Raw genomic sequence first — 105,536 nt, forward strand, 5'->3', positions numbered from 1 at the left:
ACCACAGCCAGATAGCTCCATCGCTGACCGCTCCAGATGTAAGTGATGTCGCCACACCAGATCCGATCGGGCTGCTCTACTGCAAACTCACGATCCAGGTGGTTGGGAATATCCGGCCGTTCAACGGTGGCCTGCTTGTAAGCGTGGTTGATGTCCGGAATCATTGAGCCACTACATTAGGCAGCGCCGAGCAGCCCAGAGGTAGTGATATTGATCAGGATTGTGCATGGTGTCTGGAGAGAATAATACCACCGCTATACCACGCTCAAGCGGTGCTTCCCGCTGCCATCAGTTGCCAAATACTGTCAGAAATAAAAACAAAAAAGCCCATGAAAACATGGGCTTAAATGTATTTTTTGCCAGTTATACTACCAGCCAGAGACTAACGGGTGATTATTCCCACTCGATCGTCGCTGGTGGCTTGCTCGACACGTCGTAGGTCACGCGGGAGACGTGTTCTATTTCGTTGATAATGCGGTTGGATACTTTTTCCAGCAGTTCGTAGGGCAAGTGCGCCCAACGGGCGGTCATAAAGTCGATGGTTTCGACGGCACGCAGGGCAATCACCCATTCGTAACGACGCTGGTCGCCCACGACGCCAACGGACTTTTGCGGAATAAATACCGCGAAGGCCTGGCTGGTTTTATGGTACCAGTCGAAGTTATGCAGTTCTTCAATAAAGATGGCATCGGCTTCGCGCAGGATATCGGCGTATTCTTTTTTCACTTCGCCCAGAATACGAACACCCAGGCCCGGCCCCGGGAATGGATGGCGGTAAACCATGTCGTATGGCAGACCGAGTTCCAGGCCGATTTTGCGCACTTCGTCTTTGAACAGTTCCCGTAATGGCTCAACCAGTGCCATTTTCATATCGTCTGGCAGGCCGCCAACGTTATGGTGGGATTTGATCACGTGGGCCTTGCCGGTTTTGGAGGCGGCGGATTCAATCACGTCCGGGTAGATGGTGCCTTGCGCCAAGAAGTGAACGTCCTTGAGCTTGGTGGCTTCGGCGTCAAAAACGTCGATAAAGTTGCCGCCAATAACCTTGCGTTTGGCTTCCGGGTCAGAGACCCCAGCCAGCGCTCCCAGGAACAGCGCTTCTGCATCGGCACGAATGACTTTAACGCCCATGTTGTTGGCGAACATTTCCATCACCATGTCGCCTTCGTTCTTGCGCAACAGGCCGTTGTCGACAAATACACAGGTGAGCTGGTCGCCGATTGCCTTGTGCAGCAAAGCCGCCACCACCGAGGAGTCAACACCACCAGACAGGCCGAGCAATACTTTTTGCTCACCTACCTGGGCGCGGACTTTTTCGATCTGGTCTTCGATGATTTTTGCCGGTGTCCAGAGTACTTCGCAGCCGCAGATATCCAGAATAAAACGTTCCAGAATGCGTTGGCCTTGCAGGCTGTGGGTCACTTCCGGGTGGAACTGGACGCCATAAAAATGCTTGTCGGCCAGGTACATACCGGCAATGGGGCATGATGGCGTCGAGGCCATCAGCTCAAAACCTTCCGGCATGGCGGATACCTTGTCGCCGTGACTCATCCAGACGTCGAGCAGCGATTGGCCGTCGTCGGTGATGTGATCCCGAATATCGTGGAACAGTTGACCATTCCCTTCCACCTGAATCTGGGCGTAGCCAAATTCACGAATGCTGGAACCTTGAACCTGACCACCCAACTGCTCGGCCATGGTTTGCATGCCGTAGCAGATACCCAGCACGGGTACGCCCAGGGTAAAGACACACTCCGGCGCTCGTGGTGATCCGGCCTCGGTAACGGACTCCGGGCCACCGGCCAGAATAATACCGCTTGGGTTGTATGCCAGAATTTCGGCTTCGTCCATGTCAAAGGCACGAATTTCCGAGAACACACCGATTTCGCGCACACGACGGGCGATCAGTTGGGTGTATTGGGAGCCAAAATCCAGAATCAGAATTTTCTGGGCGTGGATATCTTGAGACATAGGGTATCCATGAAAACCGGGCCTTGGCCCTGGGTGAATGTTCAGTTCAATGTAAAATGCAAAAAGGGGACGTTAATCCCCTCTCTTTTAATCCATATAATCCGTAGCGCTTGCCCCCTGTGGGGTGGCTCCTCCCGGGCTTGCGCGCATAGCAACCGCACACAAGCCAGAGAGATACACGAATCAGTCACCAAGGCGGTAGTTAGGCGCTTCTTTGGTAATCTGTACATCGTGCACGTGGGATTCTTTCATGCCCGCGCCGGTGATCTGTACAAACTGGGGTTTGGTGCGCATATCGTCGATGGTCGCGCATCCGGTATAACCCATGGCGGCACGTACACCACCCATCAGCTGGTGAACCACATTTGACAGCGGGCCTTTGACGGCAATACGCCCTTCAATACCTTCAGGCACCAGCTTGTCGACGCCTTCTTTCTTGTCCTGGAAGTAGCGGTCGGAAGAGCCCTGGGTCTGACCCATGGCACCCAGTGACCCCATGCCACGGTAAGACTTGTAGGCACGACCCTGGAACAGTTCCACTTCGCCGGGGGCTTCGTCGGTACCGGCCAGCATGGAACCCACCATAATCACGGATGCACCGGCAACCAGTGCCTTGGCGATATCACCCGAAAAGCGTACACCACCGTCAGCAATCACCGGAACGCCGTATTGTTCCATCGCTTCAGCCACGTTGGCTACGGCGCTGATTTGCGGTACACCCACACCGGCAACGATACGGGTGGTACAGATAGAACCGGGGCCAATACCGACTTTAACGCCATCGGCACCGGCTTCTGCCAGCGCAATCGCGGCGTCAGCTGTGGCGATGTTGCCGCCAATTACCTGCACATTCGGGTATTTTTCCTTGATCATACGAACGCGGTCGATAACGCCAGTACCGTTCACGTTGGAGGTATGACCGTGGGCGGTATCCACAACGATGACATCAACACCGGCTGCGGCCAGGGCATCAACGCGTTCGTCGGTACCGGCACCGGTACCAACTGCGGCACCGACCAGCAAGCGGCCCTGATCATCCTTGGCGGCGTTCGGAGAGGCTTTGGCCTTGTCGATGTCCTTGACGGTCATCAAACCCACCAGCTTGCCGGCTTCGTCCAGTACCAGGACTTTTTCAATACGGTGCTTGTGCAGCAGATCCTGAACGGTCGCTGGGCTGGTGCCTTCAAGTACGGTGATCAGTTTTTCTTTCGGGGTCATCACGGAAGCAACGGTGGCTTCCAGATTTTTTTCAAAGCGTACATCACGACGGGTCACAATACCCACCAGCTCGCCATTATCGACCACTGGCATACCGGAAATATTGAGTTGGTCGGCCAGCGCCAGTACACCACTGATGGTGGTTGAGCTGGTTACGGTAATCGGGTCTTTGACGACGCCACTTTCGTATTTTTTAACCTTGCGAACCTCGGCGGCCTGTTCTTCTGGCGTCAGGTTCTTGTGGATGATGCCCAGGCCACCTTCTTGGGCGATGGCGATGGCGAGACGGCCTTCGGTGACGGTATCCATTGCGGAAGAAATCAGTGGAATTTTCAGCTCAATACCACGGGTCAAACGAGTTTTCAGAGAAACCTGATTGGGTAGAACTTCAGAATAACCGGGAACCAATAGCACATCATCAAAAGTGAGTGCTTCCTGAGCGATTCGCAACATAGAGAGCCTTCCAGAATGGGGAAATTTGGGAGGTTACCCGAAGTCAAACGCGGTGACGGAAAGCCTAGATCGCTGGCCTGATCCGCCGGGAATATCACGTTTTTAAGCGACCCCGGAGAAACTTAGGCGCGGCATTGTACCCGGAAAGTCTTACTTCGACAACGCCGGACAGGAAAGTCCTGAGAGGAATTCCAGAGTCTGCTGGCGTACTTCCGGCTGGGCAAAAGCAGCGACATGGGGGCCGCTGGCTTCTATCCAGCAGGCAGGGCCAGTCAAATCGGAATACAGTATTTTACCCTGCCCGATACGGATGACCTGATCCTCCGGGCTATGGATCACCAGTACCGGCACCGAAATCGCGGCGGCATAGGCATCGGGGTCCCAGTCGGATGGCAACAACCAGGTGGCAGGCATCAGGGCCCAGCCGATCCAGCTGCGTGAGAACATATCTCTGGCTACCTCAGCGTAGCGGGCCGGTGGCGCTTCCAGCACCAGGGCATCAATGCCATAACGCGCGGCGGAGTCGGCAACAAAAGGTACCGCCAGGCCGGCACCGATACTTTGCCCCATTACCACCAAAGGCCGTTCAGGAAAACGTTGCTGCAACCACGCCGCGGCTGCGTGAAGGTCCTGCAGCACATCCGGCAATAACGGCTGCCCCTGCGAAGCACCAAAACCCCGATAATCCAGCGCCAACAAGCCAACCCCTTGTGCGGGTAACCAGGCAACACTGAGCAGGTGGGAGCTGATATTTTCTGCGTTACCGTGTAAATACAGCACCACGGGTAGCGGCTCCTCGGTGTCGGTGTGTGCGGTCTCTGCAGACAATCCGGGGATTACGGAGCCAGTGCCGTGAGCCTTTTGCCCCGGCAGCCACCAGGCATGCAGCAAGGTGCCATCGGCGGCAGTCAGCTCAACATCGTCATACGCCAGCCCCAGGGCGGCGGGTGTTCGAACCCAGACCTGCTGCGGGTGAAAATACAGGCGCGTCAGCGAAGCACAGCCCGTCATCAATACCAGCAAGCCGATCGTACCAGCCATCACAAAACCGCCACGCCACCAACGGCGTAATGCCATCACAACCAGATCCTCACTTTTACGCCATCCAAACCCAAGACATCACAACCAGGCTGTTCACAACCAAGACACACAACCAAGACATCCACACCATCAAAACCGCCATTGGTTGGCCACATGACCCGGACCGCCTCAGAAATACCGCCTCAGAAATACCAGTTCAGGCCAAGCGACCATTGCTCAACCCACTCATGTTCAACGCGGTGGGTACTGGCTGTTAACCGGAGTTGTCCGGAATCCAGAATCGTGCGCCCCAACTGCCCTTGCCACTGCTGCAGGTCCAGTTGTTCCCCGGCAATACCCGGTGTCCATTGTCCCGACAGCTGCCATTGCCATAACGCTCCTTGATACAGCCAGCCCGCCACTGGCCCCGCCGAGAGGTTCCAACCGGCATCACCCAGTTGTTGCCCGGCCATCAGTCGGGTTTCCAGCAGGGTATAAATACGCCCCATGCCATTGGGAGACAGTGGGCTTTGCCCCAGCCCCCAGGTGTAGCCAAACACAGTATTCAGATAGCCATGACCGGCCCCGGCACGGCCGTCAAGGTCGGGCAAACGATCGTAGCCCGCATCCACTCCCCAGGAGAGTGGCTTTAACAACTCCCCTCGACTGGCCAGAGACAAGACCTTGACCGCCGACAATTGCTGTACCCGGGCACTGGTATCCGGCTGGTGACGCAGCGTCAGGTGTAACATCTGGATTTCAGAACCAGGGACAAAACCTTTCGCCCGATCCATCACATCGTGGTACGCCGGACGCAAGGACAGGTCGGTAAACCGTTTATCGTCCACCACCCCCATCGCCACACCAACCCGGGTCGAGCCATGGCCAAGGTCATCACGGGTCGGTGCTCGCACTGGTAGTGGAAAGGCACTGCCGCTGGTCTGGTTCAATTGACTGCGCGCTTTCAGAATGGCCAGAGTCTGCCGCCGTAATACCGGGCTGGCCTGTTTCTTTTTCACCGAGAGATAACGGGCATAGGTAAACGCAAGTTCAAGCACTTGTGCTTGTTGCTGATCATCCAGGTTATTGGGTAACTGCGCCGGTGATAGTTGACCGGCGACCAGTTGCAACGCCAGTTGAACCTGCGCTGGTGAGCTTTGGTATTCCATATTTTCCAGCTCGGCAGCAGCCGATGGCCGAAACACATGTCCGGCGATCAGGTCGGCGGAGTCCAGCGCCCGAATGGTTTCGACCGGAATGGCAGTTAACACAAAGTCATCAGCCAAGTCTGAACGCTCCGTGGCGGCATCGATCATCGCCAGCACCCGGTAGGAGCAATTTTCATCAAAGAAGAAATAATCAAACCCGGTATCTTTCAGCTCCCAGACATGGCGAACAAACTGGTCCACTTCTGTGGGCGTCAGTGCCAGTGGATACTCCCAGACATTACGATATTCCATATGCTGGTATTCACGGGTTTTGACATGGTACGGCATGACCGAAACCACGCCGGGATAGCCTCCGGTCAGCCCCTTATAGCTGAACACCAGTTCGTTATCATCTGGGTTGGCGTTGGCGGCAAAATTCACGCTGTAGGCCAATAACTTGCTCGACGCCGGGTCCTTGCGATCCATACGTATCAAGGTATGGCCATACATGGAAGATGGCGAATTGATATGCGCCGCCGGAAAGACCAGGGTCAGGGAATAAGCATCCAGTGTGGCACGCCAATCCTCAAATGCCGGGCAAGGCTGATCTTGCCAGTCGTATTCTGGCAACTGTTGTTGCAACCAATGATAACGGGCCGGGAAACGGCATTGTGCAGAAATATCCGGGCCGAGACCCCGTTGTAAAAATGCCTGCACATCGGCCTTGAGCTCTTTGCGCAGCCCTTCTTCTCCTTCCAGATGACCATCCGGGTGAGCCAGATAAAAATCCGGCGAATCATTCTGGGCCATCCAGCGAAAACTGAACGGGTGATAGCGATAATGCAGCAAGTGCCGCCACTGAGGCGCGTCGGCCAGTGCATCCAGACGCTGTGATTCTGGTGCGGTCAATGGCTGTAGCATGGAGTCAGGCGGAGATGCCAACAGCATGTCAGGCTCAGGGGTGTCGGCTTGCGCCGGAACCAGGCCCAGACAACCGGCAACCGCACACACAATAAAGGCAAGCAAGCGCCGCGACGGTTCGGTCAGAGGGATACCGCTGCTGCAGCCGGGGTAACTATTCATTCACAATGTGCTCACTGATCAAGCCCATCAGATATCCCTCCTGTCGGGATACCCAACCAGCAACCTATCAATCTTTAGGGGACATCTCTATGTGCGTCCATATCTGCAGATCGAAATCGATAACGTAAATAAAGGACACAAAAAAGTGCGCCTTGGCGCACTTTTTCCAGATCACTGTTCAGCAATCTGTTACCTCTGAGCGATCAGATCAGCCCAGGTATTTTTGCAAGCTGGCATCCGCAGCCATCGCAGCGGTCATGGCTTCCAGCGCGGTAGCAGAAGTCGCATTTTCGTTGAACATGGCGTCAAAATCGGCTTGCAGTGCAGCAGCAAAAGTGGCGCGATCAGACAGATCAACACCCACCACTTCGGCCAGCGCATTCAAGGTTTCGCCTTCACCAACGGCAACATCAGCAGCCAGCTGATCCATATTGTCGTCGATAAATGCCTGGGTCAGTCCCTGGGACAGAGGACCATGAGCCGCCTCACAACCCAAGGTGCCAGAGGTCATGCCAAAAGTCTGGTTACCAGAAGTACCGTTAGTCGTGGCTGCCAGTACATGTTCATGCCATTCATTGGCATCGGGGAAAATAACTGCCGTACCCAAGCCACAACCAGCTGGGCCATTCGCAGCCAGTGCAAATGAAGATGATGCTGTCAGAATGGCAATTGCCGCAATTTTTTTCATAGTTTGTATCCTTGAACCGGGTCAATTCATTACGACAACCAGCGTTTTGTTATGTACTCGCTGCCGCACTCCATGGGGGACATTAATATGCCTTATCCACCTCATTTATGGTACCAACAACTGAAACCCGATGTACGCCCTCACTCTCATTTCCGCTGATGCAGCCAAAAAACAGTTGTACCACAGATGAACAATCACCACACAAAACCATCCCCTCTTCTGGTCAAAGCCCGGCGGCTATGGCAGCCTCTGCACAAACCCTGTTCGAGATCACCATGCCCTCACCCACCCCGCCCGCCGTGTTTACGGTCAGTCAACTGAATGAACGCGCCAAGCAACTGCTGGAAATATCCTTTGCCAATGTACGGGTAGAAGGAGAGTTGTCGAGCCTTGCCCGCCCGTCATCCGGCCATTGGTATTTCAGCCTGAAGGATCGCGGTGCCCAGGTGCGTTGTGCCATGTTTCGCTCTCGCACTGCGCAGTTAACTTTCTCGCCCAAGGAAGGTGATCAGGTTGAAATTCGCGCCAAGGTCAGTCTGTACACTGCCCGGGGGGATTACCAGCTGATTGTCGAGAGCATGAAACCGGCCGGAGAAGGGGCATTGCTACTGGCTTTCCAGCAGCAAAAACAACGACTGGCCGCCGCAGGGCTCTTTAATCAGGAGCACAAGCAGCCGATACCCAAAGCCCGCCGCCTGGCCATTATCACGTCATCCACCGGTGCCGCTCTGCACGATATTCTGACGGTGTTACAACGCCGTAATCCGTCCATTGAAGTGGATGTCTACCCGGCTCTGGTACAGGGACAGGACGCGCCAGCACAGCTGGTATCTGCCCTTGAACGCGCCAACCGGGATCAGCGTGTGGATGTGATTATTCTTGGCCGTGGTGGTGGCTCACTGGAAGATCTCTGGTGTTTTAACGATGAAGCGCTGGTGCGGGCGGTGTTTACCTCGCGCTTGCCCGTGATCAGTGCTGTTGGTCACGAGGTGGATTTTACCCTCTGTGATTTTGTTGCCGACCTGCGCGCACCAACGCCATCCGCAGCCGCAGAGCTGGTCAGCGACGATCAGTCCAGTCGTTATCAGCAACTGGCTCAGCTGTTACAGCGTCTGCTACGGAGCCAGCGCCAGTCCTTACTGACCGCCAGCCAGCAACTGCAGCATCTGCAACAGCGGTTACGTCACCCAGCCCGGCAACTGGAACAAAACGCCCAGCAGCTCGACCAACTGGAGCAGCGGTTAATGGCGTCCTGGAAGCAGCAACAACAGCACCGCCAATGGCACATCCAGCAATGGCATCAGCGGCTGCAGCACCAACATCCACAAACCACGCTGGCAGCGTTGGGCAGTCAGAACGACCAGTTGGGTATTCGCCTGCGCCACGCCATGCAACGTCTGTTGCAGCAGCGCCAGCAACAGTTGGGTAGTCAGGCGCAGCTGCTCAACAATCTTAGCCCGCTCAATGTATTGGGCCGGGGTTATGCCTTGTGCCAGACCCCCGGTGGTGATGTGATTCGTGATGCCCAACAGCATCAGGCCGGGGAGCGGGTTCATGCACGACTGGCCCAAGGCTGGCTGGAGTGTGAGATCATCACCCCGCACCCGGACACCGACGGAACGAGCACCTGAGCCAACCATAGACATCGCGTACACAACGACAACGCCCGCAGATCCAGCGGCAGATACAGACAAGCAAGAGAAGGAAACAGCAATGATGCAGGATTCCAACACAAGCCGCCCAGCCACAACGACTTCCGGCAGCCTCTCAAACAGCCAGCCAGCCACTCGACGGAACACCACGCTAGCCAAATCCGCCCGTCTGCTATTCGCCACCATGGCGGGACTGTGCCTGACGCTACCGGTCAGCGCCGATACACAGCAACAGCCACCCAAACAACCACTGCCCAAGCAACAACTGGTGCCTGGTGGTGTCGCCCTGTTCGACCTTGGCAACAGCGCCACTCCCCCCAAAGTAGAGGTCGGCGGTCGTCCAGTGATGACCATTAATAGCGGCGACGGCGACAACCATCACTGGACCGCCGTCGTCGGCATTGACCTGAAATCATCGCCAGGTCAACGCACCTTGACGATTAACGGCCAAAAACAAACCTTCGACGTTACCCCCCACAGCTACGCCGAACAGTGGTTAACGGTAAAAAACAAACACGTCAATCCCAGTCAGCCCGCGCTGGAACGTATCCGTGCCGAAAGCCGTAAGATGAAAAGTGTCTTTACGTCCTTCACTCCGGTTTCCGGCCAGCAAGCAACGGCTCCGTGGCAACCGATGATCTGGCCGGTAACAGGGCCAATTTCCAGCCCCTTTGGTTTACAACGCTTTTTTAATGGCCAACGCCGCAATCCGCACAGCGGGCTGGATATTGCCGCCGCCACCGGCACCGAGATCATTGCCCCGGCGCAAGCCACCGTGGTGCAAACCGGGGATTATTATTTCAACGGCAATACCGTGTTGCTGGATCACGGCCAAGGGCTGATTTCGATGTTTTGCCACTTGAGCCGTATTGATGTGCAGCCGGGAGACCAGCTGGAGGTAGGCGATCACGTTGGTCTGGTGGGCGCAACCGGGCGAGTTACCGGGCCACACCTGCACTGGACGCTCAGCCTGAACAACGCCCGGATAGATCCCATGCTGTTCCTGGAACCCAAACCGGAAGCTGCCAGCGAGACCGTTCAGCCCTGACGCCAGCCCGCCAGACTAATCCTCTGGCTGGCAATGGCGAATCAGACCTTCCTGGGCGATCGAGGCCACCAGCTTGCCATCGGCAGAAAACACCTGCCCGCGACAGAACCCCCGGCCACCGGAAGCCGTGGGGCTGTCGATGCTGTACAGCAGCCAGTCATCCATCCGGAACCGCCGATGAAACCAGATGCTGTGATCCAGGCTGGCAACCTGCATTTCTTTCTGGAATACCGTTACCCCATGGGGCAACAAAGCCGTTGTGATCAGATTGAAGTCACTGGCGTAGGCCAGCAAGGTCGTGTGATGACGAATGCTGTCGTCCATGGTGTCATCACTGCGCATCCACACCGTTTTGTGTGGTGGCCGTACTTCTGGCGAGAAAATATTAACCGGATCGACAACCCGCATCTCAACCGGCTTGTCGGCGGTATAAATCGGTCGTAAACGCTCCGGGAAACAATCCCGCCACTGCCGCGCCAGCTCCACCTGCGACGCAATGCCTTCCGGGCCTTCGGCGGCAGGTTTCGCGACCTGATGCTCCAACCCGGCCTCCGGGCGCTGAAACGAGCATGTCATGGTCATCACCGCTTTGCCCAGCTGGCTGACCAGCACTTGCCGGTTGGCAAAACTGCGGCCATCCCGCAGCACCGAGACTTCAAATTCCAGGCTGTCCTTGACATTGCCGGGACGTAAAAAATAGGAGTGCAGGGAATGGGGTAGCCAATCGCGATGAATATCACCTGGCAAGGTTTGGGTTGCCGCAGATAATGCCTGACCCAGAACCTGTCCACCGAACAGGTTTTTAAAGCCAAGATCCTGACAGCGACCTCGAAAACGGTTCACTCCAATTGGCTCCAGGTCGAGTAAACCAATCAACTCATCCAGAACATCACTCATGCCGGGTTCCTTTTATAATTATAATCAATCGCCTGATGATATCAGCGGCCAGCGTTCCAGGAAAAATAACCGGGCAATGACCGCCAGGTTATTTTTCTTTTCAAGCTTCAGTGCAGTACGCTTGTTGTACTTTGCCAGCGCCGTATAATGCCCGGCTTTTTTCATTTACCTTTTTTATTCCTCCGCGGAGCTTACCCGCTTTTATGTCAGATCTGTACCAACCCGGCGTTACGCCAGCGCACTACCCGCAACTACTGGAACAAAAGTGCCAAACCCTGACGCAACGACTGTCTGAATTTGATCCCCCGGCACTGGAAGTGTTTGCCAGCCGGGTAACGCACTTTCGCTTGCGGGCCGAATTTCGTCTTTGGCACAGTGGCGACCGCTGTTTTTACGCCATGTTTGACCCGGAAGACCGCAAAAAACCGCTGGAAGTGCTCGATTTCCCCATTGCCTCAGAACAGATCAACGATCTGATGCAGCGCTTGCTGGCCGAGTTGCAAGACAACCAGCCACTGCGACGCAAACTGTTTCAGGTTGAGTTTCTCACCACCCTCAGTGGCGATGCCTTGATCACGCTGATTTACCACAAAAAACTCGATGCCGACTGGGAAGTGGCAGCCCGCGCCCTGATGGCGCGTATGAATGTCGCCATTATTGGCCGTTCGCGCAAACAGAAAGTTGTACTGGAACGCGACTATGTTACCGAGCAGCTGAGCGTCGATGGCCAGACCTATCGTTATCGCCAGATTGAAGGCGGCTTTACCCAGCCCAATGGTGAGATGAACCAGAAAATGCTCAGCTGGGCGCGTCGCTGTTCCGCAGGAATTGGCGGGGATCTGCTTGAGCTTTATTGCGGTAACGGCAATTTCTCCATCGCTCTGGCCAACTGTTTTGATCGGGTTATGGCCACTGAAATTTCCAAAACCTCCGTGGCTGCAGCCCAGGTCAATATTGCCGATAACCAGATCGACAACCTGATTATCGCCCGCCTCGCCAGCGAGGATTTTGTCCAGGCTTTACGCGGTGAAAAGCAGTTTGAACGGCTGAAAGACGTCGATCTCAGCAGCTATGATTTCCGCACCGTGCTGGTCGATCCGCCCCGGGCCGGACTCGACGACGAATCCGTCAAGCAGGTGCAGGACTACGACAATATCATCTATATTTCCTGTAACCCGGAAACCCTGCAAGCCAACCTGCGACTGTTATCACAAACCCATACCATTCAGCGCTGCGCACTGTTTGACCAGTTCCCCTATACCCATCATATTGAGACCGGTGTGTTACTCACCCGGAGACCTGTCTGATGGTTGATCCCTGGAAAAACGCCCGCAGTGGCAAACTCGGTTCCCGCTCTTCTGCCCGCACCCGGCGCAGCGAGACACATCCGCAAAAAACCACGGCTAACAATACTGACACCTCTGCTGATTCCAGCCCTGCCGGCAACGCCGCCCGGTCGCATCAGTCCATCACGGATACACCACAGGCAGCCACCATGACCGACTCAACCCCAACCAGCAGTGAATTTGCAGCCCTGAATTTACCCGCAGAACAAATCGATAATCTGCGCACCATGGGTTACACCGCCATGACGGCTATCCAGCAACTGGCCTTGCCGCTGGCGCTGGACGGTAAGGATCTGATTGCCCAGGCCAAAACCGGCTCAGGTAAAACCGCCAGCTTCGCCATTCCACTGCTGACCAAGATCAATCCGCGCTTTTTTGGCGTACAGGGTTTGATTATGTGCCCGACCCGCGAACTGGCATCCCAGGTAGCCACCGAGATCCGCCAGCTGGCCCGTTATCTGGCCAATATCAAGGTCGTGGTATTAAGTGGCGGTGTATCCATTGGCCCACAAATCGGCTCACTGGAGCACGGCGCTCATATTGTTGTCGGCACACCGGGACGCCTGAAAGATCACCTGCGCAAAAACACACTGGACATCAGTCAGGTACACACTCTGGTACTGGACGAAGCCGATCGCATGTTAGATATGGGATTCAGCGACGATATCCAGCACATCATTGGCCACACTCCGGAAGACCGCCAGACGTTGTTGTTCTCCGCCACCTACCCGAACAACATCCAGAAACTGAGCGCTCAATACCAGCAGTCGCCAGAGATCATCAAGGTTGAATCCACTCACACCAGCAACAGCATTGATCAGCGCCTGGTCTTGTGTGATCGCCACCAGCGCCCGGCCGCTCTTGATCGGGTGTTAGCGCACTTTGATATTCAACAAGCAGTGGTGTTCTGCAACACCAAGCAAAGCACCGAAGAAATCGCCCAGCAGCTGAAATCACTGGGCTTTATTGCCCGGGCGATCAACGGCGACCTGGAACAACGCGACCGCGATGCCATTTTGACCCAGTTCAAGCAAGGCTCTGCCAACTTCCTTGTTGCTACCGACGTCGCAGCACGGGGTCTGGATGTTGACGACTTGCCAGCCGTGATTAACGTCGAGGTACCACGCGAGCTGGAAGTCTATACCCACCGTATTGGTCGCACCGGTCGGGCTGGCAAGGAAGGGATTGCCATCACCCTGATCGGCGACAGCGAAGATAACAAACGCAAGGCGCTTAACAACCAGCAAGGTATTGATATTCCTTGTATGGCTGTTGAGGAACTCAGCATCGATACCCCAATCCCGGTGCTGCCGGAATTTGCCACCCTGTGTATTGCCGCCGGGCGCAAACACAAAATGCGCCCCGGCGATGTGCTGGGAGCACTCACCGCACCCGGTGGCATCCAGGGCAAGCAGGTTGGCAAAATCCACGTGCTGGACATGGTGTCTTACGTTGCCGTTGAACGAACCGCCGCCCGACAAGCTGTTGAGGTCTTGAACCAGGGCCGGGTCAAGGGCAAAACCATCAAGGCCAGAAAGCTCTAAGGGATTGTAGTCGTCCAATGATTCCGGGCACTTGATAAGGGACTACACTAGTGCCAACAACGAGGTGTCCGGGGTATTCAACCAGAACACCGATATCAAGCAACAGATTCTTACCTCAACAGGTCAGAATCCAGCTTCATTCTTATTGGGATGGTAACGCAAGGCGGGATAACTGCTTTCGTCCAACTGGTACAGCGTCCGGATAGACGCCGGGTTAATCACTTCTGGTGGCGGCCCCTGCTGCAGGATTTTTCCTTGATGCAACAACACCGCCCTCCCCGGCAACCCCAGAGCATGATCCGGGTAGTGGGTGGTTTTTATAATGCTGTAGCCGTCGGCGGCGAGATCTTTTAGCAGGGAAAGCAAACGCCACTGGTTACCAAAGTCCAGGCCGTTCACCGGTTCGTCCATCAGGATCACCGTCGTTTGCTGCGCCAGCGCCCGGGCGAGAAAACAGAGCTGTTGCTGACCACCAGAGAGTTCGGTACAGGTTTTATTGGCCAGGTCGGAGATCCCCAAACGCTGCATAGCCTCATCAATTGCCGCGTCATCATCTTTGCCAGGTTGATGATAAAAGCCGTGGTGAGGAATACGCCCCATCGCGACCAGGTCCCGTACCCGGTATGGGAAAGGTAGCTGTCCCGCCTGAGGAACATAAGCAATCAGCCGGGAAATATCCCGCCGCGTCCACTCCTGCACTCGCTTGCCAAGCAAGTAAACATCGCCTTGAGTCGGCTGCAACAACCCTTGCAACAGTTTCAGCAAGGTGCTTTTACCGCAGCCATTGGCGCCCAACAAGGACACCACTTCTCCAGTGCCAATATGAAAACTGATGTCATTCAGAATTGTCTGCTGAGGTTGGTGCGGGTAACGGAACGTCAGGTGACTAACCGTCATCACAATATCGTTCATGTATTCCACCCTTTACGAACATTACGCAACACCAACAGAAACACAGGCAGTCCGATCAGTTCGGTCACAACACCAATAGGGAGTTCCGCCGCCATCAGGCTTCTGGCTAACACGTCGGCGAACAGCATGAAAATGGCGCCAACCAGGGCGCTGGCCGGTATCAGCTGGCGATTTAATGGCCCGACCAGCAAGCGGGCAATATGAGGGGCCAGTAAGCCAACCCAGCCGATCATACCCACCAGCGAGACCGTTAATGCCGATGCTAGCGTTGCCAGCAGAATCAGCATCAGCCGTACCCGACTGACCGACAACCCCAGCGCCGTTGCACTATCGTCTCCCAGGGTCAGTATATCCAGCACCCTCCCCTGTAACGTCAAACCAATAATCGCTGCCAGCATCAGTGGTGCATACAGGGCCAGATCATCCATATTGGCTAACCCCAGCGACCCCATCAGCCAATAGATAATGGCTGGCAACTGCTCATAAGGATCGGCAGCGTATTTTACCAATGCCAGCAGGCCGGCAAACAAGGCGCCGGTAAAAATACCGCCCAGCACCAGCATAATGGTCGAGGCATTACCAAACATGCGGCCAATTCCCAGCGCCACTACCACGGCTAACAGGCCGCCAGCGATGGCCCCCAGCTGTACCATCCACCAGGCTGGCGCCAAGACCATCATCAAGGCAGCACCGAATGAAGATCCTGCGAGTACTCCCAATAATCCGGGAGAAACCAGAGGGTTAATAAACACCGCCTGATAGGTTGAGCCAGAAACGGCCAGCGCAGCCCCCACCAAAGCCGCAGTTAGCAACCGGGGCAAGCGAATCTCCATCAGCAAGGTTTCCAGCAACTCGTAGCGATTGCTATCCATTGTCTGCCAGCCAATATGGGCCATAAAAAACTGTACAATATCCTGTATTTCCAGTGCATAACGGCCTGAAACCAAGGACAGTAGAATGGCGGCTGACAGTAGTCCGACCAATAGCATCCAGCGGCCAGACAGGTAATCTGGCCAGTGGTATGACAGTCGCCCGGAGGCTTTTAATAACCAGTCCGTCATTGCTCTAGGCGGCCAAACGCCGCCAGGTTGGCCAGCAGACTGGCCTGGGCATCTGCCAGCCGATAACGCGATAACGGTTCCATACGTGTGCGGCGGTTCACCATACGTAAAGAAAATGCCTCCATCCAACGCCAATAGGTGTCCCGCCAGTGCGATGGAAAGTCCACATCATCAAAGCTGCGCAATAATTCCAGCAACCAGACATCACGTGCGGCTTCATCAATACTGACAGGGAAATGTCGCTCACGCATACGCACCTCTCCATGCCGTTCGGTAAAATCAACCGGCCCCCCGGCCCCTTCCAGAATAAAGGCCACACTTTTGGCGACCGTAGCGGCAAAGGCATGTGGTTGCTGTGGAAACAAGGTACCGATCACGCTGAGCTGAAGCCGTTGGTGATGCCGCTCAACCAAGCCGGTCAGAGCCTCGGCCCCGACCTCGTTATACAATGCGCTGGAGGGCAATGGCACCGCTGGAAAAGCTTCTGTCTCTTTACGATTCATCCAGCGCTCCTGCGGTTCGGCTTGCAGCTGGGAGCCACTGCAAAAGCAGTCTATTTGTTTGGCATCCGCTGGTATCCGGTTCAATTCGTCGATATCACGCTTGCTCATTACTCATCTCCTTTGATTGCCTGGTCGCTATCCAGCAAGATTGCCAGCTGCTGATCGGTCAGATCCACACCCAGAAACAGCTGGTAAAAATGACGGGTTTCTTCTTTCAGGTTGAATGGAAACTGTTGTGGATAAAACGCATTCGCCAGCCACTGGATACCTAACGCCCGCATAAAAGACGGTGGCCGATCCAGCCAGTTCATGGGTAAATGCGGCACAGTCAGTACCCGTTGATTGAGGAAGGCTGAAAGCCGCTGCCAGCGTTTATCGGCAGCTGCCCTACGAGTAAACATAGAGTCCTGGGCGACGATATACTGCGGATTCCAAAGCATGACCTGCTCCATATCCACTCGCTCCTGCCCCATCATGGTTTTCGGCTGACAACGATAAAGGTTGTACCCGTGAGCCAGGTTGATTGCTTCAGTATGGAAGGAGGTATGACAATCGGTAGCCAGGCCGTCGGCTGTTTCGGCGTAATACACGGTCACCCGTTGTTTATTGCCAATACCAGCCAACCCGCTGCTAACCCGTTGCAAGGACTGGCGGATATAGGCAGCCAGTTGCTTGCCCCGTTCAGCCCGCCCAACCAAAGACCCGACATACTCAAATGCGGCTATCCAGTCTTCCAGCGTATCCAGCTTGACGTACACAATCGGAATGCCGGTGGTGCGAAACGGCTTTTCAATCACATCACTGCCTGGGGACATAAACCGGTTTAACCAAACCAGTGCCACATCCGGCTGCAATTGCAGCAAGGTTTCAGGGTTAACCTGGCGGCCATGCCCCATGGAACTGCCAATAATCGGCAGGGTCGACATCCGAGGATCAACAAAGCCATCGCTGGCCGGAGAAAAAGGAATATTCAACGCCAGTACCAACTCAGGATCGAGTGCGTAAAGCAGAGCAGTCAAGGGAGGAGCGGCCCCGAGTGGGCGATGTATATGATCAGGCAAGATGACTTCTCTGCCAGCCATATCGGTTGTCATCGACGTTGTCTTGGCCGCGACCACAGACTGATGAGCAGACAGTAACATCACCCCCAAGAGGATATGCAGCAGCCAGCTATTACATCTTCCGGTTTTTTCCCACAACACGTTCACTTTGGTTACCTTTATAGGAATACTTCAATAGTAATAACTTAAGAAGCAAAACAGGTACCATCTGTATAAATTTATAATACATTGATTTCTATAGATTTTTATAAATCAAACGTGACCGCTCATGTCGCAAAACAGACACCATGTCGTTATATATACAAACTACCTAACGAAGTAACAAACCTGATAAAAACAGCCTCCGTTGCAGATCCGGCAATCACAACAGTGGCCTGAGTAGAGATAATCCATCAACACTGATCAAAAACAGCAGCGCCCGCTTGAGACGAAGCTCAAGCGGGCGCTGTCATGCCAGACCAATGGCAGGGATTATTCAGAAAGGTGTTACCGGGTCGTGCCTAGTGGTCATGACCACATTCATGATCGGTATTATCGAAATCGATGGCCATAAAGATCGCGCTTTGTGGGAAGTCGGCCGGGTAGCACATAAAATACTGGGTCGCTTCATCGACCGGCCACCAGCAAGAAGCAGCACGCGGAATATCGGCCAGTTCAACGCGTTCGATGCAGTAATGAAGACCAAGACCAGCCACTTCAGGGAATTCTTGTTCGAAGCTGGCCGGGAACCCATCGATCGCTGTATCGGTTTTATCTTCCAGGCTCAGTGCCTTGAGTTTCTCTTCCCACTCTTTTGCCTGAGTGCATTCGACAAAAAAATCAGCCAGGTAACGTGTATGGTATTTTTTGGTGATACGGGCATTTGCCATGTAAATATCCTGTTGAAGCGGTTGTTGTAGCGGTGTGTATAACGAATGTCACCAGGGTAAAGGCTGGCCATTGGAGTGCCAGAAACCACCACTGTTGCTTATTGTCAGTTCATCGATGCGAGCAACCAGCCCTTCGGCTGCTTGCTGCGGAGAAATATCACCCGCAAAGTTCACCATGCGGGTTTGGACAAAGCCGGGATGTAATTGTGCCACGGCAATACCGCGAGGTCTGAGATCTTCTGCCAGGCTTTTGCCGAACGCGTTTAATGCAGCCTTGGATGCTCGATAGCCGTAGTAACCACCGGAACCATTATCTGCCATAGATCCCATGCGGCTGGTGATATTGGCAATTTTACTGCCCTCACACATCAGCGGCAGCAAGGTGTGTACGAGCCGCAGCGGTGCCAGGGTATTCACTTCAAACTGGCGACTGATCTGCTCGAAGTCCAGCTGATCCAGAGTGTCGTTGGCAAAGATACCGGCATTATTGACCAGTAGATCGAGCGGTCCATCCAACAGCTCCGCCACGATCGTTTGCAACCCCTGGACAGCCTCGGCATCGGTCATATCGATACCGGTAATAATCTGGTCTGCCAGTGTATCCAATGCTTCCGAAGACTCACGACAAACCGCCATAACGCAGTCTCCACGACTGGAAAAATGACGTACCAGTTCTAGCCCAATACCCCGGTTGGCCCCGGTAATCAGTACATTCGCCATTCCTCTCTCCTGTCTGGTCGGTTGATATGAACAATCCGCGCCATACTAACCAAGGGCCGTGACAGGATGCAATGACTATGGTGTTTTCCTGGCGATCACCTCTGATCAGGCAGGCGTCAGTTCAAGCATCAACGCCTGCATACGCTGGTGCTGCATTCTGAGCGCATATTCCAGCTCCTGGTAGCGCGTACGAATCGCCGCCTTTTCCCAGCGACAAGCCAGAGACTGACGCGTACTGGAGTAACGCTCCCCTTGCAGGTTGGTCCAGTCGTTCAGCATGGATTTAAACTGGGCATATTCATTTTCCAGCACCGCACTCCAGCGCTGGTAATCGGCTTCTTTAAGCTGCCGCAAAGCCAGCTCTTCCTTCGCTCGCTTGAACTGCATCTGAACCTTGGCGCGCTGGATTTTAAAATCAGATACGGTTTTCAGATTAGAGGCCAGGCCAACCCATGAGCAGGCCTTGATAAACCATTTGGTTGGGTCCCAGTGGTACCAGCGAATACCATTGCGGTAGTCATTCTGGAAAATATGATGGTAATTGTGATAGCCCTCACCATGGGTCAGAAAGGCAAAAAACGGATTATCGCGTGCAGTATTTTCATCGGTATAAGGCTGGCTACCCCATTTATGAGCAATGGAATTAATAAAAAAAGTAACGTGATGGGTCGTAAACAAACGCAGCAAACCCGCCAGCAACAACATGCCCCAGACATCCCCGAACATCCATCCCAGCGCAGCAGGCAGACCCACGTTCATGGCCAATACAATCCAGACGTAGTATTTGTCTTGCCACATCACAATGGGGTCTTTCAGCAGGTTTTTGACGTTGGCGTAGTCAGTTTTGCCTGACGGCCATTCTCGCAGCATCCAGCCGATATGGGAAAACCACAACCCCCGCTTGGCGGAGTATGGATCATGCTCGACATCATCAACATAACGGTGGTGCTTGCGGTGGCCAGAACACCATTCCAACACGGTATTCTGCAGGGCAGAAGCTCCCCACAAGACGTACCACAGCCGCAACACCCAGTGTGCTTCATAGGCATTGTGCGACCAGAGACGATGATAGCCACCGGTAATCGCCATCCCTGTCAGCCAGGTGATCACAATATAGGTAACCCAGGCCGAGGTCTCATAACCATAGGTGAAGCCATACCAGGGCACCAGGGTCAAGACGCCCAGCGTGCTGGCTGCAAACATGATGGTCGGAACCCAGTAGATAGGCGGCTTGTTATTGTTCTGATTATTTTCACTCTGCTCGCTGGCAGATGGTGCTTGATCGTTTGACAGCATAATACCCTTTCTAGTGACGGTCGGTGCAGTAACAAACACACCTCTAGTATTTATACTAAACCACGATTGTGTCATTCGACATGCGACATGAGTGAAATAGACTGAAATAGGGTTAAAAATGCCCCATTGTCACAATACCTTCCTGATGAGCCCGAGTTTCACTACCTTTCTATCGCCAGAAAACCGGGTAGCCCTCTTTGCGCTCAAATAACAGGCAAAAAAAGCCGCGCTGTCAGCGCGGCTTTCAGGAACAACTCAGTGATCAGCCACCGAAGTCATCCAGCATGATGTTCTCAGGCTCAACACCCAGAGAAAGCAACATGTTGATTACAGACTGGTTCATGATTGGAGGCCCACACATATAGTACTCACAATCTTCTGGCGCAGCGTGATCCTTGAGGTACTGTTCATACAGTACGTTATGGATAAAGCCGGTCAGACCGTCCCAGTTATCTTCTGGCTGTGGATCAGACATTGCCACGTGCCATTCGAAGTTTTCATTCTCTTCAGCCAGCTTGTCGTACTCTTCCTGATAGAACAGTTCGCGTAATGAACGCGCACCGTACCAGAAGCTGATCTTGCGCTTGGAGTGCAAACGCTTGAGCTGATCGAAGATATGCGAACGCATCGGTGCCATACCGGCACCACCACCGATAAAGACCATTTCCGCATCGGTATCACGAGCAAAGAACTCACCAAATGGACCGTATACCGTCACCTTGTCACCTGGTTTCAGGTTAAAGACGAAGGTCGACATAATACCTGGCTGAATACCCTGGGATCCTGGTGGTGGCGTTGCAATACGAATATTGAACTTCACCAAACCTTTTTCTTCAGGATAGTTAGCCATGGAATAGGCACGAATGGTGGTTTCCTTGTTAACAGCCTTGATGTCGAAGAAACCAAAACGCTCCCAGTCACCGCGATACTGCTCTTCAATATCGAAGTCAGAGAAGTTGATTTCATACGGAGGACATTCCAGCTGCACGTAACCACCAGCACGGAAGTCAACGTTTTCGCCCTCAGGCAAAGCCAGTGTCAGCTCCTTGATAAAGGTTGCCATGTTCGGGTTGGAAACAACGGTCGTTTCCCACTTTTTCACCCCAAACACTTCTTCCGGAACTTCAACCACCATATCTTGCTTGACTGGTGTCTGACAGGATAACCGCCATCCTTCACGGGCCTCACCCTTGGTGAAGTGAGAGGCTTCGGTAGGTAGCATTTCACCGCCACCTTCCGTTACCTTGCACTTGCACTGGGCACAGGTACCACCGCCGCCACAAGCAGACGACAGAAAGATATTATTAGCGGCCAGAGTTTGCAGCAGCTTGCCACCGGCTTCGGTTTTTACTTCCCGCTCGCCGTTGATCATGATGGTTACATCACCCGAGCTAACCAGCCGGGAGCGAGCGCCTAGAATGATGAACACCAGTGACAATACAATCACGGTGAACATCACTACGCCCAGAATAATTTCAATATCCAAAACTTCGTCTCCTTACAGTGATACGCCAGAGAAGGACATGAAGCCAAGAGACATCAGACCTACAGTCATAAAGGTAATACCCAGACCTTGCAGACCTGCTGGCACATCGCTGTACTTCAGTTTTTCACGAATGCCTGCCAAAGCAGCAATGGCCAACGCCCAACCCACACCGGCACCAATACCGAATACGGTACTTTCACCAAAGTTGTAGTCACGTTCCACCATGAACAAGGCAGCACCCATAATGGCGCAGTTCACCGTGATCAGCGGCAGGAATACACCCAGCGCGTTATATAAAGCCGGTACATACTTATCCAGCACCATTTCCAGGATCTGGACCATGGCGGCAATAACACCGATATAGGTCAGCAGGCCCAGGAAGCTCAGATCAACCGCAGCAAAATCGTTGGAGATCCAGGTCAACGCACCTTCTTTAAGCAAGTAGGTATAAATCAGGTTGTTGACCGGTGTGGTAATACCCAGCACCACGATAACCGCAACACCCAGACCAATCGCCGTTTGAATTTTCTTGGAGATTGCCAGGAAGGTACACATTCCGAGGAAGAACGACAGCGCCATGTTCTCCACAAAGACGGACTTAACGAACAGACTGATATAGTGTTCCATTAGTGACCTCCTGAGTGTTCAGTGTTAGGCAGGATTTTGAAATCTGGTGCTTCGACCTGTTCGGTCTTCACAGTACGCAGAATCCAGATGAAACCACCGATAATAAAGAAGGCAGACGGTGGCAGCAGCAGCAAACCGTTGGACTGATACCAGCCACCATCCTGAATCAATGGCAGGATCTCGAAACCAAACAATTTGCCAGAGCCAAACAACTCACGCACGGTCGCAACAGAAACCAGAACCACGGAGTAGCCAAGACCATTACCGATACCGTCAAAGAAGCTCAGCACCGGGCCATTTTTCATGGCAAAGGCTTCTGCGCGTCCCATCACGATACAGTTGGTAATGATCAGACCAACAAACACCGACAACTGCTTGCTGACTTCATAGGCATACGCCTTGAGGATCTGATCCACCACGATAACCAGTGACGCAATAATAATCATCTGTACGATGATTCGAATATTGTTTGGAATATGATTACGGATCAGCGCGATACCAAAGTTGGAACACGCCGTTACCGAAGTCAGCGCCAGACACATAACCAGTGTTACGTTCAGGCTGGTCGTTACTGCCAATGCAGAACAAATACCCAGAATCTGAACTGCAATCGGGTTTGCGCTGAAAAGCGGTTCGGTAAGAACTTTTTTCAGATCAGACATATTACGCCCCCTGTCCTTTCAGTTTGTTCAGCAATTCGCCAAAGCCTTTGCCACCAACCCAGAAACGTACCAGATTGCTGACACCACGGCTGGTCAAGGTAGCACCAGACAAGCCATCAACCTGATAAGGGTTACCGGCTTCTGCACCACCTTTTACGACACTGATTGCGACATTGCCTTGATCATTAAAGACTTTTTTGCCCACCCACAGTGCTTTCCACTTGGGATTATCGACTTCACCACCCAGTCCCGGGGTCTCAGCATGAGAATAGAAACCCAGGCCAACGATGGTATCCATGTCGCCTTCCAGCGCCAGGAAGCCATACAAGGTAGACCACAGACCATAGCCGTGAACCGGCAGGATAATCTTCTCGATATGATCGCTACCGCCGACAATAAAGACCGCCGCGTATTTTTCCAGACGCTTGATGCTGGCTTCATCTTCTTCAGAAGACAAGGCACGAGACAGCGCAGGCGTCTTGGACGATTTTTTCTGATCGAAGTTTTCGACCGTCAAACCGGCATCACGGATTTCCTGGAGTTCAGCATCCGTCGCAAAACGTCCTGCTTCCAGATTAACAATACGGGTAGAAATCTGTGTGAACTGATCAGCTACCGGCTGGCCTTCGACATACAAATCAGCAGCCTGTAATACAGCGATTTTTTTATCATTGGCCTTGTTTTCATTCTGTTTGCCACGCAAACCCACTGCGGCACCGGCAACAATCACCGAGCACACCAGGCACAGCAAAATAGCAACCGTCAGAGTTTTTTGAATGCTGTCGTTATTAGCTGACACGGGCGATCCTCCGCTTGATGTTTGCCTGCACTACGAAATGGTCGATCAGTGGCGCAAACAGGTTGGCAAACAGAATGGCCAGCATCATGCCTTCAGGGAAGGCCGGGTTAACCACCCGAATCATAACCACCATAAAACCGATCAAGGCACCAAAAGCATACTTGCCGGTATCGGTCATGGAAGCGGACACTGGATCGGTAGCCATAAAGATCATACCGAACGCAAAACCACCAACGACCAGATGCCAGTACCACGGCAGGGCAAACATATAGTTGGTGTCTGAGCCAATCATATTCAGCAACAGACTGAAAACCACCATGCCGCCAAACACACCCGCGACAATACGCCACGCAGCAATATTCATCACCAGCAGTACCACACCACCCAACAGGATCGCCAGCGTACTGGTTTCACCCATGGAGCCCTGGATAGTGCCGAAGAATGCATCACTCCAGCTAACACCCGCATCAATAATAGCTTGTACGCCGCCTTCAGCCGCATTACTCAATGCTGTCGCACCGGTAAAGCCATCGGCTGCCGTCCATACCGCATTACCTGACATATTGGCCGGGTAAGCAAAAAACAGGAAAGCACGACCCGTCAGTGCCGGGTTGAGGAAGTTTTTGCCCGTACCACCGAACACTTCCTTGCCGATCACAACACCAAACGAAATGCCCAGAGCCACCTGCCACAGCGGAATGCTGGGGGGCAAGGTCAGAGCAAACAGCACGGAAGTCACAAAGAACCCTTCGTTAACTTCGTGGCGACGAATGGTGGCAAACAACACTTCCCAGAAACCGCCCACAATAAAGACCGTGGCGTAAACAGGCAGGAAATAAGCCGCGCCAAAAACAAAGTTATCCCAGAAGCTGGCCGCATCGTGAGCACCACCACCCAGCAATACAATCAGAAACTCGCGCCATCCTTCAATGACGGTACCGGCACCGGCTGCCATGGCTTCGTTCGCCTGCAAGCCAATGTTGTACATACCAAACAGCATCGCCGGAAAGGTACAGACCCATACCGTGATCATGATACGTTTGAGGTCAATGCCATCCCGTACGTGCGCCGTGTTATTGGTCACATTCGGTGGTGAAAACAGACCGGTATCAACCGCCTCATACAGCGGGTACATCTTTTCGTACTTGCCGCCCTTCTCAAACAAAGGCGCCAGGTTATCAAGCATAGTTCGCAGACCCATAATCAGCCCTCCGCCTCAATTCGAGTAAGATTTTTACGCAGGATCGGGCCGTACTCATATTTGCCTGGGCAAACAAAAGAACACAGAGCCAGATCTTCTTCATCCAGCTCCAGTGCACCCAGCGCAACGGCCGATTCCATATCTTCAACAATCAACGCTCGCAACAACTGGGTTGGCAGCATATCCAGCGGCATCACACGTTCATAAGCGCCGACAGGCACCATGGCACGTTCACTGCCGTTGGTTGAAGTCGAAAACGGAAAGCTCTTCTTCATCAGATTGGACAGGTAAATCGGCATCACAGAGAAGCGATTGGCACCTGGAGTCAGGTAATGCAGCAATGGACGCTCACGCCCTTCCCGCAGTACGCTGATCTGGTTGTGGTAGCGACCCAGAAAAGACTCAGCTCCGGCGGCAGTACGACCACCAAACACAGAACCTGAAACAATACGGTTCTCGGCATTGACCAGTTCACCAGCAGTCAACTGCTGCAAGCTGGCACCGACCAGAGTACGGATCAAACGCGGTTTTTTGACTTGTGGGCCAGCCAGCGCGACGACGCGCTCGGAAGACAACTTGCCCGTCGTAAACAGGATACCAATGGCAATCACATCCTGATAACCGATTGTCCATACGGTGCGCTGTTCACTGACAGGGTACAGAAAATGAATATGCGTGCCCGCCAATCCAGCCGGGTGAGCTCCCGCAAACTCTTCCACTGTTTCTACACCAGCGGCCGGGATATTGGCGCCCGGTGCCTTGCAGACAAACAGCTTGCCAGTTGTCAGGTTTTTCAGCACCTGCAGCCCATGCTTGAAAGCATCGGCTTGCTCGGCAATGATCAATTCCGGATTGGCTGCCAGCGGGTTGGTATCCATGGCATTGACAAAGATAGCATCAGGCGTGCTGTCCAGTGCCGGTACCCGGGAATATGGACGGGTACGCAGAGTGGTCCACAAACCGGAGTTCACCAGATTGCTCTGGACATCGGCTGCCGCCAGGGATGACAGCGCATCTACTGGATAATGATTGAAGGTTTCTTCATCAGAACCTTCGAGCTGGATAACAATCGACAAGAATTTCCGGCGATCGCCGCGGTTTACCGCCTTGATCACACCCGCAACCGGAGCGGTAAACTGCACCCCCTCGGTCTTCTTGTCTGTAAATAGGACTTGTCCCTTCTTGACCGAATCACCTTCCTGAACAGCCATTGTTGGCTTCATACCAACATAGTCCGCGCCCAGTATCGCAACTTCCGTTACGTTCTGGCCCGATGTAATGGTTTGCTCAGGAATTCCGGTGATAGGTAAGTCGAGACCTTTTTTAATTTTGATCATATGCCTCGCCTAATCACATGAGTCCGCTGCGCCAGAATCCGCAACACAAACACACGAACAGGCCACCAAAATCATCACTGAAGCTGGAAGCAGGCTCGTATTACTTGCAATTGCATTGGGAAACAAGCACTTGGATACTCGTTTGCTAAGTTTACTAAGTGAAAAATCGGCGGTTAGTATAAAGAGGCGCACCCGAATAATCTAGCGATCAAGGGTGTAGGTAGATCATGCTTTAGAGGGAACAATCTATACCAAAAAGAGGCTATTCAGTGCCAAACAGCAAGAAACAGGAGTATCAGGAAGGTAGTCATGGCAGGGAAATCAGAACGTTATCGAGAAGAAAACCGCTGCTTTCTCCTCGATAACGGCATGCATTGTACCGGCTCAGCAGCCCATTCAGAGCAGTCTTGAGCCGGTCAGCACTCAGTTTTGTACCGGTGGGTAAGTCGGGTATTCAACACCACACAACTGATGCGCGATACGGATAACCTGGCGGCTGTAGCCGTATTCGTTATCGTACCAAACGTACAGGTTGGCGTGATTGCCATTCACAATCGTCGCCTTGGCATCCACGATACCGGCATGGCTGTTACCAACAAAGTCGAGAGATACCACTTCCGGTGAGTTTACCCAGTCGATCTGACGATGCAGGTCAGAGCGCAGGGAAGCTTCACGCAAGTACTCGTTTACCTCATCAACGCTGACGTCCTTGCTCAGGTTCAACGACAGGATCGCCATGGAAACGTTAGGCGTTGGAACCCGGATCGCGTTACCGGTCAGCTTGCCTTTCAGTGCTGGCAATGCCTTGGCAACGGCCTTGGCAGCGCCTGTTTCCGTAATTACCATGTTCAGCGGTGCAGAACGGCCACGACGATCACCACTGTGGTAGTTATCGATCAGGTTCTGGTCGTTGGTATAGGAGTGAACGGTTTCAACGTGGCCGCTGACAATACCGTACTCATCGTTCATCACTTTCAGAACCGGCGTAATCGCGTTGGTGGTACAGGAAGCCGCAGACAGGATCTTGTCGGCTTCTGTGATATCACCGTTGTTAATGCCATAAACGATGTTCTTGATATCGCCTTTGCCTGGTGCAGTCAGCAGCACACGGGCAACGCCGTTACATTTCAGGTGTTGGCTCAGGCCATCTTCGTCACGCCATACACCGGTGTTATCAATCACCAGAGCGTTCTTGATGCCGTATTCCGTGTAATCAACGTCAGATGGGCTACCAGCGTAGATGATTTTAATCACGTTGCCGTTAGCGATCAGGCATTCGTTCTCTTCGTCGACAGACAGGCTGCCACGGAAAGTACCGTGTACTGAATCGCGACGCAGCAAACTGGCGCGTTTGACCAGGTCATCACCCTTGCCGCGACGAACCACAATGGCACGCAAACGCAAACCGCGGCCACCGCCGGATTTTTCAATCAGGATACGAGCCAGCAAACGACCGATACGACCAAAGCCGTACAATACGATGTCACGGTTTTCGCCATCTTCTGTGGTTTGGCCAACGGCGTCACCCAGTTCGTCAGTCACAAAGGTGCGCAGGTCGCGACCATTTGCCTCAGTGCGGAATTTTACCGCCAGACGGCCGATATCAACATGGACACGGTTGATATCCAGCTCTGCCAGAACCTGAAGAATCGGGAACGTATCGCGGACAGTGACTTCCTGTTTTTCCATGTGACGGACAAAACGATGTGCTTTCAGAATATCAATCACAGAACGATTGATGATCGCACGACCATACAGGGATGTGATCACATTATGAGTGCGGTACAAACCACCAATCAGGGGAATCATGGATTCAGCAATCGCTTCGCGTTCCATCCAATCCTGCAAGCAGGTGTCGCGCATATCTTGAGTCACAGGCAAACCTTCCATTTAATTGTTCGAGGGATCATTACGGTGCAGATTATGCACGTGCCGGCCCAAGTTCACAATCCGACCAAAAAGCAACCGACTTTGTAGAAAACCTACCTATTTTTTCGAATTTGGTGAACCAGACGACCATTGCCCCTCCCATGCCACCATCAATCAGCCAGACCGGTTCAGGCCAGTACAACCAACAATGGCGACTCAGCAAAGGCATATTCCATAGCATAGCCCCTGTTTGTCGTTATCTTGTTGTCATCGTCCTCAATACCCGAACCTGCCTGTCCCTCGCGACCAGGTCGTGGCTTTTGAAATCACCATCACAACACTCTTACCTCGATTCACATAATGACAAGTTGCACAATTAACGTAGTTAATTTCCAACAAAAACCGACCCAAACTGACAAAATACTTCCATTGCCCATTGGTTGACACAGGGTAAACAGCGGATTATTGGGCTCAAAAGGTGTCAAAATTCCTCGAATTGACACAATTCCATGACAAAACAGTCACGTGGTTACGTTCTCTCCAGGAGATACACAAGGCCCAACCGCCGATGATTTCTCAATGATTTCCCAATACCAGCCTGTCTGATCCGCATTGGCAGGGCAAAACAGCAGCCCTCTGACGGGAAACCTGTGACACCCTTCCAGCCATTGATTACACTTGACCGCCTGCCGATTCCACCCTTCGATATACGCACGGAGAACGCATGACCAGTCCGATGACTCCCGACCTGCCAACCAAAGCTGCCGAACGTCGCTTCTGGGGCAATCTTGAGGGAGCAAGCCTGGCGTTGGCCATTGCCCAGGCCGCATCATCCAATCAGGGCCTGACCCTGGTGGTATGCAACGACACCACCAACGCCTTGCAGCTGGAAGAAGATATTCGTTTTTTCGCCGCCAAACTGCCCGTGCTGTTATTTCCCGACTGGGAAACCCTGCCCTACGATGTGTTTTCTCCCCATCAGGACATCATTTCCCAACGGATCGCCACCCTCAGCCAATTGCAGGATATTCGTCAGGCCGTTCTGATTATCCCGGTCGCAACCCTGTTGCATCGTCTGCCCCCTGCCAGTTTTTACCAGGGCCAGAGTTTTGCACTGGACGTCGGCCAGCACTTTGACGTCGACAACACCCGCAAGCAGTTACAGGCCGCCGGTTATCATTGTGTTGACACCGTGTATGAACACGGCGAATTTGCTGTTCGAGGGGCCATTGTCGATATTTTCCCAATGGGCCAGGCATTACCATTCCGCATCGATATGTTTGATGACGAAATCGAGACCCTGCGAACCTTCGACCCTGAAAACCAGCGCACGCTGGATAAAGTCGACAGCATCCGCATTCTGCCCGCCCGGGAATTCCCGCTCAATGCCGCCGCCATCAAGATGTTCAAACATCGCTGGTTCGACTTTTTTGAGCACAACCCCAACGACTGCTCGGTGTATGTCGACATCGGCCAGGGCATTGCCCCGGCGGGTATCGAATACTATTTACCGCTGTTTTTTGCCGATGACCTGGGTAACTTTTTTGACCACCTGCCCCGCAATACCCTGATCATTCACGATGCCGGTATCGAACCCGGCGCCAAACATTTTCGTAATGAACTGGAGCAGCGTTACGAAAGCCGCCGCTACGACCGCACCCGCCCGATCCTGGCGCCGGGTGAGCTGTTTATCGCAACCGACCAGTTGTTCAGTCATCTCAACGATTACCCACGCATTCAATGGCATGATGCCGACCTGCCCAGCCGCGGCGGTGCCGTCCGGTTTGACACCCACCCCCTGCCCGACATCAGTATCGACTCGCGACTGGATCAACCACTGCAACGCCTGCAATCCTGGCTGCAAGCCAACGCCAACACCCGAGTGCTGTTTTGTGCCGAGTCAGCCGGTCGTCGGGAAGCCCTGAAAGAATTACTCAGCCGCATCAAAATCCGGGCCAGTGAGCACCCGGATTGGATCACTGCGACCCAGAGCAACGACCAGCTCATGCTCACCACCGCACCGCTCAGCAAAGGCGTTGTGATCGACGCCAGCCAACCTCTGGCCCTGATTACCGAAAATGAATTGTTCGGCCAGCGCATTCGTCAGACCCGCCGCCGCAACAAACAGAAAACCGATGCCGACAACACTATCCGTGACTTGTCCGAGCTGAAACCCGGCGCCCCCGTGGTACACCTCGATCACGGCATCGGCCGCTATCAAGGGCTACAGGCGTTGGATGCCGGTGGCCAGCTGAATGAATTTCTGGTGCTGGAATACGCCAACAACAGTAAATTGTACGTACCGGTGTCGTCGTTACACCTGATTTCACGCTACGGCGGAGCCGAAGACGGGGCAATTCCAATCAGCCGCCTCGGCACCGAAAAATGGGCGGCCGCCAAACGCAAGGCCGCCGAAAAAATTCGTGACACCGCCGCCGAGCTACTGGAAATCTATGCCCGCCGGGAAGCCCGCAAAGGTTTTGCTTTTAACGGCCCGGACGAAGAATACGACCGCTTTGCTGCGGGCTTCCCTTATGAAGAAACCCCGGATCAACAGACCGCCATCGACGCCGTTGTCAACGATATGTGCTCACCACGCCCCATGGATCGGCTGGTGTGTGGCGATGTAGGCTTTGGTAAAACCGAAGTGGCCATGCGAGCTGCCTTTATGGCGGTACAAAGCGGCAAGCAAGTCGCCGTACTGGTCCCTACCACGTTGCTGGCACAACAGCATTACCAGAACTTTGCCGACCGCTTTGCCGAATGGCCGGTCAAGGTCGATGTACTCTCGCGCTTCAAGTCCGCCAAGGAAACCCAACAGGCTCTTGAACGCATGCTCGATGGCAAAACCGATATCGTCGTCGGCACCCATAAGCTGCTGCAAAAAGACGTACGGTTTGAACACCTCGGGTTGTTGGTCATCGATGAAGAGCACCGCTTCGGGGTACAGCAAAAAGAACGCATCAAGGCCTTGCGCGCCAATGTCGATATTCTGACCCTGACCGCCACGCCGATCCCGCGTACATTGAATATGGCCATGGCCAGCATTCGTGACCTGTCGATCATTGCCACCCCACCGGCAAGGCGACTGAGCGTCAAAACCTTTGTGCGCCAGTACGACGAAGCCACCATCAAGGAATCCATCCTGCGGGAAATCCTCCGTGGTGGTCAGGTGTATTACCTGCACAACGAAGTCAAAAGCATCGAGAAAATCACCCGTGAACTGGACCAACTGGTGCCGGAAGCCCGGGTTGTATTTGCCCACGGCCAGATGTCGGAGCGCGAACTTGAAAGCGTGATGAGTGATTTTTACCACAAACGCTTTAATGTGCTGGTTTGCACCACGATTATTGAAACCGGCATCGACATTCCCTCAGCCAACACCATTATTATTGAACGGGCCGACAAATTCGGCCTGGCCCAGCTGCATCAGCTGCGTGGCCGGGTTGGCCGTTCACACCATCAGGCCTATGCCTATCTGCTGACACCGCCGCCCAAAGTGATGACCAAGGACGCTGAAAAACGTCTGGAAGCCATTGCTTCGGCACAAGACCTCGGTGCGGGCTTTATGCTCGCAACCCATGACCTTGAGATCCGGGGTGCCGGGGAATTATTGGGCGAAGAGCAAAGCGGCCAGATCGAAACCATCGGCTTTACCCTCTATATGGAAATGCTGGAACAAGCCGTACAGGCGATGCGCTCCGGCAAGATTCCATCTGACGACCTGACCCCGAAACAGATGGCCGATGTCAATTTGCATATTGCGGCGCTGATCCCGGACGACTACCTGCCCGACGTCAACAGCCGCCTGACGCTCTACAAACGGATTGCCAACGGCCAGAGCGATAACGAACTGAAAGAACTGCAAGTCGAAATGATCGACCGCTTTGGGCTACTGCCAGACCCGGTGAAAAACCTGTTCCGCCAAACCGCGCTGAAATTGCGGCTCAACCCGCTGGGCATTGCCAAGCTCGACGTTGGTTCCGACTCCGGTCGACTGGAATTCAGCGCCGCCACCAAAATCAACCCCTTCACGCTGGTCAAGCTGGTACAAAGCAAATCCCACAGCTACAAACTGGAAGGTGGCCACACCTTGCGTTTCTACTTCAACATGGACACTATCGATCGGCGCTTTAACGTCATCGACCAGGTGCTGACCGAACTGCAAAAGGAACTCTGACCCTTGAACCTGTTTCACTCTGCCAAAGTGGCGTTCTTTCTGAGCCTCACCACATTATTCACACTGCCCACCAGCGCGGTGGCCGCCACTCCGTTAAGCGATAACTGGTTTCAGGTCGAAATGATGCTGGTCGCCTATCGTAATAACAGCGACATCGACCAGGAATACTGGCCCAAAGTCATCCTCGACAGCCAGTCGCTCTTTGCAACGATGACACCCAAGTCCAGACGCCTTGACCCGGTCGCCAAACATTACCGTTACCGCCGGCTACAAACGCAGTTTCTCAATGCCATCAAGCTCCCGGTCAGACTACCGGATAGCCTCTGGCAACCCCTGGCACCGCTGTCCAGCCTTAAACTGAAACGGGAAGCCAACCGCATCAACCCACAGGCCGATATGGATGTGGTATGGCACCAAAGCTGGCTGGAACCCGTACAAAGCCAGGAAGGCACCATCGTCCACAAGGTCAACCTGACCGTCGGCGGAGAACCGGAAATCCAGATTACCGGCGGTTTCAGCCTCTACCTCAGCCGCTACCTGCATATTTCGACCGACTTTCATGTGCAACACCTCAGCAGCCAGATGCCCGCCGAGCCACAGTTACAGGCATTCAGCACAGCCATCAATACCGACGGCACACCGACCCCGGCCATACTGGCAAGCCAGCAGCCATTGACCATTCATGGCCTCTACCCGATACGGGCCACCGAGGTTCGTCAGAAACGCCGCATGCGCAGCAAGGAATTGCATTATATCGACCACCCGATGCTGGGCGTTGTATTGATTATTACACCGGTTGAGTTTCCAGACCTGACAGCTGGCGAATAGACTGGCGAGCACAGACGACCGCCACCAAATCATCCGTCACCCCGGGCTTGATCCCGGGGCAGAGGACACACACGAAGCTACGGCACAGACATAACCGGCGGACACCGACAGAGCCGGGAGCCGGGAGCCGGCCCTTACAGTGACAACAAGACCGCTGCCAGCAAGTCCCGAACGTTATTCATACCGCTGTCCAGCACCGCCTGAATATCAGCCATGGTAATTTCGGCATCGCTGCGACCTGCCGCCGGGTTCACCACCAGGCAGACGCTGGCGTAGGGTATGCCTAGCTCCCGTGCCAGTACCGCTTCCGGCATACTGGTCATTCCAACCAGGTCACAACCAATACGCTCGAGGTAATTCACTTCGGCGGCAGTTTCCAGTCGTGGGCCTTGGGTTACGCCAACCACGCCATAATCACTCACCGGCGCCGGTAACACCCTGGCGGCTTCAATCAGTGCCTGGCGTAATCCGGCATCAAATGGCTCGGTGAAATCAATATGGTTCAGTGGCTGATAACTGCCGTCAAAAAAGGTGCTTTCCCGTCCCCAGGTCAGATCGATCAGTTGATCCGGAATCACAATGGCCCCTGCGCCCATATCCGGGTGAATCCCCCCGACCGCATTGACGGCGAGAATGGCTTCAGCCCCCAGCTCCTGTAATGCCAACAGATTGGCACGGTAGTTCACCTTGTGTGGCGGCACCGAATGCGGATGGCCGTGCCGGGCCATAAACAGCACCTCACGCCCTTCCCAGAGACCCTCATGGACACTGCCAGACGGCGTCCCCAGGACGGTATTAATATCATGGCGAGCCGTTACCTCCGGCCCCTCCAGATGAGTCAGGCCAGTACCACCAATAATGCCAATACGCTGATAGGACATGCGAGCGCTCCTGTTAATCAAGCAAAAAAAGGGAATGCGCCCGATAGCGGACGCCAAAACAGTGTGATTTCAATCAGGATGCGGTCAATACTGCCAGCTCGGCACGAATACGTTCAAGTGACGAATCCGTTGCTGCAGTGGTGCTGGCTGTCGCTGGCAAACATCGCCAATCCGACAGATCCAGCCGTGGCCGTCCTTGTGCCAATGCCTGTTCGACATGCTGTAACACTTCCAGCTCACCAGACTGGTGATTACATACCACCAGCGCGTTGCAACCGGCAGTCATTGCCAGCTCCGCCCGCTGGCGGTAACTGCCATAACTGGCAGCACCTTCCATGGTCAGGTCATCACTGAAGATAACCCCGGAGAATGCCAGCTGTTGTCGTAACAGGGTCAACCAACGGCGGGAAAATCCAGCCGTCTGTGCGCTATCCAATGCCGGATATATGACATGTGCCGGCATCACACCCGCCATGCGCCCGGATGCAATCAGGTGCTGGAAAGGCCGCATGTCATAATCCAGCTGGGCCAGGCTGCGGTGATCAACCGGCAGCTCCCGGTGCGAGTCGGCAATCACTGCGCCATGCCCCGGAAAATGCTTGCCCACGGCTTGCATGCCAGCGGCCGCCATACCATCCACCAGCGCCGCCGCCAGCACGCTGACAACCGCCGCATGGGTGGCAAAAGCCCGATCACCAATCACCTGGGAGCAGCCGCGCTCGATATCCAGCACCGGCGCAAAACTGACGTCCACACCACATGCGGCCAACTCCGTTGCCATCAGCCAGCCAATATCGTAAGCCAGTGTTTGGGCTGCCTCCGGATCGGACTGAAACCGCTGCCCCAGCAGTGCCATCGCCGGCAAGCGGGTAAATCCTTCCCGAAAGCGCTGGACGCGGCCCCCCTCTTGATCGACAAACAGAGGCAAATCCGGCCGCAGCTGGCGAACATCGGCCGTCAGCCTCTGCAACTGTTGCGGGTTCTGGTAATTACGCCCAAACAGAATCAGGCCACTCAGAGCTTCCGACTCCAGCACCGGCCAATCTTCTTTCAGCAGTTGCGGCCCCAGCAAGTCGGCCACGACGCCAACTGCTGCGGTATCGTTCAAGACAGCTCGCGACATGGAATCCTCGAAAAACTGTGTGGCTGAATCCACACCAGTGTATCAATGCTCACCTGATCAAACAGGGCCAGCACATCCTGGTTACGCATACGAATACAACCATGGGAGCGGGCAATGCCCATCGGTTCCGAATCCGGTGTGCCGTGAATATAAATATAGCGCCGCATCGAATCCACGCGCCCCATACGATTGAAGCCTATTTCCATGCCCTGTAACCAGAGAATCCGGGTAAGAATCCAGTCCCGGGCCGGATGCCTTGTGGCCAGCTCAGTGGAGTACAGCTCTCCGGTAAAACGTCGCCCGACAAACACCGCATTCTGCGGCAGGCCTCCGCCGATACGGGCGGCAATTCGATGCCAGCCACGCGGCGTACAGCCAGAATTTTCTTGCTCACCAACCCCATTCAGGGCGGTGGATATGGGGTAGACAATACACGTTTGCGGCGTCGTCAGACGTAACTGCTGATCCGCTATCGAGATCTCGATCATGATTCCTTGTCCGTCCGGTCCATTCTTTGCCAAGGTTGCCATATCCTCGTTATTCCAGGTCTATTACATTCGGTCCGGCTGCTAGTCTTGATGAGGTGCCTGAAAGCCGGATGACAAAAAAGGCACCAGCTTGTCGATCACGCCATCGATCCCGGTACTGACACCCAGATCATGCTGCGCCATGGCGGTCAAGGATTCCACCCCGGAGAGCGTAAACACCGTTGCCCCCAGCATAAAGTGAATACGCCAGAAACGCTCTTCATCGCTCAATTCAGGAGAGGCGGCAGTAACCAGCTGCATATAACGCTCAAATACCGCGCCGTACTGGTTACGCAAGAATTTGCGCAAGTGACCCTGTTCCTGCGAGTAAGCCAACCCCAGCAAGCGCATGAAAATACCCAGCCGCCGGGCGTTGCCACCTCCGGCAGCCATGGAAGTTTCAGCCAGCAGCCGCAACAGTGCCCCCAGTTCCGGAGACTTGCCCGCCAGGCCATGTTCATAACCTCTCAAGGCCTTGCCAAGGTCGTCGCAGAACGGCGTCAGAAAGCGGGCAAAAACGGCCTGGATCAACTCTTTTTTAGAGCCGAAGTGATAATTCACCGCTGCCAGGTTGACCCCGGCTCGCGTGGTAATATTCCGCAACGAGGTTTCTGCAAAACCTCGTTCAGAAAACAGCTCCTCAGCAGAATCCAGAATACTTTTAGCGGTGTCTTTTTGAGCCATCAGAGCCATATTCCCAGCCTACAAGTTGGTTTTAAACATACGTTTAAAACAACACCCATGCAAGATGAAGACAGCTAAGTCATTCATATCCAGTGGATATTCATTCAGGAATAACAGGCAACAGCGCCTGTATTGGCAGCGGTTAAAACACTGGGAGAGGAACGAGAGGAACAACACAAGCCCGGCTGACGGCCGCCGCGGGCTTGTTTATATCAGCCCGGTACCTGTTCGGCATCCTGGGCAGCCCAGAACTGTTTCTTGCGATAAATGGTCGAGGCGCTGATATCCAGCATCGCCGCAGCCTTGGGAATATTGCCGTGATAATGGTTTATGGCCCTTTCGATAATGCGCTTTTCTTCGAGCCATAACGGCAACACCGGGGCTTCAACCGCAACCGGGGCTGTTGCTGCTGTTATTGCTGGAACCACCTCGGGTATGGTCGCAGCACGGGGAGCTGGCGCTTTTTCCTGCTGCTGGAAAAAGTCGGGCAAATGCCCCGTTTCTATTTGTCGCCCCTGGTTCAGCACCACCATATTACGCAATACATTGGCCAGTTCCCGAACGTTGCCGGGCCAGCGATAACTCATCAAGCGCTCTTCAACACCGCGACTGATACTCTGGAAGGACTTGCCTTCATCTTCGTTAAACAGCCGCAAAAACGCGTTGGCTATACGTAAAATATCCTGTCCGCGTTCCCGCAATGGTGGCATATGGACCGGAATCACATTCAGCCGATAAAACAGATCCTCACGGAAACGTCCGGCCCGGACTTCAGTCAGGGGATCGCGATTGGTGGCGCAGACAAACCGCACATCAACCGTGACTTCCTGATTGGAGCCAACCGCCTGAAACGTCCCCAACTGGATAAACCGCAGCAACTTGCTCTGCAAGGACAGCGGCATTTCGCCAATTTCATCCAGAAACAGGGTGCCGCCATGCGCACGCTGGGCCGCGCCTTCACGGTTCTGGCTGGCACCGCTGAAAGCACCCTTGATATGCCCAAAGATCTCACTTTCCATAAGCTCCAACGGAATCGCCGCGCAGTTCAGCGCGATAAACGGCTTCTTGCTGCGGGAGCTTTCCCTGTGCAGCGCTTCAGCGCACAGCTCCTTGCCGGTACCACTCTCTCCGGTAATAAACACCGTCGCCTTGCTGGATGCTGCACTTTCAATGATGCGATACACCGCCTGCATCGGAAGGGATGCTCCCACCATATTGTAGAAATGACTGCGGTCGAAGGTCTTTTCATAGGTCTCAACCAATGAGCTGAGCTGGACTGTTTTCAGTACCTGCTGCAAGGTGTGCTGCAAGCGGGTTTTATCAAACGGCTTGGTCAGAAAATCGTTGGCTCCCAGACGCATGGCATCAACCGCCACTTCCACGGTGCTGTGCGCGGTAATAATCACCACCGGCAACTGCTGATCCCGTTCACGCAGGGTTTTCAATACCTCCAGACCAGAGATATCCGGTAATTGCACATCCATAACCGCCAGCTGAAAACGATGACGATGCAGCGCATCGATGGCATCTGAGCCGGTATACACCACGGTGACGTCAAACAGATGTTCCAGATACGTCGCATAAACCATGGCCGTTGATTGACTGTCTTCGACCAATAGCAGCCTGGGCAGTGATATTGATTTGGTCATCCGTTGTCTCTCTATTCAGCCTATTCAGCAGCCATCGACTGCATGTAGTTGCGATAACATTCCAGCGTTTGCCGGACCAGTAACATCAGTTCCTGAGTCGCGCTGATTACCCGCGCAAAATCCGCTGCATTGCCATAACACAGCTGCTCCAGCTGTTGCGCTGCCTGTTGCAGCGCCAGAGCACCAAACACCGCCGAACTGCTTTTCAGGGCATGGGCCTGACTCCCCAGTTCCTGCGGGTTATTGCTCTCCAGCGCGCGATCCAGATCGTCCATCCGCCGGGTCAGCTCGGCAATAAAGCTGTTCAGCATCCGTGGTAACGCCTGCAAAGATGTTTCGGCGGCCAGCTTTTCCAGCGTTGCCTTGTGCAGCAGTCGCGCGTCCAGCTCTGCCTGCGCCGCGGCCTGACGGGCCACACTGGCAGCATGACCCGGTGCATCGTCTGGCGCTGCCTCAGGCGGTGTATCGTGCAACTGTTGATGCTGATACACCTGTCGGTTGATAACGGCCAACAGGTTTTTGGTAAAAAAGGGTTTGCTGACAAAGTCATTCATGCCGGCGGCCAGGCACCGTTGCATTTCACTTTTCTCGGCATTGGCGGTCAAAGCAACTACGGGAATATGCTGATTTGTACCGGGGCAGGCCCTGAGCCGGGCCACTGCAGCAATGCCATTCATCACCGGCATATGCAAATCCATCAGCACAATATCGTAATGACCCACTTCCAGCGCCTGCAAGGCTTCAACACCGTTACAGGCATGATCGACCTGATAACCCGACTTGGTCAGTATTCCGCCCAGTACAATCCGGTTCGCTTCGATATCTTCCACAATCAGGATACGGTTATGGCTGCCCGTCACGGTCGCAGTCTGGCTGGGCGTTGCCGCTTCATCGCAGGCTTGCCCGCGCAGCAGACGTTCAATTTTCTGATATGACAGGGGTTTGTACAGCACGCTTTCCTGTTCAGAACAGGGGACAGATTGATCCTGCCCCAATCGGGTCAGCCGCACCTTGCTTATGGACAGCTGCTGATACCAGTCGAGTTCTTGTCCTGTGGCTGGCAGTTCGGCCTCATCGATCAATACCACCTCGGTCGACGTCGGCTGGCGCTCCTGCTGGCTGGCTTTGAAGTGCGCCAGGGAAGCAAACGCCGACAGGGCAACCTCCAGCGGTTGTACACACTCTTCAATTGCCTGCTGCAACGCCTCGTTGCCGGTAACCAGAATCACGCGGCGGAATTGCAAGGGTGGCGGTGTGGCCTGCCGGATCATTTCGAAGGAACGTAGCGGCACAGTAAAACGGAATACACTGCCCAGATTCGGGGTTGAGCTGACATCCACCGTGCCTCCCATCCAGACAACCAAACGTTTGACAATCGCCAACCCCAGGCCAATGCCTCCGGCGCGGGTATCCTCACGGGCATGGACCTGCTCAAACTCATGAAAAACATCTTTCAACTGGGCTGCCGGAATACCACGACCGGTATCATGGATGGATATCGCCAGGCACGATGTCTGCCCTGTGCCTGGCACCAGGGCGATTTTAAGGCGAATCAATCCTTTGTCGGTAAACTTGATGGCGTTATCCACCAGGTTTCGAATCACCTGGATCGTATGATCAACATCAAACTCTGCCCGACAGGGCACGCCGTTTTCGATCTGGCAAAACAGCTCAACCTGATCGGTATCGAGCTTGCTTTCCAGTGTGGTGAGCAAGCAGCTGGTCATATCGGCCAGATCAACCGTTGCATAATCCGTGTGCAAGTTGCCTGCTTCAATCCGGGAAAAATCCAGAATTTCATTAATCACCGCCAGCAAGCTGCTCCCGGCAGTATCGGCAATGGTCAATAAACGCCGCTGACTGGCCGATAAGGATTCCAGCTCCAGTAACTGCAAGATCCCCATCACGGCGTTGAGTGGCGAGCGTATTTCATGACTCATATGGGACAGGAAGCGGGACTTGGCCTGACTGGCGAGTTCTGCGGTTTCTTTCGCCGCTACCAACTGGGCCTGATTGTTTTTCTGCTCGGAGATATTGCGTACAAACGCCGTAAAATAGGTGTTTTTCTGGCTCTTGAAGATAACAGAAGAGACCTCGACCGGTATACGCTCCCCGGCCCGGGTCAGCATAACGGTTTCCCGTCGAGCCCCTTGCCCATAGTACTGTTTTGCACTTAACAAGGCTTTCCGTCGCGCCAGATGGCCATCGATCAGCTCTTCTGGCACCAGGGTCTCTTCCACTTTTTTACCAATGATATCCTCACGCCGCCAGCCAAAAATCAGCTCTGCCGCGCTACTGAATTCGATGATATTACCCTGCTTGTTCAGCGTAATCATGGCATCCAGGCTGGCCTCGTAAACGGCGGATTTGATCGCATCCTCTTCTCTCGCCTGGGCCAGCTTCTCCACCATGTCGTTAAACGACTGGACGGTAACGGCCAACTCATCCCGGCCATTCACCGGTAATGGCTCGACCATTTCTCCTTTCGACAGACGCTGGGCCTGCCGGGTCAGGTGCGACAAGGTGCGGGTCAGGTAACAGCCCAGAATCCATGAAACCAGCGCAACCATAAATAATTCGGCCAATGCGATCCCGATCAGCCGCGTTTTTGATTCACTAATCAGAAAACCCAGTCCGGTTGTTGATATGCCCAGCTGTATGGTGCCCAGATAAATATCCTCTTCGAACACCTGATAGTCGACATCCAACATGCCATCGTGAATATCGCCAAAATTAAGGTCGCGCTGAAAGTTCCAGTCATGCTTTTCAGGGACACCGGCACTGGCCAGAATACCGCGCTGATCGAGTATCCTGACGTATTCAATATTGCCCTGCGCCATCAGCTGATCGACCATCTCGTTCAGAGTGGCCAGATCGGTGGCGATCAGGGCATTTTCGACCTGGGTGCCAAACAGGCCAACGGTTTCTTGCGCTCGGGTTTCCAGCGCCTGCTGATTGGACAGGGTCAGGATCTGCATGGCCTGCCACACCAGCAAGATCAGAAAGACTGCTTCAATAGCCGCGACGCCAACAATGGTTTTCAGTTTCAAGGACATCGAGTGCTACCTGTCGGAAGGTTGAATATGTAACGCCCTGACATCATTCCAGTCGGCGTATTGGGCGGCGATAAAGCCTTCCATTCCCAAAGCCTCGAGGGTGGTGTCGATACCAGGTTCATGCGGCAATTCAGTAAACGCCGCCACCAGCCGTTGACGCAGTGCCGGTGACAACCGTGGATGAGCCGCAATGGCGTGAGGGGTATAACCGGGCGAGGTCCACAAGACCCTCAGCTGGTCCTTGATTGAGGTATCCAGCAGATTAAAGGTACGGATAATGCCGCCTCCCGCCGGGTAAAACCCTGCCGCAACGGCCTGATAAACCGCATCATGAGAGCCAACATACTGGCTGCCAAAATCGATGCCTTTCAGGCCCAGACTGGCCTGCGTCAGCAAAGTGGCGGCAAAGGCTCCCACCGATGGAAATGCCAGCGTCTGCCCGTGCAGTTCGTCCAGCCGGGTCAAGGTCGACGCCTGGTTTACAACAATAATGCCCTTGATCTGCCTGTTCTGTACCCGCACCAGGGGCACATAACCCGGGTCATCGGCAAACACCGTCAGGTGATACGGACTCATATACGCAATGTCGTACAGGCCATCGCGCACACGTTGCTCAAAGGCCGGGATATTGGGTGCCGTGGCGAAGCGTATTGCCACCCCTGTCTCGTCACTGATGACGCGCAGCAAGGGCGTCCATTCCCGCAACATTCTGGTCACCGCTTGTTGCGGCACCACACCGAATGTCAGCGTTGCTATCTGTGTCTGTGTCTGTGTCTCTGCCGCTGCAGCGGTGACCACCGGAGCCTCTGAAGCCGCTGCCGTCGCCGTTAACAGGGTCATGCCGGCCGCCACTGCCATCGTTACGCCGGTCAACAGCCATATCACTCCCACGCGTAACCATTGTTTCATCATGACTTGTTGCCTCATCAAGGTTGTTTGTCCGGCAATGTCTGACCCAAAACACTCACCTACTGATTGTGTTGCTATAAACCACAAGCCAATCGTTCTCTCCGACCTGCCGTGCCCCTCGCCATCAAGGGCGCCCTTCCACACCATCGGGTGGTGTGCTGATCCAGACATCCGACGCCGCCGCTGGCAGTGTGACCCGAAACGGCGGCTCAAATGGTTCCAGAGCATTCATTGCCGGGTCATCCGCACTGGCAACCGATTCAGCTGCCCGCAAAGGCAGGGTTGGTTTGCAGGTCAGCTCAGCGGGACTCAGCAATGATTCCAGCAGCGACTCCAGCTCGGCCTGCTCCAGGGCAGACAAGGCCAGCTGGCTCAGCTGGTCTTTCAAGACAAGATACGCCAGGGTTTCGACCAACCCGGATTCGTTCAACTCCGAGGGAGTTTCACAACAAATTGTGCCCAGCCCATCACTGTCAAAAGGCGGAGCAATCAGCACGCCCAGCGTGGCAAAGGTCTGGTCGTACAAATCCCCGACCAGAGGCGCTACCTGATCAATCAGATTAAACTGGTCGGTAGTCCCCGCAGGGCACGAACAATTCAGGTCAAGACTGGTCGGGTCCAGCGGATCGGTGAGCAATGGCGTCACATTCAGCAGGCACCCGGTGTATGCCGGGACACTCATGTCTTCCACCGTCAGCTCCTCGCAGGGCAACCCGGTCACAACGCTCTGGGAGTGCCAGCGCGATTGCACGTCGTCCAGATCAAAGTCACATTGCTCCGGACTCTCCCGATACAAAAAACCCGGCAAACCATCGCTGCCTGGCCCCACCGCATAATTCGCTCCGCCTTGCAGGGCGTTCAGATAGCTGACATTACCGCTCCGGTTCAAGCGGGATGCTCCCTGGCTGTCGGTCAGTTCATCACTGACACTTTTGATACACGGATCACCCTGACAGCTGGCGCTATCGAAATACACCGCTTCCCGGCTGGAGAACCGATCATCCCGGATGCCAATCAGCACCCGCCCCAACGGATCGGTGCTACGGTCGATATAGGCCAGCAAGGGCGCTTCGTGCTCATCATAGGCCACAGGCTCTCCCAGCAGCCGGCCTTGCTGGTCCAGTACCTTGGGGGTCATGTTCTGTTGCTGCACCTTGTGTTTGAACAACGCATCACGAATTGCTACCAGCCCCACCAGAGACCCTAATATCAAAATAGTCGTAATTAGCAGTAATTCCATGGTAATCACGAATCCTTGCTGCCGTTTTGGCGATGCCTGACTCATAACGCCCTCCATCATCAGGTGTATTGAGAGTGGTAGAATCAAAGCGAAACGCCCAATTCCTGAAACAACCGGTATATTTTGTGAACAGCAGGAAAGACCACCAGCACCCCAAACACAGGAAAGGCCACCAGTAACATCGGGAACAATGACACCAGGCTGCGGCGGGCAATCAGCTTGCGCACCCATTGCTGCTGACGAGTACTCATGGACTCCGCAAACGCCCGCAGGCTTTCACACAAGGGAACCCCCATGCGACTGCCCATCTGCACCAGGGCGGCCAGCCGTTCGATTTCAAGGCAGGGCAAACGGAACCGGAGCGCATCAAAGGCATCGTCCTGCGAGACTCCCAATTCAATTTCCCGCATCACCAGCCCCAGCTCCATCACCAGCACATCATCCTTGCGATGACACACATCGATGCTGGTTTTCAGCGCCTGCGGCAAGCTCACTCCCGCCGCCAGATAGGCAGCCAGCATGTCGATAAAAAACGGCAGTCGCTGCCGTACTTCGGCAACACGCTGGCCCCGCAACAACAACAAAACCAGTAACGGCAAGCTGGTCGCCAGCATGCCCACCAGCAAGGCCAGCGGCCACACCAGACCAAACTCGTTCAGGGTCAGTAAAAACGTCAGCGGCATCAGAATCAGACTCGACGGCACAAACCAGAGTGCAACGCCATCCGGGGACAGCCCGGCTTGCCGTACCAGTTTGCGCGGGGCGATCCAGTGGTTGGTGTACAGCAGTGAATGATCGGCATCCAGCCTGGCCCTGCCTTGTAGCGGCAGCCCCCAGATCACCATCGCGCCCAGCAGGATGGTGACCAGCAGTCCCAGTAATAACGCATCAATCAGATTCATGGACGTCATAGACTTTGCCTCGCCAGGTAACGTAGCCAGAAGAACCCCAGCAGCTGGGTCAGTACCGCCAGTACCACCAGTGTTGGCCCTTTCGGATGCTCAACAATCAGGGTCAGCCAGGTTGGATCTTTCCACTGGAAAACCAGAATCAACAGGTAGGGAAACAAGCCGATAAAAACCGATGCCGACAGCAGGCTGGACAGCCCGGTGCGGATTTCGGCACGGGTATCCAGTCGCCGCTTGAGCAGGTTGCGTACCGATCGAATCAGGGTTAGCGGGTCGCCGCCGGTGTTCCAGCTGGAGTCAACTGCCGCCGTAAACGCCCGCACCCCTTCATTGGGGTAACGCTGGTTCAGCAAACTGAAGGACTGATCGGCACTGAGTCCGCCATCCAGACGATGCAGAACCCGCTGCATTTCCAGACGAAACGCCCCTTTGGATGAGTGGGCCACCGTCCGCAAACCGTCGGTGATGGGCACCCCCACCATCAGCGATGCCGACATCAATTCCATGGCTTCGTACAGTTGTTGTTCAAACCGGTTCTGTTGGAACGCCAGGCCATCTTTCATAACAATGACCGCCAGCATAACCACACCAGTGGCGGCACCGGTGGCGGCCAGATAATGCGTCGGAAACAGCGTCAGCATCGCCAGCAGTACCGCAGCAGCCACCAGAAACACACCGGTCCCCAGCAGCAGCACGCCAAAACGAATACCAAGCGTGCTCAAGCGCTGGTTCATGCGGTGCTGCCAGCGATGAAAACCGGAACGCTGTTCCGTCGCACCGATTGTCAGACAGGATTCCGACCAGGCCCGGTCACGCAGAAAGAAGAACAGCCCGCCGGAGATCAGACTGACCAGTGCCGCCAACAATACGCCCAGATAATCAATCATTGCCTCACCTCTGCTAACTCCTCGGCCCATAGGTCGATGTCGTTTCATAAGTCGTTTTATTGATCGTGGCGGACGCCGCCTGAAAGCGGATTTCCAGTTCGGTACGAGTATCCGACTGGGTCAGGGTGGCAATGCTGGCGATACGCCGATGACCATCGGCATCCCGCTGCAGATGAACGATCACATCGATCGCTGACGCGATCATTTGCTGGATCATGGCCGGAGGCATCGTCGGCAGGCTTTTCAGTGCCAGATATTCAAACCGGTTAAGCACATCTCTAGGGCTGTTGGCATGCACGGTGGTCATGCTGCCATCGTGGCCGACGTTCATGGCCTGCAGCATGTCGAACACTTCATCCCCTCGCACCTCACCGACAATGATGCGGTCTGCCCGCATCCGTAACGCCGTTTTGAGCAAGTCAGTCAGGCGGATAACACCAAGCCCTTCACCATTTCCCAGCCGGGATTCAAGCGTCACGACATGGGGGTGATCCAGCGTCAGTTCCTGGGTTTCTTCAATGGTGATAATCCGTTCGGTCAAGGGAATCTGGCCCGACAACACATTCAGCAGACTGGTCTTGCCCGCCGAAGAGCCTCCGGCAATCACCATGTTTGCGCCCTGGCAGATAGCATCCGATAAATAGGCCCACATCGCCGGGGTCATAAAGTCTCGTTCGATCAGGTCGTCCGACGTCAGCGGTGTCAGCCGGAAACGACGAATGGAGATCACCGGGCCACGGGGAGACGGCGGCGCAATCACGGCATTCAGGCGGCTGCCATCGCTCAGCCGGGCATCCACAATCGGGTTGCCCATATCAATATGCCGCCCCTGCTGGCTCAGAATCCGGTTCAGAAAGCGCAACAAATGGTCATTGCCATCAAAAGCGACACTGGTGCGCTCCAGACGGCCGTTGCGATCAACCCAGATATCGTTATAGCCGTTGATCAGAATGTCGGATATCCGTGGGTCCAGCATCAGCTCGGTAATTGGCCCCAGCCCCTGGATTTCATCGGCCACGGTGCCCAATAACTGGCTGCGCACCCCGTCCGCCAATGCACGGCCATGGCTTGCCAGCAAGTCATCCAGATGCTCTTGCAGATGTCGAATCAGGGCCACCCGATCCACCACCGAGTGTTCGGACACACCTTCCAGCCCTTCCAGCACCCGCCGATGCAGTCGGCGGCGCAGGTGGCTGTATTCTTCCGATGCCAGTGGAATCAGCGCTTCATCCATCCTCTCGGCCTGGGTCATAAGGACACCTCCATCTCCAGGCTCATTTGCAGATACTGGTAGCAAACGGGGTGGTATGACAGCCCGGTCAGACGGCCTCTGGAGGCCCGATGATCCGGCTTGATCGCCAATGCCTGGCTGTAATGGCTGCACGCCAGATCCGGATGGGATTGTGCTTCCTGTACCAGCCCTTGCAGATACTGAATGCGCCAGGCTGGAGACCCCAACCGACCGGCCTGTTCCAATAATTGCTCGGCCTGCACATAATCACCCGACACATAGCGGACGGCGGCCAGACCTTCCCTGATTTCCGGGTAATCCGGGGATTGCATCAACGCTTCTTCCAACAGGCTGCCTGCCAACCGCAAGTTGCCTTGCTCCAGTGCAATCCGGCTGCGAAGCAGACGGGCCTCCGGCCGCGGACTGGGCAGCCAGACCAGCTGATCCAGCAGTTCCTGGGCAGCATTAACATCACCAACGCGGTAGTGCATCACCGCCGCCGCCATCCGGATACGTTCATGATAAGGGTGCAGCAACACCAGCTCATCCAGCGCACGCAGGTGGCGCAAACAGTCACGGACACCCGAGCGCTGGCTTGATGGATCCACACAACCGCTACTGAAATCCTCCGATGACTGCAAGGCAGCCAACTGCCGGGTCAGGGCTTCTTCCGGGGCATAATCGGTTTGGGACTCAGGAGACATGGACGCACACCCTGTCAGCAATAATCCCACCAAGGCCAGCTTCAGAGTTGTTATAACAGGCGTTGCAGGCTTCATGGTCGTGCCTCCCCGGAGATAGAAGAATGATGATTCAACGGCATGGGGTTGACTGCCCATTGCAGCAATTCACTGCTGTCGGCAAATTCCCACAAGGCCGTCTGATGCAAAGGCTCCCGTACAATGGTCGGCGTCACCACAATCACCAGTTCACGGTCGCGATAGCTGGACACATCGGAACTGAACAGCTTGCCCAGGAATGGAATCTGCGACAGGAACGGCAACGACTGGTTACTCTCGGACTGATCCCGCGATACCAGGCCACCCAATATCAGTGGCTGGCCATCACGCAGCCGGGTTGACGTATTGATACTGCGGACATCAAAGGCCGTGGTGTCCAGTGTCGAACCGGTACTGTCGGTAATGTGCTGGGACAGCGCAGTATCCGGCGTGGAGACACTGGGGTTCAGCTGCAAGGCGATATGATCGGTCTCATCGATCACCGCACTGACAGTGAGCTCGATACCGTATGACTTGAACTCGGTACTGCTTAACAGCGCGTCACCCAGTGCACTGCTATCGGTACTTTGACCAAAGTTCGTGTAGGTCGTCCGGATTGGAACTTCCCCACCCACCTGAATGGTACCGGTGTCTCCGGACATCAAGGTGATTGTTGGTTTCGACAAGGTGCGGGAAATGCCTTCTGATTCCAGCATCGAAAACAGCGCATTTAACGACGCCTGTTGCCCGGCGATCTGCAACTGCCCGGACAAGGCCCCGTTAAAAATATTCAGCGCGGTCTCCAGACTGTCGTTGCCCAGAGCCGTCGACGTATCGGCGGCATTGGAGCTCAGACCAATGCCCGGCTGCCACTCTTTCAGACGACTGAGACTGACCTCATACATCTGCACCGAGACCCGTAACTGGGGAATGTCTTTCACCCGGATCATCGACAGCACCCGGCCACCGGCAATGGACAGTACATTGGCCCGCGACAGCTCGGCCGTTGTTGCCTGAACAATGCCCTGATTGGTGCCACCCTGGGGCGACGACACCACACGACCCGCTTCGTCGGCATAAATCTGAATCAGGCTGTTGAGCAAGATTTCATCCTCATCCGGGCGAATAAACAGACGCGACACCACCGCCAATACCCGCGACAGCTCAGCCTGTGTTTGTACTTCGCCCTCCAGCATCAAGGTATCGTCCTCGCCATTAAAACGGGCCTGCTGCCGAATGCGCCGCACCCTGACGGAATCCGTGCCGATTTCCTTCAGGGCACGGCCAATACGATCTTCAATTTTCTCCGCCTGATGACGGACACGGATCAGGTTGATCAGCGGTAACGAGTTCTGGTAGATATCGGCCAACGGCGCATCGCTCACCAACCCCTGGTTAACCAGCCCACCCTGACGCTGCAAATAACGGGATACCGCCCGCTCGGCGGTGTCTTTCTGATGCTGATAACCCACACTGCCACTGAGCAGCAAGACCTGGCGGTCCGGTGCCGCTTCGATACGAATATTGGCGTCGATATTTTTTAATGCAGTCTCCAGAAACGACAGATCGGCCGTGACACTCAACATATAGGCATGGCTGCTGCCATCCACGAACCACACCATCATGCTGGTCTTGCCGACGTCTTTGGCCAACACCAGCAATTCTTTTTCATTCAGTACATCGATCTCGGCGATCGACTCCTGCCCTACCGCAACGCGGCGCAATTCCCGGTTAAAGACAAAACGAACATGTGTCCAGCGCATCAATTCATCGATTTTTTCCGAACGCTCACCATTGGCCTGCTCAATGTAATTCAGTGGGTTGCTGGTATCGGCCATCGCAGGTAATGACACCAGTACCAAGGTCGCCAGCAGCGAAAAAAAGTATTTCATGACATAGCTCCTGGCTGCCTGAGTGAACGACAGGAATCGCCGCCCTGATACAGTTCAATCCGGCGATAATGGGAATGTTGAGGCGGATAATCGTGATAATCCCCCGTCCGCAGCGGCCGGCCCTGAATACTGATCTGGATGCGACGGATGCCGAAGGTCGACAGGTACTGGTACACCGCCAGCGCCCGCTGATAAGCCAGCTTGCGGTTATAAAGTTCATCACCACGTATATCGGTTGTCGCCAGAATCAGAATGGCTTCATCACGGTTTTTATTAAGCTTGGCCCAGGCCAGCAGGTGCTCAACTTCTGCGGCTTTTACTTCTGCCTTATCGGTATCGAATGCGTTGTAACCCAGATAAACCAGACGCTGGATATCCACCGCGGTTGCCTGTGACGGACTGGCTTCATCCGGTAAATGCACCGAGCAATAAATCATCGGCGTTGTGACCGCATCCTGATCCAGCCGGGTTTCACAGACCTGAAAGCCGTTTTCCCGGCGGCAGTCCAGCTCATGCGGTGGCGTAAACACCTGCTCACGATGCCCTGTTGCAGGTACCGTAACCGGGTAAGTAGCAGGGTAAGACGTCTCACCGGCGGCGTTGACAGGCATAATGACAGACAAGACACCCAGTCCGATCACGATCATCTGTTGAATAAAGTTCGGCACATCAACCCCCTTCTGTTGAATGTAGTCAGAGGGTGTTTGCAGGACGCATACCAACTAGAATTTTAAATTTTTACCTTAAAATTCAACAACTTATAATTATCGAAATACAACCGCACAGCGATTACTCAAATTGCATTGCAAAATGCGAAACCAGCCAGAGCGAATCGCAATATGCGGACGGGCAAGAACAGACAAGAATAGTCGCGCATAAACGGCTGGAGGCAACCCCAGGAGGGAGCACGAAGATCGAACAGCAAAGTTCGGCGCCACAGACCGTAACGAGGATAAAAACAGAGACAGAGACAGAGACAGAGACAGAGACAGAGACAGAGACAGAGACAGAGACAGAGACAGAGACAGAGACAGGATAAACTCTGATCGGCAAGGGCAAGGGCAAGGGCAAGGGCAAGGAACAAACGCCGCTGCCCACTCACCACTCAGGCAAAAACAGTAAAACCGGAGTCTGGCTCCGGCCTAGCGATGAACAATGACAGTTTTTTTCGTCAGCCCGGAATAAACATCAATCGTATGATTCTGCGGTGCTGTCGGCATCCAGACAGCCTGGGTGGCCACCTCTGCCGTCGCCGGATTATGCAGCACCAGACTGACGGTATCCGAATTATTGATCGCCGCCAGCGGATACACCTCTTCCGGCAAGATCGAAATCACCAGCGTGGTATCTCCCTGATACGACAAATGATTGCCCGATTTACCCGCACTTGCCCGCAGCGCTTTCATGGAACCGACCATACGAATATTACTGGCCGCCTTACGCACGCCCTGGGCATTCTTGACCAGCACATCAAAACGGTCTGCAGACTGTATTTGCGAAACCGGGATGGAACCGTGGCTGACGGTCAAGGTATATAAAACACGATTATCCGCCAGTCGTTCCGATAACGTCGGGATATCCGGAGCCGCAAGCTCACCAAAATAAAAAGGCATGCCCGCTTGTTTAGCCACCTTGAGCACCTTGCCGACCACCAGACTGGCATCCAGCGCCTGTCGATCCGTTTTTTCAATTTCGCGCATCGTCAGTGTGTTTTCAGTCACCAGGGTACCGGCGGTCAAGGTCTGGTTAGCCACCAGCACCGTGTGGTAATTCATCTTGTCGATCTGACGATATCCCAGCACCGCGGTCAGCAACGCTGAAATAGAAAATACCGTCAAACCAACAATGGCACTGCCGTTTAATCTGCGTTTCATGATCCATTCCTCCGTAACCACTGAACGAATAAAGGTTCTGACCCATTGGTCAGAACCTGATCAGGCGATCAAGGAGCAGTCAAGGTCCCTGCAACAGCAGCAGAACTGGCACCCAGACTGGCAGCCGTTGCACCACCTTCCAGTGCGGTGGAGGTGACGAAGGTAAACTCGGTATTGTCCCCGGCAATCACATCTGGCGCGTCGCCATAAACCGACCCTTCGACAGCGGCGGTACTTTCGCCATTCACCAGACCATTAAATGCGTAGGTCTGATCCAGGCTGCCAATGGCTTCCGCAACGTCTTCCATTTCTGCTGTCAGTGCATCGCGCATGGTCACCAGACCCACTGTCAAACCGACCACCATGGTAGTCACCAGCAGCACCAGCTCCGAGGTCATAACGAAACCACCCTGTCTGGTTTTATGCGCCGTAATTGAAGTTGTCATAATGTAATCCTCATTGCATTTTAGGTATTTTATAGGCTGTAAAAACGTTCAAGCATTTCATTGTTAACCCCTTGTTTACTCTGCTCTAGCCAGTCGTTAACCGGGGTTACATGGGTATTGCAGCCGTTGTGCCAATTTTTGAAATACCCTTTCCAGCGGCGTATCCGGCGATACAAAAACACCATATTTGCCAGCCAAATAAACATAAAAACCCTTTATTAATGCGGGTTACAGCGATGCCGGAATATTTTATAAAATATCCTGGCCTGCACCAGAAACCCTGAATATCAGCTCAATAACAAAACGTAATGCCTCTCAATACCTGACTTTGCCATGGCATGACGTTTTTTGATTCGCAAAATGAAAAGTAATTTGGGAATCAGAAACAGCCCAGTGCCGGAACCTCGCAGGCAACCGATCCGGAAAAGATCAACTACTGTGGGTTTACACAGTGTTTTTTACTGTATATATTCACATCTACTGTACAGATAAACAGATATGGAAACCCTATGATCAAGCTCACCGCCAGACAGCAGCAGGTACTCAACCTGATCAAATCCGCACTGGAAGAAACCGGTTTTCCACCCACTCGTGCAGAAATCGCCAAGGAACTGGGATTCAAATCCCCCAACGCCGCAGAAGAACATCTCAAGGCACTGGCACGCAAAGGCGCAATCGCCATCATGCCCGGTGCCTCCCGGGGTATCCGGATTATCGGCACGGAACCGGAAGGCCTGCCAGTCGTTGGCCGCGTGGCTGCCGGTGAGCCGATCCTTGCCCAGGAACATATCGAGGAATATTGCAGCTTGCCCGCCAATTTCTTCAAGCCAAGTGCCGATTATCTGCTGGAAGTACAAGGCGACAGCATGAAAAACGTCGGGATTTTTAATGGCGACCTGATTGCGGTACACAAGTGTGAAAGCGCCCGTAACGGTCAGATTGTGGTGGCCCGGGTCGAAAACGAAGTCACCGTCAAACGCCTGGAAAAAAATCGTAACAAGGTGCTGTTACACGCCGAAAACGACGCCTACCGACCGATCGAAGTCGATTTGCGTCAGCAGGAATTCAATATCGAAGGTTTGTATGTCGGAGTCATCCGCCGTAATCACTAATCAATCCGCCCAGACAAGACAGCCAGTATCGGTCAGTAGTCATTCACGAGGTTTTGTATGCGCCAACTCAGCTTGCCAGTCGATCGTCAGCCCGTATTGCCGTTTACGAGTATCAACCCGATAACAAGCAAGCCACACGCCTGTGGCAGCCTGACCGAAGTGATTGTCTCTGATGACAGCGCGATCCAGCCGATGCAGCTATTACCCATGCTGGCGCATTGTAATGCCAGTGACCGCTGGCTGATGTGGCTCAGCCCGAACCGGACGCTGAACAAACGATCACTGGCTGATATGAATCTCGACAAGGCACCGGTTATTCATATCGATCTCCAGGCAGATACCCAACAACTGTTGTGCCAACGCATTCTCAACAGTGGTAATAGTCACCTGATTATTGAATGGCAAGGGAATATCAGCCAGCGTGAACGTCGCCGCTTGCATAGTCTGGCACGGCAGAGTGGCAGCCATGTCGTACTGGTACAGGTCCGCCCAAACCTCTGACATACATATAACAGTCACGCATAAAAAACGGGTAGCCAGGCTACCCGTTTTTTCATTACCCAGCGAAGCGTTTAATGCAGCGGATAGCTGTGTTCTTCAACATCAAAGTCATCATCCACATCCATGCCCGACAGCTCGCTGACCTTACGGACACCGGCTTCCAACATCACACGTGCAACATCCATATGGTGCTCACTCAAGCTGGCTTTGGCATCCTCTGAAAAGTGGATTCGCATTAATGCATCACCGTCTTGCTCATCGGCCCGACGTAATGCAACATCCCCATTGGAAAGCTCAATAATCTCGAAAAAGCGTGCCATATATCGTCTCATAAAAAGTGACTGATCAGTCTAACACAGATGCGACAAACACACGCAGGGCAGAATTTCAGGATTCGCGCTGATTGGCTCGTTGCTCATCGATAAGCTGATGAAAGCAGGCCAGCCAACCGGACACATCCTCTCCATCCCCCGACACCGGATCGTCGGCCGTCGAGGTAATCAGGCGCGTCGCCAACATTGGCTCCACGCCTGATAGCGCTGGCCAACCCAGCTGCTCCACCGCTTGCAAAAAACGGTAAAACCAGCTGAACACGTCTTCGGACAACGCCTGCCACTGGCGCATATCACCCGTCACCAGAGACGTTTGCTGCAACAATTGTGGCAGCGATTCCACTCGGCTGTTCACACCGGCTGCCTGTGCCAACTCATTCAGATAACACCGATAAGCGGCCAGCAGCTGCAACAGCGCTGCATCATTTAACCCCTGAGTCAAAGCCTGACCCTGGTTCGCCTCCGCGGCTGCAGGTAATTGCTCCAGCAGCAGCCGGCATTGATACAGGCGCTGATTGGTCTGGCCAACCCAGTTCATGGCGGCCACGGATCAGAAGTCCAGTGTCAGGCCCAAATGCCAGCCATCACCCAACTTGTAGCGTTCATCCATATGTTCGACGCGGATACCATTATAACGATAACCAGCATAGACACGGGCGGAAGGAATCACCGCATACTGGGCACGAAAATCACTGTTGATCAGGTTTTCGGCATCACCAAAAGAGACAACCGCAGGCGCATAATAGGCGTAAGCGGCGAAACTGACATCCGGATGAGTTGGAATGGCAGCACGGAAAAAGCCACCAACACCCAGAGCTGCGCCATCGTAGTGATCACTTTCAAAAGCAAAGGCCTTGGCACCCACTCCGATATACAGATTACCGTGCGGCTTGCGCAAATCGACAACATGTACACCGGCACCCAGCATATTACCATCGTCCATATCGTGCAGGGCCGACAGGTTCATATGCAAGCCTGAGCTTGCCTGCGTACCATCATAAGCAATACGGACAGCATCATTGGCGAGACTGAGATCCAGAGCGCCACCCGCCTGGGCACTCATTGCCAGGCATGACAGTGCAGAAGCAGCCATAACCCGACGAACAGCCAGAGTCATTCCTTTCATAATTCCCCCAAAAACAGTAAACCCCGGCCAGCAGAACTGCGGCCGGGGCATCAAATAACAAGTGCGGGCATATTAGCAGTGCCCGGCAATCGGTAACATGCACAGATTACAAAAACTGACGCTAATTTGAAGCAGTTCGCCACCCGCCAACACGGGTGGCGCACGCGCTTTACTTCATCAGATCCAGCAGCAGTTTGTTCAGTTTACCTACGTATTCCGCCGGATTTTTCAACTGGCTGCCTTCGGCCAACTGCGCCTGGGCATGGATCAGACCAGCCAGTTCAGCAAAACGGTCTTCATCCTGTTCATGATCCAGACGCTCGATCAGCGGATGCGTCGGGTTGATTTCCAGCGTAATCTCCGGCTCTGGCATCGACTGACCAGCGGCTTCCAGCATGCGCCGCATATGGCCACCCATATCAAACTGGCCGACCACCAGACAGGCGGGAGAATCGGTCAACCGTGAGGTGACTCGTACATCCTTGACATCCGGCAGTACTTTTTCCAACCGCTCAGTCAGGCTTTTATGGCTTTCCTGCAGGGTTTCCTGTTGTTTCTTTTCATCTTCATCAGCGAGTTCATCAAGGTCCAGCTCACCTTTGGTGATGTCCTGGAATGACTTGCCATCAAAGGCATTCAGATGACCAATCATCCACTCATCCACACGATCGGTCAGCAACAGGACTTCGATACCTTTTTTGCGAAAATATTCGATGTGTGGGCTACCCATGGCAGCCGCGTGGGATTCGGCGGTGATGTAGTAGATTTTTGTCTGGCCTTCATGCATACGCGCGACATAATCCGCCAGGCTAACGGTCTGGGCTTCGCCTTCGCTGGTCGAAGTGGCAAAGCGGAACAAGGCGGCAATTTTTTCCTTGTTGCCATTGTCTTCCGCTGGGCCTTCTTTTAATACGTCACCAAATTCGTTCCAGAAGGTCTGGTATTTTTCGCTGTCGTTTTTCGCCAGTTTGGTCAAGGTATCGAGGATACGTTTGACCAGTGCCGAACGCATGCTGTCGACCTGCTTGTCTTGTTGCAGGATCTCACGAGAGACGTTCAGTGACAGGTCGTTGGAGTCCAGCACCCCTTTTACAAAACGCAGGTACAGCGGCAGGAACTGCTCGGCATCGTCCATAATAAAGACGCGTTGCACATACAGCTTCAGGCCCCGGGCACTGTCGCGGTTCCACATGTCGAACGGTGCCTTGGAGGGAATATACAGCAGGCTGGTGTAATCCAGTTTGCCTTCCACCCTGTTGTGCATCCAGGTCAGTGGCTCATTCCAGTCATGGGAAATATGCTTGTAGAACTCCTGATACTCTTCATCCGTCAATTCTGAACGGGAGCGGGTCCACATGGCTTTGGCCTGGTTAACCGCTTCAGGTGCCTTGCTGGCTTCGCTGTCTTCAGCCTCGTCATCGGCACTGATTTCTGGTGGCAAGAAAACCGGTACCGCAATATGGTCAGAATACTTTTTGATCAGTGAGCGCAGACGGTAGTTATCAGCAAACTCAGCTTCATCGGCTTTCAGATGCAGGATGATTTTTGTACCGCGTTCAGGCTTATCGATTGGCTCCAGCGAGAAATCGCCTTCACCGGCGGATTCCCACCGAACCCCCTGGTCCGCTGCTTCTCCGGCACGACGGGTTTCCACCACGACATTGTCGGCCACAATAAAGGCAGAGTAGAAACCGACACCAAACTGGCCGATCAGCTGGGAATCCTGTTTTTGATCACCAGTCAGGTTGCCAAGAAACTCGGCAGTACCTGATTTGGCAATGGTACCCAGATGATTGATAACATCATCCCGGTTCATACCAATGCCGTTATCGGTAATGGTCAGGGTGCGCGCATCGGCATCAAAATCGATATGCACCGCCAGTTCACTCTGGCCTTCAAACAGAGCGTCGTTTTGTAACGCTTCAAAACGCAATTTGTCGCAAGCATCCGACGCATTGGAAATCAATTCACGCAGGAAAATTTCCTTGTTGGAATACAAGGAGTGAATCATCAAATGCAACAGTTGTTTTACTTCGGTTTTAAAACCAAGCGTTTCTTTGCTAGCTACGGTCATGCCTGTCTCCTGTCTCAGTACACCCGCGGTGTACTCCGTTACCTGTATCAAAAAACCGGCGACCACTCACAATACGGGTGGTCGCTACATGTCATGGCTACAAGGTGGGGACAGCCCATCGCTTTTCAAGCCCAAAGAGACATCTATCAACGCCAGTGTCAGAAAATACCATGCCAACAGGCGATATACAGGCAGTTCAGTGCTTACAAATCGTACAGATCCGGGGTGACAGGTGTTGTGATTTCCGTATTTTCAAGGTTTCTACTCCCTCACCAAAACGCTCTCCTCGAGGCGGAAACCAGCACTGCAATTGTTGTAACCGGTCTTCCAGTCCGTCGTCATCAGCCAGTGCGGTCACAATAGCAGCAGAACGAATCCCGCTGGCAGCAACCGGCTGAATCGTCTCGGTGGTAATACCACCAATACAGGTCAGGGCAACCGCATCACTGCGTCGCACCCAACGGCTCAAGGTATCGCACCCCAGCGGAGGATACTTGAGTGTTTTGGAAAGTGGCTTGAACACCGGGCCAAAAGCAATATACGACGGCTGATAACGCAACGCGTGAAGTATTTCCCACTCGCTATGAGTACTGATCCCCAGCATCAATCCCGCTTCGGACAGGGCCACCAGGTCGGCTTCCAACAAATCTTCCTGCCCCAGATGTACCCCATCGGCCTTCAGTTCCAGTGCCAGTTGCCAGTCGTCATTGATAAACAGTGGCACACCGGCATGGCGACATAACCGAATGGCTTCCCAGGTTTCGTCACGATAGTCCGGGCCAGGGTTTTTGACCCGCCATTGCAGGCTGTCGATCCCCAGTTTCAGCAACCGCCGTAAATGTGCCAGATTATCAACCAGGCCATACAGTCCCAGGCTATGTGGTAACGCCGGGAAGGTTCGGGAAAAAAACATCCGGTCAGATGTCAATGAAGCACTGCTGGTAAGCGGTAACAGTTCCAGCCCCAGCTGGGCGAAGGCGAGCTGACGCACATCCGCGGCGTGCAGCTGATGATAGCCAGAAGCACGCTGGCTGGACGCCGCCAGGCTGGCCAGGGTATTCGCCACCGCCAGCATCACACTGTCATAACGACGTAATCCGGAAGCCAGTCCGGCAGCCAGAGCCGCAGCCAGATGACAACCGGTGCCATGGGCTGACCAGGGCAAGCGGTAATGCATCAACATAAATGACGGTGCCAGTCGCTGCTCCGGGTCCAGCGCCTGGATATCGATGCCCGCCGCGGCTTCCTGTTCGCTGTCCGGGCCGATATACCAGTCAACCAGAATATTTTCTCCCTGACGGCAGTGTTGTCCCTCATCGCTTTTCAAGTCCAGTTGCAGCGCCGTAATACCTGTCACCAGAACGGCCCCGGCACCAGCCGACAACAGGGTCTGGGCGGCCGTAAAAATCCCCTGCCGATGAATATCCGAATCACCGGTCAGCCGTAATAACTCCGTTACATTGGGCGTAATCACATCGGTCAGCTTCAATAACCCGGCGTATTCATCCAGGCAATGCCAACTGGCCAGACCGCCTCCGGTTGCCCCCAGCACCGGGTCCCAGATAATCGGAACCCCACGCTGTTTCAGCAGTTGTAGCCGTTGTAACAGCCAACGGAACAACTCCGGGTCGGGGGGAATCCAGCCCAGGCGAACCGCCTGGGGCCAGCCATCATCCTGTAATGCCACCCATTGGGCATCCAGCATTGATTGCGTCACCGGCTCAACCGCCTGTACGCCGCGGCTGCTTTGCGCGGTGATCGCAATCACCAGGGTGGCACAATCCACCCCCATGGCTTGTGCCATCGACACATCGGCCTGCATACCCGCTCCTGCCGAACAGTCAGACGCTGTAATTGACCAGATTCTGGCGCGTTCGGACGGTGCCTTGGGTGTGCCGCAATAACATTCTGAAAAAAGCGTTGTCACGCGTCGTTTACCTCCTTGAAAACGTTGTGTATTAAGAACTTGTCTGGTGCCAGAAAGGCAACCCGAGCAGCGGCGTTGACGGGCTGGCTTGCGGTCGCTCGGTCATTAACCCGGCTTCGTAGGCCATACGCCCACCGGAAACAGCCGCAGCAAACGCAGAAGCCATGGCCACTGGCTGCTCTGCCTGGGCCACGGCGGTATTCAGCAGCACGGCATCAAAGCCCAGCTCCATGGCCTGCATTGCCTGGGATGGTTTCCCCAGCCCGGCATCAATCACCATAAAGGCTTCCGGCAAACGTTGCCGCAAACGTTTCAGCCCTTCCGGATTTTGTAGACCACAGCCACTGCCAATAGGTGCCCCCCAAGGCATGATGCCAACACAACCGGCATCCAGTAAGCGCTGACACAGCACCAGATCTTCGGTGCAATACGGTAATACCTTGAAGCCCTGGGAAACCAGCTCGCGGGCGGCTTCCAGCAGCTCAAACGGATCGGGCTGGAGAGTATAGTCATCTCCCATCACTTCCAGCTTGATCCAGGATGTGGCAAACAATTCACGGGCCAGCGTTGCCATCAGAATCGCTTCTCTGGCAGTAAAACACCCGGCCGTGTTTGGTAATAACCGGGCACCCGTCCGACTGGTCGTTTCTTTCAGCAAGGCCCAGTGACCGTTATCTTCAATATTGCGAGCCGTCTGGCGACGTAATGCCACCGTCACAAAGCCGGGGCTGGCAGCGGTGATCGCTTCGGCCATCAGGTCTGGCGAAGGGTATAATGAACTGCCCAGCCACAATCGTCCGGCAATGTCCTCTTCGGCCAGTGTTACCGTCTGTTTTACTGTTGGTACGATCATGCATCACCCTCCTGTCATTGCGCCCAAGATATCAACCTGCATACCATCAACCAGTGCCAGCTCATGATATTGGCCCTGATGGATCAGGCGCTGGTCCACGGCAACCACAAAATTGCCCGCGGCAGCAGCGAACCCTTGTTGCTGCAGCAACTCATCCAACCGTAATACACTCACTTGTAACCATTCTCCGTTGAGGCATATCTTCATACTGCGGCCTCCGCTGTTGCGCTGGTCTGACGACTGGCTGCCGCTAGCGGCATCAACCCCAGCGGTACCTGATACTCTTGCTGCAAACGGTCGAGAAGCGCTGGCGACAATAAAAACCCATGGCGGTACAAACCATTCACTGCCAGCGTTCCGGCAGAGCGGGTGATTTCAGGTTCATGGTGGCTCAGTGCCGGGCGTAAATTGGAGGCCAGCTCCAGGATGCGGGCTTCTGCCAGCGCTGGTGACAAGGCATACAGGGCACTGAGCATTTCCAGCGCTGAGCGCACACTGACGGGGGATCGATCAGAGCTTTCAATTTCAGTGGCCCCCAAGATGTAGCGCCCCTGCTCCTTGGGAACCAGATACAGATGGTATTTGGGGTGCAGTAATCGTACCGGCCGCTGAATTTCAACATCCGGTGCCTCAATCCAGATTACCTCGCCCCTCACACCGCGCACTTGTGACCGCCAACGCTGGGCGCCAACACCACAGCAATCAATCCATAACACTGCCGGATAAGCTTGTTGGTTCACATACCAATGGCTGTGCGCGTCTTCAGCAACGTAATCAACCGGACTATTCAGACTGATTTTTCCACCAGCGGAAATAATGGCCCGATGTAACAAAACCAATAGACGGCGATTTTCCAGATGACCTTCCGGCATCAGCCAGAGGCCGCGCCGGAATTGCTCCGACAAGTGCGGCTCCAGCGCCTCGATTTGCTGGCGATTTTGCCAGGCAATACCCTGCTCGGCTCCAACATGATGCCGTGCAAGGCATCGCCCCATATCATCCAGCAGACCATTATCGGCGGGATGGGCCACCATCAGAGTCCCTCCCCGGCAAAAATCGATCGTTTCCCCAGTGTCGGCCGACAACGCCTGCAACAAGGTTGGCCATAGTTCCAGCGACTGCAATCCCATCCGGAAAAGATTCGGGCTACAGAGCGGCAACTCACTGTAGGGGGCCACCATGGCGGCGGCGGTATGTGCCGCGGCCCGGGGAGTTGCTGGTGCGAGGGGCTCTTCCTCACTGGCTTCAAACAGGTGTACCCGATAACCCTGACGTGCCAGTCGCCAGCCAATCAGGCTCCCGATCAAGCCAGCTCCGGCAATACAGATTTCGGCTCCGGAGGCTTTCCACGCCTCCCAGTCATACTCGCAGCGGTTATGCATTATCCAGTGCCTCGTCAACCTCGCTCATCTGATCGGTGCTACTGGCGGGATGGTAAAGCTCGCTGCCTTGCTGGCGAAATTCTTCAGCCTTGTCGGCCATCGCTTGCTGGGCTTGTTCCGCGTTAGCAGCGTCTCGTACTTCCTGGGATATTTTCATGGAGCAAAACTTGGGGCCACACATGGAACAGAAATGCGCCAGTTTATGGCCTTCTTTTGGCATGGTTTCATCGTGATAGGCCCGGGCTGTCTCCGGGTCCAGCGCCAGGTTGAACTGATCCTGCCAGCGAAATTCAAACCGTGCTTTGGACATGGCGTTATCGTGTATCTGGGCACCGGGATGTCCCTTGGCCAGATCCGCCGCATGCGCCGCGATGCGATAAGCCATCATGCCCTGTTTGACATCTTCCTTGTTGGGCAAGCCCAGATGTTCCTTGGGGGTGACATAACACAGCATGGCGCAGCCGTACCAACCGATCAGGGCGGCGCCAATGCCGGATGTAATGTGGTCGTAACCGGGCGCAATGTCGGTGGTCAGCGGTCCCAGGGTATAAAACGGCGCTTCCTGGCAGTGCTTTAATTGCTCATCCATGTTCTCCTTGATCATATGCATTGGCACATGACCAGGCCCTTCGATAAAGGTCTGCACATCGTGCTGCCAGGCAATTTTGGTCAGCTCGCCCAGGGTGTGTAACTCGGCAAACTGGGCTTCATCGTTGGCGTCTGCAATCGAACCGGGGCGCAAGCCATCTCCCAAAGAGAAACAGACATCGTAGGCTTTCATGATGTCGCAGATGTCTTCGAAGTGACTGTACAGAAAGCTTTCCTGATGATGTGCCAGGCACCACTTGGCCATAATCGAACCACCCCGGCTGACGATGCCTGTTACCCGCTTGGCGGTCAGTGGAATATGTGCCAGCCGCACCCCGGCATGGATGGTGAAATAATCCACCCCCTGCTCAGCCTGTTCGATCAAGGTATCGCGGAACAATTCCCAGGTCAGGTCTTCTGCGATGCCTCCGCATTTCTCTAACGCCTGATATAGAGGTACGGTACCAACAGGCACCGGCGAGTTACGCAGAATCCATTCACGGGTTTCATGAATGTTTTGCCCGGTCGACAAATCCATAATGGTGTCGGCTCCCCAATGGGTTGCCCATACCAGCTTTTCCACTTCATCGGCAATGGAAGAGGTAACGGCCGAGTTGCCAATATTGGCGTTGACCTTGGTACGGAAATTACGGCCAATAATCATCGGCTCGCTTTCCGGGTGATTGATATTATTCGGGATCACCGCCCGTCCTCGCGCAACCTCATCACGAACAAATTCCGGGGTAATCAAGGCAGGAATATTGGCACCCCAGCTTTGCCCCGGATGCTGCTGTGTCAGCGCATCGGCTAACGCCTGCTCGGTCAGCCCGAGGTTTTCGCGGATGGCAATGTATTCCATTTCCGGGGTGATAATCCCCTGCCTGGCATAATGCAACTGGGTGACATTGTTGCCCGGCAAGGCACGCCGTGGCTTGCGTTCGGTTTTCATACGCCACTGCTCGTAACGCAAATCCATATCGCGGGTCTGGCTGAAATATGAGCTGGACTGGGCCAGTACTTCCGTATCGGAGCGCTCGTCAATCCACGGTTGCCGCAGTGCGGACAAGCCTTTGGCAAGATCCAGATCAAGCGCCGGATCACTGTACGGGCCCGACATATCGTAAACCCGCACCGGTGGATTATGCTCGGTGTTGCCATCACTCAACTGGGTAGGCGTCAGCTCAATTTCCCGAACTCCGACCTGTATATCGTCCCGGGAGCCCTGAATATAGACCTTGCGTGAGGCCGGATAACTCAAGCGATCCAGCTGCGCCTGGGTCAGTGGCGACTCGGCATTGGCGGTATTGCCGTGTGTTTTGTCGTGTGTTTCATTGTTGGCGGAAGCCATACTTGATACCTCTCTGAATATGGAAAGGATCAGGCAGGCAGCGGTACAAGAAAGAAAAGAGGCGGGTCATGGCCGATCACGTATCAGGTTCAGCCGGGCGACTGATACCTTCATGCAGAACCCAAACATCCATCACAGTAAAAGGATGCCGGATCATACGTGACTTTTCTGTTCCCTACGCTGGCACTAACCAGATCAGGTTCAACGGGATCCGCAATTGCGATCTCAGCCTCCAATGAGGCACCCCGACAGAATGTTCGAGCAGATTAAACGCTATTTATGACGGCGACAAGCCTTCTACGCCAAAAGAAGCACTCAGCAGAAAATGTGCCCGGGCCGTGGCAATCGGTTGTTGCCGGTCACTTTGCCAGGCAGTGATAGCCACATTGGCCACTCGCACCCCTTGTCGCCAGATCTGGCAATCAACCAGGGTATCCTGATCGCGCCCGGCCCGTAGATAGTCCAGCGAGAAGTCGATCAGTTTGGGCAAACCCATGGGTTCCGCACGGATCAGCACCTGAATCGAGGCTGCCAACTCCATAAATCCACCGATCACGCCACCATGAATGGCTGGCAATAATGGATTACCAATATTGTCCGGGTTCCTGGGTAAGCGAAATAATAATTCTCCCTCTTGTTGCAATACTTCGGCACCGATAACCGCCGCATAGGGAATCGCATTCATCAAGGATTGATAGTCTCCACTGGCGCGGGCATATTGGACCTTGCTGGCAAAATCATCCTGCTGGGTGGTCGTTTGATCCGTCATCCGTTGTCTCCCTGAATACCCGTTGCCAGCGCATTGGCCGGTTGCAAATGCGTCAAGCGCATAAACGTTGCATTGCATTTGGCGATCACTTCACCATCATCGGCCTGCACCACCCGACAGTCGGCAAACACCACCGAGGCAGTGACCCGCTGCACACTGGCGTGAGCCAACAGGTTCTGACCGCTGCGAGCCGAACGCATATAATCCACCCGCAAATCCAGCGTCGGGCACAACTCAAATCCCGGCAAGGCGTTGACTACCGCGGTGCCACAGGCAGTATCCATCAGAGTCGTCAAACTGCCGCCGTGCAAGGCTCCGGTGATCGGATTACCAACCAGTTCAGGCGCATAGGGCAGCATCATGACCAGCCCGTTGGCATCCGCAGAAACCAGAGAGATACCCAGTACCTGACAATGTCGCAACACCGAGATAAAACGCGCTGCGCGTGCAAAACGCTCGGCGTCAGAAATCGGCTCGACGGTTTCATTATTGCCCATAATTCACTCGTCTCTTTTATAATTAACTTTTTGGAATAATACCCAAGATAGTCCACCACGCAAGACATCCATGCCAACCATGCCTTCAGGTCAACACCAATCGGCCCCGGCACCATCCAGCGCTGCGGTAAAACCAGTCCCCTTGCTCACTCTGACGGTTGTTGACAGGTTCGTCATATCCCTGTCACGGCCGGAATCTACCGTCAGGTTTTCGCGACAGGAGCAAGAGGATGAACTGGTGGCAACATGGAGTCGTTTATCAAATATATCCACGCAGTTTTCAGGACTCAAATAATGATGGTATTGGCGACCTGCAAGGACTGATCAGCCGCCTCGATTACCTTAATGACGGAACGCCGGATTCGCTGGGTATCGATGCTATCTGGCTCTCACCTGTCTACCCGTCACCGATGCTGGATCTTGGCTACGACATCTGTGATTACCAGGCTATTGACCCGGTATTTGGTACCCTGGCCGATTTTGACCAGCTGCTGCAACAGGCCCATCAGCGTGATATTCGTATTATTCTGGATCTGGTCGCCAACCACACATCGGATCAACACCCCTGGTTTATCGATAGCTGCCAACCTGGATCCAGCAAGGCCGACTGGTATCTCTGGCACGAGGGTAACACCCGTCCGAATAATTGGCAGGCATGCTTTGGTGGTTCTGGCTGGAGCTGGCATCCCGTCAGAAAAGCCTGGTATTTTCATTCGTTCTTGCCCCAACAGCCAGACTTGAACTGGCGTCACCCTGAGGTACAGCAAGCGATACAAGCCGTGATGGAATTCTGGCTGGCCCGCGGCGTCGATGGTTTTCGTCTCGATGTGGTCAATCTTTTTTACAAGGCCAAAGACTTGCAGAACAACCCGACAGATTGGCTCAAACCGGCACGGCCTTACGACCGTCAGAGACATATTCACGACCGGGACCAGCCAGAAATGCACGAGCTGCTCAAACAGATGCGCTCGTGGGTTGATCAGTACCCGGACCGCATGATGGTCGGAGAAATATTTATCGCCGATTCAGATGATGCCAGCCTGCCCGCCAGCTACTGCGGCAATGGTGATGAACTGCACTTGGCGTTTAATCTGGCTTTTTTGCGGGCTCCATTTTCAGCCCGAGCATTCCGTGCCGTCATTCATCAGTGGATCGACTTGCTAGGGCACGAGAACTGGCCGAATTACACCCTCAGCAACCATGATATCAAACGCCATATCAGCCGTTATGCCGCTCACTCAGACCGCACCCAGGCTGAACAACCACCTCACAAGCACAGCCTCGAACGGGCACGTCTGCTGGCGATGCTGCTGCTGACACTACGCGGTACACCCTTTTTGTATTACGGTGAAGAAATTGGCATGCCGGAACAACCGGTTTCCCTGCCCCAGCGACAAGATCCGGTGGGCAAACGTTACTGGCCCTTTCACCCTGGCCGCGACGGTTGCCGGCGGCCAATGATGTGGCAAATACCCAATACCTTTTCCAGCGCGGCCAGCTGGTTACCAGAAAGGGCGATTGAGGGTACAAGTGTCACCGACCAAAGCCATGACCCCGACAGCCTGCTGAGCTGGTATCGACACTTGATCTGGCTGCGCAAACGCACTCCGGCCTTGTACCGGGGCAAACTCAAACTTATTGGCAGTCCTGACGAAGTGCTTGCCTACGAGCGTTGTGAACAGCCACACCGTTTACTGGTATTGCTGAACTTTTCCAACCAGCCACAGCCAGTTAACCTGCACCATCATGCTGTTATGCGCTGCCTCGCCAACAGCCATGCATCCGCTGCCCCGGCATACCGGGACGGTTCGTTATTACTCGAGCCACTACAGGCACTGATACTGGAAATCAATCCGGACTTTCCGCAACGGGCCTCAGTGGCTCCATGACTAGCAGCAACACTGATCCAGTCAGACCCATGCTAACGGGGGCATCCATTTAATCCTGCACGGCTCTGCGCGAGTGTTGCCGTTGTTCAGGGCAAGGCGACGAATGCAGCGAAATGACGAGTCCTTTTCAAATTCGTCAACACCGCACTGGACGGCGGCAACCCGCGCCCTTCGGGGGCTGCCGGATGATCTCGACTCGGTGTCGCCGACTTTTGACTTGACCCGTCAGGCCTGCAAGTTGGCTTCGTGATTCGAAACCATCCGGTAGCCCAGAGTGAGCACCGGATTAAATAGATGCCCCCTAACGCTGACCGGCAAACAGCTGATCGCGATAAGCATGGGATGGATAAATACCAAAAATACGAATATCCCGAGCAAAATATTCCAGCTCATTCAAAGCCAATTGCATATTGGCCTCCTGAGGATGTCCAAGGATATCGGCATGAAATAGACTGGCTTCCATGCTGGCGCCATCCATATAACTTTCCAGCCGCAACAGGTTAATACTGTTGGTGGCGAATCCGCCTAATGCCTTGTAAAGCGACGCTGGAATATTACGGACGGTAAATAACACACTGGTGATATAGGTGATATCCGGCTGTCGTATTTCGTGCTGATGTTCCCGGGCAAACACCAGAAAACGAGTGGTATTACCCATCACATCCTGAAAGTTTTCATGCACCACTTCCAGGCCATACAAATCAGCCGCCAAGGCCGATGCAATTGCCCCTCGATGGCGATCACCACTGGCTGAGAGATCCTCGGCTTCCTGGGCGGTGTCCATGGTCGGCACCGCTTTCATCCCCAGATTCACAATACGCTGATGACACTGAGCCAGCGCCTGGGGATGCGAAGCCACCGACTCAATATCCATAAGCTGCACCCCTGGTAATGCCAGCAAACAGTGATTGACCGGCTCAAAATGCTCGGTAATTGCGCACAAGCGCGTGCGCGGAATAATTCGATAGATTTCCTCAACCCGACCTGCGGTCGAGTTTTCCAGCGGGATCATTGCCCGGTCAACCTGACCAGCACTGACCAGCTCCAGCGCGGCCTGGAAATCTTCACAAGCAACCGCTTCCCAATCCGGAAATACCCGGCTGCACGCAAGGTGAGAATAGGCACCCGCAGTCCCTTGATAAGCAACACGGCCAGCCATGACGTTCTCCTGAATTCCCACTACAGCGATAACCGCTGAATCAAGTGGTTTGCACCAACAAAAAACACAAGCACCAAAAAAGAGCGCATTATGCACCAATAAATTACAATACTTTCTGAAATAGTGAAGCCGCCAACCGACCCACTCTCGCCCCGCCAGCAAGATGTCACGCTGACCATCGGTCAGTACGGGGCTTTACTATCAACTGGAACCAAAGTTCATACATTGGCCAGTTTGACATATAGTCTGGCACGGTCTCTGCTACAAAGCATACAGCAAGCCTCTGATATATCAGCATAAACCCGCGATAGAGGCCAACCTTAATACGCGGCTTCAGCAGCGCATGACCGACTTGCGAGGACTATCATGACCACCACACTCTGGCCCGGAACACGACCTCTTGATGAACACCTCCGCACCACCTTCGCCAGTAATTATTCCGCGTTAAAGTCGTTACCAGAGCCCTGGCTGAAACAATGGCCTGATGTTTGGCTACCCGTCGCCACCTGGGTGGCGCAGCAAAAAAATGAACTGGGTGGTGTTCCGGTCATCGGCATTCATGGTGGCCAGGGCTCCGGCAAATCGACCCTGAGCCAGGCCCTGGCCAGCTTATACAAAGCCGCGCTGGGCTGGAACTGTGTCATCGTCTCCATTGACGACCTTTACCTCGGTCATGATCAGCGTCAGCAATTAGGCCAGTCAGTGCACCCATTACTGGCCACACGGGGGGTTCCCGGTACTCACGATGCCACCCTGGGTCGCCAGTTGTTTACCGATCTGAAACAACTGGAGCCTGGCCAGTGTCTGACCATTCCAGCCTTCGACAAGGTTTCGGACGATCGTTTGCCAGCATCCGATTGGCACCAGATTGTTGGCCCTGTTGACCTGATTCTGTTTGAAGGCTGGTGTGTTGGTTGTCATGCCGTCGAGGACAGCCAGCTGGATGAACCCGCCAACCAGCTCGAAGCAACGGAAGACACCGACGGCCAATGGCGCCGCTGGGTCAACCAGCGCCTGGCCGAGGACTACGCCGACTGGTTTGCCATGATGGATCGTCTGGTCATGCTGAAAGTCCCCGGCATGCAAGCCGTACTGAACTGGCGCGGCCAGCAGGAAGTTGAAAATCGCAAGCACGCCAAAGGACAACACGATCGGGGACTTGATCACGCTGGACTGGTACGATTTATCCAGCATTATCAGCGTTTGACCGAAAATGCCTTGCGTGATTTGCCTGGGCATGCTGATCTGGTACTGGAACTGAACAACCAGCACGCCGTTAACCACATCCATTGATTACTATTGCCGGGAGCGCGTCATGTCAAGCAATACCAGCCAATGCGACATTCCGACGGTACCTCTGGTCGTGATGACCGACCTTGATGGAACCCTGCTCGATCACCACAACTACAGTGCCAATGCAGCCCTGCCCGCACTGAAACGCCTGCGGGCCTTGCATATTCCTGTGCTGTTTAATACCAGCAAAACCTGTGACGAAGTCAGTGGCTTGCGCCACGAACTGGACAACCGTTATCCGTTTGTCTGTGAAAACGGCAGCGTTATCCATATCCCCAAACCCGATGCCACAGGCTTTAACAGCGAAGTGCTTGGTGTCAGCTATGTCGATATCCTCAAAGCCCTGCATCAACTGCAGCACGAAGGTTTTCATTTTCGCGGGTTTAACGATATGCCGGCCACGGAAGTGGCGGCCATGACCGGATTGTCGCAAGACAACGCCTGGCTGGCCAAAAAACGGCAAGCCTCTGAGCCACTGCTCTGGCACGACAGCGACGAAGCCCTCGAACGCTTCCGCCAGCGGCTGGCTGAGTATCAGCTGACACTCACCAAAGGTGGCCGTTTTTACCACGTCATGGGTACCACCAACAAAGCCAGCGGGCTGGATTTTTTCCGTCAGTATTACCAACACCAATGGCAGCTCACGCCACAGGTTGCCGCGCTGGGCGACGGCGAAAATGATCGCGCCATGCTGGAAGCTGCCGATTATCCGATCGTTATTCCGGGCGAAAACCAGACCCTGTCACTGCAGCATCCCTCCGCCAGAACGGCGGCCCACAAAGGGCCAGCGGGCTGGAATACTGAAATACTCACATTATTAGAACAATTATCATAAGGAGCCTGGTCATGGCTGACTTTTACCAGAATGGAACAATCACCACCCTGCACAACTTGGTTGATCGTCCACTGGAAGAAATGGAAAAAGAACTGCTGAGCTTTTCCCGCGTACGTCCGATGTCCCTGGTACTGCCTTCGCTTTACTCTGAACTTCAAGGCCCTGCTCTTGGCCATATCATTGACGAAATCAGTGAAGTCCCTTATCTCAACGAGATTGTTATTGGTCTCGATCAGGCTGATGAGTCTGAATACCAACACGCCAAAGATGAGTTTTCCCGGTTGCCGCAACACCATCGCGTGCTCTGGAATGATGGTCCACGGCTGCGCAAAATCAATTCCTTACTGGAAGAAAAAGGCCTGGCGCCCAAGGAAATGGGCAAGGGTCGCAACGTCTGGTATTGCTATGGCTATGTACTGGCATCCGGTCGTGCAGAAGCCGTTGCCCTGCATGATTGCGACATCGTCACCTACGATCGCAGCTTACTGGCCCGACTGATTTATCCGGTCGCCAACCCGGCCTTCAACTACGAATTTGCCAAAGGTTATTACGCCCGTATTGCAGACAACAAAATGAATGGCCGTGTCAGCCGACTGCTGGTTACGCCACTGATTCGAGCGCTGAAAAAAGTGCTGGGGCAAAAGGAATATCTCGATTTTCTCGACAGCTTTCGCTACCCATTGTCGGGTGAATTTTCGATGCGCGCCGACGTCCTGAATGACCTTCGGATTCCAACCGACTGGGGTCTGGAAATTGGTGTGCTGTCTGAGATGAACCGCAATTACAGCACCAATCGTCTCTGCCAGGTGGATATTTGTGACAATTATGATCACAAGCATCAACCACTGTCAGCAGAAGATTCAGCGCTGGGCCTCTCCAAAATGAGTACCGATATCTGCAAGGCTATCTTCCGCAAACTGGCCACCCAGGGCGAGGTTTTCACCAACGAAACCTTCCGCACCATCAAGGCAACCTATTTCCGGGTCGCACTGGATTTTGTTGAAACCTACTACAACGATGCTCTGATGAACGGTTTGACACTGGACCGCCACCAGGAAGAGGCCGCGGTCGAACTGTTTGCAGAGAATATTATGTCTGCCGGTGATTATTTCCTCGAAAACCCAATGGAAACTCCGTTTATCCCAAGCTGGAATCGCGTTATTTCCGCCATCCCGGATATTCTCGATCGTCTTTACGAAGCCGTTGAGGAAGATAATATCCAGTCCTGACAACACGACGTCGCTGGTGAGTCAACCACTCACCAGCGACGCTTGCTTCAACTGGTGAGCCACACGGTCTGATACGGCTTCAGAGTCAGAGTGTCTCCTAGTGGTCCGGCCTCCTCTTCCAGCAAATCTGTCATACCCAATACCAGGAACCCCAGACTCGCCAGTGGCAACGCCATTTTGCGCTCCGTGACGTTGGAGATAGCAAAAACGGTCTGGCCGCGGTCACCACAGCTGCGTTTAATAATAAACAGGTCAGAGTTGATACGAATCACCTCCTGACGGGCGTCAGGGTGGAACGCTGGCTGACGTCGACGTATCCGGATCATCTGCCGTAACCGATTAAAGATCTCGGCCTGGGGGGTTACCGGATTGTTCAGCAGCGTTTCCAGCTCGTCACAATTCCAGATACGGCGGTTGATCGAGCGCGTACGGCCGGTTTGCTCCACGTGGGCCAGATCATTTGGACTGGCGGTCAGGCTGTGAATATACACCGCCGGAATCCCCTGCATCGCCAGCATGATGGCCTGGGAACACAGGAAACGTGGCACCTGGAAGTGATCCGGGCCACGACGGGTTCCCATGCAGGCATCAAACAGGGCAATATTGATTTCGTAGGGGCTTTCCGTGCCGTCCGGATTCGCCTTCATACTGACGAAACCACCAAATTTGTGCATGCATTCAATCAGGTTTTCAACTTCATGAGCCGGCAGGATGCCCTCTACCGGACGCACGCCAATCCCGTCATGGGAGGCAGTAAAATTAAGATAGGTGCAGCCTTCCGGCAGCGGTGGAATCTTGCTGGCCCAATCAGCCAGATAGTCAGATTTTCCCCGATTCAGCGCGTGTAAGACCAACGGCGGCAAGCCAAACTGATACACCATATGCGCTTCATCCGAGTCGCCAAAATAACTGAGGTTTTCGGCAACCGGCACATTGGTTTCGGTTATCAGTACCACTTCAGGGGCTACTGCTTCGACGATATCGTGCATCAACTTGACGACTTCATGGGTCTGCGGCAAATGGATGCAGTTGGTACCCAGCTGTTTCCACAAGTAGGCAATGGCATCCAGCCGTACAAAACGGGCACCCTGCTCGACGTAAAACAGCATGATGTTCATCATCTCAACCAGCACTTTGGGGTTGGCGTAGTTGAGATCAATCTGATCTTCACTGAAGGTCGCCCAGACATGGCGAACACCCCGGTGGGTATGTACCGGCGTCAGCAAGGGTGTATTACGTGGTCGTGTTACCCCGGACACATCGGTACCGATTTCGACCTCGATAAAATAGTCACTGTAAGGTTCGCAGTTAGCGACATAATCGATAAACCACAAACTCTCTCGCGAACAATGGTTCACCACCAGGTCAGCCATCAGATCGAAGTTTTCAGCGATACTGGCAACATCTTCCCAGTTGCCCCAGTCAGGGTTGACCTGACGGTAATCGATCACGGAAAAACCATCATCCGAACTGTAGGGCGAAAATGGTAGCAGGTGTACCGCATTCAAGGTGTCTGCCACATTGTCCTTGAGAAAACGGCTGAGAGTCTGGAATGGCACCTCCCCCGCCTGCTGGATGCTGTTGCCGTAAGTGATCAGGATAACGTCTTCCTGGCTCCAGCGTTGTCCATTGGTCATTTCTCCCGGCTGGCTCTTGCGGCCTTCCAGAAACTTGAGGCACAAACGCTCCAGATCAGCCGCGGTGTCGGCTGCTACAGTGGCATCGAGATAAATCTTCTGGAGACGTCTGGTAAGCCTGGTGATCAGGTCATTTGACATATACTTTCCTGGTTAACTGTCGCAATAGACTGAATTCACTGCCATTTTTATGCCGTAATGGCACGAGCGGGGCGGAAGCCAGCCGAGAGGAAAAAGATACAGAGAGAAAAGACAATCACTCCTGCACCCCTCAAAAAATCCCGGCCGCCTCTTCCTTTCAAGGCGTTCGAAATATACTCAGCGGCACTTGGGACTGATATAACAAGGTACGAACCGGCATGGCGGCAATATTTTGCTGCTGGCCAGGATCACAGGCAGCCTCGAAGACAGCCTGTTTTTCCGCCCCTTCAAAGTGTAAGAATATATTCTGACACTGGCTTAACATCGCCCAGGTCAGGGTCATTCGGGGCAGTTCCAGCTCAGCATCAACGACTGGCGAGCTCCAGGCTGAACCACCTTCATCAAGGCATCGCTCCAATGCGGCTGACTGTGGAAACCAGGATGCCGTATGACCATCGGTTCCCATCCCCAGTACCGCTACATCCAGCCGCGAAATTTGCTCATGCAGGCTGTTTTCACAGTCCATAAAACCGGCAGTCGGCGTCAGGGCTGCATTTTTCAGGGGTAAAAAATACGCGGCAGCAGCCGGGCCTTGCAGTAAATGCGCCTTGACCAGGCCGGCATTGCTGGACGGATCACTTTCATCAACCCAGCGTTCATCCACCAATGTCACCAGAATCTGGGACCAGGGCAACGCCCGCTTGCCCAGTTCTTCAAAAAAGGCTTTCGGGGTGTTACCACCACTCACGGCCAGACAGGCTCTGCCTTTTTGCGCAACCCGCTCTTTCAGGCAAAGACTGACCGCATCGGCTAACTGTTTTGCCAGAATACTGGCGGAATCAAATCGATTGTCGCTCATACATGCACTCCTAGCTGTTTTCGATCCACAAGCGTCCATCCCTGGCCAGCAGCAAGGTCGATGCCGCCGGTCCCCAGGTGCCCGATGTATAGGGCTCAGGGCGCAGATCCACTTCTTGCCAATGCTGAATAATAGGATCTACCCAGCGCCAGGCTTCTTGCAGTTCATCATCCCGTAAAAACAGGGTCGCGTTACCACTCAAGGCATCAAACAACAGACGTTCGTAGGCTTCGGGAACCCGGGTTTTACGGTGGTTTGCCGGATTCAGACTCAGGTTCATTGGCCGTACACTCATACCCGGCCCGACCCGTTTCTCACACAACATCAACCGGACACCTTCATCCGGCTGCAAGCGGAACACCAGTTTGTTTGCCATGGTGCTCTTGTGCTGTAACGGAAAAATAGAGTGCGGGATTTCCTTGAAACTGACAACAATTTCACAGGCCCGCTCCGCCAATCGTTTGCCGGAACGTAAATAAAACGGCACGCCCGCCCAACGCCAGTTATCAATTTCGACCTTGGCAGCGATAAAGGTTTCAGTATTACTTTTTTGCTGAACACCCGGCTCGGCGCGATAAGGCGGTACGGGCTGGCCATCCGCAACACCGGCGTCGTACTGACCACGCACGACATTACGATTGATGGCCTCTCCAACAATTGGCCGGAGAGCCTTGAGCACTTTGACTTTTTCATCACGAACCGCGTCGGTTTCCAGTTTTGACGGCGGTTCCATCGCCACAATACACAGCAGCTGCAGCAAATGATTCTGGAACATGTCGCGCATGGCTCCGACTTGCTCGTAGAACTCGGCCCGTTTTTCCACCCCGATTGTCTCTGCGATCGTGATTTCAATATGATCGATATACTGATGGTTCCACTGGGATTCAAACAGTGAGTTGGCGAACCGCAAAACCAGCAGATTTTGTACGGTTTCTTTGCCCAGATAGTGATCAATCCGATAAATATGTGATTCATCGACGTATTCGGCCACTGCACGATTGATTGCCAGCGCCGATTCAAGATCGTGCCCGATCGGTTTTTCAAGCACCACATTGGTGCACGACTCAAGCAAGTTGTTTTGCTGCAGTCCTTTACAGATCGGGGTGAACAAGGCCGATCCGGTGGCCAGATAAAATACCCGGTTAGCGCTGCCCTGAACCAGTACGTCATTCAGCACCTGATAGGACGACGGATCGGTTGCATCCAGGCTGACACACAGCAGCTTGCTGGCAAAGTCATGCCAAACGGCTTCTTCGAGGTATTCCTTGGCGACATGTGTTGTCACCGCCTTACGGACCTGCTCAACGTAATCATCGTGAGTAATATCCCGGCGACTTACCGAGATGATTTTACCTTCAGGCAAGCGACCATCCCGTTGCAACAGGTAGAGTGCTGGCAACAGCTTGCGTTGGGCCAGATCGCCCATGCCCCCAAAAAGTACCAATTCAAACGGTGCGCTGATCTGCATATATCCTCCAAGCTCTGTCTGTCCAATGAAAACCAGAATCACAGCCGCTTCAGCTGATAATCAGAAAAAGCAGCGGCTGCACCAAACATATAAGCAGAGTGCCACAAGTTGATTGCAATGCGGCAACCAAGCATGAAATACCTGCCGGAAATGACCACTTCGGTCGATTCACTATCAAGACTTATTCGTTGCCAATCGTGCCGATATATTCACAACGCCTGCAATCGGGCATGGCATCTGCATCCCACCTCTCCACTGCAAACCGTGACACATCAGATCAATGCCAAGGTTATCCCGACAGACATATCGTTTACAATTGGTTACCTTTGGGACATGATCAGTGGAACATCTGTGATATGTCGCACAAATGACATATACCCGCTCTAGTGTTCACGGAAATTTTTGTTTAATTGCTAATAAGAAGGATCGAATATGGTTCGCAAGTGTTTATTCCCAGTCGCCGGCTACGGTACCCGCTTTCTTCCGGCTACCAAAGCCATGCCGAAGGAAATGCTGCCTATTGTTAACAAACCCCTGGTGCAGTACGGCGCAGAAGAAGCAAGCGAAGCTGGTATGCATTTCATGGGATTTATCACTGGTCGTGGCAAGCGGGCAATCGCTGATCACTTCGATATCAGCTATGAACTCGAGCATGAAATCCAGGGCACCAGCAAAGAAGCCCTGATTTCATCAATTCGCAATCTGATGAATGAAAATGATTTTGCTTATACCCGCCAGAATGAAATGAAAGGTCTGGGTCACGCCATTCTGACCGGTCAATACCTGATGGGTAACGAAGCCTTTGGTGTTGTACTGGCAGACGACCTCTGTATCGCCGACGAAGGCGATGAAGGCGTGTTGGCTCAAATGGTCAAGATTCATGAAAAATATGGCTGCTCTGTTGTCGCAGTCCAGGAAGTGCCAGAAGAAACCATTCACAAATATGGCGTCATTGCCGGTGAAGAAATCGAGCCTGGTGTTTACCGCGTCAGCAACATGGTTGAAAAACCAGCCAAGGAAGAAGCACCAAGCAACCTGGCAATCATTGGCCGCTATATTCTTACTCCAGACATCTTCCCTAAAATTGAAGAGACTGGCAGTGGTATCAATGGCGAAATCCAGATCACCGACGCCCTGTTGAAACAGGCCCAGGAAGGCAAGGTTATCGCCTATAAATTCCGTGGCCGCCGCTTTGACTGTGGCAGCATCGATGGTTTTGTTGAAGCAACCAACTACGTCTATCAGAATGTATTCCTGAAAGACTAAGACCGACCCGTTGTCCTGGCGAGCTTCGGCTCCGCCGGGAACAACTGAAAACGCACGAGCCAGTCATGCCTTGATAGCTCAGCGAAACTAATTTCAAAAATGGCATTGACAGCAACATAACCCATCCGTATTATACGTCTCGCTGTTGAGAAGTTCCCCGATAGCTCAGTTGGTAGAGCAGTAGACTGTTAATCTATTGGTCGCTGGTTCAAGTCCAGCTCGGGGAGCCAATTAACACTTCGGGGTATAGCGCAGTCTGGTAGCGCGCCTGGTTTGGGACCAGGATGTCGGGAGTTCGAATCTCTCTACCCCGACCAACTTTTTCAGGGTTCTCCTGGTTGGTCAAATACAGCTCATATCTGCATTATGCAATCCTTTACACTTTAAAGTGCCAGATACAACAAATGAGCCTTCTTATATTCATACTTTTCTATTAGCCTACAACGCCACATTCCAATAATTTTAATGCGATAGCGCGGTGGCAAAACATGACTCGTCTGGCCCGATCTGTACAATATCCCGTCCCTTGCCACGAGTGTGGTGCCAATACCGCTCATACCCTCCACAGCCTGATCAACAGTCAGCAGCTGACTTGCCGACACTGTGGCCACCAGTTCACCATCGATGAATTACTCAAACGCAGGGCCAAACAGACGCTGTCCGATCTGAAAGGCTATATCTCTCTGCCGGAACCAGAACCAGTCGAAGAAATAATACTGGAAGACAACCAACTCTCCTGATACCAAAAAACAGGCATAAAAAAAGCCGCCAGAAGCGACTTTTTTGACTGGCTGCCTGCTGATTACTCAGCAACAATTTCCAGCAATTCAACTTCAAATACCAGTGCAGAGTTGGCTGGTATTTTAGGGCTTGGGCTACGTGCGCCGTAAGCCAATTCAGCAGGAATGAAGAACTTGAATTTTTCACCCACTTTCATCAACTGTACGCCTTCAGTCCAACCCGGAATAACATTACCCAGCGGGAATTGAACAGGCTCGCCACGCTCAACAGAGCTGTCGAACACAGTACCGTCAATCAAAGTACCGTGATAATGAACACTGACGGTATCCGCTGCAGTCGGTTGTGCTGCATCACCATCAACAGCAGTCATCACTTCATACTGCAAGCCGCTGTCGGTGACAGTTACACCCTCTTTGGCAGCGTTCTCAGCCAGGAATTCTTCTCCTGCCTTGGCAACCGCATCACCCAGAGCTTCTTGTTTGCGCATTTGCTCTTCACGGATTTTTTCAAAAGCACCCTGAATCACCTCATCAGGAATACGCTGATCCGCTTCTGACAGCGCATCCTTGATACCTGCTGCAATGGCCTCGGCGTTCATTTCAACATCTTCCTGAGACAACTGGCGACCAATATTCAGACCCACGCCATAACTTGCCTGGTCAATGTGGTTTTCCAATTTCACAACTTCCTCCTGACCACATGCGGCCAACAACAGAGTACCCGCCAATACGACAGGTACTGATTTAATAAAACTCATGCTTGTCTCTCACGTTTATTGAAATGAATGCTGGACTGGCAACCATACAATCGAAAAGTTTCAATTATTGCATAATCGAACCACTGTAAAGATACCCAGCCGCGCTGATTACAAGAACTGCCAGACGTCGTTTCTGATATTGCAGAGGCCACATGAACCTACCGACATTCATCGATCACACGCCGCCGCCAGAACAAGACTGACGATATCGCCAGACAAACCAGAATAGCCAAACACTTGCTCATAAAAAACGAGTATTTATTACGGTTGCGAAGCCTCCCACAGCCAAGGAAGCCTGTCCAGCCTGAAAACCCCTACTCTTGCTCAAATTGCACCAGACCGGGCCATCACCAATGAACACCCACTCCAGGCTAAACCGTTGAAATAAATCGCAAATAAATATTTGACAGAAAATATTACACTGGCATAATACGCGCCACTTGATCGAGACAGCGCCTCCATCTGTTGGATCGCATCAAGAGTGCAGTGGCTATGTAGCTCAGTTGGTTAGAGCACAGCATTCATAATGCTGGGGTCGATGGTTCAAGTCCGTCCATAGCTACCACTAATTACAAAGGCCTGTCAGTTTAATACTGACGGGCCTTTTTTATGCCTCCAGCTCTCTCCCGGCTCCCGGCCTACAAGCCTTCGCCTGTGCCTGACTCGCTGGCCCCCTGATGCAAGGCATCATAATCCTTATGGCTATCCGTCTGTTGCACCTCACCATGGATAATTGGCTGGTTTCTCACACACATCAGTCCACCGCTAAACACTCTGCAGGTTCCCCGGTACACATCGCCATGGCTGTTGGTATAAGCACATTGAGCGCTTTTTTCCAACGCCTGACAGGCTTCCCAGGGCAGTTCATCCCCATGCCCTTCGTGCGCAGCCACAGGTAAAACAGAGAGCACCAGTATCAGCCCGGCCAGGTAACATACGTTAGAATGCCATCTGTTCATCGGCCAGGCCTCTCATCCATTTCGTTATCATCATCGGCGCTGGCTGTCTCTCCGGTAAAGCAGCCTATAAAGGCATTTTCACCCGGCCCGGCAGAATGGTAATGGTAACCTCGCACGTCATCAGTATGGCCACGGCACTCATCGAGATCACTGGCTTCGTTGCCCTCTTCATCCAGCATACTGTAGATCACAAAGCCGTCCATGGCATAGGCAAAGGCACCGCCATGGCCATCACTTTCAAAAGCAATCGCCGGGCAGTCGCCATCGCCATGATTGGCGCCGTGATAGTGATAGCCCGCAACCGGATTCACATGACCCACGCAGTCGTCGAATGCGGCAATGGTGTACGCACTGAGAATAACTTCAGCAGGTGCAGCAGCGGCCAGATTAACGCCATTAAACGCTACACCAACGTTTTCACCGTCGATATCGCCTGCGCTATCCCGAACGACCGGCGTGGTAGGGATCAGATATGTGCTATAAATACCTTCACCTTCAACATCACTGTAATAATCCAGATCACACTGGACGCAGTAGTTATGGTATTCCTCAGCAACATCCACAACGGCTGCTGCCTCGCACGAAGTCTGCGTATCGGTTATATTGACTTCACCACTCTCTTCGTCATATAGCAGCCAGTTATTGTCATTATAAAATTCATCCAGATTGGCAATAAATTCACCGGTCAAATCATACAGCACGCCATCGTCAAACCATTTCCCGGCATCTTCTGCTGTTGCTGTGATCACTTCCGGACAAAATGGCCCGATTTCACTACGATCCGCCGGAAAACCTTTTACCGTTATCTGATAACAGGTACTGCTCTCGTTGTTGGTCAGAGTACATTCAACCACTTCGATCGAGTCCAGAGAGGCCAGATCAAAATAAGAAGTGTCAACGTCGGCAACATCATCATCTTCGATATCAACAGAGCTGTCAGAATCGTCGGTGGTATCAACGACCTCACTGTCGTCACTGCTGCCACAGCCCGCCAGGGCCAACGTGCCGGAAAACAACAGCGGGATAATATATTCGGTTTTCATGGATTCCCTCTTTCGAAATAATGCGCTGAAATGCCAGTCTCAAGAAAGTGCATCCTATGTCATCCCTGTAATAACCACACTTGAATATACAGACTCCTGACACTTCAAGGTAAAGCTGAACACACCATCAGAAAAATAGACAATGCCAGTAATCCGCACAAGAAACCTGAATCAGAACACCGGGAAAATCATCGAATTACAGAAAACAAAAAAAATAACATGATCGATCTTTATATCATCGACATCAGATACTAATGCGTCATATTCAAACCGACGATTGCACCATAAAGCAGGTTAACGCTATTGATCAACCAATGAATAGTCCGCTACCTATGATGACCAGGCATTGGTTGTGGCATTAAAAAAGATACCGGCCGATATCAGCCGGATATAAAAGCGGCAAACAGAGCCGCTTTTATGCAGCTCTGTTGAGGGAATCAAGGGTTCAGTCGCTGGATTTTCCAGCCCCCCTGTTGCAGCACGTACTCCACCCGGTCGTGCAAACGATGCTCGCCACCTTGCCAGAATTCCATGCGTGAAGGCTGTAACCGATAACCACCCCAGTAATCTGGTAACGGAATTTCCTTGTCCTGGTATTCCACACTTAACTGGGCAAAGCGGGTTTCCAGTTCGGAGCGGCTGGCCAACGGTTGGCTCTGTTGCGATGCCCAGGCACCCAACTGGCTTTCACGTGGACGGGAGTGGAAATAGGCTTGTGCTTCTTCCCGACTCATTGGCACGACCTCTCCCTGCACCTGCACCTGACGTTCCACCGTCATCCAGAAAAAATGCAGGCTGGCTCGTGGGTTATGGGAAAACTGGCGGCCCTTGTTACTTTCATAATTGGTGAAAAAAACAAAGCCGTCATCATCGTAAGACTTGAGCAACAGGATGCGTTGCCAGGGCTGACCTTGCGCATCCACACTGGCGACCGTCATCACCGTCGGCTCTTCCGGCACAGTGGTACGGTAGTGCTCAAACCAGGCGTGAAATTGCGTCACCGGGTGCTCAGCCACTTTGGACTCGTCGAGTCGTCCTTGCGTGTATTCCTTGCGAATGTCACTGAGATCAACCATATTCTATTTACTCCGATAATGATTCAAACCGGCACTTTTAACGTGACCGTTACTATTTGTCAGATGTACCGTCAGTAGCAGTGTGTCACCCTGGCAACCACTCTGCATTGACGTGTCGCCATCAAAGCCAGCTCTGGACAAATCTGCTACCATTCTTGCCCGGTTTTGCCGGTCAGCTGAGAATACGTACTGACCTCTCACTTCGACTCACACCCAGCCAACCCAAAGAGCACCATCATGTCAGACCAGAACTACCCGACTGCATCCCTGATACGCCGCCTGGCAGCCCTGTCCTATGATGGCCTGGTATTGCTGGCGCTCTATATTGTGACTGGTTTTGTGCTGGTAGGTATTGCGACCGCTGCCAACGATGGACAACCGCCCGGGGCTTTTCCTGCCTCGGTCAACCTGTCGGTAATGTTCTGCATCAGTTTCTTTTATTTCAGCTCATCCTGGCGCCGTGGTGGCCAGAGTATTGGCATGAAAGCCTGGCGCCTCAAACTGATTACTGAAGATGCCAAGCCCGTCAAGTTGTCCCACTGCATGTTACGCACAGGCATTGGGTTTTTCTCGCTGGCGGTGTTCGGACTGGGATTTTTCTGGTCACTGCTCGATACCCGCGGCCGCAGCTGGCATGACATGGCCTCGCTGACCCGTATTGTGTTTATCCCGAAAACAGGGAAATAAGCGGAACAACAGCACCGGTTTATCCGGTGCGACGCAGCAGCAGCAGCCCCACTCCCATGCAGCCGGCGATTGGCACCACACTGGCCCACACAGGTTCAAACCCGAACACAATACTGGCAGGTGCCAATAATTCTTCCGCGTATTTGTACATCAACCCAACCAGAATGCCGGAAAAAATCCGATAACCGGGTGTGACCGCTCGCAGCGGCCCGAAGATAAAGGAAATCCCCAGTACCACCAGTGCCAGAGTCCCCAGCGGCTGAGTGACCTTGCGCCAGAATGACAACAGATAGTTATCAGCATTCAGGCCCTGCTTTTCCAGATAACGGGTATAACTGAACAGATTGGATATCGACATATCCCGAGGCTCGATCATTACCACACTGAGGCTTTGTGGCGTCAGCTCAGTTTGCCAGTCCATGCTGTCCAGTTGTAATTGACGGGTTTCGGTAGCGCTGATGGTCATATCGACCACGGTTTGCATTTGCCAGCTGGAACGTTGATAAATCGCCCGCTCGGCGGAACGGATACGCTGCAGGTTACTGTCATCGTCAAAATCAAACAGAGTGATGCCATGTAACACGCCATTGGGTTCAACCGCCGTAAAGCGCATAAAAGTATTGCCTTCCCGGTGCCAATAGCCCTTGCCCTTGTTTGAGAGCAAATCGCCCTTTCCTTGCGCCACCGCCTTTTGTGATTGCGCAATCCGCTCCAGCACCGGAATCGCATATTCAGCCAGCGCCATATTCAGCACCATCAGCAACATCATCGGCTTGATGACCGCCAGGGCAATACGCCCCACAGATACACCGGCTGCCCGCATCACCGTCAGCTCACTGTTGGCCGCCATGCCACCAAGACCAGCGAGGCAACCAATCAGACAGGCCATCGGCATATATTCATACAGGCGCCGCGGCAAGCGAATACCCATAAATTGCAGTGCATCGGCAAACTGGTATTCACCTTTCAGCTGATCCAGTTCATCCACCAGCGTAAAAATAGCGTCCAGACCCACAATGACCAGAGCCACAATCAGGGTTGCCATCAGCACATTGTGGGCAACATAACGATCGATACGATTCATAATGACCTCACCCGCCAGCGGCGCATCCATTCAGGCACCAGCAGTAACCCCAGAGCGATCATCAGATACACCAGATGCAAACTCCACAACCCGATGTTTGGGTTCAGCTGGCCTTTTTCCAGCATGCCCTTCATGGCAATCAACAAGGAGATGTACACCATAAACAGCACAATGGCCGGAAACAGCCGGGCAAACCGGCCCTGACGAGGATTCACCCGCGACAAAGGCACCGCCAGCAAGGTCATGATAGGCACCATCAGAACCATCGAGATACGCCACTGCAGCTGGGCCTGGTGTTTGGGGTCGTCGGAACCAAACAGTGCCAGGGTTGGCACCGCTTCTTTACGTAACTGGCGCCGTTCTTCCAGCTCTTCCGCAATCTTGACGCCATACAGTTCAAAATCCAGCGCCTCGAACGCCAGGCTGCCTGGTGTCCAGTCGTAACGTTTGCCATCGTGTAATTCCAGATAACGGGAGCCGGTTTCGTCACTGACATACTGGGTACCTTTTTGTGCCAGCAGCAGGCTGTTGCCATCGGTAATAAATACCCGGTTCATCTCGGTTTTATCATCCGACAACGACTCCGCATACGTCACCCGACTGCCACCTTTCATACTCTGGAAACGACCAGGGGCCAGTAACTCAAACTCCGTCAGCTGCGCCTGTTTTTCATACAGGCTTTCCATCTTTTCAGCACCGCTTGGGCTGAGATACAGGCTGAAACTGCCCACCACCAGCATCAAGACAAACGCCGGTGCCGCGGTGTACGCCAATAACCGGTTGCTTGAAAAGCCGGTTGCCGTTAGCACCGTCATTTCGCTTTCAGCGTACAGACGACCGTAAGTCAGTAAAATTGAGATAAACAGTGCCAGCGGTAAAATCATTTCGAGAAACGATGGCAGGCGTAATAGCAGTGTGAAAAACACAATATCCAGCGAGACTTCACCGGCTGCAGCGGCCGCCAGCTGACGAATCAGCCGACCACTCATCAGAATCATCAATAACACGATGGTCACTGCAAACAACGAACCAGCCAGTTCCCTGGCCAGATAACGAAATATGATCAAAAGACTAGACCTTGATTGAACCGCGGCAAAGCCGCGCACCATACCCAGAGACAGGGTGCTCTGCAACGACAGCAAAATGTATTGTTATCCGCGCCGCACTTGTATTTCAGGAATATGACGTCACATTATAGAGTGACTAACCATTCAGAACGACACGCTGCGAATCAACCCGGCCATCGTTCGCCACTCAATGTTTCCGCCAGGAGCTGACATGATTTATCAGGTATCCCAACAAACTGCCACCGAGACCCAGGCGAGCTGTATTGTGGTCACTCTCGACCAGTCAGGCAAGCTGTCTGACACAGCCTTGCAACTTGACGAAGCCAGCCAGGGCTTTATCAGCCAGCGTTTTGAACAGGGCGATATCTCCGGCAAACTGGCAGAAACACTGCTGCTACCTGCAGTTTCCGGCATTACGGCCAGCCGCGTATTATTGGTTGGTACTGGTAAAGAAACACTGAAACCCGCCAGTGCCCAAAAAGTTCTGGCAGCCATTGCCAATACCACGAACCGCATCGGCGGCGATATTGCTCTGGCACTGACGTCACTGACAACCGACGTACTGACCGAAGCCTGGCTGGCGGAACAGACCGCAATCGCCTATGCCGCCGCGCAATACCGTTTCACCGCCACCAAAAGCAGCAGCGACGCCGAAGCAAAATCACCCGACACCCTGATTTGGCTTGGTGACGATGTTTCAGCAGCCTTCAGTAAAGGGGCAGCCATTGGCACGGGGATCAGCTTTGCCAAAGAACTGGCCAATATGCCACCGAATATCTGCACACCAACCTGGCTGGCTGAAAATGCCGTCACCCTGACCCAGGACCAGGCGCTCGAAACCACCATTCTGGATGAAGACCAACTGGCAGAAATGGGCGCCGGTGCATTTGTCTCGGTATCCAAAGGCTCCACCGAGCCGGGCAAAATCATCGTTATGCAATACCGGGGGGCCGACGACCCAACCGCAGCACCGCACATGATTCTGGGCAAGGGCATTACCTTTGATACCGGTGGCATCAGCCTGAAACCCGGCCAGAAAATGGACGAGATGAAATACGATATGTGCGGCGCAGCCTCTGTGCTTGGCACCATGAAAGCCATTCTGACCCTCAAACCCAAGGTCAACGTACTGGCTATCGTGACCAGCGCAGAAAACATGCCTGCCGGTAACGCCAGCAAGCCCGGCGATGTCGTCACCAGCCTGTCCGGTAAAACCATCGAAATTCTCAACACCGACGCCGAAGGACGGCTGGTGCTGTGTGATGCCCTGACCTACGGTATCGACAATTATCAGCCCGCTTCCATCGTTGATATCGCCACCCTCACCGGTGCTTGTATGGCCGCTCTGGGCGAGGTCAACTCCGGCCTGTTCACCACAGATGAAGCCATGGCCGAGCAGCTGCAAGCCGCGGCACAGTACAGCAACGACAAGGTCTGGCGTTTGCCGCTGGAAGAAGAATATCAGGATCTGATCGACTCCAACTTTGCCGACATCGCCAACATTGGTGGCCCGCTCGCTGGCGCAACCACCGCCGCCTGTTTCCTGTCACGCTTTACGGAAGGCACCCCTTGGGCGCATCTGGATATTGCTGGCACCGCCTGGGTTGGTGGTAAAGCCAAGGGCGCTACCGGTCGCCCGGTCAGCCTGCTGGTAAACTACTTGCTGAATAAATAAATATTCAGTTCCGGGAGTGCACCTCACGGTGGGCACTCCCGGCCTGCTCAAATACCGGCCTGCCCAGCCCCCCCCCGATATATCGCCAGCAAAACTATTCTGCATGTCCCGACACCGGACTATTATCCAGCACAAAATCCACAAAGGCCTGATTGGCTTTTGACAGATAACCATCCTTACGCCAGGCCAGACACAGATCGAGCACAATGGGCGGATCAAACGACAGCGTCACCAACTCCGGATCATCTTCCGTGGCCATCCGTAACAACGTCGAAATACCAAACCCCTGTTTGACGATAGAGCGAATCAGCGGCAACAGGTTGGTTTCAAAATTAATCCGCGGCTGAATAGCCGACTCTTCGGCCAGGCGGTCAATCACCTTGCGGTGAAAGTAACCTTTACGAAACAGCACCAGATCTTCCTGCAGGAATTCCGCCGGAGTGATTGCGGTGCGACTGGCAAACGGATGATCCTTGGCCACCACAACGCGCATTTCTTCATGCATCAAGGTACGGGCTTCGATGCTGTCGGGGATTTCTTCCGCTTCGATCACCGCCAGATCCAGCTCCCCTTTTTCCAGCATTTGCTGCAACTGCCAGGCACCACCTTCGTAAACAGAAAATGTCAGGTTCGGATAACGATGCCGGAACGCCATGATAATCGGAGGAAAATGATAAGAACCCAGCATGCTCGGCGTACCTAACTGTACCGCTCCCTGTTCCAGTCCTCGCAGTTCTGCCATTTCCAGGTCGGCATCAGACATCATCTGTACGATACGCTGGGCCTGGGCGAACAAACACTCACCTTCATCGGTTAACGATATCTGGCGCTCGTGGCGGTGAAACAGGGTCAGCTGTAATTGCTGCTCCAGACGCTTGATTGCCATACTGACAGCAGGTTGAGCCACCTGCAGCCGGTCCGCAGCCCGGGTGAAGCTCTGCTGCCGTGCCACTTCATAAAAATAACTCAGCGCCTTATAGTCCATGAACCCTTCTCCTTTCTGCTTCTACTCTGTTTCAAAGTCATCATTTTTCCGTTGTTATAAATCGTCACCGGCTCAACTCATAACAATTTTTGATTTAATTCATATCAAACATATATTTTTATGATGCGATACAACCTTTTATAGTGGTTTTGCTGTTCTGCTTCTTCTTATAGCGAGACCCCTCATGATCAAAAATGGTACCGCCGCCTGGTGGCGAATCACCATCGCCTTGTGCCTTGGCTCCTTTATGGTGTTTTCCAACCTGTATGTGACCCAGCCATTGCTGCCAATGCTGGCGACAGAATTTGCCGTTACACCGCTGCAAGCGAGTTACACCCTGACGCTGTCGACGCTGACACTGGGATTGTCGTTATTGATCTATGGGCCACTATCCGATGTGATCGGCCGCAAAGGGCTGATTATTGGCAGTATGTGCGGTGTCGCCGCCACCACACTGGTGATCAGCCAGGTCACGACCTTTGAGCAGTTACTCTGGTTACGTGGCTTGCAAGGGCTGTTTCTGGGCGGTTTGCCAGCCATTGCCGTGGCCTACATGGCCGATGAATTTGAGGCCGATGCCTTGATGTCTGCCATTGGCTTATATATCGCGGCCAACTCGTTGGGGGGCATTGGTGGTCGCCTGATGGGTGGTTTTGCCGGTGAACACCTGGGCTGGGGTAACGCCTTTCTGCTCGTGGGCCTGGTTGGCTTGTGTACCTGGATGCTGGTTGCCTGGTTATTACCTCCACCGCGCCGGTTTACCCCCCGGCCGTTCAACTTGCCATCCATGGGACGGGATATCGTGTCGCATTTGCGTAATCCGCTGCTGCTGCCCGCCTTTCTGTTTGGAGGCCTGAACTTCTTTGTTTTTATCAACCAGTACAGTTTTATTACCTTTGTGCTGGAAGACGATCCCTACCAGCTGTCACCGCAGTTTCTGGGTATGTTGTTCCTGACTTACCTGAGTGGTACCTGGGGTTCGATGCTGTCTGGCAAGTTCAGCCGCCGCTATGGCCAGCCTAACTGCATGATGGTCGGCAGTGGCCTGCTGATGGTCGGCAGCCTGATTACCCTGTATCCATCGCTGCCGACGATTATTTTCGGGTTTCTGGTGAATGCCTTTGGTTTCTTCTTTGCCCATTCCAGCGCCAGCGCCTGGGTTGGTCGTACCGTCAAACACGCCAAGGCCAGCGCCAGCTCGCTGTATCTGGTGTGTTATTACCTCGGTGCCAGCACCGGCGGGGTGTACCTCAACCAGTTCTGGCAGTGGCAATACTGGTTGGGTGTTGTCCTTGGCTCTTGGTTGATTCTGGCTGTCACTCTGTCACTGGCTGCTCGCCTGAAGTACTTGCACAACCAGCAACAAGCCCGTCAGCCAGCGGTCAGTCCGGGGACTCCGCTGCAGCCCGATGGCCAGTCCGTGTCATAAGTCATTCGCTGACTCTGACAACAAGATTCGATATGATCAGAATTACTCTCCTATCGAATCCCACAGAGCGCCTATGACAATTCGAACGGCCAATCGGTCAGCCTCCGCACGTACCCGATTGACCCTCAAGCTGTTGTTATGGGTAATCGTCACCGCGAGTACAGGCTGCGCGGTATTTGCCAGCCAACAATTTGATGATGTGTTTGGCGAGTCAGCGCCCAAAACCCGCTGGGTCGATGCCGACAGCTACGAAGGCCGACACTACCACCAGCACGTCGAGCCAATACTGGAACAACGCTGTGTTCACTGTCACGCCTGTTATGACGCGCCGTGCCAGCTGAAATTGACCTCCCCTCTGGGTATTGACCGAGGTCTTCACCCAGAGCCGGTTTACGATGGCACACGCCTGTTGGCAACGGCCCCAAAACGCTTGTATCTAGATGCTCAAAGCACCACAGAATGGCGCGAGAAAGGCTTCCAGCCGGTATTGAATGAACGGCGTAATACCAGCGACGCCAATCTTCATGCCAGTGTACTGTTCCGCGCCCTTGCCTTGCGCCAGGCGCAGCCAGCTCCCGATCAGGCTGTATTACCCGACAGTTACGACTTCAAGCTGTCACGGGATCAACAGTGTCCAACCGCCGAGCAATACTCTGATTTTGCCAGCCAGTACCCAGACTGGGGCATGCCCTACGGTTTACCCGCCTTGTCCGACAGTGAGTACAAAACCCTGGCCGAGTGGATTCAACGGGGTGGCCTGCTACCACGTCCAACCCCCTTGAATGGCAATCTGCAACACCAGCTGCAGCAGTGGGAACAACGCTTCAATGCCCATGGTGACCCGGATAGCGACGACTACAAGCGGCAATCACTGATCAACCGCTATATTTATGAACATATTTATCTTTACAGCCTGTATCTGGGTGATGACAGCAGTACCCGTTTTCATCTGGTGCGCTCCCGGACCGCCCCGGGCGAACCTGTGGATATTATCGCCACCCGCCGACCTTATGATGACCCTGGCGTCGCCACCCCCTATTACCGCCTGGTGGTTGACCAGGAATCCAAAGTCGCCAAAACCCATATCCCTTTCCGCCTGAATGAGGCTCGCTGGGACACTTGGCATAAGCTGTTTTACCAACCGTCTTACACCGTCGAATCCTTACCCGGATATGATGAAAAACAAGCGTCCAATCCCTTTATCACTTTTCAGGATATTCCGACGGATAGCCGCTATCGCTTTTTACTGGAACACTCGCTGGAAACCATCATGGCCTTTATCAAGGGGCCGGTTTGCCATGGTCAGGTGGCAGTGAACGTTATTAACGAGCAGTTCTGGGTGTTCTTCGTCACCCCCGACCGCCACTACGACAGCGATGCTTCCAATTTTCTCAAGAGCCAGGCGCATCATCTCGATTTACCCGCCAAGAACAGCAGCAACAGCTTGCCTATCAGTTCCTGGATTTCCTTTTCCGACCAGCAAAAAGAATACCTCAGTGCCAAGTCCCGGTTTATGCGCCAGGAAATGCAAGACAACAATATTTTGCTGGATACACAACTGGTATGGGATGGCGACCAACAGGCTGGCATCAATAACCCCAATGCAGCCCTGACAGTAATGCGCCACTTTGATAACGCCACCGTGGTACAGGGACTGCTGGGCCAGCCGCCCAAGACCGCCTGGTTGATTGATTACCCATTACTGGAACGTATCCATTATCTATTGGTTGCCGGGTTTGATGTGTACGGCAATGTTGGGCATCAGCTGGTCACCCGGCTGTATATGGATTTTTTGCGGATGGAAGGGGAAATGAACTTTCTGCTGCTATTGCCACAGCAAGAGCGTGAGACAGTACGTCGCCATTGGTATCGCGATACCAGCACCACGATCAAGGATTATATCTTCAGTGACCTGATCCGCTTCGATGCCGACAGCACCATCGACTATCAGACCAACCAGCCCAAAACCGAGCTGTACCGTTTACTGGCCGACAGACTGTCACCGGTCTTGAACCAGAGCTATCACCTGTCATCCGGGCCACTGTCGGATTCAGCCATCACCACCCTGAACGGCCTGGAAAAATTGCAAGGCAAAGGCTTGCACCTGTTACCGGAACTCAGTCTGGTATTGATCACCCGCCAACAGCAGCCAGTGGAACTGATCAGCCTGGTGCATAACCGTGCCCATGCCAATATTTCCAGTTTACTAGCGGAAGAAAGCGCTTTACGGCCTGCAGAAGACACCCTGACCCTGGCCCGTGGTGCCGTGGGCGACTACCCCAACGTCTTGTTCAGCGTCGAAGAATCAGCCTTGCCTGAACTGGTAAAACAGATCGCTGACATGCAGGCAGCGGATGATTACAGTGCCCTGCTCGACCGCTTTGGAGTACGTCGCAGTAACCCGACATTCTGGGCGGTCAGCGATGCCATTGGCCAGCTGTATCAGCAGCAATGGCCGATCCGGGCCGGTATCCTGGATTATAATCGACTGGAAAATCGCTGAGCCATGCGGTGGTTTCCCGTTCTGCCAGACCCGACAGCCGCCGGGTCAGGCGTTCTTTCGCAATCCCGATGACACCCACAAACGCAGCACCACCCGTAACGCCCGTCGCCAGAGTGGCATCACCGACGGCCCTGACGCTTTCCAGCGCTGCAATTCTGCCACTACCCGTTGTGGGCTGCTGAAGCGGCCAGTACTGGCACTCACATAGCCGGGATAGCGTATCAAGGTAGCCGCCACCAACTCATCGAGGGAGCGTTGACGCCCCCGTCGTGGACATACCAACATATCCCGGGTCAGCCCCCAGCCCGCATAAAACGGCATGCCATGACAGATAACTTCCTTACCACGCAGCAACGCCTCAAACCCCAGCAATGATGTCATGGTATGAACCGCATCAACATGTTCCAGCATCTGAGAGGAATCGCCAGCCAGCACCAATTCATCACACCAGGCCTGATATTCACTCACGGGACGATCACTGCTGCGTAATCCGGATACCACATCCGGGTGCGGTTTATACACCAGCCAGGCGTCCGGTTCCGCAGCACGTGCTGCCTGTAATAACCCCTGATTGGTCTTGATACTCCCGGCTCCCATACGGATTGAGGCATCAGACTCCACCTGGCCCGGTACCAGGACCACCCGGCGCGGCTGGCCAGAGCAGGATCGACACGCCGGTTGCCAGTCTTGCCCGGTCAGGTTGTATTTGGAAATACGGTTGGCAACAATGGTCTTTCGCAGCTGCCGGGCCTGGGCACAATCAGCGGCTGACCACTCGTCCTGGGCCAGCATCTGCTCCAGTCGCGAAGGCCTCGACGCGTCGTAGTACATGCCAACATCATCCAGCACCCAGGACAGCGGCCGAATCAGGTCAGCCCCCAGCCCGGATGACCTTAAAAAGCCATCCTCGATCCGTACCACCCGCCCCGGCTGCCGCTCAGGTGTTTGCAGCACCGGTGGCAGTGGGCGTACTCCCCATAAGGCAACCGTCGCTTGCGCCGGTATCAGTCTGGCATCCTTGCAAAAGGTCACGTCGGTACCGTACAAAAACGCCCGTAAAATCGGTTTTTTCCAGCGCGAGAAGCCCAACGCATACACCGGCCCCAGCTGATGACTGCGCAACCATTGCTGGCGCTGGGCCGACAGGTAATCCAGGGTGTCTTCAATACTGGTTTCGGTACCCTGCTCAGGGTCCCAGTAGCGGCTGTACTCCACCAGCGTGGCGTGTACCAGCTGCTCCAGCGTGACCCCAGGCGTGATTCCAGCCGTCCCGGTTAACGACGGGTGTGCTTCCTCTGCCGACAAGGCTTGGCAGGCAGAGCGACGGCGTTCAGGGGCATCGAGTTCATCCCGGGTCAGACCCCAGCCAGCGTAAAATGGCATCCCGAAACACCGTACCGGCTTGCCCCACAGCAAGGCTTCAAAACCCATTTGCGAAGTCACCGTATACACCTTGTCAGCATTCGCTAACAGCCGTTCGGGATGACAGTTTTCCGCCACCAGTTGCACCCGGGCATCCTGCTGCAATGTAGCCAGGTCAAAGTGTCCGACCCGCGCCCGCGTGAAGGCATCCGGATGTACTTTAAGCACCACCGTGGCTTCCGGGTTTTCGCTCAGGGCGGCATCCAGCATCTGTGTAAACGAGGCAGCACTGGCCAGACCAAATGAAATAGACGCATCACCGGCGACCTGATCCACCACCAGCACAAAGGAAGCTGGCAATTCACCACGGTAATCTGGGGCGGCGTTGTATTTTGATACTCCGGCCTGTTGCCAGCGCTGGATCAGCTGGCGACTACGCCGTTGCTGGGTATCCGTCAGCGGTTGGGGGATCAGCTGTTCCAGTCGTGACGGGCCAGTCGCGTCGTAATAAATACCCAGATTATCCTGTACCAGCGACAAGGCTGGATCTTCTCGGCCTAACGAGCGTACAAAGCCATCTTCAAGCAACCACCAGGGGCGCTGCTGACGCTCACCTTGCTGTTGTGCCTTACGGCCAGAGCGTTTACGTCCCCAGCCCAATACCTCAGTCTGAGCCGCCCCGGTGCTGCCCGACACTTGCCAGAATGCCCGTACAATCGGGTTCGCCAGCAGTGCCCGAGAGCTGGAAGCAGCACGAGGTCTGGAAGCCGCAGTGGCGGAGGCAGAAGAACAAGCAGCAGAATCAACAGCAGGACGATGCGCCATGGGTATCCTTGCAATGGCAAACAATAACAACAATGGGTGATGGTAACGCGTAAAAACCACGGCACGTCACAGCAACGATCACTAAAAACAACCATCGTAATCAAACGGCCGTATCAAAGGCTGTTGCGTATGGCCACCGTATAAAAAAGGACGCCATTGGCGTCCTGTTGTGGTGTTACAAGCCAGGGGACAGCCACATTTATATCTGTTTTAACGGCAGCTTGGCACCCAGATATTTTTCCAGGTCTGGCAAGGCAAAAGCATCGTCTTCAGACACCAGACTGATGGAAATACCTTTGGCTCCGGCACGGCCTGTACGGCCGATACGGTGAACGTAGTCTTCCGAGTCTTCCGGCAAGGTGTAGTTAAACACATGGGAAACGCCGTCAACGTGAATTCCCCGGCCAGCCACATCGGTCGCAACCAGAATAGCCAGCTGGCCTTCCCGGAAACGCTCCAGTGTTTTCAAACGTTTTTGCTGGTTGACTTCACCGGACAACAAACCCGCCTTGAAACCACGTTTAAGCAGCTTTTCACACAGGTTACGGGTGTGATCACGACGGTTGGCAAAGATGATACAGCGTTCCGGGTTTTCTTCTTTCAGAAAACGTTCCAGCAACCCGAACTTGTCACTTTCCGCCACCAGATAGAAACTCTGGTCAACCCGGTCGGTCGCCACTTGTTCCGGTTCAATTTCGACTTGCAACGGATCACGAGTCCACTGGTCAATCAGGATGCGGACATCAAAATTGAATGTGGCAGAAAACAGCAGCGTCTGGCGATGATCTTTGGTCGGGGTTGCCCGCACAATACGACGGACATCCGGGATAAAGCCCATATCCAGCATACGATCGGCTTCGTCCAGCACCAGTACTTCGACCTGATCCAGAAACACGTCCTGGCTACGCATAAAGTCAATCAGACGACCGGGGGTTGCTACCAGAATATCCACCACGTCATCACGTAACTGGCGACGTTGCAGTTCGTAATCCATCCCCCCCATCACGGTGACAACATTCAGGCCACTGTGCTTTGCCAGCCCTTCTGCATCCTTGCCGATCTGCATCGCCAGTTCACGGGTTGGAGCGACAATCAGAGCCCGCGGTTCACTGGCGTAACGTTCTTCCGGAATAATGGTCAGCAAGCGGTTCAGAATCGTCAGCAAAAAAGCCGCCGATTTACCGGTACCGGTTTGTGCCTGGCCAATGGTATCGCGGCCACGTAATGACGCCGGCAGACTCTCGGCCTGAATCGGAGTGCAGTATTCAAAACCCAGATCGTAAATGGCATGCATGACTGAGTCGGGTAAATCCAGATCATGGAACCGGGTTTTGCCTTCCATTGGCTCAACCTTGAAGCTCGCAGGATCCCAGGGTGCAACGGTCGCTTTAGGTGTATGACCTTGTTTGGTTTTGCTGGTGGCGTGTTTTTTATTACTCTGACTGTCGCTACGGCTTCCGTGAGGTTGGTCGGCCCGCTGGTGTTTGTCGTGGGCCGGAGCAGCCTTGGAGTTGTTGGTAGAAGGTTTGACTGCCCGTGATGGCGCTGTTGCAGCCGTATGGGAAGAGGTGCCGGTGTCGGCTTGCTTTTTGCCAGCCACCGCCTTGATGATTTTCTTGAACAAAAGTGTCTCCAGTCAGAGTCGTTCCAGCACAAAAAGGTCGGCTGAAAATATTTCGTGGCGCTGATAATAGTCCAGTAGCGCGTTTTTTAATACTTCCGCACGTTCTGGCAAGCCGTGGTGATAGTAATGGCAGGCTTGCTGCCATACCGCCAGGGCAAATGCCTTACGCCCGGCGGCCACTTCAACCGGGTCTCCATCGAGGTTATCCGTGCTGATATAAAAACGCCGCCCACACGCTTCCGACAATAACCATTCGACCGCCTGGGGCTTGATTTCTACCTGCTCAAATTCACGCTGCTGCGCGGCACTGCGGCCATCGGGTTCGTACCAATAACCAAAATCAACCAGGCGGCGACGCTGAGCGCCCGCAATACACCAATGACTGATTTCATGCAGGGCAGAAGCATAAAAACCATGGGCAAACATAATTCTGTCGTAAGCGTATTCACTATCAGATGGCAAGTAGACAGGCTCGCTATCGCCAGCAATCAGACGGGTGTTTTGGGCAGAGAAGAACAAGTCATCAAACAGCTGGATCAAGTCCGCTGTTTTCAGCGTGTCAGAAGAACCGGTGGGCATAACCAACATCGTTAACCAAAATCAAACAGTTTGTATTATAGCAGTAATCCACCTTGTTCAGAGGGTATAAACCACGAAATCCCTTTAAACACCCCTCAATCGACCTCCACGGCGCACCTTTCTGAGGCTGCCGCACGGCCAGGGACGAACGCTGGCAGCGAGTGGTTACTTTCCCGTATGCGCAAATACGCCAGCAGCCTTGCAAAGCCGCCGTATTCGGGGAAAATGCCGCGATCCTGGCCATTCCTTTTACTTCTGTTCAGAGCTACCTGCCCCATGTCGTTTGTCAATCGCGAAACCCGCGCCCTGTTTAAACTTACCTTGCCCATTATGGCAACCCAGATGGCCCAGATCGGTATGGGAACGGTCGATACCCTGATGTCGGGCTACGTCAGTACCCAGGATTTGGCGGCAGTGGCGATTGGTACCAGTTTATGGTTGCCGGTCTGGCTGTTTCTGGCCGGGATTCTGGTGGCATTATCGCCATTGGTATCCGGCCTTAACGCTTCCAAACAACACCAACAGCTATCCAGCCTGCTGGCATCATCGGTCTGGCTGGGAGCGATTGCTGGCAGTCTGATCGGTCTGTTGCTTTATTTTGCCGCGGATATGTTGCCGCTATTGATCGATGACACGGTCACTGCCGCATTGGCGACCCGTTACCTGGTCGCTATCTCGATAGGTTTTCCGGCCGTCGGTGTTTTTCTGGCCTTCCGCTTTTATGCTGAAGCCTTGAGCCAGGCCACCCATGTTACCTGGATCATGCTCTCCGGGCTGATTGCCAACGTGCCAGTGAATGCGGTGTTTGTGTATGGCTGGCTGGGTTTTCCAGAGATGGGCAGTGTCGGCTGTGGTATTGGCAGCAGTCTGATTTTTGTCTGTATGGCGATAGCCATGGCCATCAACACCCGCAAATACCGCCTCGGTAAAGAGGCATCCCTGCTGGATCTGATGAACTCCCCGGCCTGGCATCATGTGCGTAATATCTTGCGGATTGGGGTACCGATCGGCATTGCGATCTTTTTTGAAGTCAGCCTGTTTACCGCTATTGCGCTGTTCCTCACCGATCTTGGCCCGGTAGTGGTCGCCGGGCATCAGGTGGCTCTGAACATGTCATCCATCACCTTTATGATACCGCTGAGTTTAGGCATGGCGCTCACTGTGCGTGTTGGCCACTATCTCGGCAGCGGAGATACCTTGCTGGCCCGACAGACCGCCTGGCTGGGGGTGCGGCTGAACCTGGCCATTGCCTTGTTTAATGCCACCTTGATTATTCTGCTATCAGAAACCATTGCCGGTTGGTATTCCCCCGACCCGGAAGTGGTCGCCATTGGTTCGGTATTACTGGTATACGCTGCGGTATTCCAGCTGTCTGATGCCACTCAAGTCGCGGCAGCAGGTGCCTTGCGTGGCTATCAGGATACCTTTGTGGTGATGCTGATTACCTTTGTCACGTATTGGCTGGTTGGCCTGGGCTGTGGTTACGGTCTGGCTTTTCACGGCATCCCCTTGCTGAATATCGCTCCGGCAGGAGCACCGGGTTTCTGGACTGGCCTGGTTATTGGTCTATCTGCGGCGGCACTGGCGTTATCACTCAGGCTGAAACGGGTATCCCGATTACGACCAGCGGCTCTCTGAGCCGCTTTGACCCGGTCATCGGCATACTGCCGCTGACCGGCCTGATCCCCTTCCGCTTACTCCATCCCGGCGAGTCCGCTCAGCTCAGGGACAGGGGTTGGAAATCACCTTGTGAATTCCCTCAATACGTTCAATGGTCTCGGCATCCAGCACGACATCCGCACTGGCGATATTTTCTTCCAGCTGTGGCAAGGTCGTTGCGCCAATAATATTCGAGGTTACAAAATCCTGCTGGGTTACAAAGGCCAGCGCCAATACCGCCGGTGACAATCCAATATCCGCAGCCACTTCGGCATATTGACGTACGGCTTCTTCAGCCTGGGCGCCCTGATAGCGGGAAAAACGTTCAAACAAGGTAATACGGGCATTTTCCGGCATGGCACCATTCAGGTATTTTCCGCTCAACACACCAAACGCCATGGGTGAATAAGCCAGCAAGCCGACGTTTTCACGCATGGACACTTCCGCCATGCCAATCTCATAACTGCGGTTCAGCAGATTATAAGGGTTTTGTACCGATACCGGACGCGGCCAGCCATGCTGATCAGCAATCTGGATCACCTTCATGGTGCCCCAGGCGGTTTCATTCGACAGGCCATAATGGCGAATTTTACCCTGCCGGATCAGACCAACCAGAGCTTCCAGAGTCTCTTCCAGTGCCGTGGTTTCTTCGTCGTGATCGTGTACATAGCCCAGCTTGCCAAAAAAGTTGGTACTGCGGGCGGGCCAGTGCACCTGATACAGATCGACGTAGTCGGTTTGTAAACGCTGCAGGCTGGTATCAATGGCCGCATTCACATGTTCAGGGGTCAGCTGCGGGCCATTGCGAATATGGGTCATCCAGTCCCCCGGCCCGGCGATCTTGGTCGCCAGAATCACCTGCTCGCGCTTGCCGGAGCGGGCAAACCAACTACCGATATATTGTTCGGTCCGGCCTTGTGTCTCCCCTTTTGGCGGTACCGGATACATTTCTGCGGTATCAAAAAAGTTGATGCCGGCAGCCACAGCACAGTCCATCTGGGCATGTGCTTCTGCTTCCGTGTTTTGCTCCCCCCAGGTCATGGTGCCAAGACACAACCGGGTGACATCAAGATCTGTATTGCCAAGCTTGCGTGTAAACATGAAATCCTCCTCAAAATGAGGCCCAGTATAACGGCTCCCGCCGCTTACTTGGGCCTGGAACAGACTCATGCTGTCAGTGGGTTATTGCACCGGCAAACCACCAAAGGTGACAACGGGCACCACTGCCCAGGCCTGACAGTGGAGTGATGCGCCGCTGCTTTTCGGATTTTCCGGATACAGTTATGGAATTAAGTAATTTATCCGAATAAAAAATAAAGAATAAGCTTATTACAAATAGATATATCTAGTTGATAGGGTGATGTTTGTGGAGCTGTACAACAAAGAGACCGTCCAGCAGGCGGGGATCAACAAGCCCCTGGCGGCCATATTAATGGCTGTCCTGATTACACTGATCGCAGTCACGGCTGGTGAAATCGCCGGCTTCAATGTGGTGCAAGGGTTGGGGATCGGCGCGCTGCCGATCAGTATCCTGATTGGTATGGGACTGGCGGCACTGCCCTTGACGGAACGGCTGCGCGCTATCGATAGTGCGGAATCCGTCCACCGGATAGCACAAAAAACACTGCTGCAAGCCGGTATTGTGTTGTTTGGCTTTCAGCTCAGCCTCGCCGACCTGGCCGCTGTCGGCTGGCAAGCCGTGATTGCTGACATCATCACGATCAGCGTCATACTGCCGCTGGGTATCTGGCTGGGACTTAAAATTCTCAAGCTGCCGCTCTCTCTGGCTGTATTGCTGGCCATAGGCAGCGCGGTCTGCGGAGCTGCTGCCATTCTGGCAACCGTGCCGGTGCTCGGCAAATACCTCCATGATGGCGAAAGCCAGCAGCAACAGCAGCAATCTACCGGTCTGGCCGTGACCGCCGTGGCCTTGTTTGGCACTCTGAGTGTGCTGCTTTATCCGCAAATACAACACTGGTTTGGACTCACCAATGCAGTGGCCGGGGTTTATATCGGTAGCACCATTCATGAAGTCGCTCAAACCATGGCGGCAACAGAAGCCATGAATGCCGCAACCCAACACAACGCCGTGATTGTAAAATTACTGCGCGTATTGATGCTGGCTCCAGTCTTATTATTATTGGCGCTCTGGTTACAGAAAAAAAACACACAGAATAATCCAGCCACTCAAGGTCAACCGGCCAGACACAAAATCACCGTACCCGGATTTATCCTCTACTTTGTCGCCGTGGTCGTGCTGAATACCTTGCTGCCTTATGTTGTGGGCAACGAGTGGTTACAACAGGCGCGTCATATAGCCACTCAGGCATCGATGCTGTTTTTGGCGCTGGCAATGTCTGCTCTGGGGCTGAATATCCGCTGGAAGCATCTGGTTAATGCCGGTTTCAAACCGATTATTCTGGCGGTTTGTTTATGGCTGGTGCTGGTTTTTGGTGGTGCCATCCTGTTTAGTATTAGCCAGAACCTGGCGCTGATTTAAAGGCTGAAAAACCTCTGGGCAGTCGCTATTATCCTGCATTTACCCGGATCATAAGGGAATGCAGGAGTTATAAAAAAGCCAGTCAGAGACTGGCAAAAGTTAAACATGGAATATTGGAACCTACTTTCAAAATTTTACTCATGAAATGTAATAAATCAACCCGATGAGAGTATTTTCATCACAAACAACTTATATAACAACCAGTAAATCAGTTATAAAATTTCATAATAAAAACAAAGTCAACCTGTACATTCACAAGCAGCCCAATTGACTTCTTATCAACCAAGCGCCGAAAATACTATACGAATATTCGTCATTCTTCAACATCCCCCCAGTGTCACATCAATAATTACATTAAATATAAAGCACTACAATCAGAACCATTAGACCTATAAATAAATATTTCATCCAACGGTAACATATTAAAAACACTCAAAAATCCATTAAAAACTCGAATAAATTTATTATTTATTAAGTATTAATCAAGCAAGATTCATCTATACGTCATAATACTAGGCAAGAATTATCGAATTGGCCTGCATCCCCCACCCTCTGATTCCAGTGGCTTTACAGGCAGTAAAAGTTCCAGAAACCCAGGTATCGAAATGAGTTGTTATCAGGACGTTCTCGCGCTACCAGCCCGGCTACTGCAAGAAGAAAAGCCAAGGCTGCTGCGTTTCATAAAAAACAGAGTGCCTTCCAACCAGGAACCGGAAGATATCTTTCAGGAAGCCGTAGCACGTGCACTTGGACGCTTTAAGGAAGGCCACAGCACCTCCGATCCGGTGGGCTACACCTATCGGGTCGTGATGAACATCATCAATGATTTTTACCGTAACCAAGAAGAGGTGCAGTCTCTGCAGGAGTTACCAGAAAATACAGTTGCCAGCGAAGCCCCACAACCCGAACGTGTGATTGCTGCCAAGCAGAGGTTAGAGATGTTCATGACCTGCGTTGCCAGTCTGCCGGAAGAAACCCGCAATCTCATAGTACTGCGCAAGGTGCACGGACTCACCAATGGCCAGATAGCTGCGCGCTTGGGGCTTTCCGGTAAAGTCATCGAAAAGCGCATCAACCGGGCAATGAAATCCATAGAAGGACGCATGGAACAAAATATCGAATACCGTCCATCCAGCATTCGCAACAAGGTCAAATAATGAACAGGGTAACACTACTTCCCACACTGACACATCATGAAGAAGAGCGCATCTGCCACTGGTTTTTGCACGGCGGTCTGGAACAGGCAACCGACCAGCAACGGCTGGAATTTGACCGCTGGCTGGCAGAAAATGAAGCCCGTCAGCATAAGGCTGACGCTATTTCCGGCATCTGGAACGATCCCGAATTCAGTGCCGCGCTGGCGGCCTTCGACACCAACACACTCGCCGATGAACAACCAAGCCCTCAGAGCTCTTATTCCTCAAGCTACCGTTGGCCAGCGGCCATTGCCGCCTGCTTGGTGCTGGCAACAGCCATCGTTCTGCACCTCGCACCCAATAGCAACAGCCTGCTCAAGCTCCAGACTGAGCGTTTACAAACCAGCCAGTACCCGCTCGAAGATGGATCAATTGTGGATATGAGCAGCGACACTGAGCTGCTGGTACGCTACGAACGCACCGAGCGTCACATCGATCTGACACAGGGTGAAGCAAAATTTTCCGTCGCCAAAAATCCACAACGGCCATTCACTGTCCAAACCCGCCAGGCAGCCATGAAAGCACTAGGGACCGTCTTTAACGTCGATCAGCGCGACTCAATTACAGAACTAACCGTGTTGGAAGGTCGAGTCGAGATCAGCCCGATCACTAACCAGAGTCAAAAGACCGTGTTAACAGCAGGTCAACGCATCCGTGTCAGCCAACGCGCGTTAGGCGTCATCAGTCACCTGGACACTGACGCAAGCAGTGACTGGGAACATGGTCTGCTGATCGCCGAAAACTTGCCACTAGCGGAGCTGATCATCGAACTCAACCGCTATTCCAACCGACACTGGGCAGCCGCCGACAACGTCAATGAACTGACCGTAAACGGCCGTTTCAATTTACGCGACACCAATAAAAATCTGGTGATCCTGCAGGCATTATATGGTCTTGAAAATCATCCACGAGCCGTTATAAACACCGATCTCCAGACCATTTACCTGACCCTCCCCGATATGGATCAAAAAGCGAATCAAGAGACGGATAAAAAGATGAACCAAGGCTGACCATGGGCACTGTCAATTGTGCCCTACTGATTCGCCGCTGCTGCGAATGCTGTCAGACAAATCATCGGATACCCCGTACTCAGCCAACCCTGGCTAATTATCCCGGTATCTGCCTGAGCATCTGCCTATTACTACAATCACAAGTACATGCACTCAGCAGCCAGGCAGTGACGAATCCAGCGACGTCTCCAACAGCCGAGTGCAGCAATAGCGATCAGCGCTACTTGCAGTTGGCTTCGCCCGGGTTGCAAGAAGCCACCGAGTTATTAGCCAACCGTTTTGGTTTACAACTGGTCAGTAGTGCCGACGTTGTAGCGCTACCAGTTGCAAACAACCCCACCCCGGCCTGCCGAACGCTGCCCCAGTGGCTAAGCCTGCTACTGCCCGACCACATCGGCTATCGAGTGATTGAAGACACCCTGGTGCTCTCGGCACACCTGGCACCAGCCGCACAGACAACAGCAGCAATTACAATAAAAGCGACACCAACCGCCAGCATCGACTTGCCCGATGAAATATTCGTCACTGCCGAGCTACAAGCTGGCGCTTCCCGCCGCAGTGCTCCAGAGCTGACCGGCAACCATGATTTCAAGCTTGACCGTGAGCAACTCCGCCAAACCGGAGTCCGTAATCTGCCTGCAGCGCTGGAACTGGCCTCCGGCGTCAAGATCGAAAATAACCGCTACGCCATCATTCGCGGCATGACCGGACGCTATCAGACCATTCAGATCAATCGAGGAGAGCTCCCAAGCCTGGACCCTGCCGGGCAAAATTTTCCGCTCGACTTCATCCCGCTCGGCATCCTCAACAGTATCGACCTACAAAAATCTGTGTATGCCGACGCCCCCGGTCAGGCCAGTGCTGGTATTCTCAACCTCGATACCATGCAACTGCCCGAACACGACTACGCCCAACTGGCTGCCAACTATCTCTATCGCCAGGGCAGCAACTCTAGCTCGACACTACAGGGCTACAGCAGCAGCAGCGATTGGTATGGGTTTGACGATGGCAGCCGACGCATCCCCGACTTACTACTGCACACAGCCCGTCAGGGAAGCCTGGATGACCTGAGTAACACCCAGCGCCAGCAACTGGGAGAAGCCGTGGTCGGCGACATGGGGCTTTATCAGGCCCATAGCCAAAGTAGTGGCGGCCTGGATATCAGCACAGGATTAAGCCGCCAGATCAGCAACGCTACCCTGGGTGGAACCCTATCATTCAACCTGCGGGATCACTGGCAAAACACCTGGATCCAATCCACCAGCTACAGTACAGGAACCGGGTATTCCGGCTCCTCTGCCGACTTCCATCACGAAGACTCAACCCACCAACGCAGCGAACATATTATCGACCTCAGTGCCATGGCCGCACTGGGTCTCGACATCAACGACGCGCACTACCTCGGATTCAATGTGCTTTGGCTCCACCAAAGCACCCACAGGGCCGAACTGATCGAAACCCAAGGGAAGAGCGAAAACGACATACCCAGCAACACAGCCTACCGCCGCGCCCTGATCAACTGGACTGAACGCAGCCTGTTACAGCGCCAACTATACGGCCGTCATCAATTGACCTCTGCCACCGATCTATACTGGCAAATAGCGTCAACCCAGACCAACTACGACCGCCCTCACGACCTGGACTACCGCTACTCATCCACCTCAGAAAACAGTGATTACCGACTTCAGCTCAACCCATCCACTACCAACATCGGCTGGCGCAGCATGCAACAGCAAAGCCACTCAATCAGCCTGCATCTGAACCGGATATACAGCTTTGGGATAAACAGCCACCTCCTGACCGGAGAGCTAAAATGGGGATGGGAAAGCAGCCAAAAACAGCGTCACGGCTACAACCTGCTCTACACGTACAGCGGCAGTGACGACCTGACCAGTAATAGCCAACTGATGGAACAACCTAACCCCAACGACATCCTGACCCCCGAACTCATTACCGGCGACGCCTCATCCAGTGGGTTTATACTACAAGACACCCTGCTCGATACCGACAGCAGCACCTCTCTTAGTGGTCGCTTCTATAGTGCCACCCAAATCAATCGCGCGACCTACCTGCTGAACGACCTGGATCTGAGCGAACACTGGCAACTGATCAGCGGCATCCGACGCGAGTACAACCAGATGAAAGCAGCCCTCTGGAATACCGAAGCCCACTCCGAAGAACCCTTGCAAACCGCCAGTCGCTGGTTGCCGTCCATCGCACTCGAATACCGCCCAGGCTTTCATCAACTGCGGGCCAATTACAGCCAAACCGTCGTCTGGCCACGATTCAACGAGCTACTGCCCGTGATTTACGAAGACCTGGACACCCGTACCAAAACCATTGGTAACCCAGACTTGAACAACTCTGACGTTCACAACTGGGATTTGTCATGGCAGTGGAAACCACTCGACATCCCACTACGACTGGGCAGCTCGCTCTACCTGAAACGTATTCACCACCCCATAGAAGGCACCTTCACCGACGACACAGAAGCCACCGACCAAGCCAGCTACAGCAACTACAGCTACCAAAACTCCCCCTTTGGACAAGTACAAGGCCTGGAGCTGGAAGCCGACTACCAATGGCAATGGTCAGGACAACACTTCAAGATTCAAGGCCGTTATGCCAACATCCGCTCCCATGTTCAGCAACGCGTCACCGGCCAACAAAATACCGACGAAACCGGATCAGACTCAGACGTCATCACAGAGACAACCACAAAAACATCAGACAGCCGCCCGTTACAAGGCCAACCCGCCTACATCAGCGCCCTGCGCTTGCAATACCAACCCAGCAACACACACACATTCAGCCTCGTCTACAAGCGCAGCGGCACCCAGCTCTACATCACCAGCGACCGCGACGACCTGCCTGCAGTTTACCAACAGCCCAGAAACCACCTTGACCTGAACTGGACTTATCAACTCAAACCAGCCCGCCTGACCCTCAGCATCAATAACCTCATCAACACCGCCCACCACTACCAACAAGGCGACTACCACTACCTCAGTTACCGCACCGGAAGGGAATATTGGTTAAGCCTTGATGTAGGGTTTTGACAATACTTGAAGATGGATTTTTATATCAAAGCCACGATACAAACCCGATATTCCAAAACGACATCACAAAACAAACAAACGGAAAACGGCCCCCAAAGCCGCCAGAACAAAAAATCACGACCGAATACGGCATGGCAAACCCATAGCAGCGCCAAGGCGCATGACAGCCCAAGAAACACCCCGAAACACCAAAACCACGGCTCTAATCACCATACAAACAGCGAAACACAATGCCACCAGCCCTTTGGAATCCACCTCGTCAAATGGATCCCAATCATCAGACGTTACAATGCTCTCCGGCGGCTCCAATGCCAAGATGGCGGCAGTGAACTCTGGTGCCTCCCAGATATTCACAACCTCCTCGGCCTTCAGCCAACGGCCAGGTTGACCTTGCAACCAACACTCAAAAGACTCCAGCTGTCGTTCGGTGGCTTGCTCACGCCCACCATGAATAAACCACTGGTATATACGGTATTCCTCGAAGGTTGAGACCTCACTCAACGGATCCGATGTTTTCATCGCGTTACCTTGTAACCAATATCGCAGCGAGGTCTGACACTTATCATATGTTTTTATTCCTGAATACACCCAACACCATGCACCAATCCAACAACCCAGCCAGAAAATGTACATATTCCACCAATAACCAATAGAGCCTGTGTAGATACCAGAAAGGCCCATACCTTATGGTATGGGCCTTGGCCTGTATAACCCGACTAAAATATCAGGGTTAAAGGATTAGTTGCAGGCTGGAGCAGTCCAAAAAGAAGCCACTTTGGCGAAAGAAGAGGAGCCAGAAGGCGAAAAGGTTGTTGGATCAACAACAGAGCAATCAACCGTCATCGCGCCAAAATCAGCAGAAGTGATGTTGGTAGACGAGATGGTATCGCAATCCTGAGTTGTACCCGTGGTATAACCAGTCACTACGATGTTGTTGAAGTAACCGTCAGTACCTTCTTTCAGATTGAAGAGAAAGTCGGTGTCGGCGTCAGCATTGTCACCTTTAAACTCAACGTAAGCACCTTCAACAGACGCAGTAGCCAGTGGCGTGGCTGCGTAGTTGTTGGGGTTGCCGGCCAGTTCAAAAGCGTGGTCTTCAGCACCGTTTTTGTCGCCTTGTTCGATGTAAACACGTGTGATGGAACCGTGGAAACCGTAGTCCCAATCGACGCTGTCGTCACCGTTACAAGTCAGCCAGATGTCAGAAACAGCCACATCACCACCGAAGAACTCGATACCGTCATCGTAGTTTTCGTTAACGTGGATATTATTGATGGTCGTGGCAGAAGTCACGCCGTACAGAGTCAGACCGTTGATTTCGTCACCACCATTGGCAACAGCATCAGGATCATTTACGTTAATTTCGGTACCACCTTCGGTGATCACAACATAGCTCAGAGAGCCGCTGCTGTATTTGGCATTACCTTGCTGATCCACTTTCAGAGCCAGAATTTCTTCGGCAGTCAGCCCTGTTGTGTCTTCATCAACAGGCTCGTCACCAAAACCAAAGTAGTAATTGCTAGAAATACCTTCCATCAGACAGGAATCACTAGAAGTACATTCATTGGCCACACCGTAACCGGACAGAATCACACCGCCCCATTCGCCTTCGCCGGTGAAATTTTCATCTTCACTGGAAAACACAATTGGGTTCGCCAGCGTACCAGCAGCATTCAGTTTGGCACCACGAGCGATAACCAAAGCAGCATTGTTTGCAGTAGCAATCACGTTAACGCCAGCTGGTAGTGTTCAAAATTCTGTGTCACCCCTATAGTTTACCCTCTACAGGGAGTGACACATCATGTCTGATAAATACGAAATCGACATTCAAGCCTTTGCTAAGGCCCTCCAGTCCGGTCAGGATCTCAATGGCAAAGACGGTCTGCTAACACCTCTGATCAAGCAGATCACCGAAGCTGCATTAGG

The 105,536-nt window shown here is 53.7% G+C and carries 88 protein-coding genes, 3 tRNA genes, 1 pseudogene and 1 riboswitch; of the genes and pseudogenes, 26 read left to right on the forward strand and 66 right to left on the reverse strand.

All coding sequences use genetic code 11. The features are described 5' to 3' along the window. The 6 genes and pseudogenes from Q8W22_RS09510 to Q8W22_RS09535 all read right to left on the reverse strand — a co-directional run. Positions 1-146, reverse strand: a pseudogene (locus Q8W22_RS09510) (IS3 family transposase); the annotation flags it as partial. Between the two features lie 247 nt (positions 147-393). Next, entirely contained in the window at positions 394-1,971 is a 1,578-nt protein-coding gene (gene guaA / locus Q8W22_RS09515) for a glutamine-hydrolyzing GMP synthase (RefSeq protein ID WP_303432008.1), read from the reverse strand. Positions 1,972-2,154: 183 nt separating this feature from the next. After that, positions 2,155-3,642 carry an IMP dehydrogenase gene (guaB, locus tag Q8W22_RS09520; protein WP_303432007.1) on the reverse strand — a complete coding sequence of 496 codons (1,488 nt, stop codon included), beginning with the start codon at positions 3,640-3,642 and terminating at the stop codon, positions 2,155-2,157. 150 nt (positions 3,643-3,792) lie between these two features. Beyond that, entirely contained in the window at positions 3,793-4,719 is a 927-nt protein-coding gene (locus Q8W22_RS09525) for an alpha/beta hydrolase (RefSeq protein ID WP_305452224.1), read from the reverse strand. Positions 4,720-4,865: 146 nt separating this feature from the next. Beyond that, positions 4,866-6,893, reverse strand: coding sequence for a DUF4105 domain-containing protein (locus tag Q8W22_RS09530; protein WP_305452226.1), 2,028 nt, complete (start codon positions 6,891-6,893; stop codon positions 4,866-4,868). Positions 6,894-7,101: 208 nt separating this feature from the next. After that, positions 7,102-7,581 carry a DUF3015 family protein gene (locus tag Q8W22_RS09535; RefSeq protein WP_305415278.1) on the reverse strand — a complete coding sequence of 160 codons (480 nt, stop codon included), beginning with the start codon at positions 7,579-7,581 and terminating at the stop codon, positions 7,102-7,104. 269 nt (positions 7,582-7,850) lie between these two features. Between Q8W22_RS09535 and xseA the strand changes: the two genes are divergently transcribed. Further along, on the forward strand, positions 7,851-9,212 hold the full coding sequence (gene xseA / locus Q8W22_RS09540; protein WP_370694170.1) for an exodeoxyribonuclease VII large subunit: 1,362 nt from the start codon (positions 7,851-7,853) through the stop codon (positions 9,210-9,212). Between the two features lie 82 nt (positions 9,213-9,294). Further along, entirely contained in the window at positions 9,295-10,281 is a 987-nt protein-coding gene (locus Q8W22_RS09545; RefSeq protein ID WP_305415281.1) for a peptidoglycan DD-metalloendopeptidase family protein, read from the forward strand. Positions 10,282-10,296: 15 nt separating this feature from the next. Here Q8W22_RS09545 and Q8W22_RS09550 read toward each other — a convergent pair whose 3' ends face one another. After that, the gene (locus Q8W22_RS09550; RefSeq protein WP_305452229.1) at positions 10,297-11,178 is read right to left on the reverse strand and encodes an acyl-CoA thioesterase II; all 882 of its coding nucleotides are present in this window, start codon (positions 11,176-11,178) and stop codon (positions 10,297-10,299) included. Positions 11,179-11,202: 24 nt separating this feature from the next. Then, positions 11,203-11,343 (reverse strand): hypothetical protein, encoded by a 141-nt coding sequence (locus Q8W22_RS09555; RefSeq protein WP_305415283.1) that lies wholly within the window; start codon positions 11,341-11,343, stop codon positions 11,203-11,205. A gap of 38 nt (positions 11,344-11,381) precedes the next feature. Here Q8W22_RS09555 and trmA point away from each other — a divergent pair, with 38 nt between their 5' ends. Both trmA and dbpA read left to right on the forward strand, forming a co-directional pair. Beyond that, positions 11,382-12,485, forward strand: coding sequence for a tRNA (uridine(54)-C5)-methyltransferase TrmA (gene trmA, locus Q8W22_RS09560; RefSeq protein WP_305452230.1), 1,104 nt, complete (start codon positions 11,382-11,384; stop codon positions 12,483-12,485). After that, positions 12,485-14,068, forward strand: a complete 1,584-nt coding sequence (dbpA, locus tag Q8W22_RS09565) for an ATP-dependent RNA helicase DbpA (RefSeq protein ID WP_370694169.1) — start codon at positions 12,485-12,487, stop codon at positions 14,066-14,068. The genes trmA and dbpA overlap by 1 nt, the downstream gene beginning before the upstream one ends. A gap of 123 nt (positions 14,069-14,191) precedes the next feature. Here the strand turns inward: dbpA and Q8W22_RS09570 are convergent, their stop codons facing one another. The 14 genes from Q8W22_RS09570 to Q8W22_RS09635 all read right to left on the reverse strand — a co-directional run bounded on the left by Q8W22_RS09570 (position 14,192) and on the right by Q8W22_RS09635 (position 28,477). Continuing rightward, positions 14,192-14,980, reverse strand: coding sequence for an ABC transporter ATP-binding protein (locus tag Q8W22_RS09570; RefSeq protein ID WP_305452231.1), 789 nt, complete (start codon positions 14,978-14,980; stop codon positions 14,192-14,194). Then, positions 14,977-16,041, reverse strand: coding sequence for an iron ABC transporter permease (locus Q8W22_RS09575; protein WP_305452232.1), 1,065 nt, complete (start codon positions 16,039-16,041; stop codon positions 14,977-14,979). Before Q8W22_RS09575 ends, Q8W22_RS09570 begins: the two co-directional genes overlap by 4 nt. Further along, positions 16,038-16,652 (reverse strand): hypothetical protein, encoded by a 615-nt coding sequence (locus Q8W22_RS09580; RefSeq protein WP_303431989.1) that lies wholly within the window; start codon positions 16,650-16,652, stop codon positions 16,038-16,040. The genes Q8W22_RS09575 and Q8W22_RS09580 overlap by 4 nt, the downstream gene beginning before the upstream one ends. Next, positions 16,652-17,638: an ABC transporter substrate-binding protein gene (locus Q8W22_RS09585; RefSeq protein WP_305415295.1), complete on the reverse strand. Its 987-nt coding sequence runs from the start codon at positions 17,636-17,638 to the stop codon at positions 16,652-16,654. The genes Q8W22_RS09580 and Q8W22_RS09585 overlap by 1 nt, the downstream gene beginning before the upstream one ends. A gap of 467 nt (positions 17,639-18,105) precedes the next feature. Beyond that, on the reverse strand, positions 18,106-18,474 hold the full coding sequence (locus Q8W22_RS09590) for a hypothetical protein (protein ID WP_303431987.1): 369 nt from the start codon (positions 18,472-18,474) through the stop codon (positions 18,106-18,108). 48 nt (positions 18,475-18,522) lie between these two features. After that, positions 18,523-19,194, reverse strand: coding sequence for an SDR family oxidoreductase (locus Q8W22_RS09595; protein ID WP_303431986.1), 672 nt, complete (start codon positions 19,192-19,194; stop codon positions 18,523-18,525). A gap of 105 nt (positions 19,195-19,299) precedes the next feature. Further along, on the reverse strand, positions 19,300-20,490 hold the full coding sequence (locus Q8W22_RS09600; RefSeq protein WP_303431985.1) for a fatty acid desaturase: 1,191 nt from the start codon (positions 20,488-20,490) through the stop codon (positions 19,300-19,302). A gap of 262 nt (positions 20,491-20,752) precedes the next feature. Beyond that, on the reverse strand, positions 20,753-21,976 hold the full coding sequence (gene nqrF / locus Q8W22_RS09605) for an NADH:ubiquinone reductase (Na(+)-transporting) subunit F (RefSeq protein ID WP_303431984.1): 1,224 nt from the start codon (positions 21,974-21,976) through the stop codon (positions 20,753-20,755). A 12-nt stretch (positions 21,977-21,988) separates the two neighbouring features. Beyond that, positions 21,989-22,603, reverse strand: a complete 615-nt coding sequence (gene nqrE, locus Q8W22_RS09610; protein ID WP_303431983.1) for an NADH:ubiquinone reductase (Na(+)-transporting) subunit E — start codon at positions 22,601-22,603, stop codon at positions 21,989-21,991. Next, a complete protein-coding gene (locus tag Q8W22_RS09615; RefSeq protein WP_303431982.1) occupies positions 22,603-23,265 on the reverse strand; it encodes an NADH:ubiquinone reductase (Na(+)-transporting) subunit D in 663 nt (220 codons plus the stop codon). The genes nqrE and Q8W22_RS09615 overlap by 1 nt, the downstream gene beginning before the upstream one ends. Position 23,266: 1 nt before the next feature. Continuing rightward, positions 23,267-24,064, reverse strand: a complete 798-nt coding sequence (locus Q8W22_RS09620) for a Na(+)-translocating NADH-quinone reductase subunit C (protein ID WP_303431981.1) — start codon at positions 24,062-24,064, stop codon at positions 23,267-23,269. Next, complete coding sequence (locus Q8W22_RS09625; RefSeq protein WP_303431980.1) at positions 24,054-25,265, reverse strand: NADH:ubiquinone reductase (Na(+)-transporting) subunit B; 1,212 nt, start codon at positions 25,263-25,265, stop codon at positions 24,054-24,056. The genes Q8W22_RS09620 and Q8W22_RS09625 overlap by 11 nt, the downstream gene beginning before the upstream one ends. 2 nt (positions 25,266-25,267) lie before the next feature. Next, positions 25,268-26,602, reverse strand: a complete 1,335-nt coding sequence (locus Q8W22_RS09630) for a Na(+)-translocating NADH-quinone reductase subunit A (RefSeq protein ID WP_303431979.1) — start codon at positions 26,600-26,602, stop codon at positions 25,268-25,270. A gap of 423 nt (positions 26,603-27,025) precedes the next feature. Beyond that, a complete protein-coding gene (locus tag Q8W22_RS09635) occupies positions 27,026-28,477 on the reverse strand; it encodes a glyceraldehyde-3-phosphate dehydrogenase (protein WP_303431978.1) in 1,452 nt (483 codons plus the stop codon). 718 nt (positions 28,478-29,195) lie between these two features. Between Q8W22_RS09635 and mfd the strand changes: the two genes are divergently transcribed. Further along, positions 29,196-32,651 (forward strand): transcription-repair coupling factor, encoded by a 3,456-nt coding sequence (gene mfd / locus Q8W22_RS09640; RefSeq protein ID WP_305452233.1) that lies wholly within the window; start codon positions 29,196-29,198, stop codon positions 32,649-32,651. Between the two features lie 3 nt (positions 32,652-32,654). Beyond that, positions 32,655-33,479, forward strand: coding sequence for a CsiV family protein (locus Q8W22_RS09645; RefSeq protein ID WP_305452235.1), 825 nt, complete (start codon positions 32,655-32,657; stop codon positions 33,477-33,479). A 134-nt stretch (positions 33,480-33,613) separates the two neighbouring features. Here the strand turns inward: Q8W22_RS09645 and Q8W22_RS09650 are convergent, their stop codons facing one another. The 16 genes from Q8W22_RS09650 to Q8W22_RS09725 all read right to left on the reverse strand — a co-directional run bounded on the left by Q8W22_RS09650 (position 33,614) and on the right by Q8W22_RS09725 (position 51,505). Then, positions 33,614-34,360, reverse strand: a complete 747-nt coding sequence (locus Q8W22_RS09650) for an S-methyl-5'-thioinosine phosphorylase (protein ID WP_305452237.1) — start codon at positions 34,358-34,360, stop codon at positions 33,614-33,616. 73 nt (positions 34,361-34,433) lie between these two features. Beyond that, positions 34,434-35,483 carry a beta-N-acetylhexosaminidase gene (gene nagZ, locus Q8W22_RS09655; RefSeq protein ID WP_305452239.1) on the reverse strand — a complete coding sequence of 350 codons (1,050 nt, stop codon included), beginning with the start codon at positions 35,481-35,483 and terminating at the stop codon, positions 34,434-34,436. Further along, on the reverse strand, positions 35,465-36,013 hold the full coding sequence (locus tag Q8W22_RS09660) for a L,D-transpeptidase (protein ID WP_305452241.1): 549 nt from the start codon (positions 36,011-36,013) through the stop codon (positions 35,465-35,467). Before Q8W22_RS09660 ends, nagZ begins: the two co-directional genes overlap by 19 nt. A gap of 39 nt (positions 36,014-36,052) precedes the next feature. Continuing rightward, positions 36,053-36,703: a TetR/AcrR family transcriptional regulator gene (locus tag Q8W22_RS09665; RefSeq protein WP_368501365.1), complete on the reverse strand. Its 651-nt coding sequence runs from the start codon at positions 36,701-36,703 to the stop codon at positions 36,053-36,055. 203 nt (positions 36,704-36,906) lie between these two features. Continuing rightward, positions 36,907-38,343, reverse strand: coding sequence for a sigma-54 dependent transcriptional regulator (locus Q8W22_RS09670; protein WP_305452244.1), 1,437 nt, complete (start codon positions 38,341-38,343; stop codon positions 36,907-36,909). 20 nt (positions 38,344-38,363) lie between these two features. After that, on the reverse strand, positions 38,364-41,399 hold the full coding sequence (locus Q8W22_RS09675) for a response regulator (RefSeq protein WP_305452245.1): 3,036 nt from the start codon (positions 41,397-41,399) through the stop codon (positions 38,364-38,366). A gap of 6 nt (positions 41,400-41,405) precedes the next feature. After that, a complete protein-coding gene (locus tag Q8W22_RS09680; protein ID WP_305452248.1) occupies positions 41,406-42,311 on the reverse strand; it encodes a PhnD/SsuA/transferrin family substrate-binding protein in 906 nt (301 codons plus the stop codon). A 121-nt stretch (positions 42,312-42,432) separates the two neighbouring features. Beyond that, positions 42,433-43,593 carry a hypothetical protein gene (locus Q8W22_RS09685; RefSeq protein WP_305415313.1) on the reverse strand — a complete coding sequence of 387 codons (1,161 nt, stop codon included), beginning with the start codon at positions 43,591-43,593 and terminating at the stop codon, positions 42,433-42,435. Positions 43,594-43,631: 38 nt separating this feature from the next. Beyond that, entirely contained in the window at positions 43,632-44,459 is an 828-nt protein-coding gene (locus Q8W22_RS09690) for a type II secretion system F family protein (RefSeq protein WP_303431968.1), read from the reverse strand. Further along, complete coding sequence (locus Q8W22_RS09695; RefSeq protein WP_305415316.1) at positions 44,456-45,343, reverse strand: type II secretion system F family protein; 888 nt, start codon at positions 45,341-45,343, stop codon at positions 44,456-44,458. The genes Q8W22_RS09690 and Q8W22_RS09695 overlap by 4 nt, the downstream gene beginning before the upstream one ends. Positions 45,344-45,356: 13 nt before the next feature. Beyond that, positions 45,357-46,595, reverse strand: a complete 1,239-nt coding sequence (locus Q8W22_RS09700; RefSeq protein ID WP_303431966.1) for a CpaF family protein — start codon at positions 46,593-46,595, stop codon at positions 45,357-45,359. Continuing rightward, on the reverse strand, positions 46,592-47,278 hold the full coding sequence (locus tag Q8W22_RS09705; protein ID WP_305415320.1) for a M48 family metallopeptidase: 687 nt from the start codon (positions 47,276-47,278) through the stop codon (positions 46,592-46,594). The genes Q8W22_RS09700 and Q8W22_RS09705 overlap by 4 nt, the downstream gene beginning before the upstream one ends. Positions 47,279-47,349: 71 nt before the next feature. After that, entirely contained in the window at positions 47,350-49,185 is a 1,836-nt protein-coding gene (locus Q8W22_RS09710) for a pilus assembly protein N-terminal domain-containing protein (RefSeq protein ID WP_305452250.1), read from the reverse strand. After that, positions 49,182-49,853 carry an OmpA family protein gene (locus Q8W22_RS09715; RefSeq protein ID WP_305452252.1) on the reverse strand — a complete coding sequence of 224 codons (672 nt, stop codon included), beginning with the start codon at positions 49,851-49,853 and terminating at the stop codon, positions 49,182-49,184. The genes Q8W22_RS09710 and Q8W22_RS09715 overlap by 4 nt, the downstream gene beginning before the upstream one ends. Positions 49,854-50,327: 474 nt before the next feature. Then, positions 50,328-51,059, reverse strand: coding sequence for an SAF domain-containing protein (locus Q8W22_RS09720; protein WP_303431962.1), 732 nt, complete (start codon positions 51,057-51,059; stop codon positions 50,328-50,330). Positions 51,060-51,127: 68 nt separating this feature from the next. Then, complete coding sequence (locus Q8W22_RS09725; protein ID WP_305452253.1) at positions 51,128-51,505, reverse strand: hypothetical protein; 378 nt, start codon at positions 51,503-51,505, stop codon at positions 51,128-51,130. 509 nt (positions 51,506-52,014) lie between these two features. Between Q8W22_RS09725 and lexA the strand changes: the two genes are divergently transcribed. Together lexA and Q8W22_RS09735 are read left to right on the forward strand one after the other, a co-directional pair. Next, positions 52,015-52,617 carry a transcriptional repressor LexA gene (gene lexA / locus Q8W22_RS09730; protein ID WP_303431960.1) on the forward strand — a complete coding sequence of 201 codons (603 nt, stop codon included), beginning with the start codon at positions 52,015-52,017 and terminating at the stop codon, positions 52,615-52,617. Between the two features lie 57 nt (positions 52,618-52,674). Beyond that, a complete protein-coding gene (locus Q8W22_RS09735) occupies positions 52,675-53,118 on the forward strand; it encodes a cell division inhibitor SulA (protein ID WP_303431959.1) in 444 nt (147 codons plus the stop codon). Between the two features lie 71 nt (positions 53,119-53,189). Here Q8W22_RS09735 and Q8W22_RS09740 read toward each other — a convergent pair whose 3' ends face one another. The 11 genes from Q8W22_RS09740 to Q8W22_RS09790 form a co-directional block, all read right to left on the reverse strand. Next, on the reverse strand, positions 53,190-53,438 hold the full coding sequence (locus tag Q8W22_RS09740; protein WP_303431958.1) for a hypothetical protein: 249 nt from the start codon (positions 53,436-53,438) through the stop codon (positions 53,190-53,192). A gap of 67 nt (positions 53,439-53,505) precedes the next feature. After that, on the reverse strand, positions 53,506-53,988 hold the full coding sequence (locus Q8W22_RS09745) for a DUF6586 family protein (protein WP_368501369.1): 483 nt from the start codon (positions 53,986-53,988) through the stop codon (positions 53,506-53,508). A 12-nt stretch (positions 53,989-54,000) separates the two neighbouring features. Further along, a complete protein-coding gene (locus Q8W22_RS09750) occupies positions 54,001-54,576 on the reverse strand; it encodes a YfaZ family outer membrane protein (RefSeq protein WP_303431956.1) in 576 nt (191 codons plus the stop codon). Positions 54,577-54,745: 169 nt separating this feature from the next. Continuing rightward, the gene (gene htpG / locus Q8W22_RS09755) at positions 54,746-56,650 is read right to left on the reverse strand and encodes a molecular chaperone HtpG (protein ID WP_305452255.1); all 1,905 of its coding nucleotides are present in this window, start codon (positions 56,648-56,650) and stop codon (positions 54,746-54,748) included. A gap of 196 nt (positions 56,651-56,846) precedes the next feature. Beyond that, on the reverse strand, positions 56,847-58,577 hold the full coding sequence (locus tag Q8W22_RS09760) for a thiamine phosphate synthase (protein WP_305452257.1): 1,731 nt from the start codon (positions 58,575-58,577) through the stop codon (positions 56,847-56,849). A gap of 31 nt (positions 58,578-58,608) precedes the next feature. Further along, positions 58,609-59,430 (reverse strand): thiazole synthase, encoded by an 822-nt coding sequence (locus Q8W22_RS09765; RefSeq protein WP_303431953.1) that lies wholly within the window; start codon positions 59,428-59,430, stop codon positions 58,609-58,611. A gap of 3 nt (positions 59,431-59,433) precedes the next feature. Then, a complete protein-coding gene (locus Q8W22_RS09770) occupies positions 59,434-59,637 on the reverse strand; it encodes a MoaD/ThiS family protein (protein WP_303431952.1) in 204 nt (67 codons plus the stop codon). After that, the gene (locus Q8W22_RS09775; protein WP_305415336.1) at positions 59,634-60,812 is read right to left on the reverse strand and encodes an FAD-dependent oxidoreductase; all 1,179 of its coding nucleotides are present in this window, start codon (positions 60,810-60,812) and stop codon (positions 59,634-59,636) included. Before Q8W22_RS09775 ends, Q8W22_RS09770 begins: the two co-directional genes overlap by 4 nt. After that, positions 60,805-62,748 carry a phosphomethylpyrimidine synthase ThiC gene (thiC, locus tag Q8W22_RS09780; RefSeq protein ID WP_303431950.1) on the reverse strand — a complete coding sequence of 648 codons (1,944 nt, stop codon included), beginning with the start codon at positions 62,746-62,748 and terminating at the stop codon, positions 60,805-60,807. Before thiC ends, Q8W22_RS09775 begins: the two co-directional genes overlap by 8 nt. A 155-nt stretch (positions 62,749-62,903) precedes the next feature. Next, positions 62,904-63,006, reverse strand: a riboswitch (TPP riboswitch). Positions 63,007-63,025: 19 nt separating this feature from the next. Then, the gene (locus Q8W22_RS09785) at positions 63,026-63,517 is read right to left on the reverse strand and encodes a PaaI family thioesterase (RefSeq protein WP_303431949.1); all 492 of its coding nucleotides are present in this window, start codon (positions 63,515-63,517) and stop codon (positions 63,026-63,028) included. Beyond that, positions 63,514-64,014 (reverse strand): PaaI family thioesterase, encoded by a 501-nt coding sequence (locus Q8W22_RS09790; protein ID WP_303431948.1) that lies wholly within the window; start codon positions 64,012-64,014, stop codon positions 63,514-63,516. The genes Q8W22_RS09785 and Q8W22_RS09790 overlap by 4 nt, the downstream gene beginning before the upstream one ends. Before the next feature lie 230 nt (positions 64,015-64,244). Here Q8W22_RS09790 and Q8W22_RS09795 point away from each other — a divergent pair, with 230 nt between their 5' ends. Then, entirely contained in the window at positions 64,245-65,903 is a 1,659-nt protein-coding gene (locus tag Q8W22_RS09795) for an alpha-amylase family glycosyl hydrolase (protein ID WP_305452261.1), read from the forward strand. Positions 65,904-66,204: 301 nt separating this feature from the next. On the opposite strand, the gene Q8W22_RS09800 is transcribed toward Q8W22_RS09795, so the two are convergent. Continuing rightward, positions 66,205-67,062, reverse strand: a complete 858-nt coding sequence (locus Q8W22_RS09800; protein WP_303431946.1) for a prephenate dehydratase — start codon at positions 67,060-67,062, stop codon at positions 66,205-66,207. A 366-nt stretch (positions 67,063-67,428) separates the two neighbouring features. On the opposite strand from Q8W22_RS09800, the gene Q8W22_RS09805 reads away from it, so the two are divergent. The 3 genes from Q8W22_RS09805 to Q8W22_RS09815 are packed head-to-tail and all read left to right on the forward strand — an operon-like array spanning position 67,429 to position 70,419. Further along, positions 67,429-68,355 carry a hypothetical protein gene (locus Q8W22_RS09805; protein WP_305415341.1) on the forward strand — a complete coding sequence of 309 codons (927 nt, stop codon included), beginning with the start codon at positions 67,429-67,431 and terminating at the stop codon, positions 68,353-68,355. A 22-nt stretch (positions 68,356-68,377) separates the two neighbouring features. Next, a complete protein-coding gene (locus Q8W22_RS09810) occupies positions 68,378-69,190 on the forward strand; it encodes a mannosyl-3-phosphoglycerate phosphatase (RefSeq protein ID WP_305452262.1) in 813 nt (270 codons plus the stop codon). A gap of 11 nt (positions 69,191-69,201) precedes the next feature. Next, complete coding sequence (locus Q8W22_RS09815; protein ID WP_303431943.1) at positions 69,202-70,419, forward strand: glycosyl transferase; 1,218 nt, start codon at positions 69,202-69,204, stop codon at positions 70,417-70,419. A 47-nt stretch (positions 70,420-70,466) separates the two neighbouring features. On the opposite strand, the gene Q8W22_RS09820 is transcribed toward Q8W22_RS09815, so the two are convergent. The 3 genes from Q8W22_RS09820 to zwf form a co-directional block, all read right to left on the reverse strand. Continuing rightward, positions 70,467-72,197 (reverse strand): sugar phosphorylase, encoded by a 1,731-nt coding sequence (locus Q8W22_RS09820; protein WP_305452263.1) that lies wholly within the window; start codon positions 72,195-72,197, stop codon positions 70,467-70,469. 157 nt (positions 72,198-72,354) lie between these two features. Continuing rightward, positions 72,355-73,056 (reverse strand): 6-phosphogluconolactonase, encoded by a 702-nt coding sequence (pgl, locus tag Q8W22_RS09825; protein WP_303431941.1) that lies wholly within the window; start codon positions 73,054-73,056, stop codon positions 72,355-72,357. Positions 73,057-73,066: 10 nt separating this feature from the next. Next, positions 73,067-74,524, reverse strand: a complete 1,458-nt coding sequence (gene zwf / locus Q8W22_RS09830) for a glucose-6-phosphate dehydrogenase (RefSeq protein WP_305415343.1) — start codon at positions 74,522-74,524, stop codon at positions 73,067-73,069. Positions 74,525-74,956: 432 nt separating this feature from the next. On the opposite strand from zwf, the gene galU reads away from it, so the two are divergent. The 4 genes from galU (at position 74,957) to Q8W22_RS09850 (ending at position 76,530) form a co-directional block, all read left to right on the forward strand. After that, complete coding sequence (galU, locus tag Q8W22_RS09835) at positions 74,957-75,790, forward strand: UTP--glucose-1-phosphate uridylyltransferase GalU (protein WP_303431939.1); 834 nt, start codon at positions 74,957-74,959, stop codon at positions 75,788-75,790. A 154-nt stretch (positions 75,791-75,944) separates the two neighbouring features. Then, a tRNA-Asn gene (locus Q8W22_RS09840) sits at positions 75,945-76,020 on the forward strand. 10 nt (positions 76,021-76,030) lie between these two features. Beyond that, positions 76,031-76,107 (forward strand) — tRNA-Pro (locus Q8W22_RS09845). Between the two features lie 171 nt (positions 76,108-76,278). Next, complete coding sequence (locus Q8W22_RS09850) at positions 76,279-76,530, forward strand: hypothetical protein (protein WP_305452264.1); 252 nt, start codon at positions 76,279-76,281, stop codon at positions 76,528-76,530. Between the two features lie 62 nt (positions 76,531-76,592). On the opposite strand, the gene Q8W22_RS09855 is transcribed toward Q8W22_RS09850, so the two are convergent. Continuing rightward, positions 76,593-77,288 (reverse strand): FKBP-type peptidyl-prolyl cis-trans isomerase, encoded by a 696-nt coding sequence (locus Q8W22_RS09855; protein WP_303431937.1) that lies wholly within the window; start codon positions 77,286-77,288, stop codon positions 76,593-76,595. A 488-nt stretch (positions 77,289-77,776) separates the two neighbouring features. On the opposite strand from Q8W22_RS09855, the gene Q8W22_RS09860 reads away from it, so the two are divergent. Further along, positions 77,777-77,853 (forward strand) — tRNA-Met (locus Q8W22_RS09860). A 73-nt stretch (positions 77,854-77,926) separates the two neighbouring features. Here the strand turns inward: Q8W22_RS09860 and Q8W22_RS09865 are convergent. The 3 genes from Q8W22_RS09865 to pdxH all read right to left on the reverse strand — a co-directional run bounded on the left by Q8W22_RS09865 (position 77,927) and on the right by pdxH (position 80,366). Continuing rightward, positions 77,927-78,247: a hypothetical protein gene (locus Q8W22_RS09865; protein ID WP_303431936.1), complete on the reverse strand. Its 321-nt coding sequence runs from the start codon at positions 78,245-78,247 to the stop codon at positions 77,927-77,929. Continuing rightward, the gene (locus tag Q8W22_RS09870; protein ID WP_305452265.1) at positions 78,244-79,290 is read right to left on the reverse strand and encodes a YHYH protein; all 1,047 of its coding nucleotides are present in this window, start codon (positions 79,288-79,290) and stop codon (positions 78,244-78,246) included. The genes Q8W22_RS09865 and Q8W22_RS09870 overlap by 4 nt, the downstream gene beginning before the upstream one ends. A 437-nt stretch (positions 79,291-79,727) precedes the next feature. Next, the gene (pdxH, locus tag Q8W22_RS09875) at positions 79,728-80,366 is read right to left on the reverse strand and encodes a pyridoxamine 5'-phosphate oxidase (protein ID WP_303431934.1); all 639 of its coding nucleotides are present in this window, start codon (positions 80,364-80,366) and stop codon (positions 79,728-79,730) included. Positions 80,367-80,603: 237 nt separating this feature from the next. Here pdxH and Q8W22_RS09880 point away from each other — a divergent pair, with 237 nt between their 5' ends. Next, complete coding sequence (locus Q8W22_RS09880; RefSeq protein ID WP_303431933.1) at positions 80,604-81,053, forward strand: RDD family protein; 450 nt, start codon at positions 80,604-80,606, stop codon at positions 81,051-81,053. 19 nt (positions 81,054-81,072) lie between these two features. On the opposite strand, the gene lptG is transcribed toward Q8W22_RS09880, so the two are convergent. Together lptG and lptF are read right to left on the reverse strand one after the other, a co-directional pair. Then, entirely contained in the window at positions 81,073-82,137 is a 1,065-nt protein-coding gene (gene lptG, locus Q8W22_RS09885; protein ID WP_305415364.1) for an LPS export ABC transporter permease LptG, read from the reverse strand. Then, positions 82,134-83,204: an LPS export ABC transporter permease LptF gene (gene lptF, locus Q8W22_RS09890; protein WP_303431931.1), complete on the reverse strand. Its 1,071-nt coding sequence runs from the start codon at positions 83,202-83,204 to the stop codon at positions 82,134-82,136. Before lptF ends, lptG begins: the two co-directional genes overlap by 4 nt. Before the next feature lie 211 nt (positions 83,205-83,415). Here lptF and Q8W22_RS09895 point away from each other — a divergent pair, with 211 nt between their 5' ends. Further along, on the forward strand, positions 83,416-84,879 hold the full coding sequence (locus tag Q8W22_RS09895) for a leucyl aminopeptidase (protein WP_305452266.1): 1,464 nt from the start codon (positions 83,416-83,418) through the stop codon (positions 84,877-84,879). 94 nt (positions 84,880-84,973) lie between these two features. Here Q8W22_RS09895 and Q8W22_RS09900 read toward each other — a convergent pair whose 3' ends face one another. Continuing rightward, positions 84,974-85,864, reverse strand: a complete 891-nt coding sequence (locus Q8W22_RS09900) for a LysR family transcriptional regulator (protein ID WP_305452268.1) — start codon at positions 85,862-85,864, stop codon at positions 84,974-84,976. 184 nt (positions 85,865-86,048) lie between these two features. On the opposite strand from Q8W22_RS09900, the gene Q8W22_RS09905 reads away from it, so the two are divergent. Both Q8W22_RS09905 and Q8W22_RS09910 read left to right on the forward strand, forming a co-directional pair. Then, positions 86,049-87,293 (forward strand): MFS transporter, encoded by a 1,245-nt coding sequence (locus Q8W22_RS09905; RefSeq protein ID WP_305452269.1) that lies wholly within the window; start codon positions 86,049-86,051, stop codon positions 87,291-87,293. A 73-nt stretch (positions 87,294-87,366) separates the two neighbouring features. After that, positions 87,367-89,796, forward strand: a complete 2,430-nt coding sequence (locus Q8W22_RS09910) for a fatty acid cis/trans isomerase (RefSeq protein WP_305452271.1) — start codon at positions 87,367-87,369, stop codon at positions 89,794-89,796. 45 nt (positions 89,797-89,841) lie between these two features. Here the strand turns inward: Q8W22_RS09910 and Q8W22_RS09915 are convergent, their stop codons facing one another. The 3 genes from Q8W22_RS09915 to Q8W22_RS09925 all read right to left on the reverse strand — a co-directional run bounded on the left by Q8W22_RS09915 (position 89,842) and on the right by Q8W22_RS09925 (position 94,195). Continuing rightward, the gene (locus Q8W22_RS09915) at positions 89,842-91,983 is read right to left on the reverse strand and encodes a capsular polysaccharide biosynthesis protein (RefSeq protein WP_305452272.1); all 2,142 of its coding nucleotides are present in this window, start codon (positions 91,981-91,983) and stop codon (positions 89,842-89,844) included. Between the two features lie 199 nt (positions 91,984-92,182). Beyond that, entirely contained in the window at positions 92,183-93,607 is a 1,425-nt protein-coding gene (gene rhlB, locus Q8W22_RS09920) for an ATP-dependent RNA helicase RhlB (RefSeq protein ID WP_303431925.1), read from the reverse strand. A gap of 12 nt (positions 93,608-93,619) precedes the next feature. Beyond that, the gene (locus tag Q8W22_RS09925; RefSeq protein ID WP_303431924.1) at positions 93,620-94,195 is read right to left on the reverse strand and encodes an elongation factor P hydroxylase; all 576 of its coding nucleotides are present in this window, start codon (positions 94,193-94,195) and stop codon (positions 93,620-93,622) included. A gap of 267 nt (positions 94,196-94,462) precedes the next feature. Here Q8W22_RS09925 and Q8W22_RS09930 point away from each other — a divergent pair, with 267 nt between their 5' ends. Beyond that, entirely contained in the window at positions 94,463-95,824 is a 1,362-nt protein-coding gene (locus Q8W22_RS09930; RefSeq protein ID WP_305452273.1) for an MATE family efflux transporter, read from the forward strand. 84 nt (positions 95,825-95,908) lie between these two features. Here the strand turns inward: Q8W22_RS09930 and Q8W22_RS09935 are convergent, their stop codons facing one another. Then, a complete protein-coding gene (locus Q8W22_RS09935; protein WP_305415371.1) occupies positions 95,909-96,946 on the reverse strand; it encodes an NADP(H)-dependent aldo-keto reductase in 1,038 nt (345 codons plus the stop codon). Between the two features lie 265 nt (positions 96,947-97,211). Here Q8W22_RS09935 and Q8W22_RS09940 point away from each other — a divergent pair, with 265 nt between their 5' ends. The 4 genes from Q8W22_RS09940 to Q8W22_RS09955 all read left to right on the forward strand — a co-directional run bounded on the left by Q8W22_RS09940 (position 97,212) and on the right by Q8W22_RS09955 (position 103,610). Then, positions 97,212-98,345 carry a YeiH family protein gene (locus Q8W22_RS09940; protein WP_305452274.1) on the forward strand — a complete coding sequence of 378 codons (1,134 nt, stop codon included), beginning with the start codon at positions 97,212-97,214 and terminating at the stop codon, positions 98,343-98,345. A gap of 605 nt (positions 98,346-98,950) precedes the next feature. Beyond that, entirely contained in the window at positions 98,951-99,502 is a 552-nt protein-coding gene (locus Q8W22_RS09945; protein ID WP_305452276.1) for an RNA polymerase sigma factor, read from the forward strand. After that, positions 99,502-100,551 (forward strand): FecR family protein, encoded by a 1,050-nt coding sequence (locus Q8W22_RS09950; RefSeq protein ID WP_305452277.1) that lies wholly within the window; start codon positions 99,502-99,504, stop codon positions 100,549-100,551. The genes Q8W22_RS09945 and Q8W22_RS09950 overlap by 1 nt, the downstream gene beginning before the upstream one ends. Positions 100,552-100,718: 167 nt before the next feature. Next, on the forward strand, positions 100,719-103,610 hold the full coding sequence (locus tag Q8W22_RS09955) for a hypothetical protein (RefSeq protein WP_305452278.1): 2,892 nt from the start codon (positions 100,719-100,721) through the stop codon (positions 103,608-103,610). Between the two features lie 114 nt (positions 103,611-103,724). On the opposite strand, the gene Q8W22_RS09960 is transcribed toward Q8W22_RS09955, so the two are convergent. Further along, on the reverse strand, positions 103,725-104,129 hold the full coding sequence (locus tag Q8W22_RS09960; RefSeq protein ID WP_305452279.1) for a hypothetical protein: 405 nt from the start codon (positions 104,127-104,129) through the stop codon (positions 103,725-103,727). Positions 104,130-104,348: 219 nt separating this feature from the next. Next, positions 104,349-105,338, reverse strand: a complete 990-nt coding sequence (locus tag Q8W22_RS09965) for a hypothetical protein (RefSeq protein ID WP_305452280.1) — start codon at positions 105,336-105,338, stop codon at positions 104,349-104,351. Positions 105,339-105,536: the final 198 nt, after the last annotated feature.

Source organism: Oceanobacter sp. 1_MG-2023, assembly GCF_030689025.1.
Lineage (GTDB): Bacteria > Pseudomonadota > Gammaproteobacteria > Pseudomonadales > Oceanobacteraceae > Oceanobacter.

Excerpts from the sequence above, each read along its gene's own strand:
- guaA (WP_303432008.1), bottom strand. The coding sequence starts at position 1,971 with ATGTCTCAAGATATCCACGCCCAGAAAATTCTGATTCTGGATTTTGGC.
- guaB (WP_303432007.1), bottom strand. The coding sequence starts at position 3,642 with ATGTTGCGAATCGCTCAGGAAGCACTCACTTTTGATGATGTGCTATTG.
- Q8W22_RS09525 (WP_305452224.1), bottom strand. The coding sequence starts at position 4,719 with ATGGCATTACGCCGTTGGTGGCGTGGCGGTTTTGTGATGGCTGGTACG.
- Q8W22_RS09530 (WP_305452226.1), bottom strand. The coding sequence starts at position 6,893 with ATGAATAGTTACCCCGGCTGCAGCAGCGGTATCCCTCTGACCGAACCG.
- Q8W22_RS09535 (WP_305415278.1), bottom strand. The coding sequence starts at position 7,581 with ATGAAAAAAATTGCGGCAATTGCCATTCTGACAGCATCATCTTCATTT.
- Q8W22_RS09545 (WP_305415281.1), top strand. The coding sequence starts at position 9,295 with ATGATGCAGGATTCCAACACAAGCCGCCCAGCCACAACGACTTCCGGC.
- Q8W22_RS09550 (WP_305452229.1), bottom strand. The coding sequence starts at position 11,178 with ATGAGTGATGTTCTGGATGAGTTGATTGGTTTACTCGACCTGGAGCCA.
- Q8W22_RS09555 (WP_305415283.1), bottom strand. The coding sequence starts at position 11,343 with ATGAAAAAAGCCGGGCATTATACGGCGCTGGCAAAGTACAACAAGCGT.
- trmA (WP_305452230.1), top strand. The coding sequence starts at position 11,382 with ATGTCAGATCTGTACCAACCCGGCGTTACGCCAGCGCACTACCCGCAA.
- dbpA (WP_370694169.1), top strand. The coding sequence starts at position 12,485 with ATGGTTGATCCCTGGAAAAACGCCCGCAGTGGCAAACTCGGTTCCCGC.
- Q8W22_RS09570 (WP_305452231.1), bottom strand. The coding sequence starts at position 14,980 with ATGAACGATATTGTGATGACGGTTAGTCACCTGACGTTCCGTTACCCG.
- Q8W22_RS09575 (WP_305452232.1), bottom strand. The coding sequence starts at position 16,041 with ATGACGGACTGGTTATTAAAAGCCTCCGGGCGACTGTCATACCACTGG.
- Q8W22_RS09580 (WP_303431989.1), bottom strand. The coding sequence starts at position 16,652 with ATGAGCAAGCGTGATATCGACGAATTGAACCGGATACCAGCGGATGCC.
- Q8W22_RS09585 (WP_305415295.1), bottom strand. The coding sequence starts at position 17,638 with ATGACAACCGATATGGCTGGCAGAGAAGTCATCTTGCCTGATCATATA.
- Q8W22_RS09590 (WP_303431987.1), bottom strand. The coding sequence starts at position 18,474 with ATGGCAAATGCCCGTATCACCAAAAAATACCATACACGTTACCTGGCT.
- Q8W22_RS09595 (WP_303431986.1), bottom strand. The coding sequence starts at position 19,194 with ATGGCGAATGTACTGATTACCGGGGCCAACCGGGGTATTGGGCTAGAA.
- Q8W22_RS09600 (WP_303431985.1), bottom strand. The coding sequence starts at position 20,490 with ATGCTGTCAAACGATCAAGCACCATCTGCCAGCGAGCAGAGTGAAAAT.
- nqrE (WP_303431983.1), bottom strand. The coding sequence starts at position 22,603 with ATGGAACACTATATCAGTCTGTTCGTTAAGTCCGTCTTTGTGGAGAAC.
- Q8W22_RS09615 (WP_303431982.1), bottom strand. The coding sequence starts at position 23,265 with ATGTCTGATCTGAAAAAAGTTCTTACCGAACCGCTTTTCAGCGCAAAC.
- Q8W22_RS09625 (WP_303431980.1), bottom strand. The coding sequence starts at position 25,265 with ATGGGTCTGCGAACTATGCTTGATAACCTGGCGCCTTTGTTTGAGAAG.
- Q8W22_RS09630 (WP_303431979.1), bottom strand. The coding sequence starts at position 26,602 with ATGATCAAAATTAAAAAAGGTCTCGACTTACCTATCACCGGAATTCCT.
- mfd (WP_305452233.1), top strand. The coding sequence starts at position 29,196 with ATGACCAGTCCGATGACTCCCGACCTGCCAACCAAAGCTGCCGAACGT.
- Q8W22_RS09650 (WP_305452237.1), bottom strand. The coding sequence starts at position 34,360 with ATGTCCTATCAGCGTATTGGCATTATTGGTGGTACTGGCCTGACTCAT.
- nagZ (WP_305452239.1), bottom strand. The coding sequence starts at position 35,483 with ATGTCGCGAGCTGTCTTGAACGATACCGCAGCAGTTGGCGTCGTGGCC.
- Q8W22_RS09660 (WP_305452241.1), bottom strand. The coding sequence starts at position 36,013 with ATGGCAACCTTGGCAAAGAATGGACCGGACGGACAAGGAATCATGATC.
- Q8W22_RS09665 (WP_368501365.1), bottom strand. The coding sequence starts at position 36,703 with ATGGCTCTGATGGCTCAAAAAGACACCGCTAAAAGTATTCTGGATTCT.
- Q8W22_RS09670 (WP_305452244.1), bottom strand. The coding sequence starts at position 38,343 with ATGACCAAATCAATATCACTGCCCAGGCTGCTATTGGTCGAAGACAGT.
- Q8W22_RS09675 (WP_305452245.1), bottom strand. The coding sequence starts at position 41,399 with ATGTCCTTGAAACTGAAAACCATTGTTGGCGTCGCGGCTATTGAAGCA.
- Q8W22_RS09680 (WP_305452248.1), bottom strand. The coding sequence starts at position 42,311 with ATGATGAAACAATGGTTACGCGTGGGAGTGATATGGCTGTTGACCGGC.
- Q8W22_RS09685 (WP_305415313.1), bottom strand. The coding sequence starts at position 43,593 with ATGAGTCAGGCATCGCCAAAACGGCAGCAAGGATTCGTGATTACCATG.
- Q8W22_RS09690 (WP_303431968.1), bottom strand. The coding sequence starts at position 44,459 with ATGACGTCCATGAATCTGATTGATGCGTTATTACTGGGACTGCTGGTC.
- Q8W22_RS09695 (WP_305415316.1), bottom strand. The coding sequence starts at position 45,343 with ATGATTGATTATCTGGGCGTATTGTTGGCGGCACTGGTCAGTCTGATC.
- Q8W22_RS09700 (WP_303431966.1), bottom strand. The coding sequence starts at position 46,595 with ATGACCCAGGCCGAGAGGATGGATGAAGCGCTGATTCCACTGGCATCG.
- Q8W22_RS09705 (WP_305415320.1), bottom strand. The coding sequence starts at position 47,278 with ATGTCTCCTGAGTCCCAAACCGATTATGCCCCGGAAGAAGCCCTGACC.
- Q8W22_RS09710 (WP_305452250.1), bottom strand. The coding sequence starts at position 49,185 with ATGAAATACTTTTTTTCGCTGCTGGCGACCTTGGTACTGGTGTCATTA.
- Q8W22_RS09720 (WP_303431962.1), bottom strand. The coding sequence starts at position 51,059 with ATGAAACGCAGATTAAACGGCAGTGCCATTGTTGGTTTGACGGTATTT.
- Q8W22_RS09725 (WP_305452253.1), bottom strand. The coding sequence starts at position 51,505 with ATGACAACTTCAATTACGGCGCATAAAACCAGACAGGGTGGTTTCGTT.
- lexA (WP_303431960.1), top strand. The coding sequence starts at position 52,015 with ATGATCAAGCTCACCGCCAGACAGCAGCAGGTACTCAACCTGATCAAA.
- Q8W22_RS09735 (WP_303431959.1), top strand. The coding sequence starts at position 52,675 with ATGCGCCAACTCAGCTTGCCAGTCGATCGTCAGCCCGTATTGCCGTTT.
- Q8W22_RS09740 (WP_303431958.1), bottom strand. The coding sequence starts at position 53,438 with ATGGCACGCTTTTTCGAGATTATTGAGCTTTCCAATGGGGATGTTGCA.
- Q8W22_RS09745 (WP_368501369.1), bottom strand. The coding sequence starts at position 53,988 with ATGAACTGGGTTGGCCAGACCAATCAGCGCCTGTATCAATGCCGGCTG.
- Q8W22_RS09750 (WP_303431956.1), bottom strand. The coding sequence starts at position 54,576 with ATGAAAGGAATGACTCTGGCTGTTCGTCGGGTTATGGCTGCTTCTGCA.
- htpG (WP_305452255.1), bottom strand. The coding sequence starts at position 56,650 with ATGACCGTAGCTAGCAAAGAAACGCTTGGTTTTAAAACCGAAGTAAAA.
- Q8W22_RS09765 (WP_303431953.1), bottom strand. The coding sequence starts at position 59,430 with ATGATCGTACCAACAGTAAAACAGACGGTAACACTGGCCGAAGAGGAC.
- Q8W22_RS09770 (WP_303431952.1), bottom strand. The coding sequence starts at position 59,637 with ATGAAGATATGCCTCAACGGAGAATGGTTACAAGTGAGTGTATTACGG.
- Q8W22_RS09775 (WP_305415336.1), bottom strand. The coding sequence starts at position 60,812 with ATGCATAACCGCTGCGAGTATGACTGGGAGGCGTGGAAAGCCTCCGGA.
- thiC (WP_303431950.1), bottom strand. The coding sequence starts at position 62,748 with ATGGCTTCCGCCAACAATGAAACACACGACAAAACACACGGCAATACC.
- Q8W22_RS09785 (WP_303431949.1), bottom strand. The coding sequence starts at position 63,517 with ATGACGGATCAAACGACCACCCAGCAGGATGATTTTGCCAGCAAGGTC.
- Q8W22_RS09790 (WP_303431948.1), bottom strand. The coding sequence starts at position 64,014 with ATGGGCAATAATGAAACCGTCGAGCCGATTTCTGACGCCGAGCGTTTT.
- Q8W22_RS09795 (WP_305452261.1), top strand. The coding sequence starts at position 64,245 with ATGAACTGGTGGCAACATGGAGTCGTTTATCAAATATATCCACGCAGT.
- Q8W22_RS09800 (WP_303431946.1), bottom strand. The coding sequence starts at position 67,062 with ATGGCTGGCCGTGTTGCTTATCAAGGGACTGCGGGTGCCTATTCTCAC.
- Q8W22_RS09805 (WP_305415341.1), top strand. The coding sequence starts at position 67,429 with ATGACCACCACACTCTGGCCCGGAACACGACCTCTTGATGAACACCTC.
- Q8W22_RS09810 (WP_305452262.1), top strand. The coding sequence starts at position 68,378 with ATGTCAAGCAATACCAGCCAATGCGACATTCCGACGGTACCTCTGGTC.
- Q8W22_RS09815 (WP_303431943.1), top strand. The coding sequence starts at position 69,202 with ATGGCTGACTTTTACCAGAATGGAACAATCACCACCCTGCACAACTTG.
- Q8W22_RS09820 (WP_305452263.1), bottom strand. The coding sequence starts at position 72,197 with ATGTCAAATGACCTGATCACCAGGCTTACCAGACGTCTCCAGAAGATT.
- pgl (WP_303431941.1), bottom strand. The coding sequence starts at position 73,056 with ATGAGCGACAATCGATTTGATTCCGCCAGTATTCTGGCAAAACAGTTA.
- zwf (WP_305415343.1), bottom strand. The coding sequence starts at position 74,524 with ATGCAGATCAGCGCACCGTTTGAATTGGTACTTTTTGGGGGCATGGGC.
- galU (WP_303431939.1), top strand. The coding sequence starts at position 74,957 with ATGGTTCGCAAGTGTTTATTCCCAGTCGCCGGCTACGGTACCCGCTTT.
- Q8W22_RS09850 (WP_305452264.1), top strand. The coding sequence starts at position 76,279 with ATGACTCGTCTGGCCCGATCTGTACAATATCCCGTCCCTTGCCACGAG.
- Q8W22_RS09855 (WP_303431937.1), bottom strand. The coding sequence starts at position 77,288 with ATGAGTTTTATTAAATCAGTACCTGTCGTATTGGCGGGTACTCTGTTG.
- Q8W22_RS09865 (WP_303431936.1), bottom strand. The coding sequence starts at position 78,247 with ATGAACAGATGGCATTCTAACGTATGTTACCTGGCCGGGCTGATACTG.
- Q8W22_RS09870 (WP_305452265.1), bottom strand. The coding sequence starts at position 79,290 with ATGAAAACCGAATATATTATCCCGCTGTTGTTTTCCGGCACGTTGGCC.
- pdxH (WP_303431934.1), bottom strand. The coding sequence starts at position 80,366 with ATGGTTGATCTCAGTGACATTCGCAAGGAATACACGCAAGGACGACTC.
- Q8W22_RS09880 (WP_303431933.1), top strand. The coding sequence starts at position 80,604 with ATGTCAGACCAGAACTACCCGACTGCATCCCTGATACGCCGCCTGGCA.
- lptG (WP_305415364.1), bottom strand. The coding sequence starts at position 82,137 with ATGAATCGTATCGATCGTTATGTTGCCCACAATGTGCTGATGGCAACC.
- Q8W22_RS09895 (WP_305452266.1), top strand. The coding sequence starts at position 83,416 with ATGATTTATCAGGTATCCCAACAAACTGCCACCGAGACCCAGGCGAGC.
- Q8W22_RS09900 (WP_305452268.1), bottom strand. The coding sequence starts at position 85,864 with ATGGACTATAAGGCGCTGAGTTATTTTTATGAAGTGGCACGGCAGCAG.
- Q8W22_RS09905 (WP_305452269.1), top strand. The coding sequence starts at position 86,049 with ATGATCAAAAATGGTACCGCCGCCTGGTGGCGAATCACCATCGCCTTG.
- Q8W22_RS09910 (WP_305452271.1), top strand. The coding sequence starts at position 87,367 with ATGACAATTCGAACGGCCAATCGGTCAGCCTCCGCACGTACCCGATTG.
- Q8W22_RS09915 (WP_305452272.1), bottom strand. The coding sequence starts at position 91,983 with ATGGCGCATCGTCCTGCTGTTGATTCTGCTGCTTGTTCTTCTGCCTCC.
- Q8W22_RS09925 (WP_303431924.1), bottom strand. The coding sequence starts at position 94,195 with ATGTTGGTTATGCCCACCGGTTCTTCTGACACGCTGAAAACAGCGGAC.
- Q8W22_RS09930 (WP_305452273.1), top strand. The coding sequence starts at position 94,463 with ATGTCGTTTGTCAATCGCGAAACCCGCGCCCTGTTTAAACTTACCTTG.
- Q8W22_RS09935 (WP_305415371.1), bottom strand. The coding sequence starts at position 96,946 with ATGTTTACACGCAAGCTTGGCAATACAGATCTTGATGTCACCCGGTTG.
- Q8W22_RS09945 (WP_305452276.1), top strand. The coding sequence starts at position 98,951 with ATGAGTTGTTATCAGGACGTTCTCGCGCTACCAGCCCGGCTACTGCAA.
- Q8W22_RS09950 (WP_305452277.1), top strand. The coding sequence starts at position 99,502 with ATGAACAGGGTAACACTACTTCCCACACTGACACATCATGAAGAAGAG.
- Q8W22_RS09960 (WP_305452279.1), bottom strand. The coding sequence starts at position 104,129 with ATGAAAACATCGGATCCGTTGAGTGAGGTCTCAACCTTCGAGGAATAC.